Annotated in this window: 112 protein-coding genes and 1 pseudogene (2 of these 113 running past the window's edge); 54 read left to right on the forward strand and 59 right to left on the reverse strand. The window is 72.7% G+C overall.

Going from position 1 to position 110066, the window contains the following annotated elements:
• A protein-coding gene (locus tag AB0P06_RS06850; RefSeq protein WP_363605606.1) for a hypothetical protein crosses the window boundary here: on the forward strand, positions 1-378 show its end. The gene continues 384 nt to the left of window position 1, outside the view; 378 of the gene's 762 nt are visible here — the last part of the coding sequence; its start codon lies off the left edge, out of view; the stop codon is at positions 376-378.
• A gap of 45 nt (positions 379-423) precedes the next feature.
• Here the strand turns inward: AB0P06_RS06850 and AB0P06_RS06855 are convergent, their stop codons facing one another.
• The 3 genes from AB0P06_RS06855 to AB0P06_RS06865 form a co-directional block, all read right to left on the reverse strand.
• Complete coding sequence (locus AB0P06_RS06855; protein ID WP_363605607.1) at positions 424-909, reverse strand: 2-oxo-4-hydroxy-4-carboxy-5-ureidoimidazoline decarboxylase; 486 nt, start codon at positions 907-909, stop codon at positions 424-426.
• A 307-nt stretch (positions 910-1216) separates the two neighbouring features.
• Complete coding sequence (locus tag AB0P06_RS06860) at positions 1217-2863, reverse strand: alpha/beta hydrolase (RefSeq protein ID WP_363605609.1); 1647 nt, start codon at positions 2861-2863, stop codon at positions 1217-1219.
• A 67-nt stretch (positions 2864-2930) separates the two neighbouring features.
• The gene (locus tag AB0P06_RS06865) at positions 2931-3671 is read right to left on the reverse strand and encodes an SDR family oxidoreductase (RefSeq protein WP_363605610.1); all 741 of its coding nucleotides are present in this window, start codon (positions 3669-3671) and stop codon (positions 2931-2933) included.
• A 197-nt stretch (positions 3672-3868) separates the two neighbouring features.
• On the opposite strand from AB0P06_RS06865, the gene AB0P06_RS06870 reads away from it, so the two are divergent.
• The 8 genes from AB0P06_RS06870 (at position 3869) to AB0P06_RS06905 (ending at position 14300) form a co-directional block, all read left to right on the forward strand.
• The gene (locus AB0P06_RS06870) at positions 3869-5458 is read left to right on the forward strand and encodes a methylmalonyl-CoA mutase family protein (RefSeq protein ID WP_363605612.1); all 1590 of its coding nucleotides are present in this window, start codon (positions 3869-3871) and stop codon (positions 5456-5458) included.
• 214 nt (positions 5459-5672) lie between these two features.
• Positions 5673-6926, forward strand: a complete 1254-nt coding sequence (locus tag AB0P06_RS06875) for an amidohydrolase (protein ID WP_363605613.1) — start codon at positions 5673-5675, stop codon at positions 6924-6926.
• Positions 6927-7158: 232 nt separating this feature from the next.
• Positions 7159-8220: a BMP family ABC transporter substrate-binding protein gene (locus tag AB0P06_RS06880; protein WP_363605615.1), complete on the forward strand. Its 1062-nt coding sequence runs from the start codon at positions 7159-7161 to the stop codon at positions 8218-8220.
• A 257-nt stretch (positions 8221-8477) separates the two neighbouring features.
• Positions 8478-10088: an ABC transporter ATP-binding protein gene (locus AB0P06_RS06885; RefSeq protein WP_363605800.1), complete on the forward strand. Its 1611-nt coding sequence runs from the start codon at positions 8478-8480 to the stop codon at positions 10086-10088.
• Positions 10089-10093: 5 nt separating this feature from the next.
• Positions 10094-11254, forward strand: a complete 1161-nt coding sequence (locus AB0P06_RS06890) for an ABC transporter permease (protein WP_363605617.1) — start codon at positions 10094-10096, stop codon at positions 11252-11254.
• Complete coding sequence (locus AB0P06_RS06895; protein WP_363605618.1) at positions 11251-12516, forward strand: ABC transporter permease; 1266 nt, start codon at positions 11251-11253, stop codon at positions 12514-12516. Before AB0P06_RS06890 ends, AB0P06_RS06895 begins: the two co-directional genes overlap by 4 nt.
• Positions 12513-12905, forward strand: a complete 393-nt coding sequence (locus tag AB0P06_RS06900) for a cytidine deaminase (RefSeq protein ID WP_363605619.1) — start codon at positions 12513-12515, stop codon at positions 12903-12905. The genes AB0P06_RS06895 and AB0P06_RS06900 overlap by 4 nt, the downstream gene beginning before the upstream one ends.
• A gap of 117 nt (positions 12906-13022) precedes the next feature.
• Positions 13023-14300 (forward strand): thymidine phosphorylase, encoded by a 1278-nt coding sequence (locus AB0P06_RS06905; RefSeq protein ID WP_363605620.1) that lies wholly within the window; start codon positions 13023-13025, stop codon positions 14298-14300.
• 71 nt (positions 14301-14371) lie between these two features.
• On the opposite strand, the gene AB0P06_RS06910 is transcribed toward AB0P06_RS06905, so the two are convergent.
• The 3 genes from AB0P06_RS06910 to AB0P06_RS06920 all read right to left on the reverse strand — a co-directional run bounded on the left by AB0P06_RS06910 (position 14372) and on the right by AB0P06_RS06920 (position 16841).
• Positions 14372-15049 (reverse strand): alpha/beta fold hydrolase, encoded by a 678-nt coding sequence (locus AB0P06_RS06910; protein ID WP_363605621.1) that lies wholly within the window; start codon positions 15047-15049, stop codon positions 14372-14374.
• A gap of 103 nt (positions 15050-15152) precedes the next feature.
• Entirely contained in the window at positions 15153-15527 is a 375-nt protein-coding gene (locus AB0P06_RS06915; RefSeq protein ID WP_363605622.1) for an AbrB/MazE/SpoVT family DNA-binding domain-containing protein, read from the reverse strand.
• A 9-nt stretch (positions 15528-15536) separates the two neighbouring features.
• Positions 15537-16841 carry an MFS transporter gene (locus AB0P06_RS06920; protein WP_363605623.1) on the reverse strand — a complete coding sequence of 435 codons (1305 nt, stop codon included), beginning with the start codon at positions 16839-16841 and terminating at the stop codon, positions 15537-15539.
• Positions 16842-17004: 163 nt separating this feature from the next.
• Here AB0P06_RS06920 and AB0P06_RS06925 point away from each other — a divergent pair, with 163 nt between their 5' ends.
• The 3 genes from AB0P06_RS06925 (at position 17005) to AB0P06_RS06935 (ending at position 19751) form a co-directional block, all read left to right on the forward strand.
• On the forward strand, positions 17005-17919 hold the full coding sequence (locus AB0P06_RS06925) for a LysR family transcriptional regulator (RefSeq protein ID WP_363605801.1): 915 nt from the start codon (positions 17005-17007) through the stop codon (positions 17917-17919).
• Positions 17920-18038: 119 nt separating this feature from the next.
• Positions 18039-19187 carry an adenosine deaminase gene (locus AB0P06_RS06930; protein ID WP_363605624.1) on the forward strand — a complete coding sequence of 383 codons (1149 nt, stop codon included), beginning with the start codon at positions 18039-18041 and terminating at the stop codon, positions 19185-19187.
• Between the two features lie 204 nt (positions 19188-19391).
• Positions 19392-19751, forward strand: a complete 360-nt coding sequence (locus AB0P06_RS06935) for an ATP-binding protein (RefSeq protein ID WP_363605625.1) — start codon at positions 19392-19394, stop codon at positions 19749-19751.
• A 101-nt stretch (positions 19752-19852) separates the two neighbouring features.
• Here AB0P06_RS06935 and AB0P06_RS06940 read toward each other — a convergent pair whose 3' ends face one another.
• From AB0P06_RS06940 to AB0P06_RS06950, 3 genes are all read right to left on the reverse strand, one after another.
• Positions 19853-20035 carry a PspC domain-containing protein gene (locus tag AB0P06_RS06940; RefSeq protein WP_363605627.1) on the reverse strand — a complete coding sequence of 61 codons (183 nt, stop codon included), beginning with the start codon at positions 20033-20035 and terminating at the stop codon, positions 19853-19855.
• A 283-nt stretch (positions 20036-20318) separates the two neighbouring features.
• Complete coding sequence (locus tag AB0P06_RS06945; RefSeq protein WP_363605629.1) at positions 20319-20897, reverse strand: PASTA domain-containing protein; 579 nt, start codon at positions 20895-20897, stop codon at positions 20319-20321.
• Positions 20897-21427 carry a SigE family RNA polymerase sigma factor gene (locus tag AB0P06_RS06950; protein ID WP_363605630.1) on the reverse strand — a complete coding sequence of 177 codons (531 nt, stop codon included), beginning with the start codon at positions 21425-21427 and terminating at the stop codon, positions 20897-20899. Before AB0P06_RS06950 ends, AB0P06_RS06945 begins: the two co-directional genes overlap by 1 nt.
• A 363-nt stretch (positions 21428-21790) precedes the next feature.
• Here AB0P06_RS06950 and AB0P06_RS06955 point away from each other — a divergent pair, with 363 nt between their 5' ends.
• From AB0P06_RS06955 to AB0P06_RS06975, 5 genes are all read left to right on the forward strand, one after another.
• Positions 21791-22213 carry a GntR family transcriptional regulator gene (locus AB0P06_RS06955; protein ID WP_363605631.1) on the forward strand — a complete coding sequence of 141 codons (423 nt, stop codon included), beginning with the start codon at positions 21791-21793 and terminating at the stop codon, positions 22211-22213.
• Positions 22210-23178, forward strand: coding sequence for an ABC transporter ATP-binding protein (locus tag AB0P06_RS06960; RefSeq protein WP_363605632.1), 969 nt, complete (start codon positions 22210-22212; stop codon positions 23176-23178). Before AB0P06_RS06955 ends, AB0P06_RS06960 begins: the two co-directional genes overlap by 4 nt.
• On the forward strand, positions 23175-24287 hold the full coding sequence (locus AB0P06_RS06965; protein ID WP_363605633.1) for a hypothetical protein: 1113 nt from the start codon (positions 23175-23177) through the stop codon (positions 24285-24287). Before AB0P06_RS06960 ends, AB0P06_RS06965 begins: the two co-directional genes overlap by 4 nt.
• A gap of 285 nt (positions 24288-24572) precedes the next feature.
• Positions 24573-26024, forward strand: coding sequence for a hypothetical protein (locus AB0P06_RS06970; protein WP_363605634.1), 1452 nt, complete (start codon positions 24573-24575; stop codon positions 26022-26024).
• A gap of 121 nt (positions 26025-26145) precedes the next feature.
• Complete coding sequence (locus tag AB0P06_RS06975; protein WP_363605635.1) at positions 26146-26805, forward strand: PhzF family phenazine biosynthesis protein; 660 nt, start codon at positions 26146-26148, stop codon at positions 26803-26805.
• Positions 26806-26839: 34 nt separating this feature from the next.
• On the opposite strand, the gene AB0P06_RS06980 is transcribed toward AB0P06_RS06975, so the two are convergent.
• From AB0P06_RS06980 to AB0P06_RS06995, 4 genes are all read right to left on the reverse strand, one after another.
• A complete protein-coding gene (locus AB0P06_RS06980) occupies positions 26840-27406 on the reverse strand; it encodes a VanZ family protein (RefSeq protein ID WP_363605637.1) in 567 nt (188 codons plus the stop codon).
• A gap of 139 nt (positions 27407-27545) precedes the next feature.
• Positions 27546-27902: a hypothetical protein gene (locus tag AB0P06_RS06985; RefSeq protein WP_363605638.1), complete on the reverse strand. Its 357-nt coding sequence runs from the start codon at positions 27900-27902 to the stop codon at positions 27546-27548.
• Positions 27899-29410, reverse strand: a complete 1512-nt coding sequence (locus AB0P06_RS06990) for a HAMP domain-containing sensor histidine kinase (protein ID WP_363605640.1) — start codon at positions 29408-29410, stop codon at positions 27899-27901. The genes AB0P06_RS06985 and AB0P06_RS06990 overlap by 4 nt, the downstream gene beginning before the upstream one ends.
• A gap of 84 nt (positions 29411-29494) precedes the next feature.
• Positions 29495-30172 (reverse strand): response regulator transcription factor, encoded by a 678-nt coding sequence (locus AB0P06_RS06995; protein ID WP_363605641.1) that lies wholly within the window; start codon positions 30170-30172, stop codon positions 29495-29497.
• A gap of 279 nt (positions 30173-30451) precedes the next feature.
• Between AB0P06_RS06995 and AB0P06_RS07000 the strand changes: the two genes are divergently transcribed.
• Positions 30452-31417: a SigE family RNA polymerase sigma factor gene (locus tag AB0P06_RS07000; RefSeq protein WP_363605643.1), complete on the forward strand. Its 966-nt coding sequence runs from the start codon at positions 30452-30454 to the stop codon at positions 31415-31417.
• Positions 31418-31644: 227 nt separating this feature from the next.
• On the opposite strand, the gene AB0P06_RS07005 is transcribed toward AB0P06_RS07000, so the two are convergent.
• The 6 genes from AB0P06_RS07005 to AB0P06_RS07030 form a co-directional block, all read right to left on the reverse strand.
• The gene (locus tag AB0P06_RS07005; protein ID WP_363605644.1) at positions 31645-32286 is read right to left on the reverse strand and encodes an ATP-binding protein; all 642 of its coding nucleotides are present in this window, start codon (positions 32284-32286) and stop codon (positions 31645-31647) included.
• Between the two features lie 278 nt (positions 32287-32564).
• On the reverse strand, positions 32565-33467 hold the full coding sequence (locus tag AB0P06_RS07010) for an aldehyde dehydrogenase family protein (RefSeq protein ID WP_363605645.1): 903 nt from the start codon (positions 33465-33467) through the stop codon (positions 32565-32567).
• Positions 33460-34941: an aldehyde dehydrogenase family protein gene (locus AB0P06_RS07015; protein WP_363605646.1), complete on the reverse strand. Its 1482-nt coding sequence runs from the start codon at positions 34939-34941 to the stop codon at positions 33460-33462. Before AB0P06_RS07015 ends, AB0P06_RS07010 begins: the two co-directional genes overlap by 8 nt.
• A gap of 5 nt (positions 34942-34946) precedes the next feature.
• Positions 34947-35963 carry a deoxyribose-phosphate aldolase gene (deoC, locus tag AB0P06_RS07020; protein WP_363605647.1) on the reverse strand — a complete coding sequence of 339 codons (1017 nt, stop codon included), beginning with the start codon at positions 35961-35963 and terminating at the stop codon, positions 34947-34949.
• 105 nt (positions 35964-36068) lie between these two features.
• Entirely contained in the window at positions 36069-36386 is a 318-nt protein-coding gene (locus tag AB0P06_RS07025) for a helix-turn-helix transcriptional regulator (protein ID WP_363605648.1), read from the reverse strand.
• Positions 36386-36817, reverse strand: a complete 432-nt coding sequence (locus AB0P06_RS07030) for a type II toxin-antitoxin system RelE/ParE family toxin (protein ID WP_363605650.1) — start codon at positions 36815-36817, stop codon at positions 36386-36388. The genes AB0P06_RS07025 and AB0P06_RS07030 overlap by 1 nt, the downstream gene beginning before the upstream one ends.
• Positions 36818-37017: 200 nt before the next feature.
• On the opposite strand from AB0P06_RS07030, the gene AB0P06_RS07035 reads away from it, so the two are divergent.
• On the forward strand, positions 37018-37701 hold the full coding sequence (locus AB0P06_RS07035) for a PH domain-containing protein (RefSeq protein WP_363605652.1): 684 nt from the start codon (positions 37018-37020) through the stop codon (positions 37699-37701).
• 86 nt (positions 37702-37787) lie between these two features.
• On the opposite strand, the gene AB0P06_RS07040 is transcribed toward AB0P06_RS07035, so the two are convergent.
• From AB0P06_RS07040 to AB0P06_RS07065, 6 genes are all read right to left on the reverse strand, one after another.
• Complete coding sequence (locus AB0P06_RS07040; protein ID WP_363605654.1) at positions 37788-39500, reverse strand: phospho-sugar mutase; 1713 nt, start codon at positions 39498-39500, stop codon at positions 37788-37790.
• A gap of 163 nt (positions 39501-39663) precedes the next feature.
• On the reverse strand, positions 39664-40485 hold the full coding sequence (locus tag AB0P06_RS07045; protein WP_363605656.1) for a purine-nucleoside phosphorylase: 822 nt from the start codon (positions 40483-40485) through the stop codon (positions 39664-39666).
• Between the two features lie 180 nt (positions 40486-40665).
• A complete protein-coding gene (locus tag AB0P06_RS07050; protein ID WP_363605658.1) occupies positions 40666-41742 on the reverse strand; it encodes an NlpC/P60 family protein in 1077 nt (358 codons plus the stop codon).
• Positions 41743-41802: 60 nt separating this feature from the next.
• Positions 41803-42285: a poly-gamma-glutamate biosynthesis protein PgsC/CapC gene (locus AB0P06_RS07055; RefSeq protein ID WP_363605660.1), complete on the reverse strand. Its 483-nt coding sequence runs from the start codon at positions 42283-42285 to the stop codon at positions 41803-41805.
• Positions 42282-43739: a poly-gamma-glutamate synthase PgsB gene (gene pgsB / locus AB0P06_RS07060; RefSeq protein WP_363605662.1), complete on the reverse strand. Its 1458-nt coding sequence runs from the start codon at positions 43737-43739 to the stop codon at positions 42282-42284. Before pgsB ends, AB0P06_RS07055 begins: the two co-directional genes overlap by 4 nt.
• Before the next feature lie 48 nt (positions 43740-43787).
• Positions 43788-46007: a cache domain-containing protein gene (locus AB0P06_RS07065; RefSeq protein ID WP_363605664.1), complete on the reverse strand. Its 2220-nt coding sequence runs from the start codon at positions 46005-46007 to the stop codon at positions 43788-43790.
• Positions 46008-46214: 207 nt separating this feature from the next.
• On the opposite strand from AB0P06_RS07065, the gene AB0P06_RS07070 reads away from it, so the two are divergent.
• The gene (locus AB0P06_RS07070; RefSeq protein WP_363605666.1) at positions 46215-47210 is read left to right on the forward strand and encodes a hypothetical protein; all 996 of its coding nucleotides are present in this window, start codon (positions 46215-46217) and stop codon (positions 47208-47210) included.
• A gap of 7 nt (positions 47211-47217) precedes the next feature.
• On the opposite strand, the gene AB0P06_RS07075 is transcribed toward AB0P06_RS07070, so the two are convergent.
• The gene (locus AB0P06_RS07075) at positions 47218-47655 is read right to left on the reverse strand and encodes a gamma-glutamylcyclotransferase (RefSeq protein WP_363605668.1); all 438 of its coding nucleotides are present in this window, start codon (positions 47653-47655) and stop codon (positions 47218-47220) included.
• A 117-nt stretch (positions 47656-47772) separates the two neighbouring features.
• On the opposite strand from AB0P06_RS07075, the gene AB0P06_RS07080 reads away from it, so the two are divergent.
• Together AB0P06_RS07080 and AB0P06_RS07085 are read left to right on the forward strand one after the other, a co-directional pair.
• The gene (locus tag AB0P06_RS07080) at positions 47773-49227 is read left to right on the forward strand and encodes an NAD(P)H-quinone dehydrogenase (RefSeq protein WP_363605670.1); all 1455 of its coding nucleotides are present in this window, start codon (positions 47773-47775) and stop codon (positions 49225-49227) included.
• 200 nt (positions 49228-49427) lie between these two features.
• Positions 49428-50423: a DeoR/GlpR family DNA-binding transcription regulator gene (locus tag AB0P06_RS07085; protein WP_363605672.1), complete on the forward strand. Its 996-nt coding sequence runs from the start codon at positions 49428-49430 to the stop codon at positions 50421-50423.
• Positions 50424-50520: 97 nt separating this feature from the next.
• Here the strand turns inward: AB0P06_RS07085 and AB0P06_RS07090 are convergent, their stop codons facing one another.
• The 6 genes from AB0P06_RS07090 to AB0P06_RS07115 form a co-directional block, all read right to left on the reverse strand.
• Complete coding sequence (locus tag AB0P06_RS07090; protein ID WP_363605674.1) at positions 50521-52296, reverse strand: biotin carboxylase N-terminal domain-containing protein; 1776 nt, start codon at positions 52294-52296, stop codon at positions 50521-50523.
• Between the two features lie 221 nt (positions 52297-52517).
• Positions 52518-53318, reverse strand: a complete 801-nt coding sequence (locus AB0P06_RS07095) for a hypothetical protein (protein WP_363605676.1) — start codon at positions 53316-53318, stop codon at positions 52518-52520.
• Positions 53319-53412: 94 nt separating this feature from the next.
• Positions 53413-54015, reverse strand: a complete 603-nt coding sequence (locus tag AB0P06_RS07100) for a nucleoside triphosphate pyrophosphatase (RefSeq protein WP_363605678.1) — start codon at positions 54013-54015, stop codon at positions 53413-53415.
• A gap of 61 nt (positions 54016-54076) precedes the next feature.
• Complete coding sequence (locus tag AB0P06_RS07105; protein WP_363605680.1) at positions 54077-54202, reverse strand: hypothetical protein; 126 nt, start codon at positions 54200-54202, stop codon at positions 54077-54079.
• A 154-nt stretch (positions 54203-54356) separates the two neighbouring features.
• A complete protein-coding gene (locus tag AB0P06_RS07110) occupies positions 54357-54578 on the reverse strand; it encodes an acyl-CoA carboxylase epsilon subunit (protein WP_363605682.1) in 222 nt (73 codons plus the stop codon).
• A gap of 24 nt (positions 54579-54602) precedes the next feature.
• Complete coding sequence (locus tag AB0P06_RS07115; protein ID WP_363605684.1) at positions 54603-56192, reverse strand: acyl-CoA carboxylase subunit beta; 1590 nt, start codon at positions 56190-56192, stop codon at positions 54603-54605.
• A 218-nt stretch (positions 56193-56410) separates the two neighbouring features.
• Here AB0P06_RS07115 and AB0P06_RS07120 point away from each other — a divergent pair, with 218 nt between their 5' ends.
• The 3 genes and pseudogenes from AB0P06_RS07120 to AB0P06_RS07130 all read left to right on the forward strand — a co-directional run.
• Positions 56411-57325 (forward strand): biotin--[acetyl-CoA-carboxylase] ligase, encoded by a 915-nt coding sequence (locus tag AB0P06_RS07120; RefSeq protein WP_363605686.1) that lies wholly within the window; start codon positions 56411-56413, stop codon positions 57323-57325.
• A 171-nt stretch (positions 57326-57496) separates the two neighbouring features.
• Complete coding sequence (locus AB0P06_RS07125) at positions 57497-58624, forward strand: adenylate/guanylate cyclase domain-containing protein (RefSeq protein WP_363605688.1); 1128 nt, start codon at positions 57497-57499, stop codon at positions 58622-58624.
• A gap of 441 nt (positions 58625-59065) precedes the next feature.
• Positions 59066-60091, forward strand: a pseudogene (locus AB0P06_RS07130) (sensor domain-containing diguanylate cyclase); the annotation flags it as partial.
• Positions 60092-60854: 763 nt separating this feature from the next.
• Here the strand turns inward: AB0P06_RS07130 and fdhD are convergent.
• Positions 60855-61676 carry a formate dehydrogenase accessory sulfurtransferase FdhD gene (gene fdhD, locus AB0P06_RS07135; protein ID WP_363605690.1) on the reverse strand — a complete coding sequence of 274 codons (822 nt, stop codon included), beginning with the start codon at positions 61674-61676 and terminating at the stop codon, positions 60855-60857.
• A 159-nt stretch (positions 61677-61835) separates the two neighbouring features.
• Between fdhD and hutH the strand changes: the two genes are divergently transcribed.
• Positions 61836-63419 carry a histidine ammonia-lyase gene (gene hutH, locus AB0P06_RS07140; RefSeq protein WP_363605802.1) on the forward strand — a complete coding sequence of 528 codons (1584 nt, stop codon included), beginning with the start codon at positions 61836-61838 and terminating at the stop codon, positions 63417-63419.
• 53 nt (positions 63420-63472) lie between these two features.
• Here the strand turns inward: hutH and AB0P06_RS07145 are convergent, their stop codons facing one another.
• Complete coding sequence (locus AB0P06_RS07145; protein WP_363605692.1) at positions 63473-63889, reverse strand: hypothetical protein; 417 nt, start codon at positions 63887-63889, stop codon at positions 63473-63475.
• Between the two features lie 210 nt (positions 63890-64099).
• On the opposite strand from AB0P06_RS07145, the gene AB0P06_RS07150 reads away from it, so the two are divergent.
• Together AB0P06_RS07150 and AB0P06_RS07155 are read left to right on the forward strand one after the other, a co-directional pair.
• On the forward strand, positions 64100-64969 hold the full coding sequence (locus AB0P06_RS07150) for a MurR/RpiR family transcriptional regulator (protein WP_363605694.1): 870 nt from the start codon (positions 64100-64102) through the stop codon (positions 64967-64969).
• A 69-nt stretch (positions 64970-65038) separates the two neighbouring features.
• The gene (locus AB0P06_RS07155; protein WP_363605696.1) at positions 65039-65371 is read left to right on the forward strand and encodes a hypothetical protein; all 333 of its coding nucleotides are present in this window, start codon (positions 65039-65041) and stop codon (positions 65369-65371) included.
• A gap of 40 nt (positions 65372-65411) precedes the next feature.
• Here the strand turns inward: AB0P06_RS07155 and AB0P06_RS07160 are convergent, their stop codons facing one another.
• Both AB0P06_RS07160 and AB0P06_RS07165 read right to left on the reverse strand, forming a co-directional pair.
• Positions 65412-66011, reverse strand: coding sequence for a hypothetical protein (locus tag AB0P06_RS07160; RefSeq protein WP_363605697.1), 600 nt, complete (start codon positions 66009-66011; stop codon positions 65412-65414).
• A 275-nt stretch (positions 66012-66286) separates the two neighbouring features.
• A complete protein-coding gene (locus AB0P06_RS07165) occupies positions 66287-66688 on the reverse strand; it encodes a hypothetical protein (RefSeq protein ID WP_363605698.1) in 402 nt (133 codons plus the stop codon).
• A gap of 181 nt (positions 66689-66869) precedes the next feature.
• Here AB0P06_RS07165 and hutU point away from each other — a divergent pair, with 181 nt between their 5' ends.
• The 4 genes from hutU to hutI all read left to right on the forward strand — a co-directional run bounded on the left by hutU (position 66870) and on the right by hutI (position 72421).
• Positions 66870-68558, forward strand: a complete 1689-nt coding sequence (hutU, locus tag AB0P06_RS07170) for a urocanate hydratase (RefSeq protein ID WP_363605700.1) — start codon at positions 66870-66872, stop codon at positions 68556-68558.
• Positions 68559-68584: 26 nt separating this feature from the next.
• Entirely contained in the window at positions 68585-69781 is a 1197-nt protein-coding gene (locus AB0P06_RS07175) for an allantoate amidohydrolase (protein ID WP_363605803.1), read from the forward strand.
• Positions 69772-71121, forward strand: coding sequence for a formimidoylglutamate deiminase (locus AB0P06_RS07180; protein ID WP_363605702.1), 1350 nt, complete (start codon positions 69772-69774; stop codon positions 71119-71121). Before AB0P06_RS07175 ends, AB0P06_RS07180 begins: the two co-directional genes overlap by 10 nt.
• Positions 71122-71251: 130 nt before the next feature.
• Complete coding sequence (hutI, locus tag AB0P06_RS07185; protein ID WP_363605804.1) at positions 71252-72421, forward strand: imidazolonepropionase; 1170 nt, start codon at positions 71252-71254, stop codon at positions 72419-72421.
• A 32-nt stretch (positions 72422-72453) separates the two neighbouring features.
• On the opposite strand, the gene AB0P06_RS07190 is transcribed toward hutI, so the two are convergent.
• Both AB0P06_RS07190 and AB0P06_RS07195 read right to left on the reverse strand, forming a co-directional pair.
• Positions 72454-74538, reverse strand: a complete 2085-nt coding sequence (locus AB0P06_RS07190) for a prolyl oligopeptidase family serine peptidase (RefSeq protein WP_363605703.1) — start codon at positions 74536-74538, stop codon at positions 72454-72456.
• Positions 74539-74679: 141 nt separating this feature from the next.
• A complete protein-coding gene (locus tag AB0P06_RS07195) occupies positions 74680-76188 on the reverse strand; it encodes an oligopeptide:H+ symporter (RefSeq protein ID WP_363605705.1) in 1509 nt (502 codons plus the stop codon).
• A 335-nt stretch (positions 76189-76523) separates the two neighbouring features.
• Between AB0P06_RS07195 and AB0P06_RS07200 the strand changes: the two genes are divergently transcribed.
• Positions 76524-77198 (forward strand): response regulator transcription factor, encoded by a 675-nt coding sequence (locus AB0P06_RS07200; protein WP_030290974.1) that lies wholly within the window; start codon positions 76524-76526, stop codon positions 77196-77198.
• Positions 77199-77261: 63 nt separating this feature from the next.
• On the forward strand, positions 77262-78509 hold the full coding sequence (locus tag AB0P06_RS07205) for an ATP-binding protein (protein ID WP_363605707.1): 1248 nt from the start codon (positions 77262-77264) through the stop codon (positions 78507-78509).
• Positions 78510-78553: 44 nt separating this feature from the next.
• On the opposite strand, the gene AB0P06_RS07210 is transcribed toward AB0P06_RS07205, so the two are convergent.
• A complete protein-coding gene (locus AB0P06_RS07210) occupies positions 78554-79159 on the reverse strand; it encodes a GtrA family protein (protein ID WP_363605709.1) in 606 nt (201 codons plus the stop codon).
• A 240-nt stretch (positions 79160-79399) separates the two neighbouring features.
• Here AB0P06_RS07210 and AB0P06_RS07215 point away from each other — a divergent pair, with 240 nt between their 5' ends.
• From AB0P06_RS07215 to AB0P06_RS07230, 4 genes are read left to right on the forward strand one after another with little or no spacing between them, the layout of a single operon-like run.
• Positions 79400-80557 (forward strand): 5-(carboxyamino)imidazole ribonucleotide synthase, encoded by a 1158-nt coding sequence (locus AB0P06_RS07215; RefSeq protein ID WP_363605711.1) that lies wholly within the window; start codon positions 79400-79402, stop codon positions 80555-80557.
• Positions 80554-81078, forward strand: a complete 525-nt coding sequence (purE, locus tag AB0P06_RS07220) for a 5-(carboxyamino)imidazole ribonucleotide mutase (RefSeq protein WP_363605713.1) — start codon at positions 80554-80556, stop codon at positions 81076-81078. Before AB0P06_RS07215 ends, purE begins: the two co-directional genes overlap by 4 nt.
• A 23-nt stretch (positions 81079-81101) precedes the next feature.
• Positions 81102-82310, forward strand: coding sequence for a dipeptidase (locus AB0P06_RS07225; protein WP_363605715.1), 1209 nt, complete (start codon positions 81102-81104; stop codon positions 82308-82310).
• A gap of 47 nt (positions 82311-82357) precedes the next feature.
• Entirely contained in the window at positions 82358-83203 is an 846-nt protein-coding gene (locus AB0P06_RS07230; protein WP_363605717.1) for a MerR family transcriptional regulator, read from the forward strand.
• Between the two features lie 22 nt (positions 83204-83225).
• Here the strand turns inward: AB0P06_RS07230 and AB0P06_RS07235 are convergent, their stop codons facing one another.
• Both AB0P06_RS07235 and AB0P06_RS07240 read right to left on the reverse strand, forming a co-directional pair.
• The gene (locus AB0P06_RS07235; RefSeq protein ID WP_363605719.1) at positions 83226-83639 is read right to left on the reverse strand and encodes a CoA-binding protein; all 414 of its coding nucleotides are present in this window, start codon (positions 83637-83639) and stop codon (positions 83226-83228) included.
• 52 nt (positions 83640-83691) lie between these two features.
• Positions 83692-85029 carry a UDP-glucose/GDP-mannose dehydrogenase family protein gene (locus AB0P06_RS07240; RefSeq protein WP_363605721.1) on the reverse strand — a complete coding sequence of 446 codons (1338 nt, stop codon included), beginning with the start codon at positions 85027-85029 and terminating at the stop codon, positions 83692-83694.
• Between the two features lie 618 nt (positions 85030-85647).
• Between AB0P06_RS07240 and AB0P06_RS07245 the strand changes: the two genes are divergently transcribed.
• On the forward strand, positions 85648-86871 hold the full coding sequence (locus AB0P06_RS07245) for a beta-ketoacyl-ACP synthase II (protein ID WP_363605723.1): 1224 nt from the start codon (positions 85648-85650) through the stop codon (positions 86869-86871).
• A 20-nt stretch (positions 86872-86891) separates the two neighbouring features.
• On the opposite strand, the gene AB0P06_RS07250 is transcribed toward AB0P06_RS07245, so the two are convergent.
• Entirely contained in the window at positions 86892-87500 is a 609-nt protein-coding gene (locus AB0P06_RS07250; RefSeq protein WP_363605725.1) for an NAD(P)H-dependent oxidoreductase, read from the reverse strand.
• 80 nt (positions 87501-87580) lie between these two features.
• On the opposite strand from AB0P06_RS07250, the gene AB0P06_RS07255 reads away from it, so the two are divergent.
• The 4 genes from AB0P06_RS07255 to AB0P06_RS07270 all read left to right on the forward strand — a co-directional run bounded on the left by AB0P06_RS07255 (position 87581) and on the right by AB0P06_RS07270 (position 90050).
• A complete protein-coding gene (locus AB0P06_RS07255; RefSeq protein WP_363605727.1) occupies positions 87581-88228 on the forward strand; it encodes a class I SAM-dependent methyltransferase in 648 nt (215 codons plus the stop codon).
• A gap of 52 nt (positions 88229-88280) precedes the next feature.
• Positions 88281-88733 (forward strand): hypothetical protein, encoded by a 453-nt coding sequence (locus AB0P06_RS07260; RefSeq protein ID WP_363605729.1) that lies wholly within the window; start codon positions 88281-88283, stop codon positions 88731-88733.
• Between the two features lie 7 nt (positions 88734-88740).
• On the forward strand, positions 88741-89235 hold the full coding sequence (locus AB0P06_RS07265; RefSeq protein ID WP_363605731.1) for a peptidylprolyl isomerase: 495 nt from the start codon (positions 88741-88743) through the stop codon (positions 89233-89235).
• A gap of 161 nt (positions 89236-89396) precedes the next feature.
• Entirely contained in the window at positions 89397-90050 is a 654-nt protein-coding gene (locus tag AB0P06_RS07270) for a class I SAM-dependent methyltransferase (protein ID WP_363605733.1), read from the forward strand.
• Positions 90051-90074: 24 nt separating this feature from the next.
• On the opposite strand, the gene AB0P06_RS07275 is transcribed toward AB0P06_RS07270, so the two are convergent.
• Positions 90075-91115 (reverse strand): SGNH/GDSL hydrolase family protein, encoded by a 1041-nt coding sequence (locus tag AB0P06_RS07275; protein ID WP_363605735.1) that lies wholly within the window; start codon positions 91113-91115, stop codon positions 90075-90077.
• A gap of 307 nt (positions 91116-91422) precedes the next feature.
• Between AB0P06_RS07275 and AB0P06_RS07280 the strand changes: the two genes are divergently transcribed.
• On the forward strand, positions 91423-92139 hold the full coding sequence (locus AB0P06_RS07280) for a TNT domain-containing protein (protein ID WP_363605737.1): 717 nt from the start codon (positions 91423-91425) through the stop codon (positions 92137-92139).
• A 36-nt stretch (positions 92140-92175) separates the two neighbouring features.
• Here AB0P06_RS07280 and AB0P06_RS07285 read toward each other — a convergent pair whose 3' ends face one another.
• The 3 genes from AB0P06_RS07285 to AB0P06_RS07295 form a co-directional block, all read right to left on the reverse strand.
• Complete coding sequence (locus AB0P06_RS07285; protein ID WP_363605739.1) at positions 92176-92553, reverse strand: hypothetical protein; 378 nt, start codon at positions 92551-92553, stop codon at positions 92176-92178.
• Positions 92554-92565: 12 nt separating this feature from the next.
• Positions 92566-92910, reverse strand: a complete 345-nt coding sequence (locus AB0P06_RS07290) for a hypothetical protein (protein ID WP_363605741.1) — start codon at positions 92908-92910, stop codon at positions 92566-92568.
• A gap of 345 nt (positions 92911-93255) precedes the next feature.
• Entirely contained in the window at positions 93256-94287 is a 1032-nt protein-coding gene (locus tag AB0P06_RS07295) for a LacI family DNA-binding transcriptional regulator (protein WP_363605743.1), read from the reverse strand.
• Positions 94288-94431: 144 nt separating this feature from the next.
• On the opposite strand from AB0P06_RS07295, the gene AB0P06_RS07300 reads away from it, so the two are divergent.
• Complete coding sequence (locus AB0P06_RS07300; RefSeq protein ID WP_363605745.1) at positions 94432-95934, forward strand: sulfatase-like hydrolase/transferase; 1503 nt, start codon at positions 94432-94434, stop codon at positions 95932-95934.
• A gap of 3 nt (positions 95935-95937) precedes the next feature.
• Here the strand turns inward: AB0P06_RS07300 and AB0P06_RS07305 are convergent, their stop codons facing one another.
• The 3 genes from AB0P06_RS07305 to AB0P06_RS07315 form a co-directional block, all read right to left on the reverse strand.
• Positions 95938-96660, reverse strand: coding sequence for a DUF4232 domain-containing protein (locus tag AB0P06_RS07305; RefSeq protein ID WP_363605747.1), 723 nt, complete (start codon positions 96658-96660; stop codon positions 95938-95940).
• A 148-nt stretch (positions 96661-96808) separates the two neighbouring features.
• A complete protein-coding gene (locus AB0P06_RS07310; RefSeq protein ID WP_363605749.1) occupies positions 96809-97330 on the reverse strand; it encodes an AidA/PixA family protein in 522 nt (173 codons plus the stop codon).
• A gap of 126 nt (positions 97331-97456) precedes the next feature.
• Entirely contained in the window at positions 97457-97966 is a 510-nt protein-coding gene (locus AB0P06_RS07315) for an inclusion body family protein (RefSeq protein WP_363605751.1), read from the reverse strand.
• A 55-nt stretch (positions 97967-98021) separates the two neighbouring features.
• Between AB0P06_RS07315 and AB0P06_RS07320 the strand changes: the two genes are divergently transcribed.
• Positions 98022-98549: a transposase gene (locus AB0P06_RS07320; RefSeq protein WP_363605753.1), complete on the forward strand. Its 528-nt coding sequence runs from the start codon at positions 98022-98024 to the stop codon at positions 98547-98549.
• Positions 98550-98808: 259 nt separating this feature from the next.
• Here AB0P06_RS07320 and AB0P06_RS07325 read toward each other — a convergent pair whose 3' ends face one another.
• The 3 genes from AB0P06_RS07325 to AB0P06_RS07335 form a co-directional block, all read right to left on the reverse strand.
• Positions 98809-100191 carry a Dyp-type peroxidase gene (locus tag AB0P06_RS07325; protein ID WP_363605755.1) on the reverse strand — a complete coding sequence of 461 codons (1383 nt, stop codon included), beginning with the start codon at positions 100189-100191 and terminating at the stop codon, positions 98809-98811.
• A gap of 83 nt (positions 100192-100274) precedes the next feature.
• Complete coding sequence (locus AB0P06_RS07330; RefSeq protein WP_363605757.1) at positions 100275-100847, reverse strand: hypothetical protein; 573 nt, start codon at positions 100845-100847, stop codon at positions 100275-100277.
• 147 nt (positions 100848-100994) lie between these two features.
• Complete coding sequence (locus AB0P06_RS07335; protein ID WP_363605759.1) at positions 100995-101675, reverse strand: GAP family protein; 681 nt, start codon at positions 101673-101675, stop codon at positions 100995-100997.
• 350 nt (positions 101676-102025) lie between these two features.
• Between AB0P06_RS07335 and AB0P06_RS07340 the strand changes: the two genes are divergently transcribed.
• Positions 102026-103147, forward strand: coding sequence for a catalase family protein (locus tag AB0P06_RS07340; RefSeq protein ID WP_363605761.1), 1122 nt, complete (start codon positions 102026-102028; stop codon positions 103145-103147).
• Between the two features lie 56 nt (positions 103148-103203).
• Here AB0P06_RS07340 and AB0P06_RS07345 read toward each other — a convergent pair whose 3' ends face one another.
• The 4 genes from AB0P06_RS07345 to AB0P06_RS07360 form a co-directional block, all read right to left on the reverse strand.
• Complete coding sequence (locus AB0P06_RS07345; protein WP_363605763.1) at positions 103204-103515, reverse strand: hypothetical protein; 312 nt, start codon at positions 103513-103515, stop codon at positions 103204-103206.
• An 85-nt stretch (positions 103516-103600) separates the two neighbouring features.
• Entirely contained in the window at positions 103601-103804 is a 204-nt protein-coding gene (locus tag AB0P06_RS07350) for a DUF397 domain-containing protein (protein WP_363605765.1), read from the reverse strand.
• A gap of 176 nt (positions 103805-103980) precedes the next feature.
• Positions 103981-104184 (reverse strand): DUF397 domain-containing protein, encoded by a 204-nt coding sequence (locus AB0P06_RS07355; RefSeq protein WP_363605767.1) that lies wholly within the window; start codon positions 104182-104184, stop codon positions 103981-103983.
• Between the two features lies 1 nt (position 104185).
• Positions 104186-105046, reverse strand: a complete 861-nt coding sequence (locus AB0P06_RS07360) for a helix-turn-helix transcriptional regulator (RefSeq protein WP_363605768.1) — start codon at positions 105044-105046, stop codon at positions 104186-104188.
• Between the two features lie 311 nt (positions 105047-105357).
• On the opposite strand from AB0P06_RS07360, the gene AB0P06_RS07365 reads away from it, so the two are divergent.
• Genes AB0P06_RS07365 through AB0P06_RS07380 form a run of 4 tightly spaced genes read left to right on the forward strand, consistent with a single transcriptional unit; the run spans position 105358 to position 106401 of the window.
• On the forward strand, positions 105358-105735 hold the full coding sequence (locus tag AB0P06_RS07365) for an ATP-binding protein (protein WP_363605769.1): 378 nt from the start codon (positions 105358-105360) through the stop codon (positions 105733-105735).
• Positions 105732-105995, forward strand: coding sequence for a hypothetical protein (locus tag AB0P06_RS07370; protein ID WP_363605770.1), 264 nt, complete (start codon positions 105732-105734; stop codon positions 105993-105995). The genes AB0P06_RS07365 and AB0P06_RS07370 overlap by 4 nt, the downstream gene beginning before the upstream one ends.
• A complete protein-coding gene (locus AB0P06_RS07375) occupies positions 105983-106225 on the forward strand; it encodes a hypothetical protein (RefSeq protein ID WP_363605771.1) in 243 nt (80 codons plus the stop codon). The genes AB0P06_RS07370 and AB0P06_RS07375 overlap by 13 nt, the downstream gene beginning before the upstream one ends.
• Entirely contained in the window at positions 106222-106401 is a 180-nt protein-coding gene (locus tag AB0P06_RS07380) for a hypothetical protein (RefSeq protein WP_363605773.1), read from the forward strand. Before AB0P06_RS07375 ends, AB0P06_RS07380 begins: the two co-directional genes overlap by 4 nt.
• Before the next feature lie 120 nt (positions 106402-106521).
• Here AB0P06_RS07380 and AB0P06_RS07385 read toward each other — a convergent pair whose 3' ends face one another.
• Positions 106522-106653 carry a hypothetical protein gene (locus AB0P06_RS07385; protein WP_363605774.1) on the reverse strand — a complete coding sequence of 44 codons (132 nt, stop codon included), beginning with the start codon at positions 106651-106653 and terminating at the stop codon, positions 106522-106524.
• Positions 106654-106742: 89 nt separating this feature from the next.
• On the opposite strand from AB0P06_RS07385, the gene AB0P06_RS07390 reads away from it, so the two are divergent.
• Positions 106743-107468: a dienelactone hydrolase family protein gene (locus AB0P06_RS07390; protein WP_363605775.1), complete on the forward strand. Its 726-nt coding sequence runs from the start codon at positions 106743-106745 to the stop codon at positions 107466-107468.
• Positions 107469-107856: 388 nt separating this feature from the next.
• Here the strand turns inward: AB0P06_RS07390 and AB0P06_RS07395 are convergent, their stop codons facing one another.
• Positions 107857-108303, reverse strand: coding sequence for a DUF1772 domain-containing protein (locus tag AB0P06_RS07395; protein WP_363605777.1), 447 nt, complete (start codon positions 108301-108303; stop codon positions 107857-107859).
• Between the two features lie 91 nt (positions 108304-108394).
• Between AB0P06_RS07395 and AB0P06_RS07400 the strand changes: the two genes are divergently transcribed.
• Positions 108395-108973: a TetR/AcrR family transcriptional regulator gene (locus AB0P06_RS07400; protein ID WP_363605779.1), complete on the forward strand. Its 579-nt coding sequence runs from the start codon at positions 108395-108397 to the stop codon at positions 108971-108973.
• Between the two features lie 109 nt (positions 108974-109082).
• On the opposite strand, the gene AB0P06_RS07405 is transcribed toward AB0P06_RS07400, so the two are convergent.
• The gene (locus AB0P06_RS07405) at positions 109083-109721 is read right to left on the reverse strand and encodes a TetR/AcrR family transcriptional regulator (RefSeq protein ID WP_363605781.1); all 639 of its coding nucleotides are present in this window, start codon (positions 109719-109721) and stop codon (positions 109083-109085) included.
• Between the two features lie 73 nt (positions 109722-109794).
• On the opposite strand from AB0P06_RS07405, the gene AB0P06_RS07410 reads away from it, so the two are divergent.
• On the forward strand, positions 109795-110066 hold the beginning of the coding sequence (locus AB0P06_RS07410; RefSeq protein ID WP_363605782.1) for an alpha/beta fold hydrolase. 631 nt of this gene lie beyond the right edge of the window; 272 of the gene's 903 nt are visible here — the first part of the coding sequence; its start codon is at positions 109795-109797; the stop codon falls past the right edge of the window.

A 110066-nucleotide genomic window follows, 5' to 3' on the forward strand; every position in this document is an offset into this window, starting at 1 on the left:
GGGCTGCTCGGCTACCGGGCGGGGCGGGCGGCGCAGCTCCTGGCGGAGCTGGAGAAGCTGTTCGGCCCGTGCGCGTCGTTCGCCTCCACCGCCCCGCCGCCGCCCGCGGAGAAGGGGAAGCGGGGGGTGCGGACCAGGCACCGGCTGGGCCGGGACGACACGCCCACGCACGGGGGAGCGGACACCGTGACCGGATTCACTCTGACGAATGAATCGGGCACGGTGACGCTCTCCCAGCGTGCGGTGCTGGCCCGGGTCGGTCCGGTGCTGGCGGTCTTCACCACCGTCGGCGTCGGCGCGGGGCCGGCCGCCGCGCCGGACGAGCGGATCGTCCGGCAGCAGGTGGCCAAGCTGCGCGCCGCGCAGACGAAGCGGTGAGGAGAGGTAGGGAGGGATGAGGGGACGGGGCGTGGTGACCGGGGCTCAGCGCGCCCCGGTCGTTGTCTGGGTGGCGACCAGGTGCTCCAGGCGGGTGAGGGCGATCCGGCGCAGTTCGTCGGCCGCGGTCAGCCGCTCCTCGTCCGGGTCGTTGGCCAGTCGGGTGCGGATCGAGGAGAGCACGGTGTCGAGCATCTCCTCGGGGGCCACGCCCTCCAGGCAGACCACGAAGACGTGGCCGAACCTGGCCTCGTACGCGGCGTGGGCCGCCCGCAGCGCGGTGTGCGCCGCCTGGCTGCCGGGTGCGCGCATGCCCAGGAGGGGCTGCGGCATCCAGCTCTCGTCCGCCAGCGCCTCGGCCAGGTCGGCCGGGCGCAGGTCGTAGGAGGCCTCGCTGGCGGCGGCCAGCAGGGACTCGATGTCGGGGTAGGGACGGTGCGCCGTGAGCCGGAGGGCCCAGCGGTGACTGCCGCAGCAGGCCAACAGGGCCTCCTCGGCGGCGCCGACGTCGGCTTCGTTGAAGCGGTGCAACCCGAGGAGGGTCGGCTCGGAACTGGGATCGAGCCGCTGTGACGGGATGTCGCTGGCCAGCGGGTCCTCCTCGTGAGGGCGGGAAGGTGCCGGTGAAATGGGGTGGTGGAGCAGCTGAAGTATGGAGCTGCGGGGCGGCGTCCAGCGCCCGCCGGGCAGCGGCTCAACGGTAGTTGAGCGGTCATCAGTTGGGGAGGGTGCACGCGGAATTCATCCGATCGAGCTATCAAGTTGTGACGTTGACAGCTCTGCGTCAGCACCCTCCCCGTGTTCATCTGCTAATAACCGCCCCGCACGGGAGCGGCCGTCAGGAACAGCGCGTCCCGGCGGCCGGCAGGGTGCCCTCGGTGAGATACGCCTCCATGGCCCGGTCGACGCAGACGTTGCCCTTGCCGAACGCGCCGTGGCCCTCGCCGGTCAGGGTCAGCAGGGTGGCGTTGGCGAAGCCCTTGGCCAGCGCCTCGGCCGCCGCGTAGGGGGTGGCCGGGTCACCGGTGGTGCCGACCACCAGGATCGGCGCGCTGCCCTCGGCGCGGACGGTGTGCGGCTTCTCGGGCGTCTCGAACGGCCAGTTCGCGCACTGGGGCTCGCTGAGGTCGTCGGCGGTGGTGCCCTTGGTGAGCAGCGGGGCCTGCTCCTGGAGCTGCTTCACCGCCGCCTGGGCCCGCTCGGGGGAGGGGGCCGGGGCTGCGACGTCCGCGCAGCGGATCGCCCTCAGCGCGTCCTGGCTGGGGTCGTAGTGGCCCTTCTCGTCCCGGCCGTTGTACTCGTCGGCGAAGGCCAGCAGGCCGTCGCCCTTGCCGTGCAGCATGGCGAGGTTGAGCGAGAGCCGCAGGTACTTCCAGGTGGTCTTCTCGTCGCCGTAGAGGAGGCTCATGGTGCCGGTCCAGCCCTGGCCGCTGCCGACCCTGCGGCCGTTGACGGTGAGCGGGTGGTCGCGCAGGCCGTCCAGGAAGTCGGCGGCCTTCTCGGCGGCCCTGGCCGGGTCCTTGCCGAGCGAGCACTCGTCGGCGTGGTTCTCGACGCAGTCGGCGGCGAAGCGCTCGAAGGACTTCTCGAAGCCGATCTGCTGCTTGATACTGCTGTCCAGCCTCTCCTGGGTCGGGTCGACGGCGCCGTCCAGGATGAGCCGGCCGGTGTTCTTCGGGAACTCCTCGGCGTAGAGCGAGCCGAGGTAGGTGCCGTAGGAGACGCCGAGGTAGTTGAGCTTCTGGTCCCCGACGGCGGCGCGCAGCACGTCCAGGTCGCGGGCGGTGTTGCGGGTGCCGATGAAGGGCAGCAGCCTGCCGGAGCCGGCCTGGCAGGCGGCCGCGAACTCGGCGTTCCGCTGCTGGTGCCGGGCCTTGCGGGCCTGGGGGTCCGGCAGGTCGTCCTGCTCGCCGAGCGCGTCGTGCTGCTTGTCGTCGAGGCAGACGACCGGGGAGCTGTCGCCGGTGCCGCGCGGGTCGAAGCCGATCACGTCGAAGCGCTTGTGCAGGGTGCCGTCGAACCGTTCGGCGCCGTACTTGACCATCTCGACGCCGGAGGCGCCGGGGCCGCCGGGGTTGACCATCAGCGAGCCGATCCGCTGGTCCGGCCTGGCGGCCGGCAGCTTGATCAGCGCGAGGTCGAGGGCGTCGGTGGCGGGGTCGGCGTAGTCGAGCGGGACGTGCAGCCGGCCGCACTGCATCCCGGATATGTCGATCTTGGCCTCGGCGGCCTTGGGATCGGCGGGGCAGGCGGCCCAGGTGATCTGCTGGCCGTAGAAGGGCTTCAGTGCCGGGTCGTCGGCCCCGGTGGGCCGGGGGGCCGGCGTCGGGGTGGCCATCGGTGCGGCCGGTGCGGGCGAGGTGGTGCCGGCGGCCCGGTCCTGGCCGGACGTGGCGCCGTCGTCGCAGGCGGAGGCGAGGAGCAGGGTGCCGGCCGCGAGCACGGTCAGCAGCACCCGTGGGCGGGCGGCCCGAAGAGATGTCATCGCACGTGTGTACCACTGCCGGGTGACACGTTTGATCATGCCCCTGGGCCGTCCGCCCCGCGCGGTGTCAGGCCCGGTGGACCTTGTGGTTGGCGGCCTGCGCCCGCGGGCGCACCACCAGCAGGTCGATGTTGACGTGCGACGGCCGGGTGACCGCCCAGGCGACGGTGTCGGCGATGTCCTCCGAGGTCAGCGGCTCGGCCACGCCCGCGTACACGGCCGCCGCCCGCTCCTCGTCGCCCCGGAAACGGGTCACCGCGAAGCCCTCGGACTTCACCATGCCCGGCGCGATCTCGATCACCCGGATCGGCTCCCCGCACAGCTCCAGCCGGAGCGTCGCCGCGATGGTGTGCGCGGCGTGCTTGGCCGCCACATAGCCGCCGCCGCCCTCGTACGCGGCCAGCGCCGCGGTGGAGGAGAGCACCAGCACCGTGCCGTCGCCGCCGGCCCGCAGCGCCGGCAGCAGCGCCTGCGTCATGTGCAGCACGCCGAGCACGTTCACCTGGTACATCGCCAGCCAGTCGGCCGGGTCGCCGGTCGCCACGGACTCGGCGCCGATCGCGCCGCCGGCGTTGTTGACCAGCACGTCCACCCGGCCGACCCGGGCCGCGAAGGCGTCCACGGCGGCCCGGTCGGTGACGTCCAGGGTGTGCGCGCGGCCGCCGATCTCCTTGGCCAGCGCCTCGATCCGGTCGGTCCGCCGGGCGGTCAGCACCACGTCGAAGCCCTCGGCCGCGAGCCGGCGGGCGGTCGCCGCGCCGATTCCGCTGCTGGCGCCGGTGACCACGGCCACCTTCTGCTCGGTCATTGCCACTCCCTCGGGGGAACACGTCGGTTTGGGAAGTACTTCAGTCGCTCACCCGATCATCTCAACGGAGACGGCCGTCCCCCGTGCGGGGAACCCCGCTGTCGTGGCGGCCGCCCGGCCGGGAGCGGGCCCGTTACATTGCGGGATCAGCCGACTACCGGCCGACGATCCCCCTCCTCACCCCCGTGGAGAGTCCCATGGCAGCCGAGCCGCGCCGCACCGAGTCGGGCTTCCCGATCGAGCCCCTGTACGGTCCCGAGGACCTGGCCGGCTGGGACCCCCGGCAGCGCCTGGGCCGGCCGGGGGAGTACCCCTACACCCGGGGCGTCTACCCGTCGATGTACACCGGCCGGCCGTGGACGATGCGCCAGTACGCCGGCTTCGGCACCGCCGCCGAGTCCAACGCCCGCTACCGGCAGCTGATCGCCAACGGCACCACGGGCCTGTCCGTCGCCTTCGACCTGCCCACCCAGATGGGCTACGACTCGGACGCCCGGATCGCGGCCGGCGAGGTCGGCAAGGTGGGCGTCGCGATCGACAGCGTCGAGGACATGGGCGTCCTGTTCGACGGCATCCCGATGGACGGGGTCTCCACCTCGATGACCATCAACGCGCCCGCGGGACTGCTGCTGCTCCTCTACCAACTGGTCGGCGAGGCACAGGGGGTGGCGCCGGGCCGGCTGACCGGCACGATCCAGAACGACGTGCTGAAGGAGTACATCGCCCGCGGCACGTACATCTTCCCGCCCAAACCCTCGCTGCGGCTGGTCGCCGACGTGTTCCGCTACTGCCGGGCCGAGATCCCGAAGTGGAACACCATCTCGATCTCCGGCTACCACATGGCCGAGGCCGGGGCGGACCCCGCGCAGGAGATCGCCTTCACCCTCGCCAACGGCGTCGAGTACGTGCGCACCGCCGTCGCGGCCGGTATGGACGTCGACGACTTCGCGCCCCGGCTCTCCTTCTTCTTCGTCTCCCGCACCACCCTGCTGGAGGAGGTCGCCAAGTTCCGTGCCGCCCGCCGGATCTGGGCCCGGGTGATGCGCGAGGAGTTCGGCGCGAGGAACCCGAAGTCGTGGATGCTGCGGTTCCACACCCAGACCGCCGGGGTGCAGCTCACCGCGCAGCAGCCCGAGGTCAACCTGGTCCGGGTCGCCGTGCAGGCGCTCGCGGCGGTGCTCGGCGGCACCCAGTCGCTGCACACCAACAGCTTCGACGAGGCCATCGCGCTGCCCACCGAGAAGGCCGCCCGGCTCGCGCTGCGCACCCAGCAGGTGCTCGCGTACGAGACCGACATCACGGCCACCGTCGACCCGTTCGCCGGCTCGTACGCGGTGGAGGCGCTGACCGACGAGGTGGAGGCCGCCGCCGTCGCGCTGCTGGCCAGGGTGGAGGAGCTCGGCGGCGCGGTGGCCGCGATCGAGACGGGCTACCAGAAGGCCGAGATCGAGCGCACCGCCTACCGCGTCCAGCAGGAGACCGACTCCGGCGAGCGGACCGTGGTCGGCGTCAACCGCTTCCAGCTGGACGCCGAGGAGCCGTACGAGCCGCTGCGGGTGGACCCGGCGATCGAGGCGCGGCAGGCGGGCCGGCTCGCCCGGCTGCGGGCCGAGCGCGACTCCTCGGCCGTGGGCCGCGCCCTCACGGGGCTGCGCCGGGCCGCCGGGGGCCGGGAGAACGTGCTGTACCCGATGAAGGAGGCGCTGGCCGCCCGTGCCACGGTCGGCGAGGTGTGCGATGCGCTGCGTGAGGTGTGGGGCACCTACACGCCCGTCGAACGGTTCTGAGCGGACGTCAAGGTGCCCGGGAGGCAAGGGTGGTGGGGTTTGCCGGCCTGCCCGTGACCCCCGGCCCGGGTGGTCGTTGCACAGGTCAGGTGACCCCGGGGAAGGCGGCTGAAACGAGATGTCATACCCACCTGTGCGGCCGGTATGCACCCATCCGGGGACTTCTTTCCCGGAAGTCGGGCCAAATCCCCCCAACAGGCCTACCCTTGATGAGATGAACCGCCCTGAGTCCGCCCAGTCGGCCACCACTCTCACCGCTGCCCGCCCCGCCGCAGACCTGCGCGCCCGGGTCGGCGGACTGGAGTCCGAGCTGATCGCCTTCCGTCGTGATCTGCACCGGCACCCGGAGCTGGGCCGCCAGGAGTTCCGCACCACCGGCCTGCTGCGCGACCGGCTGCTGGCGGCCGGCCTCACCCCCCGGGTGCTGCCGGGCGGCACCGGTCTGATCGCGGACATCGTCCCGGACGGCACCCCGCGCGGCGCCGAATTCCTGGCCTTCCGCGCCGACATCGACGCGCTGCCGATCGACGACGCCAAGACCGAGGTGCCCTACCGCTCGACCGTGCCCGGCCGGGCCCACGCCTGCGGCCACGACGTGCACACCTCCGTGCTGCTCGGCACCGCGCTGGTGCTGGCCGAGGCCGCCCGCGCCGGCGAGCTGCGCCGCCCGGTCCGGCTGGTCTTCCAGCCGGCCGAGGAGGTCATGCCGGGCGGGGCCCTGGACGTGATCGGCGCGGGCGGGATGGAGGGCGTCGGCCGGATCTTCGCGGTGCACTGCGACCCGAAGGTGGAGGCGGGCCGGATCGCCCTGCGCACCGGCGCGATCACCTCGGCCTGCGACCGTCTGGTGCTCCACCTGGACGGGCCCGGCGGCCACACCGCCCGGCCGCACCTGACCACCGACCTGGTGACCGCGATCGCCCGGATGGCGGCCGATCTGCCGGGGGCGCTGGCCCGCCGGATGGACCCGCGCTGGGGGGTCAGCCTGGTCTGGGGCCGGATCTCCTCCGGCTCCGCGCCCAACGTCATCCCGCAGCACGCGGAGCTGGAGGGCACCGTCCGCTGCCTGGAGCTGGCCGGCTGGCGCGAGGCGCCGGAGCTGTTGCACGAGCTGATCGCCAAGCTCGCCGAGACCTACCGGGCGAAGTGGACGCTCGACTACCACCGCGGCGTGCCCCCGGTGGTCAACGAGGCGGTCTCGGTGGCGCTGCTGGAGGCCGCCATGACGGCGCGGTTCGGGCAGGGCGGCCGGCAGGTGGTCGAGGAGACCGAGCAGAGCCTGGGCGGCGAGGACTTCTCCTGGTACCTGGAGCACGCCCCCGGCGCGCTGGCCCGCCTCGGCGTCCGGCCCCCCGGCGACCCGACCGTGCGGGACCTGCACCAGGGCCGCTTCGACGTCGACGAGCGGGCGATCGGGATCGGCGTCGAGCTGTTCACCGCGCTGGCGCTGGAGCCGGACGAGCTCTGAGCCACCCGCCCGTTTTGGCGGGATTCTGGCCCTTTCCCCCGGTTACGTAGACTGGGCGTCGCCGGTTCCGGACCACCGTTCGCGGACGGGAGCGGGGCGTCGGGACGACCGTGAGACCACGGTTTGGTAACAACCCGGGTGCTCCGCCACCCCGTAATACAACCGTGTTCTACGCGCGTTACGGTGGCGTCCGACCACGCTCATCGGGTGCGTGTGAGAAGGAGATACTCCCTTGCGCCGTTCAACTAAGCTCGCCGCGGTTGTGCTCTCGGGTTCCCTGGGCATTGCCTCGCTCGCCGCTTGCGGCGCAAAGAGCACCGACAACACCTCCTCGGGGGGCTCCTCCGACAACTCGCTCAAGGTCGGCATGGCCTACGACATCGGTGGCCGCGGCGACCAGTCGTTCAACGACTCCGCCGCGCGTGGTCTGGACCGTGCCAAGGCCGAGCTGGGTGCCACCGTCACCGAGGCCGACGCCAAGACCGGCGAGGCCGAGGCCGACAAGGAGACCCGTCTCAAGAACCTGATCGACGGCGGCTACAAGACGATCATCGCGGTCGGCTTCGTGTACCAGCCGGCGGTCAACAAGATCGCCAAGGAGAACCCGGACGTCAAGTTCGCGATCATCGACTCGCACGCCGACGACCAGCCCTCCAACGTCACCTCGCTGCTCTTCGCCGAGCAGGAGGGCTCGTACCTGGCCGGCGTCGCCGCCGCCAACAAGTCGAAGGCCAAGCACGTCGGCTTCATCGGCGGTGTGCAGACCGAGCTGATCAAGAAGTTCGAGGCCGGCTTCAAGGCGGGCGTGAAGTCCGTCGACCCGCAGATGCCGGTCGAGGTCACCTACCTGACCACGCCCCCGGACTTCTCCGGCTTCAACTCGCCCGACAAGGGCAAGGAGGCCGCGCAGGGCCAGCTCGACAAGGGCGCGGACGTCATCTACACCGCCGCCGGCTCCTCCGGCAACGGCGCCATCGAGGCCGTCTCCAACAAGCCCGGCGCGCTGGCCATCGGTGTCGACTCCGACCAGGCCAACCAGCCGGCCCTGGCGAAGTACAAGAACAGCATCCTCACCTCGATGGTGAAGAACGTCGACAACGCCGTCTTCGCCTACGTCGAGTCGATCAAGAAGGGCACTCCCTTCACCGGCATCAAGAACTTCGACCTGAAGTCCGAGGGTGTCTCGCTCGCCACCACCGGCAACAAGATCGACGACATCAAGGCCAAGCTCGACGAGGCCGCCACGGCCATCAAGAGCGGCGCCACCACCGTCCCGACCGCGCCCGCCCAGTAAGGGCCGCCGCGTAGCGGACGTCGCTGCCGCTGCCACCTGCCTGGCAGCGCAATGATTGACACAGCATCAGGGAGGGGCCCGGCAGGGTGCGCTCAACGCGTACCCCCGGGCCCCGTCCCGTACCCCACCGTCTTTTCTTGGCCCTCCAGCGCAACGACGCGCCTCCAGACCACCAGGAGATCGCCATCACCGCATCCGACCCCGCCCTCAGCAAGGGCGGTACCCCCAGCGCGGGGACGGCGACACCGGCCGTCGAACTGCGCGGTATCACCAAGCGCTTCCCCGGCGTCGTGGCCAACCACGACATCAACCTCACCGTCCGCACCGGCACCGTGCACGCCCTCATGGGCGAGAACGGCGCCGGCAAGTCGACGCTGATGAAGATCCTCTACGGCATGCAGAAGCCGGACGAGGGCACCATCGCGATCAACGGCGAGCAGTGCGAGTTCAACACCCCGGGCGACGCCATCGCGCGCGGCATCGGCATGGTGCACCAGCACTTCATGCTCGCCGACAACCTCACCGTCTGGGAGAACGTCGTTCTCGGCGGCGAGAAGCTCCACGGCATCGGCGCCAGGGCGAAGGCGAAGATCAAGGAGATCTCCGACCAGTACGGCCTGGGCGTGCGCCCGGAGGCGCTGGTCGAGGACCTCGGCGTGGCCGACCGCCAGCGGGTCGAGATCCTCAAGGTGCTCTACCGCGGCGCCAAGATCCTGATCCTCGACGAGCCCACCGCCGTCCTCGTCCCGCAGGAGGTCGACGCGCTCTTCGACAACCTGCGCGAGCTCAAGGCCGAGGGCGTCACCGTCATCTTCATCTCGCACAAGCTGCACGAGGTGCTGTCGGTGGCCGACGCGATCAGCGTGATCCGGCGCGGCACCACCGTCGGCGACGCCGACCCGCGGAACGTCAGCGCCCGTCAGCTCGCCGAGATGATGGTCGGCGCCGAGCTGCCCTCCCCGGAGAGCCGCGAGTCCACCGTCACCACGACCGAGATGCTGGACGTCCGCGGCCTGCGGATCGCCAAGACCGACGCCGAGGGCATCGAGCGCGTCGTGCTCGACGACATCTCGCTGCGCATCCACAAGGGCGAGATCCTCGGCATCGCCGGGGTCGAGGGCAACGGCCAGGCCGAACTGGTCGAGGCCATCATGGGCATGCTCCCGCTGGACGCCGGGGCCGTCACCCTGGACGGCCAGGACCTCTCCGGCTCGCTCACCCGGGCCCGCCGCGAGGCCGGCATCGGCTACATCCCCGAGGACCGCCACCGGCACGGCCTGCTGCTGGAGGCCCCGCTCTGGGAGAACCGGATCCTCGGCCACGTCACGGAGCCCCCCAACTCCAAGGGCCTGCTGCTGGACCCGGCCGCGGCCCGCAAGGACACCCAGCGGATCGTCGAGCAGTACGACGTCCGCACCCCCGGCATCGAGGTCACCGCGGCCTCGCTCTCCGGCGGCAACCAGCAGAAGCTGATCATCGGCCGCGAGATGAGCCACCAGCCCAAGCTGCTGATCGCCTCGCACCCCACCCGGGGTGTGGACGTCGGCGCGCAGGCGCAGATCTGGGAGCACATCCGGACGGCCCAGCGGGCCGGCCTCGCGGTGCTGCTGATCTCCGCCGACCTGGACGAGCTGATCGGTCTCTCCGACACCATCCGGGTCATCTACCGCGGCCGTCTGGTCGCCGACGCCGACCCGGCCACCGTCACCGCGGAGGACCTCGGCACCGCGATGACCGGTGCGGCCCGCGGCCACCTCGAGTCCGACGCGGAGGCCGTCGCCGAGGAGCGGGCCATCGCCGCCGAGGGCACCGAGGCCGAGGACGCCGCCCCCACCGACACCGCCGACGACCCGCAGGCGGGGGAGTAACCACCATGACCAGTCCCAACCCCGCGGCCAAGAGCACCCTGGCCCAGCGGTTCAACGGCGAGCGGATCGTGCTCGCCCTCGCGGCGCCGGTGCTCGCCGTCGTCCTCTCCGTGGCGATCTGCTCGGTGCTGCTGGCGACCTCGGGCAAGAACCCGTTCGACGCCTGGAACGTGATGATCACGTACGGCACCAAGTCGGACGGCCAGGTGGCGATCCTCAACCGGTCCACCACCTACTACCTGGCCGCCGCGGCCGCCGCCTTCGGCTTCCGGATGAACCTCTTCAACATCGGCGTCGAGGGCCAGTACAAGGTCGCGGCGCTGTTCGCGGCCTTCGTCGGCAGCCGGCTCGACCTGCCGTCCTTCATCCAGATCCCGCTGCTGCTGATCACCGCGATGCTGGTCGGCGGTCTCTACGCCAGCATCGCCGGCCTGCTGAAGGTCTACCGCGGCGTCAGCGAGGTCATCTCGACCATCATGCTGAACGCCATCGCGATCGCGATCGTCGGTCTGCTGCTCGTCCCCGGAATCTTCGCGCCGGAGAAGGGCACCACCAGCAACTCGATCCAGACCGACCCGCTCTCGCAGTCCAGCCACTTCTTCGCGTTCGACACGGCCGGCGGCCCGCTCTGGGGCTTCATCTTCATCGCCGCCCTGGTCGGCGTGGTCTTCCAGTTCACCCTGACCCGCACCCGCTTCGGCTTCGACCTGCGCGCCACCGGCCGCTCCGAGTCCGCCGCCACCGCGTCCGGGGTGAACGTCAAGCGCATGGTCGTCATCTCGATGGCGGTCTCCGGTGCGATCGCCGGTCTGATCGGGATGCCCGAGCTGCTGCAGAACTCGTACTACTTCGGCCAGAGCTTCCAGCCCGGCCTGGGCTTCCTCGGCATCTCGGTCGCCCTGCTCGGCCGGAACAGCCCGATCGGCATGGCCTTCGCGGCGCTGCTGTTCGCCTTCCTCGACTCCACCGGCTCGCAGCTGCCGCTGCCGAAGAACGGCAGCTTCCCGTTCGAGATCGTCGATGTCATGAAGGGCACCATCGTCATCTGCGTCGTCGTCGCGTACGAGCTGGTGCGCCGCTACGGACTCAAGCGCCAGCAGCAGAAGGTCGGCGCCGAGCTCGCCGCCCTGGCCGCGGCCAACGTGAAGAAGGAGGTGTCGGCATGAGTACGGCCACCGCCGCCCGTGCGAAGGCGCCGGGCGCTCCCGCAAAGAAGCGCAAGCTGTCCTGGCCGGTGGTGCTGCTGCTGATCGCAGGCGCCCTGGTGCTCTTCTCCGCCGTGGGCCTGGCCACCGGCAACCACTCGCTGACCTCCTCCGGGCAGGTCACCGCCGCGCTGAGCGCGGCCGTGCCGATCGGCATGGCCGGTCTGGGCGGTCTCTGGTCCGAGCGGGCCGGCGTCGTCAACATCGGCCTGGAAGGCATGATGGTCGCCGGCACCTTCTGCGGTGCCTGGGGCGGCTACCTGGTCAACCCGTGGTTCGGCCTGGTGGCCGGCGCGCTCGGCGGCGCGCTCGGCGGTCTGCTGCACGCGGTCGTCACGGTGACCTTCGGCGTCGACCACATCGTCTCCGGTGTCGGTATCAACCTGCTGATCCCCGGCATCTGCGCGTACGTCAACCGGATCTACTACAAGGACTACATCTCCGTCGGCGCCGGTGCGAACCAGTCCCCGCCGGCCGATCCGCTGCCGTACATCACCATCCCCGGCCTCTCCTCCTGGCTGAAGGACATCGAGAGCAACCACTGGTTCCTGGTCTCGGACGCCGCGGGCGTGCTCGGCGGTCTGGTCACCAACATCTCGGTGGTCGTGCTGCTGGCCGGCGCGCTGATCGTGGTCAGCTACTTCGCGCTCTGGCGCACCGTGTTCGGCCTGCGCCTGCGCTCCTGCGGCGAGAACCCGACCGCGGCCGAGTCGCTGGGTGTCAACGTCTACAAGTACAAGTACCTCGCGGTCATCGCCTCCGGCGCCTTCGCCGGCCTCGGCGGTGCGTACCTCTCGCTGGTCGCGGCGCACTTCTACAAGGACGGCCAGACCCTCGGCCGGGGCTTCATCGGCCTCGCGGCGATGATCTTCGGCAACTGGATGCCGGGCGGCCTCGCCATCGGCGCCGGCCTGTTCGGCTTCACCGACAGCCTCCAGCTGCGTGACCCGGAGTCGGTGCACGTGCTGATCCTGACGGTCTCCATCGCGATGGCCCTGCTTGCCCTCTGGCACCTGTACCGCCGCAAGTTCCCGGCCGCGCTGATCACCTTCGTGGTCGCCGGCGGCCTGGCCGCCTGGTACGCCACCACCGACGAGGTGCAGCGCCCGCTGATCGTGGCCACGCCGTACGTGATCACCCTGGTGGTGCTCTCGCTGGCCTCGCAGCGGCTGCGGCCGCCGAAGGCCGACGGCCAGATCTACCGCAAGGGCCAGGGCAAGTGACGGCGCCCGCGGTCGACTGGGAGCTGCTGCGCGAGGCCGCGCGTGAGGCGATGACGCACGCGTACGCCCCGTACAGCCGCTTCCCGGTCGGCGCGGCCGCCCTGGTGGACGACGGGCGGCTGGTCACCGGCTGCAACGTCGAGAACGCCTCGTACGGGCTCGCGCTCTGCGCCGAGTGCGGACTGGTCTCCACCCTGCACGCCACCGGCGGCGGCCGGCTGACCGCGTTCACCTGTGTGGACGGCGCCGGGCGGCTGCTGATGCCGTGCGGGCGCTGCCGCCAGCTGCTGTACGAGCACGGCGGACCGGAGCTGCTGATCGACCTGCCGTCCGGCGTGAAGCCGATGAGTGAGGTCCTGCCCGACGCGTTCGGGCCGGAGCGGCTCTAGCCCCGCTGTTTGTTACGCGCGTAGAGTGTCGCGAGTGGGCCGTGACCGGGCCGGCTCGCGACACTCTTCGCTTTTCCGACACCCCTCTTGGCTTTCGAAACCCCTCTTGGAGCAGCCATGGACGCCATCTCCGTCATCAGGACCAAGCGCGATCGCGGAGAGCTGAGCGACGCTCAGATCGACTGGGTCATCGACGCCTACACCCGCGGCGAGGTCGCCGACGAGCAGATGTCCGCCCTGGCCATGGCGATCCTGCTGAACGGCATGAACCCGCACGAGATCAGCCGCTGGACCGACGCGATGATCCGCTCCGGGGTGCGGATGGACTTCTCCTCGCTGCCGCTGCCCACCAGCGACAAGCACTCCACCGGTGGCGTCGGCGACAAGATCACCCTGCCGCTCGCCCCGCTGGTCGCCGCCTGCGGCGCCGCCGTCCCGCAGCTCTCCGGCCGCGGCCTGGGCCACACCGGCGGCACCCTCGACAAGCTGGAGTCCATCCCCGGCTGGCGCGCCCTGCTCTCCAACGAGGAGATGCTCGACGTGCTGGGCTCGACCGGCGCGGTGATCTGCGCGGCCGGCGACGGCCTGGCCCCCGCCGACAAGAAGCTGTACGCGCTGCGCGACGTGACCGGCACGGTCGAGGCGATCCCGCTGATCGCCTCCTCGATCATGTCGAAGAAGATCGCCGAGGGCACCGGCGCCCTGGTGCTGGACGTCAAGGTCGGCTCCGGCGCCTTCATGAAGAACCTGGCGGACGCCCGGGAGCTGGCCCGCACCATGGTCGGCCTGGGCACCGCGGCCGGGGTCAACACCGTCGCCCTGCTCACCGACATGTCCACCCCGCTCGGCCTCACCGCGGGCAACGCGCTGGAGGTCCGCGAGTCGCTGGAGGTGCTGGCCGGCGGCGGCCCGGCGGACGTCGTCGAGCTGACCCTCGCCCTGGCCCGCGAGATGCTGGCCGCGGCCGGCGTGCACGGCAAGGACCCGGCCGACGCGCTGCGCGACGGCTCCGCGATGGACCACTGGCGCCGCATGATCACCGCCCAGGGCGGCGACGTAGACGCCCCGCTGCCGGTCGCCCGCGAGCAGCACGTCATCCCGGCCCCCGCCTCCGGTGTGCTCACCGCGCTGGACGCCTACGCGGTGGGCGTCTGCGCCTGGCGCCTCGGCGCCGGCCGGGCCCGCAAGGAGGACCCGGTCCAGGCGGGCGCCGGTGTGGAGCTGCACGCCAAGCCCGGCGACACCGTGGTGGCCGGCCGGCCGCTGCTGACCCTGCACACCGACACCCCCGAGCGCTACGACTACGCGATCGAGGCGCTGGCCGGCGGCATCGAGGTCGCCCCGGCGGGGACGGCCTTCACCCCGAACCCGATCGTGCTGGACCGCATCGCCTGACCCGGCCCGCTGCCGCGCCGCGCCCGTACCCCCGTGGTACGGGCGCGGCGCGCGTTCCGGGCGGCCCGGACTCAGCCGGCCGCGGCGAGGACGATCCCCAGGAACTCCTCGGGGGCCTCGCGGACGAGGTCGTGGCCGACCGGCAGGGTGTGCACCGCCCAGGCGGGGTCCTTGCGCAGACGTTCGTACGTCGGCAGGAACGGGGTGTCCTCGAAGCGCTCGGCGTGGATGTACGTCCGGCGGGCCACGCCCTCCCCGGCACCGGTCAGCCGCACCGGCTGGAGCAGTGTCGCCAGCGGGTGCGCGGTGGCCCGCGGGTCCAGTCCGGGGTGCAGTCCGACCATGGTGTACCCGTCGCCGCCGGCCGCGGTGCCGCGCAGGTACCGTTCCTTCCAGACGTCGTCGACGATGCCGTACGCCGACTCGCCGTCGAGCGGTACGAAGGCGTCCGCGTACACCAGCGCGGCGATCCGCTCCGGCGCCCGGTCGGCGACCGCCGAGGCGACCATGCCGCCGTAGCTGTGCGCGACCAGGACCGCGTCGGTGATCCGCTCCGCCTCCAGCAGCCCGAGCACCTCCCCGCTGTGGGTGTCCAGATTGACGCCCCCGCCGTTCAGCGGGCCGCGCTCGGCGACCCCGCTCAGCGTGACCGGGTACACCTCGTGCCCGGCCGCCCGCAGCCCCTCGGTCAGCGGCCGGTACCACCAACCGCCGTGCAGCGCGCCGGGGATGAGAACGAAGGTGGCCATGGCGGGTTCCTCTGGTCGTTCGGGCGGGACGAGAGGAAACTACGGCGGATACCTGACACCTTGCGTCAGGTATCCGCCGGGGTGTGCCCGCCGCGAGTGACTGTCACGGCCGGTTGAAGATGTCGTGGGTGCCGACCCGGCGCTCGATCTCCTCCAGGTCCAGCCCGGCCTCGTCCGCCAGGGACCGGAGGAACTCCTCGCCGTCCTGGAAGACCTCGCCGCGTTCGCCCCGGGCGACGGCCCCGTCGGCCTCCTGCTCCCCGGCCTGCCGGCCGGGGCTCCAGAACCACGCCTGGTCGTCCGGGACGACCGAGGCCGGGGTCAGAACGATCCGGCCGCCCTCCACCGTGACGACCAACTGGTCACTCTTTTGGAGATCGAGTTGCTCCCTTGTCTCCTGCGGGATGGTGACGACCCCCCTCTTCCGGACGGGAGTGGACACCAGGTGGGGGCGACGGCGGCGCTTGAGACCGGCCATACCGAATGTCTACCGGGCGGAAAGTCTTCCCGGCAGCCCGTCGGGCGCGCGGCGGGCGGTGTGCGCCTGGCGGGTGGCGTAGAGGGTGACGGCGGCGGCGAGGGCCATCGCGGTGAGACCGACGGTGGCGGCGCCGGGCCAGCCGGTGGAGTGGTAGGCGTCGGCGCCGATCGTGCCGCCGACGCTGTTGCCCAGGTAGTAGGCGATCAGGTAGAGCGCGGAGGCCTGGGCGCGGCCCTCGGTGGCGGTGCGGCCGACGGCGGAGGAGGCGGTCGCATGGCCCGCGAAGAAGCCGGCGGTGATCAGGACCAGGCCGAGCAGGGCGCAGAGCAGCGAGCCGGCCAGCGAGAGCAGCAGCCCGGCGGCGGTCACGCCGATCGACACGTACAGCGCACCGCGCCGGCCGAGCCGGCCGGAGAGCCGGCCGGCGGCGGCCGAGGTGCCGGTGCCGACCAGGTAGACCACGAAGATCGACGCGGCCACCGACTCCGGCAGCTGGAACGGCGCGGAGATCAGCCGGTAGCCGACGGTGTTGTAGACCGCGCCGAAGACGGCCATGAACAGCAGCCCGAGCGCGTACAGCCGCACCAGCAGCGGGTTGCGCAGGTGCCGTCCGACGGTGCGGGCCAGCGCGCGGGCGTCCACCGGGGCCGGGGTGAAGTGCCGGGCGGCGGGGATCAGCAGCCGGAAGGCCAGCGCGGCCAGCAGCGCGAGGGCGGCGGAGGCGGCCAGGCCCCAGCGCCAGCCGAAGCCGGCGGCCGTCCAGCCGGAGAGCAGCCGGCCGCCCATGCCGCCGATGCTGTTGCCGGCCACGTACAGACCCATCGCGGAGGCCAGCGCGCTGGGGTGGACCTCCTCCGCGAGGTACGCCATCGCGGTGGCCGGCAGCCCGGCGAGCGCGGCGCCCTGGAGGACCCGCAGCGCGACCAGGGTGGTGAGGTCCGGCGCGAACGGCAGGGCCAGCGCCAGTGCGGAGGCGGCGAGGGTGGAGGCCGTCATCACGGCGGTGCGCCCGTACCGGTCGGACAGCGCGCTGGCCGGCAGCAGGGCGAGGGCGAGGCCGAGGGTGGCGGCGGAGGCCGTCCAGCTCGCCTGGCCGGGCGTGATGTCGAGGTCGGCCGAGAGGACCGGCAGCAGGCCCTGGGTGGAGTAGAGCAGGACGAAGGTCGCGACCCCGGCGGCGAACAGGGCGAGGTTGGCGCGGCGGAAGGCGCGCTGGCCGGGGCGGTGGCGGTCGTCGGCCGCGGTGGCGGGGGACGGCGTGGTGAGGGCATCCGGCGTGGCCACGGATGCCCCGGTATCGGAGGGCTGCATACCGTCGAACCTAGGCCTGTGCCGTTGATGCGTCCAATGCATGAACCGCCGATAATCAATGTGTTCAGGTATGAGCCGAGGTGGCGGCGGTCGGAGTGGAGGAAGAGTGACGGACAGCACGGACCGTACGGAGGGCGGCGAGCCGCCGCACCGGCTCGCCGAGCTGGGGCCGGAGCTGCCGGCCGTCCAACTGGCGCCCCGGCTGGCCCAGTTCGCGGCGGTGGCCCGGTTGGAGCACGTCACGCAGGCGGCCGCGCTGCTGGGGATGCCGCAGCCGACGCTGTCGCGGGCGGTGGCCCGGCTGGAGGAGGAGCTGGGCGTCGACCTGCTGGCCCGTCAGGGCCGCACCGTCCGGCTGACCAGGGCCGGGCGGTTGCTGCTGGCCTCGGTGGAGCGGGCGCTGGCGGAGGTCGAGCGCGGCGCCGAGGCAGCCCGCGCCGAGGCGGACCCGGCGGCCGGGCGGGTGGCGTTCGGCTTTCTGCACACCATGGGGACGGACGCGGTGCCGGCGCTGCTGCGCGGGTTCCGGGCGGCCCACCCGCAGGTGCGGTTCCAGCTGGTGCAGGACTACGTCGGCGCGATGCTGGAGCGGCTGCGGGCCGGGGAGCTGGACCTCTGTCTGGTCGCGCCGCTGCCGGACGACCCGGCGCTGGTCACCCGCCCGCTGGACGAGCAGCGGCTGCACTTGGTCGTCCCGGCCGACCACCGGCTGGCCGGGCGGCGCCGGATCCGGCTGGCCGAGGTGGCCGAGGAGCCGTTCGTCGGGCTGGAGCGCGGGTACGGACTGCGCGCGATCACGGACGGGTTCTGCGCGGAGGCCGGGTTCGTGCCGCGGATCGCGTTCGAGGGGGAGGAGGCGGAGACGCTCCGCGGGCTGGTCGCGGCCGGGCTCGGGGTGGCGCTGCTGCCGCCCGCGCTGGTGCCCCGGCCCGGGGTGGTGGAGCTGGAGGTGACGGCGCCGCGCACCCGGCGGGCGATCGGTCTGGCCTGGGCGGCGGGCCGGCCGCTCACCCCGCCGGTGGCGGCGTTCCGGGACTTCGTGCTGTCGCGGCGGGGGAGGCTGTTGCAGCACGACTGAACCGGGGGTGTCCACGACGTGCCGGGGCTCGCCCCTTCGGTGGAATTCCCGGTGCGCATTGGCCGATTCGGACGTGTGGGCGGTAGTCGGTCTACGCGCGTAGGGGCTACACTCCCGCAATGGAGAAGCAGATCCCTGTCACCACCGCGGGCACTGGCCCCCGGATCCCCACCCCCGACCAGATCGCCCGCGCCCCGAAGGTGCTCCTGCACGACCACCTCGACGGCGGGCTGCGCCCGGAGACCATCGTCGAGCTGGCCGCCGCCTGCGGCTACGACGGGCTCCCGACCACCGACCCGGCCGAACTCGGCGTCTGGTTCCGCGAGGCCGCCGACTCCGGTTCGCTGGTCCGCTACCTGGAGACCTTCGCGCACACCTGCGCCGTGATGCAGACCCGCGAGGCGCTGATCAAGGTGGCCGCCGACTGCGCCGAGGACCTCGCCGCGGACGGCGTCGTCTACGCCGAGGTCCGCTACGCCCCCGAGCAGCACCTGGAGGCCGGCCTGACCCTGGACGAGGTCGTCCAGGCCGTCAACGAGGGCTTCCGGCTCGGCGAGGCCAGCGCCCGCGCGGCCGGCCACCGCATCCGGGTCGGCACCCTGCTGACCGCGATGCGCCACGCCGCCCGCTCCACCGAGATCGCCGAGCTGGCCAACCGCTACCGCGACCAGGGCGTGGTCGGCTTCGACATCGCCGGTGCCGAGGCCGGCCACCCGCCGACCCGCCACCAGGCCGCCTTCGACTACCTCAAGGGCGAGAACAACCACTTCACCATCCACGCGGGCGAGGCCTTCGGCCTGCCGTCGATCTGGGAGGCCCTGCAGTGCTGCGGCGCCGACCGGCTCGGCCACGGCGTGCGGATCGTCGACGACATCACCGTGCACGAGGACGGCCGCGTCGAGCTCGGCCGGCTGGCCGCGTACGTGCGCGACAAGCGGATCCCGCTGGAGATGTGCCCGACCTCCAACCTCCAGACGGCGGCGGCGGCTTCGTACGCCGAGCACCCGATCGGGCTGCTCAGCCGGCTGAAGTTCCGGGTCACCGTCAACACCGACAACCGGCTGATGAGCGGCACCAGCATGAGCCGTGAGTTCGGGCACCTGGTGGAGGCGTTCGGCTACACGCTGGGCGACCTGGAGTGGTTCACGGTGAACGCGATGAAGTCGGCGTTCCTGCCGTTCGACGAGCGGCTGGCGATGATCAGCGACGTGATCAAGCCGGGCTACGCCGAGCTCAAGGCGGAGTGGCTGTTCAGCGTCGGCGCCTGAGCGCCGCCGACGGGTGGCCGGATGAACGCCGCACTGCGGCAAGGGTGTTGGCGTTCATCTGACTATCCACTCCGGCGGGTTAACTCCCTTTGGTCCTGGTCCGGTCCAGTCACTACGGTGTGCCAGTCACTGCTGACAGGTTGTGGCGGCGGTGAGCCGCTGTGCCCGGACGTCGGCCACCGACGAGGACCCAAGGACGAACTCATGAAGCAGGCTCTCAAGGCCGCCGGCACCGCCGTGCTCGGTATCGCCATCGCTGCGGTCGGCGCCGGCAGCGCGTCCGCCGACTCCGTCGCCGCCGGTGGCCTCGGGCTCCCCACCGGGGCGGTGACCAACCCCGCGGTGACCGGCGCCGTCGTCGACACCGCCGCCAAGCTGCCGGGCGCCGACAAGGTCGCCGGCACCCTCGGGACCCTCGCCCCGACCGCCGGCCAGGCCCTGCCGGCCGCCGCCCCGCTCTCCGGCGTCACCGACCGCGCCGCCGTGCCCAGCATCCCGGGCCTCGACAAGACCCCGCTCGGCGGGCTGGCCCAGACCCTCCCGCTGCCGGGCCTGACCGGCTGACCCAGCGCCGGCACCACGACGGGCCGTCCGCCCCGGAGACCCCGGGTGCGGGCGGCCCGTCGGCTGCTCGCGGCGTGCCCCTGCGGTGCGGGGCTCGTGACTCACGGCTCCTGGGGGAGGAGCACCCAGAGCGCCAGGTAGATCAGGAACTGCGGCCCGGGCAGCAGGCAGGAGGCCAGGAAGATCAGTCGGACGGTCCACGGCGTCAGGCCGAAGCGCTCGGCGATCCCGGCGCAGACGCCGGCGATGACGCGGTTGTGGCGGGGGCGGGCGAGGCGGCTCATGGCGTGCTCCGTGGTGTCGCGCCCGGTGCCGGCCTCTCCGGTGGGCGTATCTCCATGCTCCGTCGCGCCGGTCGCCGAAGCCTCACCCCGCAAGCCGATCCGGGCGCGGGGCGTCTCGTCGAGGAGGCGTAGCGGCGTCTCGGGGTTCCCCTCGGGGTCGCCCCGGAGGGCGGGCGTGACCGGACCGCGGCCGGCCCGCCCCGGGCGGTTCGGGAGCGGGCCGGCCGCGGTCGGGAACGGTCGGGAGCGGGAAGTCCGCCGGGACGACGTCCCGCTCCCGGGATCAGGGCCTGCCCTTGGAGACGAAGACGGTGACGGTGGCGTCCGGGGGGAGGAGGGCGCCGGCGGCGGGCTGGGTGTTGATGACGCTGCCGGCGGGGACCTTCCAGTCGGTGAAGAGGTGGGTCTCGACCCGGAGTCCGGCCGCGGCGAGGGCCTGCTCGGCGGAGGCCTGGGAGAGACCCACGACGTCGGGGACGGTGATCCGGGCCGCGTCGGGCGAAGGGGTGGGCCCGGGCGAGGGCTCTCCGTAGCCGGGGGAGGAGACGGGCGAGGGGGTGCCGGAGCCGAGGGAGGGGGACGGGGTGCCCGAACCGACCGGTGGCGAGACGGGGGCGGCCGGGGTGAGCGGCGTCCGGGGCCCGGACGGCGGGCTCTGGAGAAGGAACGCGCCGGTGGCGACGACGGCGACGGCCGCCGCCGAGGCCGCGGTGGCGAGGAGGCCGCGTCGGCGGCGGGTGCGGCGGAGGATGGCGGGGGCGTCGAAGGCGGGGGCGGGCGCGGAGTCGGCGTAGCTGTTCATGGCCTGGCGGAGGGCCCTTCCGAGATGGGGGTCGAGGGTGGGGTCGTGGTCGGTCGTCATCACGCACCTTCGTGGGCGGGGAGGGCGGCGGTGCGGAGTCTGGCCAGCCCGCGGGCGAGTTGGGAGCGGACGGTGCCGGGCGAGATGTTCAGGACGTCGGCGATCTGACGGTCGTCCAGGTCGTGCAGATAGGAGAGGACGACGACGCTGCGCATGCCGATCGGGAGGGCGTGCAGGGCCCGGACGAGTTCGTCGCGCAGTTCGACCGTGCGGTAGGCGTCGCCCGGGGCGGGGAGGTCCTCGGGGACCGCCTCGGCGCGGACGCCCGCCCGGCTCAGCCTGCGCCAGCGGTCGTTGGCGAGGTTGACGACGATCCGACGGACGTACGCCTCCGGGGAGTCGGCGACCGCGACGCGCTTCCAGTGCCGGCAGGCCTTCTCCAGGGCCTCCTGGAGCAGGTCCTCGGCGAGCTCGCGGTTGCCGGTCAGGAGGTAGGCCGTCCGGAACAGGGCGCCGGAGCGCTGCTGCACGAACGCGGCGAAGTCGATCGGTGGGGTGCCGCGAGCGCCGGAGCGCCGGCCGAGCCTCACCTTCGGCCGCCCGCCGGGTTGCTGCTGCTCATGTGCTGGTCCGTCTCCTCGGTGTGGGTGTCTGCCTTCCTGACGGCGGCCGGGGCCGGTTCGCTGCACGGGCCATGCGGAAGTGGCGGGGGTCACACCGAGGGAGTCGCGTGCTGCGCGGTCAGGTCCGGCGCGACGGGCGGCAGGGCGGTGCCGGCCTGCCTCGCCAGGCGACGGCCGGGCCCAGGCGCCCGCCCGGCCGGTTGCCGATCATCAGACCACCATTCCACTAGATAACTAGTGGAATGGTGGTTATCATCAATCCTGCCTGCCAGGAGGCGGCTTGATGGGCAGTCACAGCCGGGGGTGGGATTCGGCTGGACAACTAGTGAAATGGTGGATGCCATCGTTGAATACCTCATCGACCGGCGCAGCGGGCTCTCGCCGTACCTGCAGATCATCGAGCAGACCAAGCGGGCGCTGAGGCTCGGCGTGCTGCGCCCGGGCGACCAACTGCCCACCGCCCGAGAGGTGGTGGCGGCCACGGCGATCAACCCCAACACGGTGCTCAAGGCCTACCGGGAGCTCGAACGCGAGGGTCTGGTCGACAGCCGTCGGGGCGTGGGGACGTTCGTCCGGCGGACGCTTGCGAAACCGCAGGCCGCCGAGGACTCCGCCCTCCACGCCGAGCTGGCCGGATGGATTGCACGTGCCCGTGCGGCCGGTCTGGAACGCGAAGACGTCACCGCGCTGGTCGACACCGCCCTGGACCGGGCCTACCCCACCACTGTCGAGGCCTCCGAGGAGCCCGGGTGAACCACCCCGAACCTGCCCCGCACCACCGACCGGCCGGGCAGTCGCCCGCGCTGGAGACCGTCGGGCTCGGGCTCAAGTACCGCAGATCCTGGGCCCTGCGCGGCTGCGAGTTCCGGCTCCCGGCCGGCCGGATCTCCGCCCTGGTCGGCCCGAACGGCGCGGGCAAGAGCACGCTGATGGCGGTCGCCGCAGGTCTGCTGGCGCCGACGGAGGGCTCCGTCGCGGTCTTCGGCGGCGGCCCGCGCGAGCCCGGGACCATCCGGCGCACCGCGTACCTCCGGCAGGACAAGCCCCTCTACCCGAGGCTGACCGTCGCCGAGGCGCTGCGGGCGGGCCGGGAGCTCAACCCGGGCTGGAGCCAGGAGACCGCGGAGCGGATCGTGCGCCACGGGGGCCTCCCACCGGACGCCAGGGTGGGCACCCTCACCGCCGGCCAGCGGACCAGGGTCGCCCTCGCGCTCGTCCTGGGCAAGCGGCCGGACCTGCTGATGCTCGACGAACCGCTCGCCGACGTCGATCCCGTGGCCCGCCAGGAGCTCACCGGCATCCTGATGGCCGAGGCGGCCGAGCACGGCACCACCATCCTGATCTCCTCCCACGTCCTCGCCGAACTGAACGGGGTGTGCGATCACGTTACCGTGCTGCAGGACGGGCGGATCAGGGTCACCGGCGACGTCGAGGACCTGCTGGACAGCCACCGTCTCGCCGTCGGCGTCGACGAGGGCGACGGTCTGCCGGCCGACCTGGCCCGGCACGACATCGTGGAACTGCGCCGGACCGGGCGGCAGGCGACCGCGCTGCTGAAGCCCGCCGGCCCCGTGGACCCCCGGTGGGACGTCAGCCGGCCGGGCCTGGAGGACATCCTGATCGGCTATCTGCGTACCCCGGCGCCCGGCGCCCCGGCCGCATCCGTGCCCGGGCCCGTCGCCGGCCCGGCCGCAGTACGCGAGGTGAGTGCGCGATGAGTACGACCGACCTGGCATCCCCGCCGCCGTCCCTGTCCCCGCCGCCGCCGCCGGCCGCCGGGCGGAGGATCCTGCGCGGCACCGTCTGGCTGAGCGTCCGCCAGGAGCGCACCCCGCTCCTCGTGTGCGGCGTCGTGCTGCTGGCGGTCTGCGCCTGGCTGCTCTTCCTCGGTACGCGGATCGGCGACTACGTCGACACCCAGCACATCCAGAACTGCAACGTCGTCCACTTCCCGGCCGAGTGCGAGCAGGTCACCTCCCGGGCCATCGAACTCGACACCCGGTGGCTGACCTGGGTGCTGATCACCGGCTGGTTCCTGGTGGCCCTGCCGCCCGCGCTCGGTCTCTTCGTCGCGGCGCCCCTGCTGGCACGGGAGTTCGAGAGCGGGACGTACGGCCTCGCCTGGACCCAGTCCGTGTCACGGCAGCGGTGGCTGGCGGCTCGCCTGGGTGTCCCGCTGGTCGCGACCCTGGTGGGATCGTGCCTGCTCGCCGTGGTCTCCACCTGGTGGGTCGGCCAGATCCAGGGGCGCTTCGCCGTGCCCGGCTACTACCACTGGTTCACCTGGCTGAGCCGGGCGACCTCGGGCCCCTCCGTGGTCGGGTTCAGCCTGCTCGGAGTCGCGCTGGGAGCCGCGGTCGGCCTGGTCGTGCGGCGGGTGGTCGCCTCGATCGTCGTCACGGCCGCCCTCACCGCCGTCGTGCGGGTGGCGGTGGACGCGTCCCGCTACCTCCTGACGCCGACGCGCGAGGCGGTGGCCGACATCCGGATGGCCGCGCTGCCGGCCGATCATCAGCTCGTCTTCTCCAGCAGTCATCTGCCGACCAGTACGCCGATCGAATCGGACATCGTGGAGAACGGCCTGCTCACCTCGGACGGTCAGCGGATCCCGCTGCCCGGCGACTGGCTCTCGCGGATGCCGGACGGCACCGGGGTGTGCCCGACCGACGAGTGCTCGGCGCATCAGGACACCATCGTCCAGGCCTACGCCACCTACCACCCGCCGGCCGCCGAATGGGCGATGCACTGGACCCAGACCGGCGTCTGTCTCGCCGTCACCGCCCTGCTGGTCCTCTTCTGCGCGTTCTGGATCCGCCGCGTGCGCTGAACGGTGCCGGGGCCCACGCGCCCCGGTGGCCCGTCCGTTCCGCCGGCCGGCGGAACGGACGGGCCGGGCGGCCGCGTCAGCCGGCCTGGTGCGGCTGCGACTTTTGCGGCCGGCGTGGATCGGCTGCGGGACTAATGCTCTGCAGGTCGTGCAGGTGTTCGGATATGATGCCGCGATCGCTGGGGTTGGGGGGCGAAAGAACGGTACGGGCAAGGCCCGCAGCGGCCCTCATGCCCGTGTACCGCCTTCTGCCGGGCCAGGCCCGCATCCTTCCGTGAGGTTCCAATGCGCACTCAGCACCGCAGAGTCCTCGTCCTCGCCGCCGCGGCCGCCCTGGTCTCCGGTACGGTCCTGGCTTCGGCCCCGGGGGCGTCCGCACTCCCGCTCTCCGTCCAGTCCGGCCAGTCCACTCAGGACACCCAGGACACCCAGGGCCGGAACGGGCCGGTGACGATCGGGCTGGCCGGCGTCCCCGGCAGTGTCACCGCCGGGGCGGCGCCGGTCGAGTTCACCGCCACCCTCACGAACTCCGCCGACCACGAGGTCACCGCCGACACCGGGTTCACCATCGCGGACGGCAACTCGGGGATCAAGGAGACCCAGCTCAGGCTGGAGTACCAGGTGCCCGGCAGCACGCAGTGGAAGAGCGCCCCGTCCCGCGCCGGTGCCGGTGCCGGAGCCTCGTGGGAGCTCGACACGTCCGCCGGCCGGCTGCACCTGCCGGCGGGCGCCTCGCTCACCTACCGGCTGCGCCTCGCCGTCACCGCCGACGCCAACGGCGGCCGGGCGTCGGCCCTCTTCCAGGCCGTGGTCCTGGATCCCACCCTGCCCCCGGAGCAGCGGGTGTTCTACGCCGCCAGCCCCTTCGGCAACGACTTCACCATCGTTCCGGCCGGCGGTCCGACCACCCCGCCCGCACCCGCGCTGCCGGACCTCGGCGTCGACGGGCTGCCCGCCGCCTTCACCGCCGGTGGCGACGCGAAGCCGTTCAGGCTGACGATCGCCAACCACAGCGGCAGGGACATCCGGTTCTACCCCGAGGTCACCTTCCAGGGGCGGAACACGCTCACCAGCGAGCTGGTCCACCTCGACTTCCAGACGCCCGAGGGCGTCTGGCTGCCCGCCACCGGCTACGCGCAGCAGGAGCCGGGCCAATTGCAGCTGATGCTCCGGGCGGACAGCAAGGAGAGCACCATCATCAACCTGCACGACGGTGAGGCCCGCACGGTCAACGTCCGGCTGTCCTTCACCGCGGCCGCCCCGGTCGGTACCGGATCGGTGCTGTTCACGGGTTCCAGCCTCCCGCTCACCCCGGGCGGGAAGGAGATCCGGGCGGCCGGCCCGGCGGCCGGCTTCGCCGTCGTCGCTCCGGGCGGGGCCGGTACGCCGTCGGGCCCGCCGTCGCCGGAGGCTCCGTCCACCCGGGCCACCGGCCCGGCCGCGAGCGGTCCGGCGGACTCGGCGTCGCCGTCCACCGCCCGGGTCGTCCCGGTCTCGCAGGCCACCGGCCAGGCGCCCGGTCAGACGTCCGGCCAGGCGTCCGGCCAGGAACCGGTCCGGCCGGCGGCCCCGGGGCCGGCTCCGGTGCCGGCCCCGACCAGCACGCTGGCGTCCACCGGCGGCGGTTCCGACACCGGGCCGATGGCGATCGGTGGCGCCGCCGCGATCGTCCTGGGCCTGGGCACCATTGCCGTCACCCTGCACCGGCGCCGGGGCGCGCGGCCGTCCGGACGCTGACGGTCCCGGCATCGTCGGCCGGAGGTACTGTCGGCGGTGCCGGGGCGGCCCGGCCGGGGTCGCGGCGGTCGCCCGTGCACCGAGGCGACGACGGGCGGCGGGCCCGGACGGGGTGGAGCGGATGACCGGGTACGAGGTCCTGCGGGTGTTCTGCGGACCGGGCGGCGAGCACGGGAACGAACTCGGGGTGGTCCGGGACGGCGGTGCGGTGCCGGACGTGGCCGCCCGGCAGGCGTTCGCCCGTGAACTGGGCTTCAGCGAGACGGTGTTCGTCGACGACCCGGAGCGTGGCGTCATCGACATCTACACGCCCACGCTCCGCCTCCCGTTCGCCGGCCACCCCTGCGTGGGCGCCGCCTGGCTGCTCGGCGTGGACCGGCTGGTCACCCCCGCCGGGGTGGTGGCCGTCCGGCGGGACGGCGGGTTCACCCGGATCGGGGCCCGCGCCGCGTGGGCGCCGCCGCGCACGCTGCGGCAGTACGCCTCGGCGGCCGAGGTGGACGCCCTGGAGGTGCCGCCGCCCGGCAAGTGGATCTACGCCTGGGCCTGGCAGGACGAACCGGCGGGCCGGGTGCGGGCGCGGGCCTTCCCGGGCCGGGGCGACGGCATCGACGAGGACGAGGCGACGGGCGCCGCCGCCCTCCTCCTCACCGCGGGTCTCGACCGGGACCTGGTGATCACCCAGGGCCGGGGCTCGCAGCTGGTCACGGCGGTCCGGCCCGGCGGCCTGGTCGAGGTCGGCGGCCGGGTCCGGCGGCGGGAATTGTCAGACAAGCCTTAAGGGCCCTCGGCGAAGACGCCTCGGCCGCGCCGCCTCAGTCGAGGCGGCGCGCCGACTCCGCGTACACCGGTGCCACGGCCGGCGCCACGACTGCCGTGGGAACCGGGGTGGGAACCGGGACCGGCAGGGTGACCGCCCGGGCCGCGCGGGGCCGGTGCCGGGCCCGCAGCAGAAGCGAGCGCGCGGCGGGCACCAGGGCCAGGTGGGTGGCGGCGACGCCGACGATCGCGAACAGGATGTGGTCGACGTCGAGGACGTGCCCCGGGGTCCAGGAGGAGAGGAACTCCAGCGCGGTGGCCAGCAGCGCGGAGGCGCCGGTGGTGCGGAGGAAGGACGGGACCCAGCGGGCCCGGACGCGGCCGCCGGCCAGCGGGAGGAGGACGCCCAGCGGGGCCAGCAGGAGCAGTTCGCCGAGCACCTGCCCGGCGGAGGAGAAGCGGAGCGAGGCCAGCGGCGTCAGGTTGGCGTCGTAGACCCAGGCCACCGGCAGGGGTCTCAGCAACAGCCAGCCGACCAGGGTCAGGTGGAGGGTGAGGCCGAGGAGGCCCGCCAGCTGGAGGGGACGGTGGACGGCCGCCGCCGGCCCGGTCTCGGTCCGCACGCCGGAACGCTCGTCGCGTGTCCTGGTGCCATCTCGCTGCACGCGGGGAAGGACGTGACCCGGTGGCACGGCGGTTCCCGGGTCCACCGTGATCCTCTCGGCGCTCCCCCGGGCCGGGGCCGGGGACGCGCCGGGCGGATCACCGGCAGGGTGCGGACGTGGGCGCCGACGGCGTGGGCAGCGCGCTGAACACGTTGTCGGACGGCGGCAGCACCGGCGAGGCCGTCGCGGACGTCGGCGACGGGCTCACGCCCGGCTTCGCCGCGGTGCGCGGCGGTACCACCGTCGGGCCGGCCGGCGAGGGCGTGGCCAGGGCGGTCGGTATGTGCGGCGTGGTCGGGCAGGCGGTACGGCTGGCGGGGGCGCCCGCGTCCACCGGGACGGCGGTCGGGCGGATGCCGCAGCCGGCGGCGAGGGCGGCCAGGAAGAGCACGCCCACGGCGCGGCGGAGGGCCGGCCGGGAGACCGGGGTGGTCAGGAAGGTCAGGGCGGTCACGTGGCACTCTCCTCGGCGGCGGCCGGTGGCGTGGGCGGCTGGGTCAGCGGCAGCGTCAGGGTGAAGACCGCCCCGGCCTCCCCGTTGGCCGCCGTGATCGTCCCCCCGTGGATCTGCGCGTTGGCCATCGCGATCGACAGGCCCAGCCCGCTGCCCTCCGAACGCGCCCGCCCCTTGTCCGCCTTGTAGAAGCGGTCGAAGACGTGCGGCAGCACGTCCTCCGGGATCCCCGGGCCGCTGTCGGACACCTCGACGACCACCGTGCCGTCCGCCTCCCGCACCTTGACCCGCACCGGCGAGCCGCCGTGCTTGAGCGCGTTGCCGATCAGGTTGGCGAAGACGACGTCCAGCCGGCGCGGGTCCACCACGGCCAGGACGCCGCGCGGGGCGTCCAGTTCGACCGCGTCGTACCAGGCCCGGCCGTCGATGCAGGACATGATCAGGTCGGCGATGTCGACCTCGTCGGCGACCAGCTTCGCCGTACCGGCGTCGAAGCGGGTCACCTCCATCAGGTTCTCCACCAGGTCGGAGAGCCGGCGGGTCTCGCTGACCACCAGCCGGACGGCCGGTTCGATCATCGGGTCCAGCGACTCGGCCTCGTCCTCCAGGATGTCCGTCACGGCCGTCATCGCCGTCAGCGGGGTGCGCAGCTCGTGCGACATGTCGGCGACGAACCGCCGGCTCTGCGCCTCGCGCGCGCTCAGCTCCTCGACCTGCTCGTGCAGGGACGCGGCGGTGCGGTTGAAGGTCCGGGCCAGATCGGCCAGTTCGTCCGAGCCCTCGACCTCCAGCCGGGTGTCCAGGTGGCCCTCACCGAGCCGCCGGGCCGCCTCGCCGAGCCGCTTGACCGGCCGCAGCACGGTCGCGGACGCCGCCTGGGCGAGCAGGGCCGAGCCGATCAGGGCGAGCAGGGTGGCGATGGCGAGCGACCAGCCGAGGGTGTTGAGATCGGCCCGTTCGTTCTCCAGCGACTTGAACATGTACGCGGTCGGGCCGGTCGGCACCACCTTGGTGCCGCCGATCAGGAACGGCCGGCCGTCCAGGTTCTGGCGCTGCCAGTAGAGGTGGTAGGCGTACGGGTTGCTGTCGGTGACCTGGCGCAGGCGGCCTACGGTGTCCTGCAGGTTGCCCGGGACCTCGGCGAGCGTGTAGCGCCCGGGGGAGGAGGAGGCGACGCAGCCGGGGTGGGCCGGGTCGGCGACGACCACGTCGTAGCTGAGGCCGGAGCTGGCGACGGTGTTGGCGAGCTGGGTCAGGTCCGCGCAGGTGGCGTTCAGCGGCAGGTCGGAGACGTTGCGGCTGAGCGAGACCCGGAAGTCGTTGAGCGCGGTGTCCTGGGCGCGCTTGAGCACCGCGTCACGGTTCAGCCAGTACGCGATGCCGGAGGCCGAGACGGCGGTGAGCAGCGCGACCGCGGCGAACACCGCGATCAGCCGCACCCGCAGGGAGCGCAGCCGTCGCCACGGGCCCGAGGAGAACCGTCGGGTCGTCGTCTGATGGTCAGTCACGTGAGCCTGTCGTCGTACGGGTGTCAGGAGCGGCGGGGGTCAGGAGCGCGGGGGTCAGGAGCGCGGGGGTCAGGAGCGCGGGGGTCAGGCCGGCGGGTCCAGGCGGTAGCCGACCCCGCGCACCGTGCGGATCAGCGTCGGTGCCGAGGGGACGTCCTCGACCTTGGCCCGCAGCCGCTGCACGCACGCGTCCACCAGGCGGGAGTCGCCGAGGTAGTCGTGCTCCCAGACCAGCCGCAGCAACTGCTGGCGGGAGAGCGCCTGCCCGGGGCGGCGGCTGAGCTCCAGCAGCAGCCGCAGCTCGGTCGGGGTGAGCTGGAGGTCCTCGCCGTCCTTGGTGACGGTCATCGCCGCGCGGTCGATCACCACGGTGCCGTACGCGGAGGAGTCCGAGCTCTCGCGCTCGCCGCGCCGCAGCACGGCCCGGATCCGGGCGTCCAGGACGCGTGGCTGCACCGGCTTGACGACGTAGTCGTCCGCGCCGGACTCCAGGCCGACCACCACGTCGATGTCGTCGGAGCGGGCGGTGAGCAGGATGATCGGCAGCTGGTCGGTCCGCCGGATGCGGCGGCAGACCTCGAAACCGTCGATTCCGGGCAGCATCACGTCCAGCACGATCAGGTCCGGCCGCTGCTCCTTGAAGAGCCGCAGACCGTCCTCGCCGGAGGCGGCGGTGGCCACGCGGTGGCCCTGGCGGGTGAGGGCGAGTTCGAGGCCGGTGCGGATGGCGTCGTCGTCCTCGATCAGAAGGAGGAAAGGCACGGCCTCATTCTGGCTCACCCGGGGCGTCGAATCACCCCCCGGCGTCGGGCACCGGTCCGGCGGAACCGGCGGGCGCCCCGTCGGCGTCCGGTACGGCGGGAGGGCGTGCGCGGGCGAACGCCCCACCCCTGTGACACCCCTGTGACAGTCGGCGGACAGCGCCATCACAACCGGCGGGCAGGATTTTCCATGTCGCCGCAGGACAGCGGGCCAACCGGCCGGTTGAACGGCGGCAACAGGAACCGCTCGTACCGACCCAGGGGGCGCACGATGAACGCCATGCTTCAGACCCGGACCAACCCGGCTGTCCGCACCGCGCGTTCGTCAGCGACCACCCCGCGGACCCGGTACGAGGCCAGGACCGACGAGACCTCGGGTGCCGTGACCGTACGGGGATGCGCGCACAGCACCGGTGGGAACGCTGTCGTCCGCCGGGTGAGCGGCGGCGGCAGGCCGGGGGAGCTGTACGGGATCGGCCGGACGGGGAGTGCGGCCGACTCCGCCGGAACCCTCACGCTGCGGGGGATCCTCCCCGTCCGCGTCGAGGGCAAGGACGCCCCCAGGGGCGACGGGGGAAGCGGTCTGCGGAAGGTCGGCCCGGGGGAGTCGGCCGGCCGCGAGGCCGCCGGTGCGACGCTGCTGCGGTTGTCCCCCGCGGCCGGTCGCACCGCCGAGGCCGGGCAGGGAGGCGCGCAGGGGGAGCACCCGGCCGTCGCGGAGGACCACATCACGGAGTTCACCGCGTACGTGCGCGAGCGCCGCGCCTCCCTGTACGCCACGGCGTACCACCTCACCGGTGACCGCTACGAGGCCGAGGACCTGCTGCAGAGCGCGCTCTTCAGCACCTACCGGGCCTGGGGCCGGATCACCGACAAGGCCGCGGTCGGGGGCTACCTCCGCCGCACCATGACCAACCTGCACATCTCCGCCTGGCGGCGCCGCAAGGTCAACGAGTACCCGACCGAGGAGCTGCCGGAGACGGTCGGCGACACCGACGCGATGGGCGGCACCGAACTGCGGGCCGTGCTCTGGCAGGCGCTGGCGAAGCTGCCGGAGAACCAGCGGACCATGCTGGTGCTGCGGTACTACGAGGGCAAGACCGACCCGGAGATCGCCGATGTGCTCAACATCAGCGTCGGCACGGTCAAGAGCAGCATCTGGCGCGCGCTGCGCCGGCTGCGCGACGACGAGCACCTGAACAAGTCGGGCGACACCGTCCGGGCGTTCGGCGAGCTGGTCGCGTAGCGGCCGCGGCCGCGCGGGCGAGGGCCTCCGCGCCCGCGGAGGAGAGAACTCCCGTCGGGGGACGGGTAAGGACGGCCACGGGCCGGTGGCGCCGGCTCGGGGGAGCGGCGCCACGGGGGGAGCCCGGCGGTTGTCCGAGGGAAGGCGGCGGGCCCGGTGCGGGGGAGACGCACCGGGCCCGCCGTTCCGTTGTGTCCGGGGCCGTTGTCGCGCGGGCGGGCCGGGCCCTACCGGGAGGGGCTGAGCTCCCGGGGCCCGGCCGCGGTGCGGATCCGGCGGGCGGCCTCCGGGCCGGCGCAGGGGTGGGCGCCCAGCCCGACCTGGCGGCCGACGATGGAGCGCTCGGCGCGCAGCAGGCGCCAGCCGCGGCGCAGCAGCACGGGCAGCGACTTGCGGCCCTCGCGGACGTCCCGGCGCAGTCGGCGCCAGGCGGTGGTGAACGCGCCGTTGCGCAGGCAGAGGGCGTCGCCGAGCAGGTCCTCGGCGGCGCAGTCGGAGGTGATCTCGGCGGCGAAGATGCCCTCGGCGATGAACGCGGGGGCGCCGGCCAGGTCCAGGACCCGGGTGGAGACCCGGCCGTTGTCCGGGATCGAGTACACCGGGACGTCGGCCCGGCCGGTCCGGTGCAGGCTGCGGATGGCGGCGACGGCCTGCTCACGGTGCCAGGCGAGCGGGGAGTCCCAGTCGACCGCGCCGTCGGGCAGCAGCGGGAGGGTGGGGTCGTCCCCGTCCTTGTAGAAGTCGTCGAGCTGAAGCACCGGCAGGCCGCTGCGCCCGGCGAGCGAGGACTTCCCCGATCCGGAGGGCCCGGAGAGCAGGACCACCCGGGCGGCGGCTATCGGCACAGGGTTCAGCGGGGAGTCACTCACGGGACACCAGTCTGACGCATCCCGGCCCGATGCCGAAACCGGGCGGACGGCGCCTGCTTCCGGCGCTTTCGGCTTCCGGCGCCGTCGGCGCGGTGCGGGTGCGACCAGGGCGGGCGGTGCGACCAGGGCGGGCGGTGAGAGCCGACGGGGGTGAAAGTCGACGGACCCGCGCCAGGGGGGGAGAGGCGCGGGTCCGTCCAATGACCGTCCGGGCCCTGGGGGGGGAGAGGGCACTGGGGACGGCCAGTCTGTGGAGTTGTTACTCGGTGACGGGGCGGTCAGATCCCCATCGGGTGCCAGACCGTCTTCGTCTCCAGGAACGAGAGTAGCCGGTCCGTACCGGGCGTACTGGTCCAGTCCTGGGCGAACGGGTCCAGCTCCGGACGGACTACCCGCTTCAGGGTATCCGCGGCGGCCGCCTCCAGCGCCGCCGCCGCGCCGGGACCGTCGGCGGCAATGGCCCCGGTGAGGTCCAGTGCGTTGACGTCCTGGTGCGAGGCCAGGGTGGGGGCGATGTCGGTGGTGCGGCCGGAGATGATGTTGACCACACCGCCGGGGACGTCCGAGGTGGCCAGCACCTCGCCCAGTGAGAGGGCCGGCAGCGGGGCGTCGGCGGCGGCCGCGACGACCACGGTGTTGCCGGTGGCGATGGCGGGCGCGATCACCGAGACCAGGCCGAGCAGCGAGTGCCCGTACCCGGCCTGCGGGGCGACGATCCCGACCACGCCGGTCGGCTCCGGGGTGGAGAGGTTGAAGAACGGGCCAGCGACGGGGTTGGCGCCGCCCGCGATCTGGGCGACCTTGTCCGTCCAGCCCGCGTACCAGACCCAGCGGTCGATCGTGGCGTCCACCAGTGCGGCGGCCTTCTTCGGGCCGATGCCCTCGGAGAGCGCCACCTCGGCGGCGAACTGCTCGCGCCGGCCCTGGAGCATCTCGGCGACCCGGTACAGCACCTGACCGCGGTTGTACGCGGTGGTGCCGGCCCAGCCCTTGACCGCCGCGCGGGCGGCCACGACGGCGTCGCGGGCGTCCTTGCGGGTGCCGAGCGGGACGTTGGCCAGCCACTCGCCCTTCGAGTCCGTCACCTCGTACACCCGCCCGCTCTCGGAGCGCGGGAACTTCCCGCCGACGTACAGCTTGTAGGTCTTGAGGACGTCAAGACGCGTGATGGTGTCAGACATCGAGGTAGGCCTCCAGACCGTGGCGGCCACCCTCGCGGCCGTAGCCCGACTCCTTGTAGCCGCCGAACGGCGAGGTCGGGTCGAACTTGTTGAAGGTGTTGGCCCAGACCACACCGGCCCTGAGCCGGCTCGCCGTCCAGAGGATCCGCGAGCCCTTCTCCGTCCAGATGCCGGCGGAGAGGCCGTACGGGGTGTTGTTGGCCTTCTCGACCGCCTCGGCGGGGGTGCGGAAGGTCAGCACGGACAGCACCGGGCCGAAGATCTCCTCCTGGGCGATCCGGTGGGCCTGGCTGACGCCGGTGAAGACGGTCGGCTTGAACCAGAAGCCGGTGCCGGGCAGTTCGCACTCGGGCGACCAGCGCTCGGCGCCCTCGGCCTCGCCGGCGTCGGTCAGCTCGGTGATCCGGGCCAGCTGGGCGGCCGAGTTGATGGCGCCGATGTCGGTGTTCTTGTCCAGCGGGTCGCCGACCCGAAGGGTGGACATCCGGCGCTTCAGGGCGTCCAGCAGCTCGTCCTGGATCGACTCCTGGACCAGCAGGCGCGAGCCCGCGCAGCAGACGTGGCCCTGGTTGAAGAAGATGCCGTTGACGATGCCCTCGACCGCCTGGTCGATCGGCGCGTCGTCGAAGACGATGTTGGCGGCCTTGCCGCCGAGCTCCAGCGACAGCTTCTTGCGGCTGCCGGCCAGCTGCTTGGCGATCGCCCGGCCGACCGGGGTGGAACCGGTGAAGGCGACCTTGTTGACGTCCGGGTGCGCGGTGAGCGCGGCGCCGGTGCGGCCGTCGCCGGTGACGATGTTGACGACGCCCTTCGGCAGGCCCGCCTGGCGGCAGATCTCGGCGAAGCGCAGCGCGGTCAGCGGGGTGGTCTCGGCCGGCTTGAGGACGACCGTGTTGCCGGTGGCCAGCGCCGGGGCGATCTTCCACGCCAGCATCATCAGCGGGAAGTTCCACGGGATGACCTGGCCGGCCACGCCCAGCGGGCGCGGGTTCGGGCCGAAGCCCGCGTAGTCCAGCTTGTCGGCCCAGCCCGCGTAGTAGAAGAACCAGGCGGCGACGGTCGGGATGTCGAAGTCGCGGGTCTCGCGGATCGGCTTGCCGTTGTCGATCGACTCCAGCACGGCCAGCTCGCGGCTGCGTTCCTGGATGATCCGGGCGATCCGGAACAGGTACTTGGCGCGCTCGCTGCCCGGCAGCGCCGACCAGTCGGCGAAGGCCCGGCGGGCGGCGGCGACCGCGCGGTCCACGTCCTCGTCGGTGCCCCGGGCGAACTCGGCGAGCACCTGCTCGGTGGCCGGGTTGACCGTCTTCAGGGCCTCGCCGCCCGAGGAGTCGACGAACTCGCCGCCGATGAAGTGGCCGTAGGAGGTGGCGATGTCGCCCGCGGCGGCGGGGGACTCGGGCGCCGGGGCGTAGGCGAAGAGGCCGCCGCGCTGCTGGGCCGCCGGCTCTTCGATGGTCTTCTTCTTGGCCATGGTGATCAGTCCACCGTCACGTAGTCAGGACCGGAGTACCGTCCGGTGGTCAGCTTCTGGCGCTGCATCAGCAGGTCGTTGAGCAGGCTGGAGGCGCCGAAGCGGAACCAGTGCGGGGTCAGCCAGTCGTCGCCGAGGGTCTCGTTGACCATCACCAGGTACTTCATGGCGTCCTTGGTGGTGCGGATGCCGCCGGCGGGCTTCACGCCGACCTGGACACCGGTCTGCGCCTTGAAGTCGCGGACGGCCTCCAGCATCAGCAGGGTGACCGGCGGGGTCGCGTTGACGGCGACCTTGCCGGTGGAGGTCTTGATGAAGTCGGCGCCGGCCAGCATGGCCAGCCAGGAGGCGCGGCGCACGTTGTCGTACGTCTGCAGCTCGCCGGTCTCGAAGATCACCTTGAGGTGGGCGGAGGTGCCGTCGGGGCGCTCGCACGCCTTCCTGACGGCGGTGATCTCCTGGAAGACGTCCAGGTAGCGGCCGGAGAGGAAGGCGCCCCGGTCGATCACCATGTCGATCTCGTCGGCGCCCGCGGCGACCGCGTCGGCGGTGTCGGCGAGCTTCACCGGGAGCGCGGCGCGCCCGGCGGGGAAGGCGGTGGCGACGGAGGCGACCTGGATGTCGGTGCCCCGCAGCGCGGCCTTCGCGGTGGCGACCATGTCCGGATAGACACAGATGGCGGCGACGCGGGGCGTGGTCGGGTCGGACGGGTCGGGGGTCCGGCCCTTGGCGCACAGGGCGCGCACCTTGCCGACCGTGTCCGCGCCCTCCAGCGTGGTCAGGTCGATCATCGAGATGGCCAGGTCGATGGCGTAGGCCTTCGCCGTGGTCTTGATCGAGCGGGTGCCGAGCGCGGCGGCACGCGCCTCCAGGCCGACCTGGTCGACGCCGGGCAGGCCGTGCAGGAAGCGGCGGAGCGAGGCCTCGGACGCCGCGACGTCCTGAAGGCCGCTGCCCGCAACGCCTGGGAGTACCTCCCGGCCGCCAGGCTGCGGGAGGGCATTGGCTGCAACAGTGGACATAGTCACCAGACCAGCATATCTACGCGCGTAGTCGACCGCTAGGCCTCCCACCTTTCGATGCGCGACCGAGACCTCGGCGAGCGGAGGAGAGGCGTTCGCGAGAGTTCAGGCGGCCGCGCGGGGGACGAACCGCAGACCGGGGTCGGGCTCGGCCAGCGTGAGGGCCGCGTCGGCGCCGAAGGCACGGCCGAGCGCCTGGAGGACGTCCATGGTCGGGTCGACGCCGCTGCACTCGATCCGCTCCACCAGTTCCTCGCTCAGCCCGGACGCCTCGGCCAGCTCGGCCTCCGTCCACCCCCGGGCGGTGCGCTGCTCGTGGACCGCTCCCGCCAGCGCCATCCGCCAGCCCGCCGCCGCGTACTCGGGGGAGTCCTCCCAGCCGTCGGACAGATCCCATCGGCCGTGGACGTCACTGCCGCGCATCACTCGCCGCCCTTCCTGCTCCTGGTGAATACATCATGCTCCCCGGGAGCCCGGTGATGCGCCGCACAGACCGCGTACGCCTGGTACGCCCGGTCCTTCTCCCGGCGCTCGTTGTCGCGGCGCTTGCGGAAGACCGTCAGCAGCACCGCTGCCCTTCGGTCCCCAGGGAGCCGGAACGTGATGCGGTACGGGCCGGGACGGAGTTCGCAGACTCCGTGCTCAAGCCGCTTGGCGTAGGGCTCGGTCAGCTCGTGGCCCTTCACGGCGAGCAACTCGGCGAAGCGCAGGGCCGTCGCGTACTCGGCGGAGGTCAGGGTCTCCAGCCAGAGCCGCACCTCCGGCTCCACCTCGATCTCGTACGGGCGGCCACCGGCTTGCAGTTCATCGCGGATGCCCAGCAACCAGCGGTGCCGGCGCGAGGGGGTGGCCATGTCGGTCCTTCGGGGGGGGGGGGCGGGTGGTCGGGTGCGGTCGTCGCGGACGGATCGTCCCGTGCGCGGTGCCCCGCGCGGGGCGGGTCGCGGACGGACTCACCCGAACGGGGGCGGACGGAGGCCGTGGCCCGGCCGTGGTCCGGAACGGTGTTCGCCACCCCTGTAGATCGCGGGGGGCATGGGGCAGAATCGTGGTCATGACCGATTCCGACGGCAAGCCTCACCAGGGCTCGGCCGGCTCCGATGGGGAGCCCGTGTACGCGGACCGCGTGTACCGCTCCATTCCCGGCGTGATCTCCGGTGTGCTGTTGCTGGCCGTGGCCGGGTGGCTGATCGGGGACGCGGCGCTGAGCGGGACGGGGAAGACTCCGTACGTGTCGCTGGCGGCGGTGCCGGTGTTCGCGTTCCCGGTGATCGCCTACACCCTGCGGCCGGCGGTGCTGGCCAACGACCGGCGGCTGGTGGTGCGCAATCCGCTGCGGACGATCACGGCGCCCTGGGCGTCGGTGGAGGCGCTGCGGGCGGGGTACTCGGTCGAACTGTTCGCGGGCGGTGCCAAGTACCAGGTGTGGGCGGTGCCGGTGTCGCTGCGTCAGCGCAAGCGGGCCAACCGGATCCAGCAGCGCGGCGGTGTCGACCGGCACCCGTCCCGGCTGGGAGTGGCCTTCGGCCGGCCGGGTGCCGGCTCCTCGGTGGTCGCCGGCGCGCCGGACCCGAGCCGGGCCTGGTCGGACCAGGTGGTCGGGGTACTGCAGGAGCAGGCCGAGCGGAACGCGGCGCGGCCGGACGCGGCCGGGCCGGTGGTCGTGCGGTGGTGCTGGTGGATCATCGCGCCGACGCTGGCCGGCCTGGCCGCGCTGGTCGTCGCGATCGTGGTCTGAGCACCGCGGTCCGAACACGGGAGAGAGCACGGGAGAACGGAAAGGGGCCCGCCGAACGGCGGGCCCCTTCGTCGTGTGCGGGGAGGTCAGGCGTCGATGCCCGCGGCCTCCGCCAGGTCGCGCTTGATCGCGGCGAGCAGCCCGGCGGCGCGCTCGCGGGCGGCGGCCAGGTCGGCGGCGGAGGCGACCGGGAGGACGACCTCCAGATAGCACTTCAGCTTGGGCTCGGTGCCGGACGGCCGGACCACGATCCGGGCCGAGCGGACGCCCTCGCCGGCCAGGCGGTAGCGCAGGCCGTCGGTGGGCGGCAGGTCGGCGGAGCCGGCGGTCAGGTCGTCGGCCCCGGTGACCCGCAGGCCGGCCAGCACGGTCGGCGGCTGGTCGCGCAGGCGCTGCATGGCGTCGGCGATCAGCGCGAGGTCGTGCACCCGGACGGAGAGCTGGTCGGTGGCGTGCAGGCCGTGCTCCAGCGCCAGGTCGTCCAGCAGGTCGGCCAGGGTGCGGCCGGACTTCTTGAGGGTGGCGGCCAGTTCGGCGACCAGCAGGGCGGCGGTGATGCCGTCCTTGTCGCGTACGCCCTGCGGGTCGACGCAGTAGCCGAGCGCCTCCTCGTAGCCGTAGCGCAGGCCGTCGGCGCGGGCGATCCACTTGAAGCCGGTCAGCGTCTCGGCGTAGCCGAGGCCGGCCGCCTCGGCGATCCGGCCGAGCAGGGTGGAGGAGACGATGGTGGTGGCGAAGGTGCCGGTGGCCTTCTTGGCGACCAGTGCCGCGCCGAGCAGCGCGCCCACGTCGTCGCCGCGCAGCATCCGCCAGCCGGGGCCGTTGCCGCCGTTGCCGTTGTCCGGGACGGCCACCGCGCAGCGGTCGGCGTCCGGGTCGTTGGCGATGACGATGTCCGGGCCGACCGAGGCGGCGGTGCGGAAGGCGAGGTCCATCGCCCCCGGCTCCTCCGGGTTGGGGAAGGCCACGGTGGGGAAGTCCGGGTCGGGCTCGGCCTGTTCGGCGACCACGGTGGGCGCGGGGAAGCCGGCCCGGCGGAACGCGGCGACCAGGGTGTCGCGGCCGACACCGTGCATCGGGGTGTAGACGACATCCAGGTCGCGCGGGCTCTGCCCGTCCACGATGGAGACGGCCCGGTCCAGGTACGCCTCGACGACGTCCTCGCCGAGCACCTCCCAGCCGTCCTCGGCGCGCGGGACCTCGGTGAGCGCGCTGATCGCGTCGATCTCGGCCGCGATCCCGGCGTCGGCCGGCGGGACGATCTGCGAGCCGTCGCCCAGGTAGACCTTGTAACCGTTGTCCTGCGGCGGGTTGTGGCTCGCGGTGACGGTGACACCGGCGGCCGCGCCCAGGTGCCGGACGGCGAAGGCGAGCACCGGGGTCGGCAGCGCGCGGGGCAGCAGCGCGGCGCGCAGACCGGCGCCGACCACCACGGCGGCGGTGTCGCGGGCGAAGTCGTACGACTTGTGGCGGGCGTCGTAGCCGATGACGACGAGGTCGCCCAGGCCCTGCTTCCGCACGTACGCGACCAGGCCGGCGGCGGCCCGGATCACCACGGCGCGGTTCATCCGCATCGGGCCCGCGCCCAGCTCGCCGCGCAGGCCGGCGGTGCCGAACTGGAGCCGGCCGGAGAACCGCTCGGCCAGCTGGGACCAGGCGAGCTTGCTGTCCGACTCGGCGTCCGGGCCCTCGGCCAGGGCCAGCAGGGCGGACAGCTCCTCGCGGGTCTGCCGGTCGGGGTCCTCGGCCAGCCAGGCCCGGGCCCGGGCGAGGAGGTCGGTGGTGGTTGCCTGCGTCATGGCTGCAGCTCCATCGGGAAGTGCGTCGGTTGTCGGCCGGAGGGTTCCGCAAGTAGGCAAGGGGGAGGGGGCGCGCACGCGGACGGGGCCCGCGGGTGGGTGTGATCAGCGGATCACAGCCGCCCGCGGACCCCGTCGCTCATGATTGTGCGCCAGACCCGGGTCAGATCCGCTCAAGGACCTTCGCCAGCAGCGCGCCCATGCGCTCGGCGGAGGCCTTGCCGGCCTCCAGCACCTCGGCGTGGTTGAGCGGCTCGCCGGTGATGCCGGCGGCCAGGTTGGTGACCAGCGAGATGCCGAGCACCTCGGAGCCGGCCTCGCGGGCGGCGATGGCCTCCAGGGTGGTGGACATGCCGACCAGCTCGCCGCCGATCACCCGGGCCATGTGGACCTCGGCCGGGGTCTCGTAGTGCGGGCCGCGGAACTGCACGTAGACGGCCTCGTCCAGGGTGGAGTCCACCTCGCGGCAGAGGTCGCGCAGCCGCTTGGAGTAGAGGTCCGTCAGGTCGACGAAGTTGGCGCCGACGATCGGGGAGTCCGCCGTCAGGTTGATGTGGTCGCTGATCAGGACCGGCTGGCCGGGGACCCAGCCCTCGCGCAGACCGCCGCAGCCGTTGGTCAGCACGATGATCCCGCAGCCGGCGGCGGCGGCGGTGCGGACGCCGTGCACGACCGTCGCCACGCCGTGGCCCTCGTAGTAGTGGTTGCGGCCGAGGAAGATCAGGGCGCGCTTGTCGCCGATCTTCACCGAGCGGATCGTGCCGGCGTGGCCGGCCACGGCGGGGGCGGGGAAGCCGGGGAGCTCGGTGACGGGGAACTCGGCCACGGTCTCGCCGAGGGCGTCGGCGGCCGGCACCCAGCCGGAGCCCATCACCAGGGCGACGTCGTGGCGCTCGGCACCGGTCAGCTCGCGCAGGCGCGCGGCGGCGGCCTGGGCGGCGGCGTAGGGGTCGGAGGAGACGACCGACTGAGGAGATGCGTTCACAGGTCCGAGAATAGACGGGAATCGACTACGCGCGTAGAAAATCCTGCCCCGGCATGCCGGATCGTTACCCGGTTGACCCGAAAACACAGCTCGGTGGCGGTTTTCGGGCCCGGCGCCGGTCATTCCGTCCGGACCGCCGCGGGCCGGGACGGGCGCGCGGGCGAAGGCGGGGCCGGCGCTTCACAGCCGCTTGGCGCTGCGCAGCCCCTTCGCGTAGAAGCCGTTGTCGTCCAGCCGGGCGGTGCCGCCCTTGTCGCCGAAGGTCGGGCCGTCCGCCTCCTCCCGGCTGGAGATGTAGCGCGGGTGGCCGTCGGTGTCCAGGCCGAGGTAGATGCCGGTGTGGTCGAGCCGGGCGCCGGTGCGCGCGTCGATCTCGAAGAAGACCAGGTCACCGGGTTGCAGCGGGTCGATCGAGGCGGGCCGCAGGGTGACGTCCGAGCCGGGCGCGGTGGTCAGCGGCAGGACCGGGACGCCGGGGGAGAACCGGGCCAGGCCGTTGGCGGTGCGGGCCAGGCCGGGGCCGGCCACGTCCTTGCTGAGCAGCGGGTAGCCGGAGCGGTACCCGTACACCATGCGGACGAAGCCGGAGCAGTCGAAGGCGCCGTAACGGGTCTTGTCGGGCTGCTTGGTGACCCTGTCGGCGAAGGTGTACGGGGTGCCGAGGTAGTCGAGGAAGTCGGTCTGCTCCAGCCGCAGGTCGTTGCCGGCCGAGCCGTTGGGGTTGAGCGGGCCGAACGAGGCGTCCCCCTTGTAGCGCACGCCCTTGGCGTCCTTCTCGCCGGGCGCGCCCGCGAGGTACTGCACGGCGATCGCCAGCACGTCGTCCGCGCTGCTGCCCAGCGACTGCTGGAACCAGCCGCGGAACCAGCCCTCGCTCTCGGCGCCGGCCTTCCACGGCTGCGGCATCAGCCGGACCCAGGTGTCGCCGACCAGGGTGGCGGTGGTGGTGCCCGGCTCGGCGAAGGTGCGGCTCGGGCCGGTCAGGGCGGCGGTGCGGGCGCCGTCGGTCAGGGTGGCGACCACGCCGCCGCGGGCGTCGCGGACCACCGTGCGGTCCGGGCCGGTCAGCCGCTCGTACCGGTACCCGGCGCCGGCCTGGGCGGTGCCCGGCGCGGCGGTGGCGGCGATCAGCGGGGCGGTGCCGCCCTCGGCGGGCCGTCGGTCGCGGTCCCGCAGCTGGACGGTGAGGTAGCCACTGGTGGCCAGCAGGGTGACGGCCAGGCCGCCGCTGAGCAGGGACTTCCGGGTGACGGGCATGGGGGCCTCCGGCGGGGGCGGGGAGAGAAGGCGGAGTCGGGCCGGGATCGGGCGCCGCGATCAGGTGCCGGGGAGGGCACCGAGCAGGACACCGGCGGTGAGCACCACGTAGTTGGCGAGCGTCACCGTGCTGGTGGCCATCAGGGTGGCCGCCCGGGGCTGGCGGACCAGCTGGTAGGCGATCAGGCCGGGGACGATGAAGCCGAGCGTCTGGTTGGCGTACATGGTTGGCAGCTCGCGCTGGAGCACCAGCATCACGGTGGCCTGGAGCAGCACGCCGATCAGCACCACGGCGGCGAACAGCCGCTTGCCGTAGAGGATCACCAGCTTCTGGACGACCCGGGTGGCGAGGTAGGTCAGCACGGTGACACCGATCACGATGGCCACCCGCTGGAGGTCCTCGACGAGGGTGAGGGCCAGCCAGCCGGGGGTGATCATGCCGCCGGGGGAGAGGTTGGTGGTCAGGTAGCAGACCAGGGAGAAGACCAGGCCGAGCGCGATGCCGATGGCGGCGATCTCGGGGGTGAGCTCGGTGGGGATCACTGCTGGTCTCCGTGGGGGAAGGGGATGTGCTGGCGGGAGGGGGCCGGGTCGAACCAGGAGTCGGGGAGCGGCTCGGGGACGTAGACGGGTTCGGGGCGGCCGGGCTCGGCGTAGTCGTGCCGCGGGTGGGCGTGCTCCTGGTACGGCGGCTCGGCGTAGCCGTACTGGTCGTGCCCGTACTGGCCGTAGCCGTGTTGCTCGTAGCCGTGCTGGTCGTGCCCGTGCTGGTCGTACCCGTGCTGCTCGTACCCGGTCCCGTGGTCCTCCGGCTCCTCGTCCGGGGCCAGCCGGGCCAGCTCCTCAAGGAACAGCTCGCCCTGGCCGTGGATGTTGCCGATCGCCACCAGCGAGGAGTCCGGGCCGAGCGCGGTCAGCAGCTCGTCGGTCAGCGCGGCCGGGTCCCGCTTGTCGCCGCCGAGGTCGACCACCCGCCCCGACCAGCCGGCCGGGATGCCGTCCCGGGCGCTCTTGGTCGGGTGGCCGATCAGGAAGACCGTGTCCGGATCGAGGTCCGGCACGATCTGGCCCATCTGGCCGTTGCGCTCCACCCGGTCCGGACGGCAGTTGATCACGACGTGGAGCGGGCGGTGGATCGCGCCGAGGCCCTCCAGCTGGCGGACGTTCATCAGGGTGGACTCGGGGTCGTTGGCCGCGAAGACGTTGGCGAAGCGCAGCCGCTTGCCGTCGTCCGTGCGGTAGCGCTCGACGGAGAGCACGCCCGGGTCCGGCGGGGCCTGCCACATCCCCTGCAGTGCCGTCTGCCGTTCCACGCCGAGGAGTTCGGCGACGGCGAGCGCGATGGCCACGTTCTCCTTGAAGGTGAACCAGCTGAAGCCGCGCAGTTCCTCGTCGGTCACGGACTCCGGGTCCACCACGATCAGTTCGCAGTTCCGCCGGGCCGCCTCCTCGCGCAGGATGTGCACGCGGTCCTGCTCGGCGGTGACGCAGACACCGCCGACCGGCATCGAGCGGGAGAGCGAGCGCGCGACGTCGTCCAGGGTCGGGCCCATCTCGGCGAGGTGGTCCTCGCGGACGTTGCAGAGCACGCCGATCGTCGAGCGGATCAGCTTGGTCTGGTTGACCTCCTGGAGGGCCGGCATCACCGCCATGCACTCGATCACCAGGGCGTGCGGCCGGTAGGTGGCGGCCCGGCGGACGATGCCGATCTGCTCCACCACGTTGGCGATGCCGAACTTGCGGTAGACCGGCTCCTCGGTCGCGTCGGGGTGGATGAACCGGGCCGCGGTGCCGGTGGTCTTGGCGACGGTCACCAGGCCGCCGCCGCGCAGCGCGCCCGCGCAGAGCCGGGTGATCGAGCTCTTGCCGCGGATGCCGTTGACCAGCACCCGGGTCGGGATCTGCTCCAGCGCGGCGAAGTGCCGGCGCTGCTCGACGATGCCCGCGACCAGCAGGACGGCGCAGCACACCAGCAGCACGACATAGAGGAAGAGCACGGGCGGTGGTCCTTCGACTCAGGGGCCAGGGGCCAGGGGGCTGGGCGCTCAGCGGTCGGGCGTGGGCACGGGGGTGCGGCGGGCGGCGCGCTCCAGGTCCTGGCGGATCAGTTCCAGGCTGCGGGCGACGGCTCCGACCTCGTCGTGGTGGACGGGGTAGAGCACCGTACGGCGGTCCCCGGCGGCCAGTGCCTCGGCGTTCGCGGCGAGGCGGCGCAGGGGCAGGCCGACGGCGATCTGGAGCCAGCCGAGGCAGAGCGCGGCGGCGGCGAGGCCGAGCATGCCGGCCAGCACGGCGCGCCGGTCGGCCCGGTTCTGGTCGAGGTGCAGCCAGGCCACCGGGTGGGCGGTCACCACGGACCAGCCGAGTTTGCCGACGGTGCCGTTGCCGCCGAGCGGCGCGGCGGCCAGCAGGGCCGGGTCGCCGCCGGTGCGGACGACGTCGGCGGTGGCCGCCTTCCTGGCGTCGGCCAGGACGGTCCGGGCGCGGCCGTCGGGGAGTTCACCGAAGGAGCTGTAGCCCTCGTTGGCGGCGAGCACCCGCTGCCGGTCGTCGACCAGCCAGACCCGGCCGAGGCCGGGCCGGGTGAGCAGCCCGCCGAGGAAGTCCGTCCTGAACTCGCCGACCAGCACCGGCCCCTTGGCCTCGGGCGCGTCGCCCTCGGCCGGTTCGGCGGGGCTGCCGCCGAGCGCGGCCCGGGCGGCGATCCGGGGTTCCTTGCCGGAGCTGTTGAGCAGCAGGACACCGCTCGGGCCGAGCGCGTCCGGGCCGGTGCGGTGCGGGGCCCCGCCGGCCTGGGCGAGCACCTCGCCGTTCGCGCCGAGGACGTAGAGCGAGCGGTAGCGGTCGTGCTCGGCGAGGGTGTCGTGGAGCAGGGTGTCGGCCTTGCCGACCGAGGCCTCGGCGAGCGCGGGCGCGAGCGAGCGCAGGTCGGCGTAGCCCTCGTTGAGCGCCTGGCGTATCCGGTCGGCGGCGTTGTCGGTCCGGTCGCGCTGGCCGGCGACCACCTGGGCCGGGACGCGGACGGCGGTGTCGGCGCCGCCGAGCAGCAGCAGCGGGCCGGACCAGCCGAGGACCACGACGGCGCAGAGCGCCAGCGGCAGCGCGGTGCCCGGGCGGCGGCGGCGCCGGCCGGTGGCGGGCGCGGCGGGCGGGCGGGCCGGGTCGAGCAGCTGGAGCCGCAGCTCCTCCAGGGCGCGGGTGATCCGCCCGGCGTCGCCCCGCTTCGGCCCGGTGACCGGCTGGTCCAGCTGCTCGCCGCGGGTGAGCCGGCGGGACTCCAGGAACAGTCGCAGCAGCGGGCGCTGGAGCGTCCGGATCAGGTACCAGGCGAGCAGCAGGGCGACCAGCAGCAGTGCTCCGGCGGCGGCCAGACCGAGCGCGGGGTGGCGCAGGGAGCCGGGCCTGCCGTCGACGGTGCTGGTGGAGACCACGGTCAGGCCGAGCGGGGTGGCGAGGTCGTGGCCGCCGGGGGAGGCGACGACCGCGTAGCCGGCCACCCGGCGCGCGCCCTTCTCGTCCGGGCCGCCGGCCAGGGTGCCGGAGACGGTTCCGCCGGGGGCCGGGCGCTCGCGGGCGGCCCGTTCCCGGGCGAGGCCGACCAGCCGCCGGTCGGAGTCGGCGGTCAGCTTGGCGCCGGTGCTGTCCAGGACGGCGCCGTCGGCGTCGAGCACCTGGATGGTCTGTTCCTTGCGGGTGGCGGTGCCGGGCAGCCGCAGGTTGTCGGAGGCGACCAGCAGGGCCCGGCCGTCGGCCTTGGTGCTGACCAGGGCGAAGGTGAGCAGCCGGGTGCCGGTGGCGGAGGGCACCAGCAGCGGTGCGGGCGCGGTGTCGGTGACCTGGCCGAGGTCGAGCCCGGCCAGCGGCACGGTCTCGCCGCGGGCGGCGAGCAGCCGGCCGGTGTCGGGCCGGACGATCACCGTGCCGCGCCACTTCCGGTACGCCTGGCCGAGCGCGGTCAGCACGGCGGCGGGCTCGGCGGGGGCGCTGTCGTAGTGGGCGGCGGCCCGGCGCAGGTCGGTGGCGCTCTCGTGCAGTCCGGCGCGCAGCGAGGCCGCGGTGTCCTCGGCGGCGTACTGGTGCGACTCGCGGACGGCCTGCGGGGTCTCGTCCACCCGGAGCCCGCCGACGGCCAGCGCGGTGATCGCGGCGACGGCCAGCAGCAGGATCAGCAGCAGGGCGATCGGCGGGCGGATGCCCCCGAGCAGCGGCATGTCGGCCCGGCGGCGATAGCGGTGCTGTCGCGGCGGGGTGGGTGCCGTGCTCACGGGGGCCTCGTTCTGCGGTCGGGCCGACCGGTGCACCCACCCCCCCGGGAGGTCCACCGACGCCGGTTGGTCAAACCTTGGTCAAACCGGACCAGCGTACGAATCGGTTCACGGAATCCAGTCACGTTTCGGCTTCGAACAGGGGACGCTTCGGGATCGATCCTTCGGATCATGAACCGGACGGGCCGCAGGGTAGGTTCTCGGCCCATGGAGACACGGGGTTCGCGGCGCACGCTGGTGCTGCCGGTGGCGGCGCTTCTGGTGCTGGTGGTGCTGGCCGTCGCGCTGACGGTGGCGGCGCGCGGCTCGGCGGGGGAGCCCGGGGCGGCGTCGGGCACCACGGCCGGTGTCACGGCCGGCCCGACCGGGCCGGCGCCGGTGGACCTGGCCGCGCGGGTGGACGCGTACACCGCAGGCTTCGGCCCGGCGGCCCCGTACGCGGTGCCCGACGCCGCGCAGCGCCAGGCGGTCGCGGACGGCGTGCTGCGGACGCTGGAGGGCCGGCCGGAGCAGGCCGGGCAGGCGCTGGCGCGGGTCGGCTACCGGCTGACCGAGTTCACCGAGGCGGGCAGCGGCCGCCGGGTGGCCGAGATCGCCGACGGCTCGGGGCAGTCGGTGGACGGGCGCGGCTGGGGCCGGGTCTACCTGGACCTCGCGGCGAAGGCCTCCTGGACGGTGCAGGTGCCGCACCCGGTCTCCGACAGCCGGACCGAACTGCTCGGCGTGGACCTCTTCCGGTCCGTGCCGGGCGGGGTGCTGGTGCTGGCGGGGGCGCACCGCAAGGCGGGTGCGGACGGCTCGTCGGACGTGGCGCACCGCGCCGACACCGTCTTCGCCGCGGTGGTCGAGGCGCTCACCGCGCGGGGCCTGCCCGGCATCCAGGTGCACGGCTTCGACGAGGACAGCCTGCCGGGCGCGGACGCGGTGGTCTCCAGCGGCGCCGGCCAGGCGGGGGCGGCGGCCGAGCTCACCGCGGGCGGGCTGGGCCGGGCCGGGTTCGCGGTCTGCCGGGCCTGGCGGGAGAAGTGCGGGCAGCTGCAGGGCGCCACCAACGTCGAGGGCCGGTTCGCGGCCGGCCTCGGAGTGCCGTGGCTCCACGTCGAACTGGCCAACGGGCTGCGCACCGAGCCGGCCCGGCGGGCGTCGGTGGCGGCGGCACTGGCCGCCACCGCGAACTCCTGGAGCGCGGGCCCGACGCCGTAGGAACGGTTCAGCAGGGGCGGCGGCGCAGGTCCAGCACGTAGTCGTGGGGGGCGCCGGCGCTCTCCGCGGCGTCGGCGATCAGGCCGAGGTAGCGGGCGGCGGGCAGGCCGCCCTCGTAGTCGTTGAGCACGTACGTCCAGACCTGGATGTCGCCGTCCAGGGTGTGCGCGCGCAGCTTGATCTTGCGGTAGATGCCGAGCTGGACGCCCTCCCAGCGGTCCAGGCCCTCCTCGTCCATCGGCGCGACGTCGTAGAGCGAGACGAAGACCTGCTCCTTCTCGTCCTCGACCACGGTGGCCAGTGAGCCCTCCCAGCCGAGCTGCTCGCCGCCGAAGGTGAGCCGCCAGCCGTCCAGCCAGCCGGTGCCGCGCAGGGGGGAGTGCGGCGCGCGGCGGGTCATCTGCCGGGCATCGAGGTTGGTGGCATACGCGGCGTAAAGGGGCATGGGGTGCAGCCTAGACGGTCCGGCGGGCGGCGGGCGGGGCCCGGGCGGTCCGGGGCGGACCGGCGGCCGGACGGAACCCCCGACCCCGGCGTGGCAGTCGTCCCGGCGTGCGGGACAATGGGGGACGTGACTCGGATCGTGATCATCGGTGGCGGACCCGGCGGCTATGAGGCGGCGCTCGTCGCCGCCCAGCTCGGCGCGGAGGTGACCGTCGTCGACCGCGACGGCCTGGGCGGATCGGCGGTGCTCACGGACTGCGTGCCGTCGAAGACGCTGATCGCGACCGCGGAGGTGATGACGACCTTCGACAGCTCGTACGAGGAGCTGGGCATCATCGTCGCGGACGACACACCTCCGCAGGAGCAGTCGGCCCGGGTGGTCGGCGTGGACCTCGGCAAGGTCAACCGGCGAGTGAAGCGCCTCGCCATCGCGCAGTCCCACGACATCACCCAGTCGGTGACCCGGGCCGGCGTCACCGTGCTGCGCGGCCGGGGCCGGCTCGGCACCGGCGGCCAGGGCGCGGACGGCTCCCGCGAGGTGCTGGTGGACGCGCCCGACGGCACCGTCCAGTCGCTGCGCGCCGACGCCGTGCTGATCGCCACCGGCGCCCACCCGCGCGAGCTGCCGGACGCCCAGCCGGACGGCGAGCGGATCCTGACCTGGACCCAGGTCTACGACCTGGAGGAGCTGCCGCGCGAGCTGATCGTGGTCGGCTCCGGCGTCACCGGCGCGGAGTTCGCCGGCGCGTACCAGGCGCTCGGTTCGAAGGTCACCCTGGTGTCCAGCCGCGACCGGGTGCTGCCGGGCGAGGACCCGGACGCCGCCGAGGTGCTGGAGGAGGTCTTCCGCCGCCGCGGCATGAACGTGATGAGCCGCAGCCGGGCCGAGGGGGTCAAGCGCTTCGGCGACCACGTCGAGGTGACGCTCTCCGACGGCAAGGTGATCACCGGCACGCACTGCCTGATGGCGGTCGGCTCGATCCCGAACACCGCCGGGATGGGCCTGGAGGAGGCCGGGGTCAAGCTCAACGACTGGGGCCAGATCCGGGTGGACCGGGTCTCCCGCACCAGCGCCCCGGGCGTCTACGCGGCCGGTGACTGCACCGGTGTCTTCATGCTCGCCTCGGTGGCCGCGATGCAGGGCCGGATCGCGATGTACCACGCGCTCGGCGACGCGGTGCAGCCGCTGAACCTGAAGACCGTCGCCTCCAACGTCTTCACCGACCCGGAGATCGCCACCGTCGGCTACACCGCCGCCGATGTGAAGTGCGGCAAGATGGACGCCGTCGAGGTCAAGCTGCCGCTGCGGGGCAACCCGCGGGCCAAGATGCAGGGCATCAGGGACGGCTTCGTGAAGCTGTTCTGCCGCCCGGGCACCGGCATCGTGGTCGGCGGCGTGGTGGTCGCGCCGCGCGCCAGCGAGCTGATCCACCCCATCGCGCTCGCGGTGGACGCCAATCTGACGGTCGAACAGGTGGCCAGCGCGTTCACCGTCTACCCGTCCGTCTCCGGTTCGACCGCAGAGGCCGCCCGCCAGCTGCACATACGGAAGCGGGCCGAGGGCGAATCCTGAGCATCCGAAGCGCAGTTGAGGGCGGCCGCCGTTCGGTGGCCGCCCTTCGCGTGCGCCGGAGCGTCACCCGGACGGCGGGCGCAGTCCCGGATCGTCGGCGGCGCGCATTGTACGGTCACGCGCCGTTCCGGCGTGAGCAATTCCCGCTACTAGCTGCAAACGCCTGAAAGCAGACGGTCACGCACGTTACCGTCGGTTCTGTGTTTGCAGCAGAACGTCGCCAGTTGATCCTCGAAATGGTGCGCGCCAACGGAGCCGTGTCGCTCCGCGAACTGGCCCGCGTCGTCCAGACCTCCGAAGTGACCGTGCGTCGTGACGTACGGGCGCTGGAGGCAGAAGGGCTCCTCGACCGCCGTCATGGCGGCGCGGTGCTCCCCGGCGGCTTCAGCCGCGAACCCGGCTACCCGCAGAAGACCCACCTGTCCGCCGCCGAGAAGAGCGCCATCGCCGATCTCGCCGCCGGTCTGGTGGAGGAAGGTGACGCCGTGGTGGTCGGCGCCGGTACCACCACCCAGGAACTGGCCCGCCGACTGGCCCGGGTGCCCGGGCTGACGGTGGTCACCAACTCCCTGCTGGTCGCCCAGGCGCTGGCACACGCCAACCGGGTGGAGGTGGTGATGACCGGCGGGACCCTGCGGGGCTCCAACTACGCCCTGGTCGGCAGCGGCGCCGAGCAGTCGTTGCACGGGCTGCGGGTCTCCAAGGCCTTCATCTCCGGCAGCGGGCTGACGGCCGATCGCGGTCTGTCGACCACGAACATGCTCTCCGCGAGCGTGGACCGGGCTCTGGTGCAGTCGGCCGCCGAGGTCATCGTCCTCGCCGACCACACCAAGCTCGGCGCGGACACCATGTTCCCGACCGTCCCGACCGACACCATCACCCGGCTGGTCACCGACGAGCGCGCCGGTGCCGACGACGCCACGGCGCGTGAGCTGGACTCGCTCGCCGACTGCGGGGTGCAGATCGACCTGGCGCCGCTCGGCGCCGCCCCGGCCGGGGACGGCCCGGTGCACGGCACCGGCAGTGGGCCCGTACACCAGACCCAGCCCGGCCCGCTGCCCCGCCGGGCCGGTCCTCCGCCCGGCGGCGCCCCGCTGCCCGGCCAGCGCCGCCCCCCGGTGCACGGCGGCCCCGGCGGGCCGGGCGGACCGCTGCCGGGCCGGCTCGCCGAGCTGGGCGTCCCGCGCGGCCGCTGAGCCCCGCGGGACGGCCGGTACGAACGCGACCGGTCCGCACACCCTGGGGGGTGTACGGACCGGCTGTACCGACGGGGTCCGCCGGTTCGTGCTCCTGTCAGTCCTTGATCTCGCAGAGCGCGGCGCCGCTGCTGACGCTCGCGCCGACCTCGGCCTTGAGGCCGACGACGGTGCCCGCCTTGTGCGCGTTCAGCGGCTGCTCCATCTTCATCGCCTCCAGGACGATGATCAGCTCGCCCTCCGCGACGACCTGGCCCTCCTGGACGGCGACCTTGACGATGGTGCCCTGCATCGGCGAGGCCAGGGTGTCACCGCCGACCGCCGAGCCGGCCTTCTTGGCGCCGACCCGGCGCTTGGCCTTGGCCGCACCGGCCCCGCCCGCCACGGGGGCGGCCGAGACGCCCAGCGAGGACGGCAGCGAGACCTCGATCCGCTTGCCGCCGACCTCGACCACGACGGTCTCCCGGCCCTCGGCCTCCTCGCCCTCGCCGGCCGCGCCCGCGAACGCCGGGATGGTGTTGTCGAACTCGGTCTCGATCCACCGGGTGTAGACCGTGAACGGGCCCTCGCCGCCGTGCACCTCCGGCGCGAACGCCGGGTCGGTGACGACCGCCTGGTGGAACGGGATGGCCGTGGCCATGCCCTCCACCTTGAACTCGGCCAGCGCCCGGCGGGCCCGCTCCAGGGCCTGCTTGCGGGTGGTGCCCGAGACGATCAGCTTGGCCAGCAGGGAGTCCCAGGCCGGGCCGATCACCGAGCCGGTCTCGACGCCCGAGTCCAGCCGGACGCCCGGGCCGGACGGCGGCGCGAACAGCGTGACGGTGCCGGGGGCCGGCAGGAAGCCGCGGCCCGGGTCCTCGCCGTTGATGCGGAACTCGAAGGAGTGGCCGCGCACCTCCGGGTCGCCGTAGCCCAGTTCCTCGCCGTCGGCGATCCGGAACATCTCGCGGACCAGGTCGATCCCGGTGACCTGCTCGGTGACCGGGTGCTCCACCTGGAGACGGGTGTTGACCTCCAGGAAGGAGATCGTGCCGTCCATCGCCACCAGGAACTCGCAGGTGCCGGCGCCGACGTAGCCGGCCTCCTTGAGGATGGCCTTGGACGCCCGGTACAGCTCGGCGTTCTGCTCGGGGGTCAGGAACGGCGCGGGCGCCTCCTCGACCAGCTTCTGGTGCCGGCGCTGCAGCGAGCAGTCACGGGTGGAGACGACCACCACGTTGCCGTGCTGGTCCGCCAGGCACTGGGTCTCGACGTGCCGCGGGTTGTCCAGGTAACGCTCGACGAAGCACTCGCCGCGGCCGAAGGCGGCGACCGCCTCGCGCACCGCGGACTCGTACAGCTCCGGGATCTCCTCCAGCGTGCGGGCGACCTTCAGGCCGCGGCCGCCACCGCCGAAGGCCGCCTTGATGGCGACCGGAAGGCCGTGCTCCCGGGCGAACACGACGACCTCGTCGGCACCGGTGACCGGGTCCGGCGTACCGGCCACCAGCGGGGCACCGGCGCGCTGCGCCACGTGCCGGGCGGTGACCTTGTCGCCGAGGTCGCGGATGGCCTGCGGGGGCGGGCCGATCCAGGTCAGACCCGCGTCGAGGACGGCCTGGGCGAAGTCGGCGTTCTCCGACAGGAAGCCGTAGCCGGGGTGGACGGCGTCCGCTCCCGAGTCGGCGGCGGCCTTGAGCACCTTGGCGATGTCCAGGTAACTGGTACCGGGGGTGTCGCCGCCCAGCGCGTAAGCCTCGTCGGCCGCGCGGACGTGCAGCGCATCCCGGTCCGGCTCGGCGTAGACGGCGACGCTGGCGATACCGGCGTCCGAGCAGGCACGGGCGACGCGGACAGCGATCTCCCCGCGGTTGGCGATGAGCACCTTGCGCACTGTGGCTCCCTTCTTGAACCTGGTCGAGTTTATGGAGTTCTTGACGGTACCGGCGAGTAGCCCCAGGTTGTGAACTATCCCACACACAGGGTGATGCGCCCAGGGAGCCGGTCGGCCGGCCGTCGGGGGGTCTTCCCAGGTCGTGGCCGGTGGTGCCGACGGGGGCCGATCCTCGCAGACGGCGACAGGGCGGCGTGGCGGTGTGGTGACCCTGGCCGCACTCAGGCCGTGGCCGCTCCCGAGGCCGTGTCCGTGTCCGGCGCCGTGTCCGTGACCGCGTCCGTGTCCGGCGCCGGGACCGGGTCGGCCGGGCGCTCCAGCGCCTGCGCGGTGACGTCCGCCGCGAGCTCCACCACGTCCGGTCCGTACGCCTTCGGGTCGACCACCCGCAGGACGAGGGCGAAGGTGCCGTCTTCACCGTAACGCCGGGCGAGCCCGCGGTGGTTGGCCATCAGGTAGCGGACGCCGGCGTGGTTGGCGATCCCGGTCTGCCCGGAGACCAGGAACACCGGGCGCCCGCCCCCGGGGGTGGCGAGGCGGGCCAGCAGGGTGTGGACGTGCCGGTCCCAGTCCACCACGAACTCGCGGTCGCCCACGACGATGACGTTGTTCGGTCCCTCCGGCCCGCTGGTGACCCGCACCCCGGGCAGCCCCCAGGCCAGATGGGCGGCCATCCGTTCGTTGCTGCTCGGACCGCCGAAGCAGAGCTCGGTCTTGGCGCCCAGGCCGCGGTGGACGCTGTCGTGCGCGACCAGTTCGGCCTGCGCCCCGCACTCCTTGACCAGGGCCGCCAGCTCCATCAGCGCGTAGGCGTCGCGGCGGGTCACCGTTCTGGCGTGCGCGCCGGTGCCGACACTGCGGTTGACCACGATCAGGCACTCGCTGCCGGCCGGCAGCCCGAAGAACGAGCGCACCCGCTCCTGGCGCCGCCTCCGCCGCAGGTTCTGTCCCAGCCAGCCGAGCACGGCGCTGATCGCGCTGGCCACCAGGCCCAGCAGTACGTTGAGCAGACCGTCGGCCATCCGCCCGCCCCCTCCCCCGTCCGAACAGCGGCGGTCAGCCTAGCGGCGGTCGCCCGCCGCGACCATCGATGCCGCCGGAGCGCCCCGGCGGGTGCTACTTCGCCCAGAGGTCGGTGATGCGGACGCCCAGCTCCGCGAGCAGGGTGCGCAGCAGCGGCAGGGAGAGGCCGATGACGTTGCCCGGGTCGCCGTCGATGCCCTCGACGAACGGCGCCGAGCGGCCGTCCAGGGTGAACGCGCCGGCCACGTGCAGCGGTTCGCCGGAGGCGATGTAGGCGGCGATCTCCTCGTCGTCCGGGGTGCCGAACCGGACGGTGGTGGAGGCGGTGGCCGAGGACTGCTCGCCGGTGACGGTGTCGATCACGCAGTGCCCGGTGCGCAGCACGCCGGCCCGGCCGCGCATCGACCGCCAGCGGGCCAGCGCCTCGGCCGCGTCGGCGGGCTTGCCGAGCGCCTGCCCGTCCAGCTCCAGCACGGAGTCGCAGCCGATCACCAGCTCGCCGCCGGTCAGCTCGGCGGCGACCGCCTTGGCCTTGGCCTCGGCCAGGACGAGGGCGAGCTCGGCGGGGGTGGCGGCGCTGATCGCGTCCTCGTCCACGCCGCTGACCACCACGAGCGGGTCGAGGCCCGCCTGGCGCAGCAGCCCGAGGCGGGCGGGGGAGGCGGAGGCGAGGACGAGGGTGCGCTGGTCGGTCATGGCCACCAGGGTAGGGGGTGACGGTGTGGGCCGTTGGGGTACGGCGGCCCGGCCCGGGGGGTCAGAGCAGCAGCAGGACGGCGATCACCAGGGCGCAGGCGGCGAGCACCCGGCCGGCGCGGTGCAGCCGCTGCTGCATCCGCCGGGCCTCGGGGGAGGGCTCGTCGCGGGGGTCTGACCAGAGCACCAGTCCAGGGTGCGCCGCGCCCGGGCCGGACGCCTGAGTATCCGTACTCAGCTTTCGGGCAATCCGGGCCAACCGGCGCCGGAACGGACATGGCGGAAGCCGAAGCGGCGGAGCGGTAGGCCGGCCGGCCTCCCGCTCCGCCGGGCGGGGCGCCCTAAGCGGCCCAGCCGGAGGTGCGCCAGGCGTTGGCGCCGGGGCGCAGGACGGGGCGCATCCAGCGGGCGTGGTCGTTCCAGGGGGCTTCCGGGCCGACACCGGCGCGGCGGGCCGCCTCTGCGGCGGCCTGCGCGGCGGCGGCCCGGGCCTGGACCACCGCCAGGACGGTGGCGAGCTCCTCGGGGGTCGGCTGCCCGTGCAGCACGTGGATCGGGGCCATGGCTCAATCCTCTCGCGACTCGGGCTACAGCGGAATGTTTCCGTGCTTCTTGGGCGGCAGCACCTCGCGCTTGCCGCGCAGCGCCCGCAGGCCGCGCACGATGTGCCGACGGGTGTCGCTCGGCGCGATGACGGCGTCCACATAGCCGCGTTCGGCGGCCAGGTACGGGTTGAGCAGGGTGTCCTCGTACGAGGCGAGCAGCTCGGCCCGCCTGGTCTCGACGGTCCCGGCGGCCTCGGCCTCGGCGATCTCGCGCCGGTGCACGATGTTGACCGCGCCCTGCGCGCCCATGACGGCGATCTGCGCGGTCGGCCAGGCCAGGTTGAGGTCGGCGCCCAGGTGCTTGGACCCCATGACGTCGTACGCGCCGCCGAAGGCCTTCCGGGTGATCACGGTGATCAGCGGGACGGTGGCCTCGGCGTAGGCGTAGATCAGCTTGGCGCCGCGGCGGATGATGCCGTTCCACTCCTGGCCGGTGCCGGGCAGGAAGCCGGGCACGTCGACGAAGGTCAGCACCGGGATGTTGAAGCTGTCGCAGGTCCGCACGAAGCGGGCGGCCTTCTCGCTGGCGGCGATGTCCAGGCAGCCGGCCAGGTTCATCGGCTGGTTGCCGACGATGCCGACCGGGTGGCCCTCGACCCGGCCGAAGCCGGTGATGATGTTGCCCGCGTACAGCGGCTGGGTCTCCAGGAACTCGCCGTCGTCGAGGATGTGCTCGATCACCGTGTGCATGTCGTACGGCTGGTTCGCCGAGTCCGGCACCAGGGTGTCGAGTTCGAGGTCCTCGTCGGTGACGGTGAGGTCCGCCTCCTCGGGGAACGACGGCGGGTCGGAGAGGTTGTTGGGGGGCAGGTACGAGAGCAGGCTCTTGACGTACTCGACCGCCTCCTTCTCGTCCGAGGCGAGGTAGTGCGCGTTGCCGGACTTGGTGTTGTGGGTGCGTGCGCCGCCCAGCTCCTCCATGCCGACGTCCTCGCCGGTGACGGTCTTGATCACGTCGGGCCCGGTGATGAACATGTGCGAGGTCTGGTCGGCCATCACCACGAAGTCGGTGATCGCGGGGGAGTAGACCGCGCCGCCCGCGCAGGGGCCCATGATCAGCGAGATCTGCGGGATCACCCCGGAGGCGTGGACGTTGCGGCGGAAGATCTCGCCGTACAGGCCGAGCGAGACCACGCCCTCCTGGATCCGGGCGCCGCCGGAGTCGTTGATGCCGACGACCGGGCAGCCGGTCTTCAGCGCGAAGTCCATCACCTTGACGATCTTCTCGCCGAAGACCTCGCCGAGCGAGCCGCCGAAGACGGTGAAGTCCTGGGCGAAGACGGCGACCTGGCGGCCGTCCACGGTGCCGTAGCCGGTGACCACGCCGTCGCCGTACGGCCGGTTCTTCTCCTGGCCGAAGTTGACCGAGCGGTGCCGGGCGAACTCGTCGAACTCCACGAAGGAGCCCTCGTCCAGCAGCTCGGCGACCCGCTCACGGGCCGTCAGCTTGCCCTTGGCGTGCTGCTTCTCCACGGCCTTCGCGGAGCCGGAGTGCACCGCCTCGTCGATCCTGCGCCGCAGGTCGGCGAGTTTGCCGGCGGTGGAGTGGGGGTCGTACGGCGCCTCGGTCATCGGGTGGCTCTCCCTGATCCATGGGCCGCGTCCTGTTCAGTGGCGGGCAGGTCCGCACGGGACTCGCGCTTGAGGGCAGGGCGGCACAACGAACTACCGTTGGGTAGCGTAGCCAGCGCGTGGCGTTTCCCGTTATGGCCATCGACACAGTGTGTTAACGCGCGTTCTGCGGGACGATAAGGCGGCCTACGGCCTTTAGGGGACCTAGGGTTTCCCGCATGACCGACGCCAACGATGCACCGCGTGAGCCCGTCGTCCGCCGCCGCAGTGGTCTGCGCGGCCTCGGGCACGGCGGTCCTTCGCCCTGGACCGATCTGGACCGGCCGCCGCTGGACGCCGGGGCGCTCCGCCGTGACCTGGTCAGGGAGGGCGGGTTCTGGACCTCGCTGGACGTCGTCGCCGAGACCGGCTCCACCAACAACGACCTGGCCGCCCTGGCCCGGGCGGGCGCGCCGCAGGGCGCGGTGCTGGTCGCCGAGGTACAGAACGCCGGGCGCGGGCGGCTGGAGCGGCAGTGGACGGCGCCGACCCGGTCGGGGCTGTTCCTCTCCGTCCTGCTTCGCCCGGACGGGGTACCGGTCGAACGGTACGGCTGGTTGCCGATCCTGGTCGGGGTGGCGGCGGCCAGCACGCTGAGCCGGGTCGCCGAGGTCGAGGTCGGCCTCAAGTGGCCCAACGACCTCCAGGTGGTCGTGGACGGCACGGAGCGCAAGCTCGGCGGCATCCTGACCGAGCTGAGCGGCGGCGCGGTGGTGGCCGGCCTGGGCCTGAACGTCTCGCTGCGCGAGGCCGAGCTGCCCGTCCCCACCGCCGCCTCGCTGGCGCTGGCCGGGGCCGCGGTGACCGACCGGGCCACGCTGCTGCGCGCGCTGCTGCGCGAGTTCGCCGACCTGTACGCGGAGTGGACGGCCGCCGCCGGGGACCCGCACGCCAGCGGCCTGCTGCCCGCGTACACGGACCGCTGCACCACGCTCGGCCGGCCGGTGAAGGTCCTGCTGCCGGGCGACCGGGAGCTGCTCGGCGAGGCGGTGGCGATCGACGGCGACGGCCGGCTGGTGGTCCGGACGCCCGACGGCGCGCGCCGCGCAGTGGGCGCGGGGGACGTCGTCCATGTGCGCCCCGAGCCGCGCTGAGCGGCAGTCTTCACCTCTCCTTGACCCGGGCTGATGCCCCGGATCGAGCGATTCCGTGCGAACATTCCACCTGGCAGCAGTGTGAGGCGCGCCACTGCCCGCCGGGTGGCGGGCGCGCCCCCGGACAGGCAGGACACGAGGCAAGTGCGGCAACCGCACGGGGACGGACCGGTGGCAGAGGACGGCGGCAACGGCGGTACGGCGGGCACCCACGACCAGACGGTCGCGCTCGACCTGGAACGCCTGATCCTGGACGCGCCACGCCGCTACACCCCGTACCAGGCCGCGCGGGCCGCCGACGTCCCGATGGAGCTGGCCACCCGGTTCTGGCGCGCGATGGGCTTCCCGGACATCGGGCAGTCCCGGGCGCTGACCGACGGTGATGTGATCGCGCTGCGCCGGCTCGCCGGTCTGGTGGAGTCGGGCCTGCTCAGCGAGACGATGGCGATCCAGGTGGCACGCTCCACCGGACAGACCACCGCCCGGCTGGCCGGCTGGCAGATGGACACCTTTCTGGACAACCTCACCCAGTCCGTCGAGCCCGGCCTGACCCGGGCCGAGGTGGCGTACCCGCTGGTCGAGCTGCTGCTGCCGGAGCTGGAGCAGTTCCTGGTGTACGTCTGGCGCCGGCAGCTGGCCGCCGTCACCGGCCGGGTGGTGCAGGCCGCCGAGGACACCGAGATCACCAGCGGCCGGCTGGCGGTGGGCTTCGCGGACCTGGTCGGCTTCACCCGGCTGTCGCGCCGGCTGGAGGAGGAGGAGCTCGGCGAGCTGGTCGAGACCTTCGAGAACACCTGCTCCGACCTGATCGCCGGCCAGGGCGGCCGGGTGATCAAGACGCTCGGCGACGAGATCCTCTACGTCTCCGAGGATCCGGTGACCGCCGCCGAGATCGCGCTCAGCCTGATCGAGGCGCTGGCGGAGAACGACACCATCCCCGCGCTGCGGGTCGGCATGGCCTTCGGCACCGTCACCTCGCGGATGGGCGACGTCTTCGGCACCACCGTCAACCTGGCCAGCCGGCTGACCTCGATCGCGCCCAAGGACGCGGTGCTGATCGACGGCGAGTTCGCCACCGCGCTGGAGCAGCACGGCAGCGTCGCCCCGGCCGACGCGGACGGGCCCGGGCTCGCCGAGGCCCTGTCGGCCGCCGCCGGGATGCCCGCCCCTGGTCTGCCGGTGCCCGGGCCGGACGCCGGGCACCGCTTCAACCTCCAGCCGATGTGGCGCCGGCCGGTGCGCGGGCTCGGGCTGGTCGAGCCCTGGCTGCTGTCGCGGCGCCCGCGCACCCAGCCGTAGCGGCCCGCCCCGGGGACGGCCGGTGGCCGACGGGTGACGGTTGCCGCGCGGACGCAGGTGGGCTCGCGGCCGGACCGGGGTAGGAAGGGGGCGGATGTTGCTCGGACGGCGCCCGGGTGACGGTCGGACGCCGGCCCGGTGATGGCCGGACGGCGGTCGGCCGGTGGGTATCCGTACGGCTGAAACCCGTACGGCCTGGCGGACCGATCCGGGCAAACGGGGCATAACCGAGCGAAACCGCCATAGTCTTGGTGCAAGCGGCCGGATGGGTGCGGGGCTCGGCAGGGGGCGCCCCGGGGGCCGAGCAGGACCGAGCACAGGGAGCGAGGCGAGCCGGTGAGCAGTGAGGCGATCGTGACGGACCGCGACGTCGACCGGGCGCCGCAGCCGCCCGTCGTTCCCGATCTGCGGCTGACGTCCGTGGTCGAACTCGCCCAGGACATGGCGGGGGCGCTCACCCCGCTGGAGGCCGTCAGAGCGGCGGCCGTCCGCGCCACCGAGGCCCTCGGCGCCACCATGGCGGCGGTCTCGGTCTGGGACCGCGAGTCCGGCCGGCTGCGGGTGCTGGTCAACCACGGCGAGCTGGCGCCGGGGGAGGAGGAGCTGCCGGAGGACGAGTCCTACCCGGTGGCCGACTTTCCCGAGATCGTCACCTATCTGGAGGAGCGCTGGACCACCGGCCGGCTGCCCCGCGCCTGGGTGCAGACCGCCGAGAACTCGATCCCGCACCCCGGGCACTCGCACCCGACCGCGGGCGCGTACTGCCAGGAGCGCGCGGCCGCGCTGCGCCGGCGCGGGCGGGCCTGCTGCGTGGTCGCCCCGATCGTGCTGCACGGGCAGGCCTGGGGCGAGCTGTACCTGGCGCGGACGCTCGGGCAGCCGGAGTTCACCGAGGCGGACGCCGACTACGCCACCCTGCTGGCCGCCCAGGTCTCGGCCGGTCTCGCGCAGACCGAGCGCCTGGCCGACCTGCGCAAGCTGGCCTTCTCCGACCCGCTGACCGGCCTGGCCAACCGCCGGGCCGTGGACGCCCGGCTGGAGAGCGCGCTGGAGGCGCACAACCGGGACAACACGGTGGTCTCGCTGGTGGTCTGCGACGTCAACGGCCTGAAGCGGGTCAACGACCAGCTCGGCCACGAGATGGGCGACCGGCTGCTGGAACGGTTCGCCCACCAGCTGTCGCTGGCCGCCGCCAAGCTCCCCGGCAGCCTGGCCGCCCGGCTCGGCGGCGACGAGTTCTGCCTGCTCGTCGAGGGCCAGAAGGCCGACGAGGTGGTCGCCGTCGCCGAGGAGCTGTGCGCGCGGGCGCTGGCGCTGGCCGAGGGCGAGGGCGTCGCCTGCGGGGTCGCCTCCACCGGGGACTCGATCGGCCCGGTCACCACCCCCGACCGGCTGTTCCGGCTCGCCGACGCCGCCCAGTACCGAGCCAAGGCCGCCCGCGCCGCCCACCCGGTGGTGGCCGGGCGCAGCCACGGCCCCGGCTTCTCGCCCGACCCGACCGTGCTGCTCGCCGACGCCGCCGACCCGCACCACCGGGCCGACGGGCGGGGCCGGCACGCCGGCCGGGCGGGGGCGGGCGACCGGCGGCGGTTCCGGGGCGCCGCGCACAGTGCGGACCCGGGCCAGCTGCTCACCGCCGTGCTGTCCGCGCTGGACCAGCACGGCTCGGTCCGCGCGATCCACCCCGCGGACACCATCGGCAAGCTGGTCGTCGTCGCCGAGACCTCGGCCCGGCTGCTGGACACGGTCGGCTGGTGGGTCTCGTACGTGCCGCCGGGCTCGCAGCTGATGCGGACCGTGCGGCACGCCGTCTACCGGATGACCAGCGGGCCGAGCAGCAGCCGGGCGGAGACCCAGCGGGCCCAGATCGAGGCCCCGGACGCCGTCTTCGACCTGCGGCACTACCCGATGACCCGGCGGGCGGTGCGCGGTGGCGCGTTCGCGCTGCGCTCCGGGGCGGCGGGGAACGACCCGGCCGAGGAGGCCGTGCTGGTGGTCTCCGGCTACCGGGGGATGGTCGCGGCGGGCGGGCAGAACGCGGCCGGCGGCTGGCTGGTCGAGCTGTTCGCGGACGACGCCACGCTGCCGCTGGGGCAGGTCACCGCCGCGATGCGGGCGCTCGTCGCGGTGGCCCTCTCCGGCCCGGCCTCGCCGCCCCCGGGGTAGGGCGGCGCGGCCCGCGCGGCCGACCTGGTCGAGGCGCGGCTGCCGGGCGGCGGCGCGGGAGGGGTCAGCTGATCCGGTCGGGGCGGGTGTAGACGTTGGCGCCCTCGCCGCGCAGGAAGCCGACCAGGGTCAGACCCAGCTCCTCGGCCAGGTCCACCGCGAGGGAGGACGGCGCCGAGACGGCCGCCAGCAGCGGGACGCCCGCCAGCGCGGCCTTCTGGGTCAGCTCGAACGAGGCCCGGCCGCTGACCAGCAGGACGTGCCCGGCCAGCGGCAGCCGGCCCGCGCGCAGCGCCCAGCCGACCACCTTGTCCACCGCGTTGTGCCGGCCGACGTCCTCGCGCGCGCAGAGCAGCTCGCCGGTCGCCGGGTCGAACAGCCCGGCGGCGTGCAGGCCGCCGGTCGACTCGAAGGTCCGCTGCGCCTCCCGCAGCCGGTCCGGCAGCCCGTACAGCAGTGCCGGGGGGACGGTGAGCGGGTCGTCCGCGACCTTGTGGCGGACGTGGGTGCGGACGGCGTCCACGGTGTCGCGGCCGCAGAGGCCGCAGGCGCTGGTGGTGAGCAGGTTGCGGTGCGCGGAGAGCGGGAGCGCCCCGGGGGTGCGCAGGGTCGCGTCCACCACGTTGTAGGTGTTGGCGCCCGCCTCGTCCGTCCCGGCGCAGTAGCGCAGCGCCGCCAGCTCGTCGGCGGTGTGGACCAGGCCCTCGCCCACCAGGAACCCGGCCACCAGGTCGAAGTCCTGCCCCGGGGTCCGCATGGTCACCGTCAGCGGCTCGCCGCCGAGCCGGATCTCCAGCGGCTCCTCCGCCGCCAGGGCGTCCGGCCGCGTACTGCGCCCGTCCCCGCGCAGCCGCACCACCCGCCGCCGCGCCGTCGCTCGCGTCATGGCACCTCCACCTCCGTACGGTCCCGTGGCCACCAGCGTGCGTCAATGGCCCCGGTGTCCGAGAATCCTGCCTGGGGTTCCTGACCGGCCGCCGGCCGGGGGTTCCATGATGAGCCAGGACGGTTGTCATATCTTCATTCACCTGATGTGATGGTGTATATGGATATGCACAGTGCTGTGGCCCCCGACGCGCCGCTCGTCCAGGTCGGCAAGGCCGACGTCAGCGCCGAGGACGTGCTGGCGGTCGCCCGGGGGAACGCCCGGGTCGAGATCGGTCCCGACGCGATCGCCGAGATGGCGGCCGCCCGCGCCCGGATCGACGCCCTCGCGGCCGAGCCGCGCCCCGTCTACGGCGTCTCCACCGGGTTCGGTGCGCTCGCCGTGCGGCACATCAGCCCCGAGCTGCGGGCCCAGTTGCAGCGGTCGCTGGTGCGCTCGCACGCCGCCGGGATGGGGCCCGCGGTGGAGCGCGAGGTGGTCCGGGCACTGGTCTTCCTGCGGATGAAGACGCTGGCCTCGGGCCGGACCGGGGTCCGCCCGCTGGTCGCGCGGACCATGGCCGCGATCCTCAACGCCGGCATCACGCCGGTGGTCCGCGAGTTCGGTTCGCTCGGCTGCTCCGGCGACCTCGCGCCGCTGTCGCACTGCGCGCTCGTCCTGATGGGCGAGGGCGTGGCCACCGGCCCGGACGGCGTGGAGCGCCCCGCCGCCGAACTGCTCGCCGCGGCCGGCATCGAACCGGTCGAGCTGCTGGAGAAGGAGGGCCTGGCCCTCATCAACGGCACCGACGGCATGCTCGGCATGCTGGTGATGGCCATCGCCGACCTGTCGCGCCTGTTCACCACCGCCGACATCACCGCCGCGATGACCCTGGAGGCGCTGCTCGGCACCGAGAAGGTGCTCGCCCCCGAGCTGCACGCCCCGATCCGCCCGCACCCCGGCCAGGCGCTGAGCGCCGCCAACATGCTGGCCGTCCTCAAGGACTCCGGCCTCACCGGCCACCACCAGGACGACGCGCCGCGCGTCCAGGACGCCTACTCGATCCGCTGCGCCCCGCAGGTGGCCGGCGCGGGCCGCGACACACTCACCCACGCCCGGCTGGTCGCCTCCCGCGAGCTGGCCGCCTCGGTGGACAACCCGGTGGTGCTGCCGGACGGCCGGGTGGAGTCCAACGGCAATTTCCACGGCGCCCCGGTGGCGTACGTGCTGGACTTCCTCGCCATCGCCGCCGCCGACCTGGGCTCGATCTCCGAGCGCCGCACCGACCGGCTGCTGGACAAGGCCCGCTCGCACGGGCTGCCGGCCTTCCTGGCCGACGACCCGGGCGTGGACTCCGGCCTGATGATCGCCCAGTACACCCAGGCGGCGCTGGTCAGCGAGAACAAGCGGCTCGCGGTGCCGGCCTCGGTCGACTCGATCCCGTCCTCCGCGATGCAGGAGGACCACGTCTCGATGGGCTGGTCCGCCGCCCGCAAGCTGCGCCAGTCGGTGGAGAACCTCGGCCGGATCCTCGCCGTCGAACTCACCGCCGCCGCCCGCGCGCTGGAGATCCGTCAGCAGGCCGACGCCAGTGGCACGGTGGCCCCGGCCACCGCCGCCGCGCTGGCCGCCGCCCGGGCGGCCGGGGTCGGCGGCGCGGGCCGCGACCGCTTCCTCTCGCCGGACCTGGAGGCCGCCGCCGCGCTGGTCGCCTCCGGCGGGCTGGTGCGGGCGGTCGAGCAGGTCACCGGGCCGCTGGCCTGAGCCGTGGCGGTCGCGGGGCGGACGGGAGCGGAGGCGGGGCCGGTGGCCCCGCCTCAGTCCCAGTCGTCCCGCGACCGCTTGGCCCTGGCCTCCTCGCGGCGGTCGCCCATGGCGGCGGCCACGTTGACGCCGACGATGCCCGCCCAGCAGACGATCAGGCCCATGACGCCGTTCCCCGGGCCGCCGGTCGCGATGGCGGTGAGCGGGATGCCCAGCACCAGGGAGGCCAGCGGCAGCTTCGAGTTCGAGCGGCCGGACGGGCGGCGGCGCGGGCGCTCCGCGATCCCGGACTCGTCGAGCCGCTCGGCCAGCCGGCGCTCCAGCCGGGTGTCGAGGCGGGCGTCCAGCCGGGACTCCAGCCGGGACAGGAACGAGTCGACCAGCTCCGCTTCGTACTCCTTGCCGAGTTCCTTGCGCGCCTGCAGGGTGGCGTCGAGGTCGCGCCTCAGTTCGTCCTGGCGAGTGTCCATGGCCACCAGCGTGCGCCCGCGCGGCCGGGCCGGTCCACCGGTTCGCCAGGTAATCCGGGCGGGTTCAGGGAGAAATCAGGGTTACCCCGAGGGTTCGTCCGCCCGCCGGGGCGTCTCACCGGCCGTCCCGGCGTACGAGACGTCTTTGCCAGTGGCGGCGCACTGCTGCACAGTCGTCGTCCGAACAGCTCGCATCCGGAGGTACCGCTGATGACCGCCACCGACGACACCGGCACGGTCGGCCCCTCCGCGCGGCTGCTCCAGCTGTTCGAGGGTCACCGGCTGACCCCCACCCAGCGGCGGATCGCCCACTCGCTGGTCCGGCACGCCACCGAGGCGCCGTTCCTCTCCAGCGTCGAGGTCGCCGAACTGGCCGGCGTCAGCCAGCCGTCCGTCACCCGCTTCGCGGTGGCGCTCGGCTACGACGGCTACCCGGCGCTGCGCAAGCAGCTGCGTGAACTCGGTGCCGGCGAGCCGGCCGCGCCGGAGAGCCCGGACGACGCGGTGCGCAACGAGCACCAGCAGGCCGTCCTGGCCGAGATCGAGCACCTGCGCCACCTCGCCGAACTCCTCGCCGACCCCGAGCCGGTCACCCGGGCCGCCCGGCTGCTCGCCGCCTCCCGGCCGCTGCCGGTGCTCGGCCTGCGGGCCGCCTCCGCCCAGGCGCGCGGCTTCGCCTACTTCGCGGCCAAGGTGCACCCGGACGTCCGGCTGCTCGACGAGGGCGGCAGCATGCTCGCCGACCGCATCGAACAGGCCGCCGCCGGCGGGGCGAGCGCGCTGCTCTGCTTCGCCCTGCCGCGCTACCCGCGCGAGCTGATGGACGCTCTGGCGGTGGCCCGGGAGTGCGGGCTGACCGTCCTGACCGTCGCCGACAGCGCCTTCGCGCCGGTCGCCAAGCTCTCCGACCTGATGCTGCCGGCCGCCGTCGGCACCGGCCTGGTCTTCGACACCGCCTGCGCGCCGATGATGCTCGGCCGGGTGCTGCTCCAGCGCATGTGCGACGAACTCCCCGGTGCCGAGGCCCGGTTGGAGGCCATCGAGCAGTCGGCGACGGCTCGTGGGCTCTTTCTGGAGTAGCCCCCGGGGCGCGGCGGGAATCCTGTCAACAGGCCCGTACCCAGGGCCGATCGGCAGGGGGAACCTGTGATGCGCGTGATCCACGAGATGAAGTTCGTCGGCCGGCTCGCCTCGGGCGCCGACGAGTGGTCCTGCCCGACCTGCGGACGGCGCGTCACCCTGCGCCGGCTGCCCGACCCCGAACTGACCGTCCTCGACCTGGGGGACGAGAGCGCCGTCCACGTCGGCGTCATCGAACCCGACGCCCGCGCCGCCGAGGCCGCCGAGAGGTACGGCCTCGGTCCCGTCCAGGAGATCCCCCGGCCGCCCCGCCCGCCGGCCACCGCCACCACCCCCGACGCCGCCGACCGCCGCTGGCTCGCCGAGATCGGCATCGACTGGGACGGCGACGAGGCGGCCTGAGACCTGCCCGGAGGCGGGCGTGCGGGCGATCGCGTTTCGGTCAGAACCGCGGTGGACGCAGGCCCGGGCACGTGTCCTGGCGCTGCTTCAAGACGGCCGGGACCCTGTCCAGCCGCAAGGCCTGGGCAGCCGGCTCGGCATCGAGGCACGCGAGCAGATGGTGGAGCGTCGCGTGGCCGGCTTCGAGGTGGCGGTGGTGGATCGGTTCGTGGTGGCTGGTCCGGTTGCGCAACCGCATCATGGTGACGAACCTCCGGTGCAGGTCGTCACGGCGCCCGATGTCGCTCGGGAAGGCCCGGTGGAGCGCGGGAACCCAGAACGTCCGGGCATGCCGTCCGGAGAGCAGCTTCACCCAGAACCCGAACGAGAGCTCCGCGACAACGTCGTCGGCCGTCACCTGCCTGTGGCGGATCCGGCGCTCGCACTTGCGCCGTGCCTCCGAGACCAGCCGGTCGCCGTCGGTGTCCAGCGGAGCGGCGGACCACCAGTCGGGCCGTCCGTGCTCCCGCCGCAGGGCGGCGTGCAGGGCGTTGCGGAGCGTGACCTCCAGGCAGTGCAGCGCCGTAGAAGGCTGCGGAGACCTCGATGTTCCACCGGTGCAGCCGGGCGGCGTCCTCCCCTGCACCGGTGGCCGGCGCATGGGGCTCCAGCCGTTGCTCCGAAAGGCTTCGAAGCATCCAGGTCGGCCGTTCGCCGGTGTTCACAAGGCCCCCCGATGGACGGCGGGACCCTTCAGGTCCCGGAGGACGGTGCTGCCGTCGAGCGGGTAAGCCCCGGGTCGCCTCTGCGTGCATGCCGCCCGGGGCACTGCTGTTTTCCGCCCCGGGCCGCGCCGGGCGATCCTGCGGATCAAGCATCATCGCGACGGGTGCTCGTGCGGGACACCTCCGGCGCGTGGCCTGCGGCTGTGCTGCGTCAGCGCCGGATGCTCTGCAGTGGACGCTTGCTGCCGTCGCTGAGGGCGAAGAAGGACCAGCCGTTCCTCGAACCCGAGACGTCCGGGTTGTAGTGCTGGACGATTGCCCGGGCGGCCGAGCTGGGCGTCTTGTGCGAGGTGCCGTCCAGTGGGCCTGAAGTGATGTCCACGCGGCTGGTTTCGGGGTCGAACAGGGCCTTGGTGAGGAATCCCTCGTACGTCGCGTGGACGGCCACGCGCTTGTCGCCGGGCGGTACCGGCGCGTTCTGCCGCGCCGCCGGGGCGGCCAGGCTGGCGTCGGCCACCAGTCGGGCGACCACCTGGCCGGGCGTGACGCCGGCCATCCGGGCGGCGAACTCCAGGGCTCGGGCGGTCTGGATGTCGATCTCGACCTGCGGCATGGCGTGTCTCCCCTCTCTGTGCGGCGATGCTGCGTACCCTATCACGGTGGTGCGCGGAGTGATCTGGAGTGCTCTGAATTCTCCCGATGCCCTCGGTCTCAACCCTGGCCAGAGGCTGAGTGATTGGATATATTCAGCCAGGTAGAAACTGAATGAATTCATCCGCAGGGAGGCCGGGAGCATGGTGCAGCAGCAGACGGGCGGGCCGCGTGAGGTGCGCGCGGCGCGGGGTACGACGCTGACGGCGCAGGGGTGGCAGCAGGAGGCCGCCCTGCGGATGCTGATGAACAACCTCGACCCGGAGGTGGCCGAGCACCCGTCGAAGCTGGTGGTGTACGGCGGCACCGGCAAGGCGGCGCGGGACTGGCGGTCGTTCGACGCCATGGTGCGCACGCTGGAGGGGCTGAAGCGGGACGAGACCATGCTGGTCCAGTCCGGCCGCCCGGTCGGTGTGATGCAGACCCACGAGTGGGCGCCCCGGGTGCTGATCGCCAACTCCAACCTGGTCGGGGACTGGGCGAACTGGGAGGAGTTCCGGCGGCTGGAGTCCCTCGGGCTCACCATGTACGGGCAGATGACCGCCGGGTCGTGGATCTACATCGGCACCCAGGGCATCCTCCAGGGCACCTACGAGACCTTCGCCGCCGTCGCCAACAAGCGCTACGGGGGCACCCTGGCGGGCACCATCACCCTCACCGCCGGGCTCGGCGGCATGGGCGGCGCCCAGCCGCTGGCCGTCACCATGAACGGCGGCGTGGCGATCTGCGTCGACTGCGACCCGTCCCGGATCGCCCGCCGGATCGAGCACCGCTACCTGGACGTCGAGGCCAAGGACCTCTCGCACGCGCTGGAACTGGCCACCGCCGCCCGCGACAAGCGGCAGCCGCTCTCCATCGGCGTGCTGGGCAACGCCGCCGAGCTGTTCCCGCAGCTGCTCGCGATGGACGCGCCGATCGACATCGTCACCGACCAGACCAGCGCCCACGACCCGCTGAGCTACCTGCCGCTGGGCGTGGCCTTCGACGACATGGCGACCTACGCGGCCGAGAAGCCCGCCGAGTTCACCCAGCGCTCGCGCGAGTCGATGGCCCGGCACGTGGAGGCGATGGTCGGCTTCCTGGACCGCGGCGCCGAGGTGTTCGACTACGGCAACTCGATCCGCGGCGAGGCCCGGCTGGCCGGCTACGACCGGGCGTTCGCCTTCCCCGGCTTCGTCCCGGCGTACATCCGGCCGCTGTTCTGCGAGGGCAGGGGCCCGTTCCGCTGGGCGGCGCTCTCCGGCGACCCGCAGGACATCCACAAGACCGACAAGGCCGTCCTCGACCTCTTCCCGGAGAACGAGTCGCTGCACCGCTGGATCAGGATGGCCCAGGAGAAGGTGCACTTCCAGGGCCTGCCCGCGCGGATCTGCTGGCTCGGCTACGGCGAGCGCGACAAGGCCGGCGAGCGGTTCAACGACATGGTGGCGTCCGGCGAACTGTCCGCGCCGATCGTGATCGGCCGCGACCACCTGGACTGCGGCTCGGTCGCCTCCCCGTACCGGGAGACCGAGGCGATGCTGGACGGCTCCGACGCGATCGCCGACTGGCCGCTGCTCAACGCCATGGTCAACGTCGCCTCCGGCGCGTCCTGGGTCTCCATCCACCACGGCGGCGGCGTCGGCATCGGCCGCTCGATCCACGCCGGCCAGGTCACCGTCGCCGACGGCACGCCGCTGGCCGGCGAGAAGATCCGCCGGGTGCTCACCAACGACCCGGGCATGGGCGTGATCCGGCACGTGGACGCCGGGTACGACCGGGCCGCCGAGGTCGCCGACGAGCGCGGGGTGCGCGTCCCCATGCGCGAGCACGGCCCGACGGGTGCGCTGTGACCGTCAAGCCCCCGAGCTTCGAGGAGATGTGGGCGGAGCTGCTCCCGGTGGGCCGCTCCGCCGTCTCCGGCGGCTACCGCCGCTTCGCCTGGAGCTCCGCCGACGCCGAGTGCCGGGACTGGTTCGAGGGGCAGGCCCGCGCCCGCGGCCTCACCTACGAGCTGGACCGCAACGGCAACCAGTGGGCCTGGCTGGGTGATCCGCAGGGCCCGGGCGCGGTCGTCACCGGCTCGCACCTGGACTCCGTCCCCGACGGCGGCGCCTACGACGGCCCGCTCGGGGTGGTCTCCTCCTTCGCCGCACTCGACGAACTCCGTGCCCGGGGCACCGAGTTGGCCCGGCCGCTGGCGATCGTCAACTTCGGCGACGAGGAGGGCGCCCGGTTCGGCGTGGCCTGCATCGGCTCCCGGCTCACCGCCGGTGTGCTGTCGCCCGAGGCCGCGTTCGAGCTGCGCGACGCCGACGGCGTCCGGCTGCCCGACGCGATGGAACGGGCCGGCCACGACCCGGCCGCGATCGGCGCGGACGGCGACCGGCTGGCCAGGATCGGCGCCTTCGTCGAGCTGCACGTCGAGCAGGGTCGCCACCTCGCCGAGGACCGGCCGGTCGGGGTGGCCAGCGCGATCTGGCCGCACGGCCGCTGGCGCTTCGACTTCCACGGCGAGGCCAACCACGCCGGCACCACCCGGATCGAGGACCGCCGCGACCCGATGCTGACCTACGCCAACACCGTGCTCACCGCCCGGAAGAAGGCCCGGCTGGCGGGCGCGCTGGCCACCTTCGGCAAGGTCGCCGTCGAGCCCAACGGCACCAACGCGATCGCCTCGCTGGTGCGCGGCTGGCTGGACTCCCGCGCCGCCGACGAGCCGACCCTCACCGCTCTGGTGGCGGAGATCGAGCGGGCCGCCGCCGAGCGGGGCGACCGCGACGGCGTCCGGGTCGAGCTGACCCGCGAGTCGTACACGCCGGTGGTGGACTTCGACGGGCCGCTGCGCGACCGGCTCGCGCGGGTCATCGGCGGGGACGGCGCCGCCGCCCCCGTCCTGCCGACCGGCGCGGGACACGACGCCGGAATCCTGGCATCGGCCGTTCCGACCGCCATGCTGTTCGTACGAAACCCGAGCGGTGTCTCGCACTCCCCGGCCGAACACGCCGAGGAGGCGGACTGCCTGGCCGGGGTCGCCGCCCTGGCCGACGTCCTGGAGGACCTGGCGTGTCAGTAACCTACTGGGCCCCGTACGCCTGGCTGCCGCACGTCAACGGGCCGGTGGTCGAACCCGACGTGCTGATCGCCACCGGGCCCGGCGGCCGGATCACCGGGGTGACGCCGGAGAGCGGGCCCTGCCCGCCCGGCGCCGTCCGGCTCGACGGGCTGCTGCTGCCGGGCCAGGCCAACGCCCACTCGCACGCCTTCCACCGGGCGCTGCGCGGCAACGTCCAGGTCGGCTCCGGCACCTTCTGGACGTGGCGGGACACCATGTACCGGTTCGCCGGGGCGCTCGACCCGGACCACTACCTGGCGCTCGCCACGGCCGCCTACGCGGAGATGGCGCTGGCCGGGATCACCGCGGTGGGGGAGTTCCACTACCTGCACCACGCGCCCGGCGGCGCCCGCTACGACGATCCCAACGCGATGGGCGAGGCACTGATCGAGGCCGCCGCCCGGGCCGGCATCCGGATCACCCTGCTGGACACCTGCTACCTGTCGTCGGGCTTCGGCGCCGAACCGACCAAGCCCCAGCGCCGGTTCAGCGACGGTGACGCCGACGCCTGGGCCGAGCGGGCGGACGCCCTCAAGCCGCGCGAGCACGCCCGGATCGGCGCCGCCATCCACTCCGTCCGGGCGGTGCCCGCCGAGCAGTTGGGCACGGTCGCGCGCTGGGCGTCGATGCGGCGGGCCCCGCTGCACGTCCACCTCTCCGAGCAGACCGCGGAGAACGACGCCTGTCTCACCGCGCACGGCGTCACCCCGACCCGGCTGCTCGCGGACCACGGGGTGCTCGGCCCGCGCACCTCGGCCGTGCACGCCACCCATCTGACCGACGAGGACATCAAGCTCCTCACCGACTCCTCCACCACCATCTGCATGTGCCCCACCACCGAGCGGGACCTCGCGGACGGTGTCGGGCCGGCCCGCCAACTGGCCGCGGCCGGCTGCCCGGTCACCCTCGGCAGCGACAGCCACGCGGTGGTCGACCCGTTCGAGGAGGCCCGCGCGCTGGAGCTGAACGAGCGGCTGCGCACCCGCACCCGGGGCCACTGGACGGCCAACGCGCTGCTGCGGGCCGGTACCGAGGACGGGCACGCCTCGCTCGGCTGGCCGGAGGCCGGGCGGATCGAGGCCGGCGCGCTCGCCGACTTCACCGTGATCGGGCTGGACTCGGTGCGCACCGCAGGGCCGCCGCCCCGGCTCGGCGCCGAGATCGCGGTCTTCGCCGCCTCGGCCGCCGATGTGCGGCACCTGGTGGTCGGCGGCCGACACGTGGTCAGGGACGGTGTGCACCAGCTGGTGCCGGACGTCCCGGGTGCTCTGCGCACCTCGATCGCCGCGCTGAGCTGCTGACCCCCTGAACCTCCCGGGGGCGGGCGGGGGCCCGCCCCCGGGACCGTGACCCCCTCCGAGAGGTTCCGCCTTGAGCACCCCGAGCACCCCTCCCGCTTCGAGCACCCCGGCCGCTTCGATCACCCCGGGCATCCCGAGCACCCTGATCACCGGCATCGGCAGCCTGGTCACCAACGATCCCGGCTACGGGACCGGGCCGCTCGGCCTGCTCACCGACGCGGCCGTGGTGGTGGACGGCGGGACGATCGCCTGGGTCGGGCCCGCCGCCGGGGCGCCCGCCGCCGACGAGCGGTACGACGCGGCCGGGCGGGCCCTGCTGCCCGGCTTCGTCGACTCGCACGCCCACCTGGTGTTCGCGGGCGACCGCACCGCCGAGTTCAACGCCCGGATGTCCGGCCAGGCCTACAGCGCGGGCGGCATCCGCACCACGGTGGCCGCCACCCGCGCCGCGACCGACGCCGAACTGGACGCCAACCTGGCCCGGTTCGTCCGCGAGGCGCTGCGCCAGGGCACCACCACCATCGAGTGCAAGTCCGGCTACGGCCTGACCGTCGTGGACGAGGCCAGGGCACTGCGGATCGCCGCCTCCTACACCGCCGAGACCACCTACCTCGGCGCCCATGTGGTGGCCCCCGAGTACGCCGACGACCCGGCCGGGTACGTCGACCTGGTCACCGGCGACATGCTGGACGCCTGCGCGCCGTACGCCCGCTGGGTGGACGTGTTCTGCGAGAACGGCGCCTTCGACGGCGACCAGGCCAGGGCGGTCCTGACCGCCGGCATCCAGCGCGGCCTCACCCCCCGGGTGCACGCCAACCAGCTCTCCTACGGCCCTGGCGTGCGGCTCGCCGTGGAGCTGGGCGCGGCCTCCGCCGACCACTGCACCCACCTCACCGACGAGGACGTGGCCGCGCTGGCCGGCTCGGCGACGGTGGCCACCCTGCTGCCCGGCGCGGAGTTCTCCACCCGCGCCGCCTACCCGGACGCGCGCCGTCTGCTCGACGCGGGCGCCGTCGTCGCGCTCTCCACCGACTGCAACCCGGGCTCCAGCTTCACCAGCTCGATGGCGTTCTGCGTCGCGGTCGCCGTCCGCGAGATGGGCATGACCCCCGACGAGGCCGTGTACGCGGCCACCGCCGGGGGCGCCCACGCGCTGCGCCGCACCGATGTCGGCACGGTCACCGTGGGCGCCCGGGCGGACCTCCAGCTGCTGGACGCGCCCTCGCACGTCCACCTCGCCTACCGCCCGGGTGTCCCGCTGACCGCCGCCGTCTGGCGCGCCGGGGTCCGGGAGGTCTGAGCCGGGGGAGGTCCGGGCCGGGCGGACCGGGCTCAGCGCCGGAGGCTGCGCCGGAGGAAGTCCAGCTGGTGCAGCAGCAGGTTCTCCGCCACCGTCTCGTCGGTCGGCAGATGGGTCGTCCCGCTCAGCGGGAGCAGCTCGTGCGGGCGGCCGGCCGCGAGCAGGGCGGAGGAGAGCCGCAGCGTGTGGACGGGCAGCACGTTGTCGTCGGCGAGGCCGTGCACCAGCAGCAGCGGGCGCTCCAGGCGCGGCGCGTCGCCGATCAGCGAGGAGGCTTCGTAGCGCTCGGGGTGCTCGTCGGGGTGGCCGAGGAAGCGCTCCTTCCAGTGGGTGTCGTACAGCCGCTGGTCGGTGGGGGCGGCGCCGGCGACGGCGGCGTGGAAGACGTCCGGGCGGCGCAGCACGGCGAGCGCGGCCAGGAAGCCGCCGAAGGACCAGCCCCGGATCGCGACCCGGTCCAGGTCGAGCAGGCCGGGGCGGCTGCGGGCGGCCTCGTGCACCGCCTCCACCTGATCGTCCAGGGCGGGTCCTGCGATGTCGGCGAAGACGGTCTTGTCCCAGCGCGGGCCCCGGCCCGGGGTGCCGCGCCCGTCCGCGACCAGCACCGCGAAGCCCTGCTCGGCGAACCACTGGGAGATCAGGTCGGACCAGCCGCCGGCCCGGACGGCCTTCTGCCCGGCGGGCCCGCCGTACGGGTCGAGCAGGACCGGCAGCGGGCCGTCCTGCGGCCGGTGGCCGGTCGGCAGGAAGAGCGTGGCGCGCAGTTCGCGGGGGCCGAGGCGGAGCAGCTCGGGCCGGGGGGTGAGGACGGGCGGCTGGGCGTGCGAGCGCAGCTCGGCGGTGGGGCGCCCGGCGCGGTGGACGGTGCTGCGCGGGCCCGGGGTGTCGGGCGTGCGGGCGGTGTGCACGAGCGTGCCGGCCCGCCGGGTGCCGGTGTGTGAGCCGGGCACGCTGCTCAGCTGCCGGGCGCCCGTGGCGGGGTCGTACGTCCAGAGGTGGGTTTCGGTGGGTTCGGCGGAGGCGGTGAAGAGCACCTGCTCGCCCTCGGTGCCGAGCACCGTGCGCAGCTGGAGGCCGGGCGGGGTGACGGGCTCGCCGTCGAGGGTCAGATGACGGGTGTCGCCGAGGTCGGCGGAGTCGACCAGGGCACCGGAGCCGGTCCGGACCGGCAGCCCGGGGACGAGCTCGACCCAGTGCTCGTCGTGGCGCTCGGCGAGCGTCCGGGTGGCGCCGTCGGCCGGGTCGACGGCCAGGGTGCGGACGGTGCGCTGGTCGCGGCTCTGCACGGCGGCGTACGGGCCGTGGCCGTCCCAGCCCGCGGCGGTCAGGTACTCGAAGGCCGTCCGGTCCCAGCGGACCTCGGTGCGGGTGCCGTCCAGGCCGAGCAGCCAGAGGCCGACATCGGCGTTGGCGGTGCCGGCCAGCGGGTAGCGCAGGACGCGCGGCGGGCGCGCCGGGTGGGCGGGGTCGGCCAGGTGGAGGCGGCACACCGGGCTGTTGTCGACCCGGGCGACCAGCAGCCGGGTGCCGTCCGGCGACCACCAGTGTGCCCGGGTGCGGTACATCGACTCGGCGGCGACATGGTCGGCGACGCCGTAGGTGACCTCGGGGCCCTCCGGTTCGGCGAGCGCGCGGTCGCCGGTGCCGTCGGCGCCGACCACCCGCAGGGCGCCGCCGCCGACGTAGGCGACCAGCCGCCCGGCCGGGTCGGGGCGCGGGTCGTACACCTCGGTGGCGGTGGGTATCCGCCGCACCGTGCCGTCGGCGGTGTCGGCGAGCCAGAGCGCGCCGCCGAGGGCGAAGGCGGCGAGCCGGGCGGTGGCGTCGGTGGCGTAGTCGGTGATGCCGCTCGACGAGACCCGGGCCCGTTCGCGGCGGATCAGCTCGGCCTCCGGCACGTCCTGCCCGGCGTCGCCGAGTGCGGCCGGGTCGGCGATCAGCCGCTCCTCGCCGCTGTCGGTGTCCAGCGCCCAGAGCCGGGTGAGCGGGTCGTCGCCGGCCCGGCTGCGCAGGAAGAGGACCGTCCGGCCGTCGGCGGAGACCGTGGGGTGGGTGGGTGCGCCGAGGGAGAAGCGCCTGGTGCGGGCGAGTTGGCGGGGGAGGGTGTCGGTCGGCATGCCTGACACCATGGCACGCCCGGGCGCGGCCTGTCCCCGGTATTCGGACGGGGCCGGTGCGCGGGTCCGGGGACCGCGCACCGGCCCCGGGGGCGGGTGTTCGTGGGGCCCGAGCGGGCTGTCAGTGGCCGGCCGGGGCCGTCAGTGGATGTCGCCCATCAGCCGGACGACCTTCTTGCGGTACATCGCCAGCGCCACACCGGCGAGCACCGCCAGCAGGCCCTGGCTGGCGAAGTACCAGGTGGATCCCGTCCCCTTGCCGACCATCAGCTGCATGATCGCGGCCACGCAGTCACCGGCGGTGACGCCCAGGAACCAGATGCCCATCATCTGGCTGCCGTACTTGGGCGGCGCCAGCTTGGTGGTGACGGAGAGGCCGACCGGGGAGAGGGTCAGCTCGCCGACGGTCTGGATCAGGTAGACCGAGGCCAGCCAGAGCGGGGTGACCTTGGCACCGCCGGAGGCGGCCGCCATCGCCAGCATCATCACCAGGAAGGAGGTGCCGATCAGCAGCAGGCCGATGGCGAACTTCATGGTGGTGCTGGGGTTCTTGCCGCGCCGGGCCAGCCAGACCCAGAGCCAGGCGAAGACCGGGGCCAGCGCCATGATGTAGAGCGGGTTGAACGACTGGAACCAGCTCGACGGGAAGCCGGTGCCGAACAGCGTCGAGGAGGTCGACTCCCTGGCGAAGATGTTGAGCGTCGAGCCGGACTGGTCGTAGATCATCCAGAACACGGCGGCGGCCACGAAGAACCAGATGTAGCCGCTCATCTTGGACTGCTCGTCCGGGGTCAGGTCCTTGTCCCGCTTGATCCGGGCGAAGTAGAAGGCCGGGATCCCGATGCCGGCGACGGACAGCGGCCAGATCACCCAGCCGACGCTGAAGTTGCCGGTCAGCGCGACGACGCCGAAGAAGACGCCGGTCAGGGCCAGCCAGAACATGCCCTTGCGGAGCACGGAGGACTTCTCGGCGGCGGAGATCGGCGAGGCCACCGTGCTGCTGCGCGGGCTCAGGTGCCGGCTGCCGAGCAGGTACTGGATCAGTCCGAGGGCCATGCCGGCGCCGGCCAGGGCGAAGCCGAGGTGCCAGTCGACCTTCTGGCCGACGGTGCCGATCACCAGCGGCGCGAAGAAGGCACCGGCGTTGATGCCCATGTAGAAGATCGTGAAGCCGCCGTCGCGACGGGGGTCGGTCGGCCCGTCGTAGAGGTGGCCGACCATGGTGGAGATGTTGGCCTTGAGCAGGCCGGAGCCGACGGCGATCAGGCCGAGGCCGGCGAAGAACGAGGCGGTGGCGGGCACCGCGAGCAGGAAGTGGCCGACCATGATGATCGACCCGCCGACGGCCACCGTCTTGCGGGCGCCCCAGAAGCGGTCGGCGATCCAGCCGCCCGGCAGGGCGAGCAGGTAGACCATGGCGTTGTAGACGCTGTAGATCGCGGCGCCGACGGCCGCCTCGTAGCCGAGCCCGCCGTCGCCGTGCTCGGCGACCAGGTAGAGCACCAGCAGGGCACGCATGCCGTAGAAGCTGAAGCGCTCCCACATCTCGGTCATGAAGAGGGTGGCGAGGCCGCGGGGGTGTCCCAGGAAGGTCTTGCCGCCGGGGGAGGACGGCCGCTGTACGCCGGCCTCCAGAGTCGATGACGCCATGGGTCGTGGTTCCTTGCTCTTGTGCGGCCCGTCCGCCAATGGGTGGGAGGCTGGACGGGGACCTAACCACTGTACGTGGCGATATTTGGCGCCATCAGATGACAAAAGCCATGAATAAGGTATGGCGATGGTAAAGCTTGCGACAGATTCCCTTGAGCTATCCATGGTTTGACCGCACAGATTCCTTTGGATTCAAGCCTGGAGGGTGGATTCTTCGACGAAGAAGCGGTTCTGCGGGCGGGCGTGTCGGATGATCTCCTTCCGTTTGATGATCACTGTCTGTGAACTACTTCACAGCGCCGTCGCGGATACCCCGGCGGACTACCATCACCCTTATGACCTGTGTGCTGCTCGCCGAGGACGATCCGGCGATCTCCGAACCGCTCGCCCGGGCCCTGCGACGTGAGGGCTATGAGGTGCTCGTCCGCGAGGACGGTCCGACCGCACTGGCCGCCGGACTCACCGAGGAGGTCGACCTCGTCGTCCTCGACCTCGGCCTGCCCGAGATGGACGGCCTGGAGGTCTGCCGCCGCCTGCGCGCCGACGGCAAGAGCTGCCCCGTCCTGGTGCTCACCGCCCGCGCCGACGAGGTGGACACCGTGGTCGGCCTGGACGCCGGCGCCGACGACTACGTCACCAAGCCCTTCCGCCTGGCCGAACTGCTCGCCCGCGTCCGGGCCCTGCTCCGGCGCGGCAACGTCGACCAGCTCACCACCGGCGCGCACGGGGTGAAGATCGACATCGAGTCGCACCGCGCCTGGCTCGGCGAGGAGGAGCTCACCCTCTCCGCCAAGGAGTTCGAGCTCCTGCGGGTGCTGGTCCGGGACGCCGGCCGGGTGGTCACCCGCGAGGAGATCATGCGGCAGGTCTGGGACACCACCTGGTGGACCTCCACCAAGACCCTGGACATGCACATCTCCTGGCTGCGCAAGAAGCTCGGCGACGACGCGGCGAACCCCCGCTACATCGCCACCGTGCGCGGCGTGGGCTTCCGGTTCGAGAAGAATTAGCCCCGTACGGGCACAGCGGCCGGGGCGACGGCCGACGGAGCGGAACACCACGGGAGCGGCAGCGTGAAACGCCGGATGATCAACTCGCTGCTGGGCGTGGTCCTGGTGGTGGTCGTGGTGTTCTGCGTTCCGCTCGCCCTGGTCGAGAAGCGCACCATCGTCAACTCGGCCCAGGACCGGGTGGACGCGGCCGCCGTCCGGGTGCTCGCCCTGGTGGAGAACCGGCTCGCCGCGGGCGAGCCGGTCACCGGCGACAAGTTCGCCAACCAGGTCACCGACGGCAGTTACGTCGAGGTGGACATCCCCGGCCAGCCCCCCGTCTCCAGCGGTGTGCGGCCGGCCGGGACCCACCTGCTGAAGGCCGTCGAGAAGGGCAACAGCGGCGAGACCGTCATCGTCGAGCAGTCCCGCGAGGCCGTCGACCACGAGATCGCCAACATGCTGCTGCTGCTCGGCGTGGTCGCCCTGCTCGCCGTCCAGGCCGCCGTGGCCCTCGCCGTCTGGCAGGCCAAGCGGCTCGCCCGCCCGCTCACCGACCTCGCCGAGACCGCCGAACGCCTCGGCTCCGGCGACCCCCGGCCGCGCGACCGCCGCTACGGGGTGCCCGAACTCGACCGGGTCGCCGAGGTGCTGGACGTCAGCGCCGAGCGGATCGCCCGCATGCTCACCGCCGAGCGCCGGCTCGCCGCCGACGCCTCCCACCAGCTGCGCACCCCGCTCACCGCGCTCTCCATGCGGCTGGAGGAGATCACCGCGCTCGCCGAGGATCCGGAGACCGTCAAGGAGGAGGCCACCATCGCCCTCCAGCAGGTCGAGCGGCTCACCGACGTCGTCCAGCGGCTGCTCACCACCCAGCGCGACCCGCGCAGCCCCACCGCCGTCGCCTTCGACCTGGACGAGGTGGTCAAGCAGCAGGTGGAGGAGTGGGGGCCGTCGCTGCGCGGCACCGGCCGGGTGCTCCAGGTGGAGGGGCTGCGCGGGGTCACCGCCGTGGGCACCCCGGGGACGGTCGCCCAGGTGCTGGCCACGCTGATCGAGAACTCGCTGATGCACGGCGCCGGGACGATCACCCTGCGGGTGCGGACCTCCGGGACGTCGGTGGTGGTCGAGGTCCAGGACCAGGGCGCCGGGGTGCCGCCGGAGCTGGGCAACCGGGTCTTCGAGCGGGCGGTCAGCGGCCGCAACTCGACCGGGATCGGGCTGGCCGTCGCCCGGGACCTCGCGGAGGCGGACGGCGGGCGGCTGGAACTGCTCTCGCTGCGGCCGCCGGTGTTCGCGATCTTCCTCGGCCGCAGCCAGCGCGAGGACTGAACGCGGCGGCCGAACGAGACGAGGTGGGTGCCGGGCCTGCTCGGCTACTCGGCCTTGGCGTACCGGATCTGCTCGGCGGCCAGCATCAGTTCGGCCTGCGCGACGACCTCGGTGGCCCGGCCCTTGCCCTTGCCCGTGCCCGCGCTCTGGCTCGTGCCCGCGCCCTGGCCCAGGACCTGGTCCGCCGGGGCCTCGGCGGCCGGCTCGGGGAGCGCCTTGAAGACCCAGGTCCGGTAGGAGACGAAGCGGAACACGGTGGCGACCGCGAGCCCGGCCACCTTGGCGGCCAGCTGCTCGAAGTGCGAGTCCAGGCCGAGCACGTACACCGAGAACCCGAGCACACCGGTCTCGATCAGCATCCCGATGCCGCTGTAGAGCAGGAACAGCGTGATCTCCCGCTTGCGGGAGGCGGCGTCGCGGTCGCGGTACAGCCAGTAGCGGTAGCCGAGGTAGTTGGTGGCGATGGCGATCAGCGTGGCCGCGATGTTGGACCGCAGCGAGGCCAGGTGCAGGCCGTTGATGCAGACCCAGAAGACGGCGAAGTTGACCACCACTCCGCTCAGGCCGACGATGCCGAACTTCACCACTTCGCCCGACAGGCCGCGCAGTCTCTGCGCCAGCGAGGGGTTCGACGCTGCGGTCGTCGCCATACCGGGCTGCCTCCATGTGCCTGCGGACGAAGGGGGTCCGGCGCGGCTGCGCGGCTGCCCCTGAGCCCTGCGTGCACGCACATGATCAGACCACGCGTACCAGGACCTAGCGCTCCAGGCTACCCGCTTCCACCGATCGGCTCAGCCCCCAGGGCCCGGGTATCGTCCGGGCTCCCGGGGCGGCGGTCCGCCCGGGACAGCGGTTCCACAGGCTCCCACCGGCCCGGATATCCTGGCGGGGTGACTTCCCCGGGCAATGCGAATTTTCCAGTGGTGGGCATGATCGGCGGTGGGCAGCTGGCCCGCATGGCACACCAGGCGGGCATCCCGCTCGGGGTCAGGTTCAAACTCCTCGCCGACACGCCCCAGGACTCCGCCGCGCAGGTGGTCTCCGAGGTCGTCCTCGGCGACTACCGCGACCTCGACACCCTGCGCCGCTTCGCGGCCGGCTGTGACGTGGTCACCTTCGACCACGAGCACGTGCCGACCGAGCACCTGCGCGCCCTGCAGGCCGACGGCGTGGCCGTCCGGCCCGGCCCGCACGCGCTGGTCAACGCCCAGGACAAGGGCGTGATGCGGGCCACGCTCGACTCCATCGGCGTGCCCTGCCCGCGCCACCGCCTGGTCGCCGACCCGGCCGATGTGACCGCGTTCGCGAACGAGGGCACGGGCTACCCCGTCGTCCTGAAGACCGTGCGCGGCGGCTACGACGGCAAGGGCGTCTGGGTCGTCGACGACGAGCGGCAGGCGCAGGCGCCGTTCCTGGCGGGCGTCCCGGTGCTGGCCGAGGAGAAGGTGGACTTCGTCCGCGAGCTGGCCGCCAACGTGGTCCGCTCGCCCAGCGGCCAGGCCGTCGCCTACCCGGTGGTGGAGAGCGTCCAGGAGAACGGCGTCTGCGCCGAGGTCACCGCCCCGGCGCCGGACCTCGACCCGGCGCTCTCCGACGAGGCGCAGCAGCTGGCCCTGCGGATCGCGGGCGAGCTGGACATCACCGGCCACCTCGCGGTCGAGCTGTTCCAGACCGGGGACGGCCGCATCCTGGTCAACGAGCTGGCCATGCGGCCGCACAACTCCGGCCACTGGACCCAGGACGGCGCGGTCACCTCGCAGTTCGAGAACCACCTGCGGGCCGTGCTCGACCTGCCGCTCGGCGACCCGCGCCCGCGCGCCCGGTGGACCGTCATGGTCAACGTCCTCGGCGGCGACTACCCGGACATGTACCACGCCTTCCTGCACTGCATGGCCCGCGACCCCGGTCTGCGGATCCACATGTACGGGAAGGACGTGAAGCCCGGCCGCAAGGTCGGCCACGTCAACGTCTTCGGGGACGACCTCGACGACGTCCGCGAGCGCGCCCGCCACGCGGCCGCCTACCTGCGAGGAACGATCACCGAATGACCAACCCTGTTGTCGGCATCGTCATGGGCTCGGACTCCGACTGGCCCGTCATGGAGGCCGCGGCCAAGGCCCTGGACGAGTTCGAGATCCCGTACGAGGTGGACGTCGTCTCCGCGCACCGGATGCCGCACGAGATGATCGCGTACGGGGAGAACGCCCACAAGCGCGGGCTGAAGGCGATCATCGCGGGCGCCGGCGGCGCGGCCCATCTGCCGGGCATGCTCGCCTCCGTGACCCCGCTGCCGGTGATCGGCGTCCCGGTGCCGCTGCGCTACCTGGACGGGATGGACAGCCTGCTGTCGATCGTCCAGATGCCGGCCGGTGTGCCGGTGGCCACCGTCTCGGTGGCGGGTGCGCGCAACGCGGGGCTGCTGGCGGTGCGGATGCTGGCCGCGTTCGACCCGGAGCTGGCCGAGCGGATGACCGACTTCCAGGCCGAACTGAACAGCCAGGCCACCGAGAAGGGCAAGAAGCTTCGGGCCAAGGTGGCCGGGTCCTCGTCCTTCGGCTTTGGAAAGTAGTCAAATCGGATAGAACAGCTCGTATGACATCTGAGCTGTTGGACTCCGCCGTCCTGCTGGACCGGGCCCGGTCCGTCCTCCGCACCACCCCCGTGGTGGACGGCCACAACGACCTCCCCTGGGCGATGCGCGAGCAGGCCGGCTACGACCTCGACGCGCTCGACCTGGCCGCCGACCAGAGCGCCCGGCTGCACACCGACCTCGCCCGCCTCGCCGCGGGCGGGGTCGGCGCGCAGTTCTGGTCCGTGTACGTGAGCGCCGGCCTGGCCGGCGACCACGCGGTGAGTGCCACCCTGGAGCAGATGGACTTCGTCCGGGCCCTGGTCGGGCGCTACCCCGACCGGCTCCGGCTCGCCCTCACCGCCGACGACATGGAGGCCGCCCGCGCCGAGGGCCGGATCGCCTCCCTGATGGGCGCCGAGGGCGGCCACTCCATCGACTGCTCGCTCGCCACCCTGCGGGCCCTGCACGCGCTCGGCGTCCGGTACATGACGCTCACCCACAACGACAACCTGCCGTGGGCCGACTCCGCCACCGACAAGCCGGTGGCCGGCGGCCTGACCCGGTTCGGCGAGGAGGTCGTCCGGGAGATGAACCGGCTCGGCATGCTGGTCGACCTCTCGCACGTCTCCGCCGACACCATGCGGGACGCGCTGCGGGTCACCGAGGCGCCGGTGATCTTCTCGCACTCCTCCGCGCGCGCCGTCTGCGACCACCCGCGCAACATCCCCGACGACGTGCTCGCCCAGCTGCCCGCCAACGGCGGCGTGGCGATGGCCACGTTCGTCCCCAAGTTCATCCTGCCCGCCGCCATAGCGTGGACCGTCGCCGCCGACGAGAACATGCGCGCCCACGGCTTCGACCACCTGGACACCACCCCGGCCGGGATGGCCTGCCAGCGCGCCTTCGAGGAGACCAGCCCGCGCCCGGTCGCCACCCCGGCGACCGTCGCCGACCACCTCGACCACATGCGCGAGGTCGCGGGCATCGACCACATCGGCATCGGCGGGGACTTCGACGGCACCGCCTTCCTCCCCGAGGGCCTGGACGACGTGGCCGGCTACCCCAACCTGATCGCCGAACTCCTGCGCCGCAAGTGGTCGGAGGGCGATCTCGCCAAGCTCACCTGGCACAACGCCGTGCGCGTGCTCCGCGACGCCGAGGCCGTCGCGGCCGGGCTGCGGGAGACCCGGCGGCCGTCCATCGCCACCATCGCCCAGCTGGACGGCTAGGCCCTTTTCCCCAGCGGCTTGACCCTGCCCCTGGGGCAGACGGGAGCGTGACCGGCGTGGAGGACACCCCGGAACCCCTGCTCGGCATCGGCGAGTTCGCCCGCCGGTCACGGCTCTCGCTCAAGGCCCTGCGGCTCTACGACCGCCTCGGACTGCTGCCGCCCGCCCGGGTCGACGCCGGGACCGGCTACCGGTTCTACCGGAACGACCAGGTCGCCCGGGCCCGGCTGATCGTGCTGCTGCGACGGCTCGACATGCCGCTGGCCGAGGTCGCCGGAGTGCTGGCGGCCGGGGACGGCCCGGCCGGTGCCGACCGGCTGGCCGACTACTGGGCGTCCGTCGAGCGCCGGATCGCCGTGCAGCGGGAGCTGGCGGTGTACCTCCGCATCCGTCTGTCAGGAGGAGAGGGGAGCCGGGGCATGCACCGGATCGAACAGCGCGAGGTACCCGAGCAGACCGTACTGAGCGAGCAACGGCACATCAGGGTGGGTGAGTTGCCCGAGTGGATCCCGGCCGCGTCGGGCCGGCTGCAGACCGTCGCCGACGCGCACGGGGGCGTCCACGCCGCGCCCTTCGTGGTCCTCCACGGCGAGGTGAGCGAGGACAGTGACGGCCCGGTGGAGGTCTGCGTCCCGATCGACCCCTCGCTCGCCGCGCTCGCCGGGCGGTCCGCCGCCGTCCGGGTCGAGCCGGCCCACCGCGAGCTGTACGCCCGGCTCACCCGGGCCCAGATCGAGTACCCGCAGATCCTCGGCGCCTACGACGCGGTCTACCAGGCCGTGGCGGAGCGGGGCCTGGAGGCCGCGGGCCCGGCCCGCGAGGTCTACTTCGGCCATGTCGCCACCGCACCGCCGGCCGAGCCGGTCTGCGACGTGGCGGTGCCGGTGCGGTAGGCGCGTTCCGTGGGAGGGGGGCTCAGCCCAGCCGCGGGATCTCGATGGCCGGGCACTTGTCCATGACCATCGCCAGGCCCGCCGCCGTCGTCCGCTCGTAGGCGGCCTCGTCGACCACGCCGAGCTGGAACCAGACGGCCCCGGCCCCGACGGCGGCCGCCTGGTCGGCGACCTCGCCGGCCAGGGCGGAGTTCACGAACACGTCCACCACGTCCACCGGGAACGGGATTTCGGCGAGCGAGGGGTAGCCGGGCTCGCCGAGGACCGTCTCGGCCTTGGGGTGGACGGGCACGATGCGCTTGCCGTAGCGCTGGAGCACCTGGGCGACGCCGTACGCCGCGCGGGCGGTGTTGCTGGAGAGGCCCACCACCGCCCAGGTGTCGCCCTTGGCGGTGAGGATGTCGCGGACCGTCGCTTCGTCGCCGTAGCTCGTCATGCCGCTGCCAACGACGGGTCCGGGCGGGGGATTCCCGCCCGGACCCGTCGCCCTAGCTCGGACGGCCCAGCGCCCGGTACGTCCAGCCGGCCGCGCGCCAGGCGGCGGCGTCCAGGACGTTGCGTCCGTCGAGCAGCCGGCGCTCCTCGACCACGGCGCCCAGCTCGGCCGGGTCGAGGTCGCGGAACTCCTTCCACTCGGTGAGGTGCAGCACCACGTGCGCGCCCTCGGCGGCCTCCAGCGGAGACCCGGCGTAGGCCAGACCGGGGAACATCTTGCGGGCGTTGTCCATCGCCTTCGGGTCGTACACGGTGACCTGCGCGCCCTGGAGCTGTATCTGGGCGGCGACGTTGAGCGCGGGGGAGTCCCGGATGTCGTCCGAGTCGGGCTTGAAGGCCGCGCCGAGAACGGCGACCCGGCGGCCGAGGAAGCCGCCCCCGCACTGCTCGCGGGCCAGCTCGACCATCCGGGAGCGGCGCCGCATGTTGATCGAGTCGACCTCGCGCAGGAAGGTCAGCGCCTGGTCGGCGCCCAGCTCGCCGGCCCGGGCCATGAACGCGCGGATGTCCTTGGGCAGGCAGCCGCCGCCGAAGCCGAGGCCGGAGTTGAGGAACTTGCCGCCGATCCGCTCGTCGTAGGCGAGGGCGGTGCTCAGCTGGGTGACATCGGCGCCGGCCGCCTCGCAGACCTCGGCCATCGCGTTGATGAACGAGATCTTGGTGGCGAGGAAGGAGTTGGCGGCGGCCTTGACCAGCTCCGCGGTGGCGTAGTCGGTGACCATGAACGGCACCCCGGCCGCGATCGGGTCCGCGTACACCTCGCGCAGCAACTGCTCGGCGCGCTCGCTGCGGGCGCCGACGACGATGCGGTCCGGGCGCAGGGTGTCCTGGACGGCGAAGCCCTCGCGCAGGAACTCCGGGTTCCAGGCGAGTTCGGCGCCCTCGCCGACCGGCGCGAGCGCGGCCAGCCGCTCGGCCAGCCGGCCCGCCGAGCCGACCGGCACGGTGGACTTGCCGACCACCAGCACCGGGCGGGTCAGATGCGGGGCGAGCGCATCGATCGCGGCGTCGACGTAGCTCATGTCGGCGGCGAACTCGCCCTTGCGCTGCGGGGTGTTGACGCAGACGAAGTGCACGTCGCCGAACTCGGCGGCCTCCTGGGCGGAGGTGGTGAAGCGCAGCCGGCCGGTCGAACCCTCGTGTCCGGCCACGTGCTTGAGCAGCAGCTCGGACAGGCCCGGCTCGTACATCGGGACCTGGCCCGCGGTCAGCGTGGCGATCTTCTCCGGGTCGATGTCCAGGCCCAGGACCTCGAAGCCGAACTCCGCCATGGCGGCGGCGTGGGTGGCGCCGAGATAGCCGGTACCGATCACGGAGATGCGGAGGGTCACTGGTTCCCCTTTGCGGAATCTCGACCTGGACTGACATGACCTGCGAGCACCGATGCTATCCGCCCCTACGGGCCGTCCTGCCAGCACCGATGTTTCGGCCGCCGACGGCGCGGTTTTCGGGCGGGGAGGGGCGGGGCGGGGCGGGCGGCGGCGCGATCCCGGCACTACCCCCGCGCGTGGGCTGTGACGGACGGCACAGTGCGCGCATGGATCCGAAGCCCGAGCGCACGGACGAATCCGCCGAGCCCGCCGGGGCCGCCGGGCCCCGGCGGGAGGGGCTCGGCATCTTCGGGCCGCCGGGGGAGGACGGCGCTCGACGAGCGCGCGGCCGCCCAGCTCTGGGAGGCGATGCGCAACGACCGGATGGCGCGGTACTTCCAGGAGCACCGCACCGGCGACACCCTGGGAAGGACGTCAACTGACCCGGCCGGCCGGGGCACTCACTTCGGGAATTAGAAGAAACCTACAAGGCTGCCCCGGTCGAATCGGTTGGCTTACACCCCCGAGTGGTCACCAACTCCCTGGCAGAGTGGCCGGTGAGCCGATCGCTCCCCGTACCGATCCGGGCGGGGGGTTGTATCTCCACCACAATCTCCACAACCACAGGAGGTTCGTTCGATGACTGCTGACACCAATCGCGTGGTGGTCACCGGGCTCGGGGCGACGACGCCGCTCGGCGGGGACGTCGCCTCGACCTGGGCCGCGATGCTGGCCGGGGAGTCGGGCATCCGCGCGATCGAGGAGGAGTGGGCGGCCGGGCTGCCGGTGCGGATCGCCGGGCGGCTGAAGGTGGAGCCGTCCGAGGTGCTGGACCGGGTGCGGGCCCGGCGGATGGACCGCTGCGAACAGGTGGCGCTGGTCGCCGCCCGGCAGGCGTGGGCCGACGCGGGCGCGCCCGAGGTGGACCCGGAACGGCTGGCCGTGGTGATCGGCACCGGGACGGGCGGGGCGACCACCATGCTCGCGCAGGACGACGTACTGGAGGCGTCCGGGGTGCGGAAGGTGTCGCCGCACACCGTGCCGATGCTGATGGCGAACGGTCCGGCGGCCTGGGTCAGCATCGAACTGGGCGCCCGGGCCGGCGCGCACACCCCGGTGAGCGCCTGCGCGTCCGGCGCGGAGGCGATCGCGATGGGCCTGGACCTGATCCGCCTCGGACGGGCGGACGTGGTGGTCGCGGGGGGCGCCGAGGCATGTGTCTGTCCGCTGCCGCTCGCCGGGTTCGCCCAGGCCAAGGCGCACTCCACGCGCAACGACGAGCCCGCGCGGGCGTCCCGGCCGTTCGACGTGGACCGGGACGGCTTCGTGATCGGCGAGGGCGCGGCGGTCGTCGTGCTGGAGCGGGCCGGGTTCGCCGCCGCCCGCCGGGCCCGGGCCCATGCCGCCCTCGCGGGTGCGGCGGTCACCTCGGACGCGTACCACATCACGGCGGCCGCGGCCGAGGGCCAGGTCCGCGCGATGCGGCGGGCGGTGGCCGAGGCCGGTCTCGCCCCACAGGACATCGCCCTCGTCCACGCCCATGCCACCTCCACCCAGCTGGGCGACCTGGTCGAGGCGGAGTCGGTGACCGAGGCGATCGGCCTCCACCCGGCCGTCACCGCCACCAAGTCGATGACCGGCCACCTCTTCGGCGCGGCCGGTGCGATCGGCGCGCTGGCCGCCGTACTGGCCCTGCGCGACGGCGTCGTCCCGGCCACGCTCAACCTCGAAACCCTCGACCCGGCCGTCAAGTTGGACGTGGTCGCGGGCGCACCGCGGAAGGGTGCCCTGACCGCGGCCCTGACCAACTCCTTCGGTTTCGGCGGGCACAACGCCTCGCTGGTCTTCACACCGGCGCCCTGAGACCGGGGGCCGGGACCGCCTCAGCCGATCAGGGCGGCCGCCTCCTGCCGGGCCTGGCGGAGCCAGGCCGCGCGGGCGGTCCCGGTCGAGTCCGTCACCGTGCGGAAGACGACGCGGCGGATGTCGTCGACGCCGACGTAGGGGAGCACGCAGGCGGCCCAGATGCGGTGCAGCGGGTCGCCGAACTCGCCCAGCTCGCGCGCCTCCGGGGTGTCGGAGGTGTTCAGCACCAGCGCCCGCCCGGCCTTGAGCAGACCGGCCGGTTCGCCGTCCGCCGTGCCCAGCTTGTACGCGACGCCGGGGGCGAGCACCCGCTGGACCCAGCCGGTGAGGACGGCGGGCGGCATGCCCCACCAGTTGGGGTGGACGAGCACCAGCGCGTCGAGCGTGGCCACCTCGGCCCGGTGCAGGGCGAGTTGGGGGTCACGGGGGTCGGCGGCGTCGGCGACCGTCCCGGTCTCCTCGGCGGTCAGCACGGGCTCGAACCCCTCCGCGCACAGGTCGTGCGCCAGTACCTCGCACCCGCGCCCGCGCAGCTCGTCCACCACGGCCTCGTACAGTGCGTGGTTGAAGCTGCCCGGCCGCGGGTGGGCCAGGTAGACCCCGACCCGGCCGATCGTTGCGCTCATGTCCCGTTCCCCCTGGGCGAGATGGATGATCGATGCGAGGTGATGTTAAGGCTTGTCCGGCGGGGGTAGGGTGCCGGATCGTGACCGAGCCGGAGTTCCTGACCACCGCCCGGGCGTTCTACGACGCCATCGCCGCCGACTACGCGGACCGCTACCGCGACGAGCTGGCCGTCAAGCCGCTGGACCGCGCGATGCTGGCGTCCTTCGCCGAGCTGGTGCAGGCGTCCGGCGGCGGCCCGGTGGCCGAACTGGGCTGCGGACCTGGCCGGGTGACGGCGCACCTGGACGGGCTCGGCCTGGAGATCTCCGGCATCGACCTCTCGCCGGGGATGGTCGCGCTGGCCCGCCGCACCCACCCGGGGCTGCGGTTCGAGGTGGGGTCGCTGCTCGGCCTGGACCTCGCGGACGGCGCCCTGGCCGGGGCCGTCGCCTGGTTCTCGATCATCCACACCCCGCAGGACCGCCTGCCGGAGGTGTTCGCCGAGTTCCACCGGGTGCTCGCCCCCGGCGGCCATCTGCTGCTCGCCTTCCAGGTCGGCGACGAGCCCCTCCGGGTCGAGCGGCCCTTCGGCCACCCGGTCGCGCTGGACTTCCGCCGCCAGCAGCCCGACCACATCACCGCGTTGGCCCGGACGGCCGGCCTGGAGATCACCGCCCGCCTGGTCCGCGAGCCGGTCGCGGGGGTGGAGAAGACCCCGCAGGCGTACCTGCTGGCCCGGAAGCCCTGACCCGGAAGCCCCGGCCCGGAACCCGCCCGCAGGGGTGTGCGTCCACCAGGGCATGGGGAAGCGTGCGGAGCGGTCGGCCGGGGCCGGCTGCCTGGTGGCGGCGGCCGGGGCGGCGACCGGGTTCGGGGTGTGGTTGTACGGCGCCCGGCCGGGGTTGCGGGGCGGCTTCGAGGGCGAGCGGGACCTGAGCCTGCTGTCCGTGGAGCTCCCGGCGATGGTGCTCGGCGTACCGGCCGTCGCGCTCGCGGTGTGGGCTCTGGCGTCGGCCGCGCTCCGGGGGCGGGCCGTCGCCCCGGTGCTGCTGGCGGCGGTGGCGCTGGCCGCGCTGGCGTACGGTTGCCTGGCGTGGCTGGCGGCCGACTCCCGGCCGCCCGGTCCTGCCGCGGTCGCGCCGGCCGTGCGCGCGGCCCGTCTGCCCCCGGTGTTCGCCGGTGGCGTACACGCCACGACGCCGTGGGGGTGTTCCCCGGGGCTGTCGCGCGTCGGGGAACCGGCCGTGCCATGATCCCTGCATGGCTTCCAACGTTTTCTTCGACATCACCATCAACGACGAGCCCGCGGGCCGCATCGTCTTCAAGCTGTACGACGACGTCGTGCCCACCACCGCCAAGAACTTCCGCGAGCTGGCCACCGGCGAGCACGGCTTCGGCTACGCGGGTTCCTCGTTCCACCGCGTCATCCCGGGCTTCATGCTCCAGGGCGGCGACTTCACCCGCGGTGACGGCACCGGCGGCAAGAGCATCTACGGCGAGAAGTTCGCGGACGAGAACTTCAAGCTGAAGCACACCAAGCCGGGCCTGTTGTCCATGGCCAACGCCGGCCGCAACACCAACGGCTCGCAGTTCTTCATCACCACCATCGTGACCGACTGGCTGGACGGCAAGCACGTCGTCTTCGGCGAGGTCGTCGAGGGCCTGGACCTGGTCACGAAGATCGAGTCGCTGGGCTCGCAGAGCGGCAGGACCAAGGCGAAGATCACCATCGCCGAGTCCGGCATCGTCGCCTGAGTACCGCCTCGCGCGCTGCTTTCCGCACCGCCCCGGAGTAGGAAGTCGGCTGGGCCGACCTTCCCCTCCGGGGCGGCGGTGTTTCCACGGCGGTCGGCCCGCTTCCGGGGCCGCCGGACCGGCCGGGCCCGACCCGCGTGCGGACACTATGCTCCTCCAGCGTGACGGACTTACAGCAACTGGCTGCCACCCGCTCGTCCTACGACGGCATCGCCGATGACTATGCCGCGCGCGTGACGACGCTGTTCGCGGAGGACCGGGTGGGCCGCCCGATGCTGGCGGGGTTCGCCGAGCTGGTGGAGGCCTACGGCGGGCAGCCGGTGGCCGACCTCGGGTGCGGTCCCGGCCATGTCACCGCGCACCTGGCCGCGCTCGGTGCGGCCGTGTTCGGGGTGGACCTCTCGCCGAGGATGGTGGAGATAGCCCGCCGGACGTATCCGGACCTGCGGTTCGAGGTGGGCTCGATGACGGCCCTGGACCTCCCCGACGGCGGACTCGGCGGGATCGTGGCCTGGTGGTCGATCGTCCACACGCCGCCGGAGGTCCTGCCGGTGGTGTTCGCGGAGTTCCGCCGGGTCCTGGCGGTGGGCGGCCACCTGCTGGTGGGGTTCCACGTCGGTGACGAGCACCTGCGCCCGGAGCGCTCGTTCGGCCGGGCGGTGTCCTACGACGTCTACCTGTCGCAGCCCGATCGCCTTGCCGAACTGCTGGGCGAGGCCGGGATCGCCGTCACCGCGCGGCTGGTGTGCGAGGGGCGGAAGTGGCCGCAGGCGGTGCTGCTGGGGCAGAAGTCCGCTGCGGCGCGCCACGGTTGAGCGGCGACTGAGCGGCGTCGAAGGTCAGCCGTCGAGGAGCGCCTGGCGGACGGCGGGCTCGACGAGTTCGGCGATCGCGCACTGGCCCTGCTCGTTGGGGTGGAAGAACGTCTGCCGCCGGCCCGGGGCGAGGCCGGCGCAGGACGCGGCCGGCCAGTCGCTCCCGGGGGCCGCGGTGCCGCAGAACCCCTCCAGCCACTTCACCTCGGCGGCCCGGCAGGCGTCGTGGCCCCGGCTCGCGGTGTCGGTGTCGACGAAGCGGTCGCCGAAGTAGCCGGAGACGGCCCGGATGGTGCTGTTGAGGCGCTGCTCCAGCTCCCGCAGCCAGGGGATGTCCGCCCGCGCGAGGGTGGACGTCCCGGTGGGGTCCCCGTAGCCGCACTCACCGGGGTCGGCGGGCAGCAGGGACGGGTAGCCGATCGTGATCACCTTGGCGTTCGGGGCCTTGCGGTGGACGTCGCCGAGCATGGTGACGTAGTCGTCCTCGATCCGGTCGAGGCGGTCCGCGACGCTCTTCACGCCCGCGGGCGGGTTCTCGTAGTAGTCCCGGCAGGGCTGCCCCCGGCCGTCGGCGGCGCCGAGCGCGAGACATCGGGTGATCAGCTCGCCGAACGGCAGGCTGTTCCCGCCGACCCCGACGGTGACGACGTCGGTCCGGTCGTCGATCCCGGCCCGCTCGATCTGCGGTGGCACCTGCGGCCAGCCGCCGGCCGGCTCCGCCGGGTCGTCCACACCGGCGCCCCGGCCGATCGGGGTCTGCGGTTCCCTGGTGAGGTGCGGGATCGCCGCGTTGCCGCAGCTGACGTCGCGGAGCTCCACGAACAGCCCTTCAGGGGGGTACGCGTGGAGCCGCCGGTTGACCACGTCCGGGTAGGAGCCCGGGGTCCGCTCGCATCCGTCGGGGTGGTCGTCGCGCCGCCCGGTGAAGAGGCCGGCGGTGTAGGAGTCGCCCAGCGCCACCCAGGTGTAGTGGTCCCCGCCACGCACCGCCGCGGTGGCGGGTACGGCCGTGGGCGCGGCCAGCGCCAGCGCCGCGGCGGCCGGCCAGAACCTCTTGCCTCGCATGCTGTCCCTTCCTGCCGAGGCGGCGCACGGGAGTGCGGTCACGCCGTCGTGCCCGGCGGTCGCGTGGCGACGCGGAACCGTCACCACGGGTGCACGGTACGTGACGGCAGGTGCCTCCGCCGCGCGCCGGAAGGGGGCCCCGGCGAGGCCTCGCCGTTCTGCTCAGGACCAAAGGGGTGAAGGGGTTCACCCTTTCGGCGTTTCGTCTGCGAATCACCGCGTCGGCGGCGTGTAGCTTCCGTGCCGACGCGGCTGCCGCACAACCGTCCTGTCGCGTCGTCAACTCCCCGTCGAGAGGACGCAGTAGATGCGACGCAACGCCCTGGCCGCCTGTTCCCTGGCGGCCGCCCTGCTGGTCACCGGGGCGGCCGCCACCGAGAGCGCGGCCGCGACGGCCATGGTCGACCCGGCACCCCAGGACTGCCCGAGGGAGGCCGACCGGCCGACGCCGGACGATCTCAAGAAGTACTACTGCGGTTTCAAGGAGTTGGGCCCCGCGACCCTGCCCGCCGGGCAGCCGGTCGCGGCGCTGCTCAAGGACTACCGGCGTTTCGGGGGGTTGACGCCCGACGACTTCCTGAAGTGGTACCGGGAGGGCCTGAACTGGAAGTACCCGGCCAACAACGGCTTCAGGGACGACGGAGACAAGTTCGACGAGACCGTGGTCTCGCTCCCCACGGGCAAGCTGCTCGATCGCTTCGGTGAGAACTCCGGCGGGTTCCTGGCCGACGCGGGGACCTCCTTCGCGCAGCGGTCGCTGACACCGCAGAGCCTCGACTACGAGGTCGACCAGAAGCCGACGAGCGGGTACCACTGCTTCTCGGTGCTGAATCCGTTCAGCGTCCAGGAGGGGCACATCGCGGCGGCGTACGCCCAGCCGGGCAACGGCGTCCAGCAGTGGCTGGACCCGGCCTTGACGCCGAAGGAGCTGAAGGACGCGGGCGAGAAGTTCAGCCCCGAGAACCTCATCAAGCATCACTACCTGCAGGAGGAGAAGCCCGAGACGTGCGCGGCCACCGGCTGAGGCCGGATCGCGGGCGGCCGGCCGGGGCGGGCGGGCTCAGCAGCTCTCCTCGACGTAGAGGAGCGTCCGGCCGTCCCCGGAGGCGAACTCGTACGGGCGGTAGCTCGGCGTACAGGTGGCACCGAGCAGGTTCTTGATCGCGTGCCAGGTCGTGGCCCGGCCGGTGGAAGGCACATGGCGGAAGTGCCCTCCACCGCCCTCTCCGATGATCATCTCGTCGGCCTGAAGTGCCAGACGCTTGGCGAGATTCCGCTGGAGCGGGCCGCGGACCTTCCGCCACCGCTGACCGGTGTCGTCGACGAACTCCTCACGACCGGCGGGGGACGGGATGCCCCTGCCGTACGAGTCCCGGGCCGGCGGCAGGGCGGCCATCATCTCTGCCAGTGTCGTGGTCTGTGAACGCTTCTCGGACATGGCCCAAGCCTCTCAGGAGACGGAAGCCGGGTCCGGGCCGGACGGCCGGGCAGGGTGGACGCGGGTGGCGTGCCAGGTGCTGTTGCGGCCGGCGGCCTCGCGGTAGGCGATGCGCTGGACGGCGGTGAGGAGGCGGTAGAGGGAGAGGACGGCATCGGACTCGTCGGCCTCGTAGCCGAGTTCGTGGATGAAGGCTTCGAGCTGGGGCCAGTCGAAGTCGTCGGGGGCCGGGGGGAGCAGGGCGGGGAGGAGATGGCGGTCGGTGTGCGCGGTGAAGGCGGTGGCCACGGCGTAGCGGGTGGCGGCTAGCGCGTTGGTGAGCAGCAGGTCGAGGGGCGGGGCTGGGGTGTCTGACACGACGGGCTGCGCCTTTCCGAGGAGGGGCGGGGTCTCCCGTGGGGCCCTCACCGGTTCGGTGCGGCCCCCGCGGGTGGTGTGCAGGGTAGGCGGTGGAACCGGGCTGGTGGGCGAATCCGCTGGTCGTGGGTGTGCCGGTGTGTTGATGCGTTCACCCCGAGGGGTCGGATCGGCAGGTTCGGGTCCGAACCGTTCTGGTGGCCGATCCATACCCGTTGGCGTGCGGCGGACACGGCGATTCCGGGTTTCTTGTGCGGCGCACCGGTGGGCGGTGACGCCCGTGCGCCCCCGTGATCGGCAACGCGGCGGGAGCCGCCCCGTGCGCCCGGCCGCGCGGTCGGGCGGTCAGCCGGACGCGCGGACCAGGAGGCGGGGGCGGGGGCCGGTGACCGACGGGCCGCCCGAGCCCTGCAGCAGGTGCTCGATCGCGGTGGCGACGGCGGCGGCGGTGTCGGTGGGGTCGTAGTACGTCGTGGTCAGTGCGGGCCGGAGCGCCGCGCCGAGCGGCAGGTTGCCCGAGCCGACCACGGCGATGTCGCCGGGGACGTCGAGCCCGGCGTCCCTGAGTTCCTGGATCAGCACCAGGGCGAACTCGTCGTTGTACGCGTAGACGGCGTCCGGGCGCAGGGCCGGATCGCGCCAGGCGGCCGCCGCGGCGGCGAGGGCTCCGTCGTCCAGCTCGCAGTCGACCCGCTGGACCGGCACGCCCGCGGCTCCGGCGGCCGCGGTGACGGCCTCGAAGCGGGCGCGGCCGACGGCGGCGATGTCGCCCCCGGGCACGAGGCAGGCGAGGCGGCGGCGGCCGCTGTCGATCAGGTGACGGGTGGCCAGCTCGGCGACGGCGGCGCCGGCCACCACCAGCGTCGGCGCGTACGGCAGTGCGCGCGGGCCGGTCAGCAGGACGGCGTCCACTCCGGCGCGGCGCAGGAACGCGGCGGCCTCGGGCGGGCAGCGGTCCGCGTCCGCGACGACGGCGGCCGGGCGCAGCTGGGCCCAGGCCCTGGCGCCGTCCACGCCTTCGGCCCTCCGGTCGCCGTGGAGCAGGAGGTTCAGGCCGCGCCGGGAGAGTTCCTGGCTGAGCGCCTCGAAGTACCGGTGCCGGGTCGGCCCCATGGGCAGCCGGGGCATCGGGGCCAGCACCAGATCGCTGCGGCCGGAGCGGAGCGTGCGCGCGGTGCTGTGGGGGGTGTAGCCGAGTTCCCGTACGGCCGCCAGGACGCGCAGGCGGGCCTGCTCCCCGATCGGGCGCTCGGAGCGGCCGTTGAGGACGTACGAGACCGTGGCCCGGGAGACGCCGGCGAGCCGGGCCACGTCCGCGCTGGTGGGCCGCCGTCCGCCCCGGGGGTTTTCGTGGTCGGCGGTGTCGTACGCGGTCATGCGCGCACCCTAACCGATGCTGCGGCACGTGTCACCCGAACAGTTGGTGAACGGGCGTGGATGCCGGAAAACACCAGGTGAAAGCTGGCTGAGGGGCTTTGCCGGTGTCGTTGACACGTGTCACCTTGGCGGTGCACTCCGGCGGTGACACGTGTCAACGCCGACCACCCCAGCACCAAGGAACGGCCCATGGACCAGCGCCCGAACTTCGTGATCTTCATGCCGGACCAGCTGCGCGCCGACGCCCTCGGCACCTTCGGCAACCCCCTCGTCCGCACCCCGCACCTGGACGCGCTCGCCGCCCGCGGCACCCGCTTCGACAACGCCTACGTCCAGCACCCGGTCTGCTCCCCGAGCCGGGCCTCCCTGCTCACCGGCTGGTACCCGCACACGGCCGGCCACCGCACCCTCACCCACCTGCTCAAGCCGCACGAGCCCAACCTGCTGCGCATCCTCAAGGACGCCGGCTACCACCTCGCCTTCGCCGGTGCGCGCGGCGACACCTTCGCACCCGGGGTGGCCGAGGAGAGCGTCCACGAGTACGGCTTCGCCGCCCCGCCGACCTCCGACTACCGCCGCCCCTACCCCGACGGCATCTGGTCCCGGCTGTTCTACAAGGGCCGGCTGCCCGACGACGACGGCACCGACTTCGACGAGGCGGCGGTGTGCACCGCCGAGGAGTGGCTGCGGGAGCCGCCCGCCCGGCCCTGGGTGCTCTTCCTCCCGCTGGTCGCGCCGCACTGCCCGTTCCAGGCGCAGGATCCCTGGTTCTCCCAGTACGGCCGCGACGCCGTCCCCGACCCGGTGCCGCCGGGCGACCCGGCCGGCGAGCCCCGTTACATGCGGGCGATCCGTGAGAGCTACGGGCTCGACCGGGTGGAACCGGAGCAGTGGCGGGAGGTGACCGCCACGTACTACGGCATGGTCTCGCGCCTCGACCACCACCTCGGCCGGGTGATGTCCGCCGTCGAGCGGGCCGGCGCCGCCGACCGCACCGTCACGCTCTTCTTCGCCGACCATGGCGAGTACTTGGGCGACTACGGCCTGATCGAGAAGTTCCCGTCCGCGATGCACGACTGCATCACCCGGGACCCGCTGGTCATCAGCGGCCCCGGCCTCGGCCTCGGCGAGGGCCAGGTCTGCGACGGGATGGTGGAGCTGGTGGACATCCTGCCCACCGTCCTCGAACTGGCCGGAGTGCAGGCCCCGCACCGTCACTTCGGGCGCAGCCTGGTACCGCTGCTGCACGATTCGGCGGCGCCGCACCGCCAGTACGCCTTCACCGAGGGCGGTTTCACCGTCGAGGAGGAACCGCAGCTGGAGCAGGCGCCGTTCCCCTACGACCGGAAGGCCGCACTGCAGCACGAGGACCCGGCGCTGGTCGGCAAGGCGATCGCGGTACGGGACCAGGAGTGGACCTACGTCTGGCGCCTGTACGAGCAGCCCGAGCTCTACCACCGCGCCACCGATCCGCACGAGCGCACCAACCTCGCCGGCCGCCCGCAGCACGCCGGTACCGAGGCCCGCCTGCGCGAGGCCGTCCTGCGCTGGTCGGTCGAAACGGCCGACGTGATCCCCTACGAGCCCGACCCGCGCCGGGCCGACGTCGCGCTCCCCGCCCCGGGGGCGACCCGGGCGCAGCCGTAGAGGTCAGCTGGTCGCGACGGCCGTGGCGGCGTCGTTCTGCCAGTACCCGAGGCGGACGTTCTCGAAGTCGACGGTGAGCTTCCCGCCGGGGGCGGCGACCTTGGCGGGGGCGCCGGAGGTGCCGGCGTCGGGGTCGGCGCCCTGGAGGTGGACGCCGAAGGAGGTGACGGACTCCCCCTTGTTGGCGGAGGCGGCGCTGGAGGTCTGGATGCTCGCGTAGCCGGTGGCGCCGGGCTGGAGGCGGACGAGGGACTGCGGCTTGCTCTCCTCGTTCACCGGGGAGACGGCCTGCTGGTCCTCGCTGAAGCGGATCACGGGGTAGCCGTACAGGTCGCAGCTGGTGCTTGAGGTGTTGGTGACTTCGAGCATGAAGTGGTTGATCGGCCGGGCCATGGTCTTCGCGGTGAGCTTGACCATGGCGGTGGTGCACGCCGGTGCGGTCCCGTTGCCGGCCTTGTCGGAGGCCGCCGTGGTGGGGGCGGCGGACGGCTTCTTCGTCCCGCTCGGTGTGGCGGGCTTGCCGGTGCCGGCACTCGGGGCGGGGGTGCCGGTGTCCGGCGCCGCCCCGGCGGGGGCGCTGCCGGCGCCGGCCGCCGCGGCCGTTGTCACGCCGGTGTCCGAGGGGGAGTTGTCGGGCCCGCAGGCGGCCAGGGTCAGGACGCAGGCGGCGGTGAGCGTGAGGGCTGCGGAGCGGGCGCCGCGGAGGCGGAAGGACATGCTGGTCATCCCCTGAAGTCTGGCCGGACGGTGGCGATTGAAAGGCTGTCAGCCATTTGTCACGGCTCTGTTCCGGAGCTCCGTCCGATGTGCCACAAGGGGGTGTGCCCGTCCGCAGGGCGTCCCTGCCCGGCGTGCGACCGTGGTCACCTCCCGATCAGGCCGGGGCAGGGGTCCCCATGAACGTGATGTTCACCGGCCAGGAGAAGTAGCCGACCACTTCTTCCCGGCCTTTGACGACCTGGAAGTGGAACTCGAAGTCACCGCTGCCGATCCCGGCGACCCGCATTCCCCAGGCATGGCCTTTCACGATATCTGTGTCGAATTCTCCGTTCTCCCCGTCGCCGCTTTGCGGGTGCGGCTGGCGAACCAGGTACACCAGAGGGTCGAACCCGTCGACAAGTTCGCTGTCGCCGATGCATCGGTACATCAGGGCGCTGTATTCTTCGTCGAACGGAAGTGCGGTCTCACGCCACCTGGCAAAACTGCCGGGCGGTACGCCGATGTAGAGCTCTCCTTCGGAGAGGCGGGTGAATTCGACCCCAGGGCTCACCGTGTGGACGTACCCGGGGGCCACTCTCGTCGGATATTCGGCATCGCGGGAATGTTCCTCATTCGTATCGAGGATCGCACGAGTGTCGAACATGGCGAGAATGTCGATAATTTTTTTTGGCTCCACGGATCCTCCTGCTTTCGCTGGCATTCCACGCTCACGTTCTTGGGCGCCGGTTTTCTGCGGGCGGACCGACGGCTCCGGTAGGCCGCCCGGCCCGGCCGGACGAGCCGGCCGGGCCGGGCGGAGGGCTCACTTCTCGATGTGGAGGTAGGGGTCCCAGGTGAAGTAACCCACCGGCTTCCCCTTCTTGTCGATGAGCTGGAAGTAGAAGTGGTAGTTGCCCTCGCCGCTGGCTTTCACGTTGGCGTACCAGTAGTGACCCGTCACCGTCTGGGGGTCGAAGTGGGCCGAGTCCTGCGGGGTCGGGGTCGGGAAGGGAAGGTTGGCCTCGGTCGACGTGGGTTCGGGCTTGCTGAGGAGCTTGCTGTCACCTTCGTACTGGTAGAGCAGGACGCTGTACTCGGAGTCGAACGAGTAGGTCGTCTCGCGCCACCGGATCAGGTCGCCCACCTCTGCGCTGATGTCCAGCTTGGCGCCGGTCTGGCCGGAATAGACGTTCTTCGTCTTGACCATCATGTAGACGTACTTGTCGGCCTCGTCGATCGGCGTCGGGTCGGACGACTTCTGAGACGGGTTCGGGTAGTCCTTGATGATGTCATCGGCATTGAACGCGATCAGCACATTGATGATTTCGGACATTGCTGCCATCCTCTTGTGTCCGTGGGGGTCAGAACTTTGCGGCAGACCGAAGGGCATGACTCAGTCCGCTCGAAGATCACACTATTCATGGCCTCGGAAGCTGCTCGGCGAGTGCCGTTTCTTATGGCTCTTCGAGTCGTTTGAGCAGGGCGTGGTGAGTCTCGTTGCACGCCTGGTCCCCGATGAGCTGTGGGAATCGTTCGTGAAGGTAGTACCTCCGGTGGAGGTGGCCCGGCCGCAGGGCGGCGGCCGACGCAGGGCCGGGGACCGTGAAGTGCTGGCCGGGATCGTCTTCGTGGTCACGGCGAACTGCACGTGGCGGGAGCTGCCCCCGGTCTTCGGCCCGCACTGGCAGACGGTCTACCGGCGCTTCAACCAGTGGAGCCGGGCGGGAGTCTGGGGGCGGTTGCACCTCGTCACGCAGCAGGGGCCGGGGGAGTCCGAGGAACTGGACTGGGTTCGCTTCGTTGTCGGCGCGCTGCACCGTTGTCGGATCCCCGGAGCGTCCGACGAAACCGAACCCGGTCAAGCGGGGCGGGGCCGAGACGGCGGTTCAGGGACAACGGCACCGCGGCGGCCCTGACCGCCGGGCTGTCCCGCCCACTTCGGCCCTCGGGCGGTCCACACACCAAAAGAAACAGAGACGGACCCCGAGTTCCTAGACCCTTGGAGTTACCGTCTTCCGTTCCGCGACCGGCCTGCTCGACCTGTTGACACGATGGCCACGACAAGATCGCCACGGCAGGTCGGTGATCACGGCCCCGTACGGGGCCGACGTGACGGGCTTCGCTGCCCGAGTGGGCCGGCTGTCCGGGGGCGGAAGAGCTGATCGGTCAGGGCGCTCAGTTCTCGAGCTCGGCGAGCCAGCGCAGGGCGCGCAGACCCGGCAGGAAGCAGTACTCGCCGCCCCGGGTGACGACGAAGCTCGGCAGGTTCCGCAGGCGGCGCCGGATGGGCCGCTCCGGGATGGTGACGCTGCCCGTCCCGTCGTGATGGCCGGCCACCGGGTCCTTTTCGCCCGGGTACCCGATGAAGTTGCCGTCGTTGACCCACTCGGACTTGATGAACTCGAACTGCCGGTCCAGGTGGGCGCAGATGAAGACCCCGATGAGGCCCCGGTCGGCGCCGTCGTCTTCGAGCACGCCCTCCGGCAGCGGCGGGCCGTAGCTGGTGCCGCGGCGGATGATGCGGTGCAGCCGGGCCTCCCCGACAATGGTGGAGTCGCGCGGGTTCACGCGCCGGATATGCGCACTGGCAGGGCACTTGAAGCCGCGGTCGTCGTCTTTCCGGTAGAGGAAATCATTGTTGCGGCGCGGATCCGCGCCCAGGGCCGCGTCATCGTGCTCCGGGGAGAGGGTCAGCGGCGCCCCGCTCGGCCAGCGCCCGATCATCTTCGCCCCCAGGAGCGTCTCCTCCTCGGGGCTGGAGGTGTTCGCGCGCAAGTACTGGCGCCAGGCGGCCACTTTGGTGTGGAGCTTGCGGAGGGCGAGGTAGGTTCCGTTGCGCCCCAGGACCTCCGGCCGCGGCATGGGCGGCAGATTGCCGGTCTCATCGGGATAGCCGAGGATGAACTCGCCGGCCTTGACGGGGGTTTCCCGGGGATTGGAGCCGGGGATACCGCTTCCCTCGATGCTGGGATAGCTGATTCCGTCGCGAAAGCCGAAGTTGGTGCGCCCGGTGGGGAGCTGGTGGACCTCGTGCTGCCAGATCACCTCGACACCGGGCAGCTCCTTCTGGGCGGCGAGGGCTCGCTTCAGCGCGTTCTCCAGACGTGCCCCATCGGGTGAGAGCGCACTCAGCACGATATGAACATCGGGGCTTCCGAACGGTGGCTCCCAATGGGCCGGATCACTTTCGCCGGTGTCGCCGATCACGTCCGCGCGCGCCGCCATGCCCTGCTGGAACGCGAGGGGAAAGCTGTCGAGGGAGTCCTGGGGCACCCCGAGGGCTCGTAGTCCCTGGTAGGTGAAGGCCACGGCGACCCAGGCGTCTTGATTCGGGTCGGCACCGGGGAGTCCACCACCGATCGCCGGGAGCAGCCACCGCAGCAGGGCACGCCCGGCATGGCGGTCGTCGACGCGCAGGAAGAAGAACCTGCCCACGTACGGCGCCGGCCGGGGATGGAGCGCTCCACTCTGGATGTCGTCGATATCGAGACTCACACCGGGCACGCTGTTGCTTGTCGCCGAGTCCATGATTGCGGTGTCTCCCTGGTAGGTCTTCATGGGTAATAGCCTGGCTGGGAGACACCAGCACGGCATTTGTTTCGGGGCGCCGGGCCGCGGAGGGCGTGAGCTGTTCGCAGGCCTCAGCCCGCGGCTTCGTCGAGCAGCTTCTGGAAGGCCGGTGTGGCCAGCAGTGCCGCGTTGGCCGGATTGTCGAGCGCCGCCCGGAACTCGGGGGTGTCGAGCACTTCCTGGAACGCCTCGCTCACGCGTTGATTCTTCCAGATCTGCTTGACGGTGAGTTCGGGGTAGGAACTGATGAAGGCGAGCGCAGGCGCCTGGTGGGCGACAAACCACTCCTTCGCCTTGGGGTCGGCAACGCCGGGGAATCCTTCCGAGTGCGAAAAGACCTTGTCGAAGTTATTCCCGACGACCGTCGTGGCGAAGTCGTCGATGTAGGTGTCCCAGGACCCGTCGAAGACGCTGGCGAACATGAACCGTGTGTCGTTGTCGAATATCACGTGCCGCGCGTCGTGCAATGTGCCGATCTGTTGCAGCGCCGCTCGATTCGCCTCGGACGCGTTCCTGATACCGGCGAGCGTCTCGCGCAGCGCATCCGCGTGGCCCGGCTTGATCTTGGTATAGACGGTGAATTCGCTGCACACCCCATCCTTCAGGCCCGGCCGCTCCGGCTGGCTTGTCTCTGTCGCAGCCATCGGTGTCCCTCCTTATTCGCGCCTGTTCCCGGAGTCCGAATCCTCGTGCCTCGCCAACGTATGACCGTCCCAACGACCGTGCAACCGCAACCAGTGAGGGGTCTATTCGCCGGAAGTGGGAATTCCCGTCACCGGCCGTCCGCGCGGTCAGGAGACGAGGATGCTGATGCCGTCGCCGAGCAGTTTCGCCCCGAGGACGAAGAACAGGGCCGCCATCACGGCGGCGTTGTGCCGGGCGGTCCAGTCCTTCCAGCTGCTGAGCACGCTCGTCGCCCGCTCGCCCGCGAACAGCAGGACCGCGAGTGGGGCCAGAAGTCCGAGGGATCCGATGACCACGAAGACCGCCAGCGATGCGACCTGCTGCCCGACGGGCAGCCCGGCCGCGCTGATCGAGGATGCTGCGGCGATGGTCAGCGAGGCGTTTTTGACATTGGCCGCCGACAGGGCCAGCCCGAGACCGGTGATCTTGATCGGTGTGAAGCGGTCGATCGCCGCCATCCACTTCGGAAGCTGCGCCTCCATGGCGGCGGTGGGGCGCCGACGCCACTGCCGCACACCGAACAGCACAAGCAGCAGTCCCAGCCCGGTCTTGAGGCCGCCCACCCAGGCCGCCGGCTGCTGGTGCCCGGTGGAGGCACCGCCCGACCCGCCGATCGCCAGCATCACCGCGCCCACCGCGGAGAGCCCCACGATCCAGCCGATGGTGAACAGCGGTCCGTTGAGCCGTCCTCGTGGCGTGACCAGCACCAGGATGACGGCGATGATCGGGAGCGGGCTGATCGCGACACCGGCCGCCAGGCCCAGCACATCACCGAGAACTTTGCCCATGGCGTCCTCCGGGCGGCGATCAGGGATGAACCGACCGGCCGGGCTCGGCCGAGCCGCCCCCGCCAAACTCCTCCGTGAGCTACCCGGACGCGCGCCGGGCGGGTGGAGAACCCCTCCACAGACATCATCGACCGCCTCGGCAGGCCGCGCGACATCAACAACAGGCGAGCCGGGCGGCCGTGTTCACCGCGCGGCAGCCTGCCGGCCGTGCCTACGCTGGTGGTGACCAGAGGTTGCGGGCAATCGCCGAGCCCGCGGGCCGACGGCGGCCGTGTGCGTCGTACGGCTCCGGCTCCGAACGTCAGGCGCCGCTCTCACGGGCGGAGCCGCCGATGAGAAGTGGTCGACTCATGTCATCACGGTTCATCCCCTACACCGCGGACGTCGAGGTCGCCGAACCCGACTTCGACGACAAGCTCCGGACAGTGATCGGGAAGACGGAGCGGTACATCACCGAGTCGGTCACAGCCGAGGGCACCGGCCTTGCGGTGCGTGACGCCCACGCCAAGGGGTACGGACTCGTCAGGGGAGAAGTCGAGATCCTCGACGGGGTCCCCGCCGAGTACGCACAGGGCATCTACGCGACACCAGGGCGGCACGACGCGCTCCTGCGCTTCTCCAACGGCTCACCGCATACCGGAGCCGACGCGCGACTCGGCCGCGCGACCGGACTGGCACTCAAGATCTTCGACGTCGACGGCCCGACCCTCCTGGACGACGAGCCCGACACCCGCACCTTCGACTACGCGCTCATCAACGCGCCGGTCTTCTTCTGCAACACCGTGGAGCACTACCTGTTCATCCAGGAGCTCTTCCTCGAAGCGCCCACCTATTTCGCCGAGGGGCCGCCCGGCCGGCATCGCTTCTACCACGACTTCGTGACCGGCATGGGCACGCTGGACCAGGACGATTGGGCGTGGGACGAGTTCCTGGCCTTCCTCACCGTGGCACAGCGGCCCCTGGTGAACATTCTGCTGTCGACCTACTGGACGATGGGTGCGGTCCGGCACGGTGACCACATCGCCAAGGTGCGGATCGCCCCCGACCCCCGCTCCGCCGCCGCCGTGGTCCAGCGCACCCTCGACCTGACCTCGGCGGCAGAGGTCTTCCGGCCGGCTCTCGTCTCCGAACTGCGGGACCGGCCGTACGCGTTCGACATCCAGGTGCAGCTCTGCACCGGCCTGGACCGGATGCCGGTCGAGGACGTCACCGTCGAGTGGCCCGAGCAGCTGTCCCCGTTCGTCACCGTGGCCAGGCTGCGCCTCCCGCAGCAGGACATCTCGGACGAGGACAACCTCAGGAGGATGGACGCGCTCTCCTTCACCCCGTGGCGGGTGACGGCCGCACACGCGCCCCTCGGCAGCATCATGCGGGCGCGCAAGGAGGTCTACCGCCGCTCCTCCATCGTGCGTCACCGGCTCAATCGTCAGGAGCGCACGGAACCGCGCAGCGCCGACGAGGTGCTGCCGTAGAGCGGCCCTTACCGGAGCTGAACGAAGTGGGAAGTCGGAGGGGCCGACTTCCTGTGTCAGTGGGGGCGGGGGTGGAGGCGGGTGGGGTGCCAGGTGCTGTTGCGGCCGGCGGCTTCGCGGTAGGCGATGCGCTGGACGGCGGTGAGGAGGCGATAGAGGGAGAGGACGGCGTCGGACTCGTCCGCCTCGAAGCCGAGATGGTGGATGAAGTGTTCGAGCTGGGGCCAGTCGAAGTCGTCGGGGGCCGGGGGGAGTTGGGTGGAGAGGTGGTGGCGTTCGGCGTGGGCGGTGAAGGCGGTGGAGACGGCGTAGTGGGTGGCGCTCAGGGCGTTGGCGAGCAGCATGTCGAGGGGTGGGGCGTCGGACATGACGGGGCTGCGCCTTTCCGAGGAGGGGTGGGGTCGATCGTGGGCTCCTCACCGGCTGGTGAGGAGCCCACGGGCGTTGTGGGGGTCAGGCGTTGGGGTCGGCGTGGTGGTCGAACTCGTCGGCCTTGATGCCCTGGAGGAACTTGGCGAACTTCGTCGGGGAGGTGCGGACGATGACTTCGGCCGTGTCGGACTCGCGGATCTCGACTATGCCGTCGACGGTGCGCACCTCCATGCAGGTGTCGGTAGCGCTGCTGAAGGAAGCCTTTTGCCAGCCGGTATTGATCATCTTTTAACCCTTCGCGTCTCGTGGGGCAGGGCAAGACTCGCCCGTAGCGCGCGGAGAGTCAGACGACTTGAGCGCGCTGCAACGCTAGAGCCACCGTGCGTAGCGAATCAAGAGTGAGACGCAAATTGGAGCGGCCCCTCACTCGGACGAGTGAGGGGCCGCAGGGCGGGCGCGGGTTAGCTGTTGAAGTCGGCGTGGTGGTCGAACTCGCCGGCCTTGGCGCCCTGGAGGAACTTGGCGAACTTCGTCGGGGAGGTACGGACGATGACCTCGCCCGTGTCGGACTCACGAATCTCGACTGCCCCGTCCGTGGTCCGCACCTCCACGCATTCGCCAGCCGAGCTGCTAAACGAAGATTTCTGCCAGTCAGTGTTGAACATTTCAGTCCTTCAGGTTCTGAGCCGTCTCGTTGATCAGCTCGCGTGATTCCTCTTCAGTGAGCGCCGCCTTCTCGATGCGTTGGAAGATGGCGCGATAGCTGTCAATATCGTTCCGCGCATCGAAGAAGATGGGACCTTGCGAGGAATCCAGCTCGACCGTATCAAGTTCGGAAACCTCGCCGGTGGTATAGGTAAGGTTCTCGATGGCGCCTGGGTAGGTGTGAGCCCTGAACGGAACCACGCGAATGCTGATGTTCTCCCGATGGGAGTCCTCGATCAAGCACGCCAGCTGCTGTCGGAGCACTTGAGTGCCGCCGAAGCGTGTAAGGAGGCATGACTCGTGAAGGTAGGCCTCCAGTTTCTTCTGGGGGTTCCGCGTGAGGATGTTCCTGCGCTGAGTTCGAAACGCGGTGTGCAGGCCGATCTCGTGAACTGTGAGGTTCAGGATGCTTCGGCTGAAAATCGCCTTCGAATAATCGCTGGTTTGCAGAAGTCCTGGCATGAACGCCGCGACCCACACCCTGATCGACCCGGCGGCGAAGTCTTCGTGCTCTGCGGATTCTAGGAAGGAGCTCGGGAGTAGGCCGCGATAATCCTCCCACCAACCCTTCGTTCGATCCTGTGTCATGTTGCCCAGCGTGCTAATGAGTGGATCGTTGAGGCACTTGCAAGCTCCGGCGATTGCCCGGATTCGTTGGCGGCTGACGCCAGCCTTGCCGTTCTCCATCTGGCTGATCTGGCTCACATCGATGTCAAGGATTCTGGCGAGCTGGGGACCGCTGAGTGCCGCAGCCTCGCGGATCTTGCGCAGCTCGGCGCCGAGTCGGCGTTGCCTCAGCGTTGGGTGTCGGCGTGGCGGCATTGGTTCGTCCTTACGTGATGTGGGGCAAGTGTGCCGCGCGGTATGTGTCTTGGTCCACTGAGAGTCTCCTGATCCCCACTTGAGAGTGATGTTTGGCCGTCTAGGTCTCACATGCGGGACTCTTGCTATAGCGTCAGTCTCCGTCGGCACCCGATGGGCCGTCAGTAATGCCTGCTTCAAGGGCAGTAGGTACCTGCTGCCCAGGCACCGCAGAGCAGCCACACGTGGCCTCAACCAGTCACGCCCTGGCCTGGCTCACGGCGACGAGCCCGCCGACGCGCACTCATCCCAAACCCCCACGGAGGTCTCCCATGCGTGCCTTCAACCTGCCCGAGCCGCCCGACTGGTCCGCTGCCCGCGCGGAGCTGAGTGACGCGATGTCCCTCGCCGGATGGCCGGACGACGCCATCTACGACGCCGAACTCGCCCTCCACGAGCTGTACTTCAACGCGTGGAAGCACGGCGGGAGCCCCGCGCCGACCGTCGTCATCCTCCTCCTCGAAGGCCGCAGCCTGCGCGTCTGCGTCAGCGACGACAACCCCGTGCTGCCCGAGCCGCGCGAGCCGACCGACCCGTACGCGCAGTCCGGCCGGGGCCTGCACCTGGTCCGCGAGCTCACCCACCGCTTCGGCACCACGCCCCGCAAGAACGGCAAAATCGTCTGGTTCGAGCTGGACGCCGCCGCGTGAACGACAACCGCGGCCGCCACCCGATCAAGCCCACCGACCCGCGCACCCGCGTCTACACCGAGGCCCAGATCACCAGCCTGATCGCCGAAGTCCACGAGCGCGGACGCAAGTTCGGCATCATCTTCCCGTCCGCCAGCACGGACCGGACCATGGACGGCCGGGTCCTCGTCAACTTCGGCACCGCGCCCTCCACCACTCTCCTCAACCTCCTGAACCTCCTCCTCGACGCCGGGCGGGGCGGTGACCCGTGGGAGTCGTGATCCCCCTCGCCTCCACCCAGGCGGTGCACGTCGAGCGCACCACCGTCCCCTACCTCACCGTCGAACACGTCCCCGACGCCACCGTCCAGCTCCGCCTGGCCGTTGACCTCGACGTCCACGCGGGCCCCGGCGAACAGCTCGCCTTCCCGCTCACCCGCGACCAGGCCGAAGAGCTCCTTCACGGCCTCGCCGCCCACCTCGGCACCCGCGTCCTCGGAATCCGCCGATGAGGCCCGGCACCGCCGACTTCCTCGTCGCCACCGCCTTCGCGGTCCTCCTCGCCCTCGCCATCCTCACCGTCGTCCTCGGCGTCATCACCGCCCTCAAGGTCCACGACGTCGAGGAGGCGGCCACCGACGACCCCAAGCCCGCGACCCGAGCCACCACCCGCGGCATACCCGTCTGATCCACCCGGTCGAGCGGGCCCCTCGCCCCACGAGGGGCCCGCCGGTCGTCCGCCCGGCCTCGACGGCCGTGGTGGAGCCGGGTGGATCGGCTCATGACGTGGTGCTCGTGGTGGTGCGGGTCAGGCGTCGGGGTCGGCGTGGTGGTCGAACTCGCCGGCCTCGACGCCCTGGAGGAACTTGGCGCGCTTCGCCGGGGAGGTGCGGACGATGACCTCGCCCGTGTGCTCTCCGCCGGAACCAGGGCCTTCCACCGCGCCCACCCACGGGCCCACACCCGTGTTGTTCCGCCGACGGCGAAGACCGGCCCGACCGGGCCCGACCATCACTACAGTCCGGTCTCATGACGACGGTCACCACACACACGGTCGAATACCCGGCCGACGGCCTGACGATGATCGGGCACCTCGCGCTCCCCGCCGGTGCCGATCGCCGGCCCGCAGTCCTGATCGGGCCCGAGGGGCCGGGCCTGAACGACTTCCAGCGCCGCCGGGCCGACGCCCTCGCCGAACTGGGCTACGTGGCACTGGCCTTCGACATCAACGGCGGGCGCTGGTTCACCGACCCGCAGGAGATGCTGGCGCACGTGACCCCGCTGCTCGCCGACCCCGACCGGATGCGGGGCATCGGCCACGCGGCACTCGACGTGCTGCGTGCCGAACCGCGGACCGACCCCGACCGGATCGCCGCCATCGGCTACGGCACCGGGGGCGCCATCGCGCTGGAACTCGGGCGCGACGGCGTCGACCTGCGGGCGATCGGGACGGTCAACGCACTGACCACGGGCCGACCGGGCGAGGCGGCGCGCATCCGTTGCCCCGTGTGGGCCGGGGTCGGATCGGAGGACCCGATCATGCCCGCCGGGCAACGGGACGCCTTCGCCGCCGAGATGCAGGCCGCGGGCGTCGACTGGCGCCTCGTGGTCTACGGCGGAGCCTTGCACGCCTTCCACCACCCGCCGGTCGACCAGACCGTGCTCCCCGGCGTCGGCCACCACCCGCGGCACGCGCAACGGGCCTGGCGCGACGTCGTCGACCTGCTCGCCGAGTGCCTGCCCGTGACGGAGTGAGCCAGGGCGTCAGGACTGCCATCGTCATGACGCGACAGCGGAGAAAGCGACATGGAGCCCGAGGCCCTGCATCACGGTAGTCGGCACCCACGTGACGGGCCGTGAAGGCGAAAGGCGACAGCGCTCGGTCACGCTTGCGTCTGTGGTTCCAGTTCCTCGCCGGGCGGGATGAAGGTGTCGGCGCTGTCGGCGTCCTCGACAACTCCGTAGGCGTCGCCCGGGGTTCTCGAACGACCTGGCTTTTCGCGGAAGTCGCGATCTCGATAGGGGCAGAACCTCCGGCAGAGGGGGTCCTGGGTTCCGCGGGCGGTGTGGATCCGTGCGAATCGTCGGCCACCGCCCGCGGAGTAGAGGAGTGCCACCACCTGCGCGGTCTTGGCCCGCGGGCTCAGACGAGGGCGGCGGCCAGCAGGGCGAAGGCGGCGATGATGACGGCAACGCGGACGTAGTGGAAGCGGTTCCAGCGGTTCGTCTGCTCCTTCCAGTCCTCGGGCCGGTTCTCGGGGGTCCACGTCTTGCCCCGGTTGTTGATCGGGACGAGCAGCAGGAGCGACATGATCACGCTGAGGATCAGCAGCGCGGCGGCGGTGACGACGAGGCCGGTGCCGTGGTGGTGCCATCCGGCGATGGCCCAGACCGCGACGAGGACGAGCGAGCCGATGTACCAGACCGGCATCACGGCGCCGAGCATCCGGGCCCCGTGGGCGCGGCCGAGTTGGCCACTGTCACCGGGGAGTGCGTTGAGGATCGGGTTGATGACGAAGGCGACAGAGAACTCCACCCCCACCATCAGGCCGACGACCACGATGGTGAACACCCCGAGTGCGTTGAGCATGATGACCCCTCCTGACATCTAGTGTTGCTAGCTGATGAGGCAACGCTAGTACTGCTGCCGCTTGCTTGTCTAGCGATGCTAGGATCGAGCCATGTCGGTACAGGAACGCAAGCAGCGCGAACGGGCGGAGCGCGAACGCCTCATCGTGGCGACGGCCCGCGAACTCGCCGAGCAGCAGGGCTGGGACGCGGTCACCACCCGCCGGCTCGCCGAGCGCATCGAATACAGCCAGCCCGTCCTCTACAGCCATTTCCGCGGCAAGCGCGAGATCATCGGCGCCGTCGCCCTCGAGGGCGCCGCCGAGATGGCCGCGGCGCTGCGGGCCACGACCTCCGCCGCGGACGGCCCTCGCACCCGGGTCACCGCCCTCGCCCGCACGTACCTCGACTTCGCCGAGCGCAACCCGGCGGTCTACGACGCCATGTTCCAGCTCGACGGCGGCCTGGCGTTCGCACACGAGGACACCCCGGAGCCGCTGAAGGACGCCTTCGCCGCCCTGCTGGAAAGCCTCGGCGAGGTCGCCGGGGACGGCGTCCACCCGGCACTGTTCACCGAGGTGTTCTGGGCGGCCCTGCACGGGCTGGCCACCCTGACCCGGGCGGGACGGCTGCCGCCGGCGGATGCCGAGCGGAGGGTGGAGCTGCTGGTGGGCCGGCTCGCCATGGTCTGACCCACCGTCCGAACGGGCGGGCAGCCGGGGTCTTCCGGCCCGGCTGCCGGCCTACGGCATCGCTTCTGGTCACTCGCGCCCACGCGGCGCAGCCGCAGATCGCTTCGATTCACATGGCTGTTGTGCCACGGTCGTCGGAGGCCTGTGAACCGGGGAAGAGCCGACCGAGGTGGTAGTGCAGGACGGCGGTCGCGTCGTCCGCCGTCCGCTGCCCGAGCAGGACGCTGAGGCCGAGGCCGGCCGAGGCCGCCATGAGGACGACGGCCTCCTGGCGGGCGTCCAGGCGCGGATCGGTGTCGCCGGCCTGTCGGGCGGCGGTCAGTCGGCCGGCCAGGAAGTCCTCCATCTCGTTGGGCGCCGCGAGGAACGACCGGCCGGCGAGTGCGGGGTCGGTGACGGAGAGCACCGCGTACTCGGTGTGGACGAGGTGGAAGGTCCGGCTCTCCTCGTCGGTCGGTACGGCTTCGAGCAGGACCGCCTCGACGATGTCGCGCGGAGCCGGCGAGGGCCCGGCCGTCCTCACCCGGTCGCGGACCCGCTCGCCCATGCGCACGGCCAGGCGGGTCATCGCGGCGAGCAGGAGTTGTTCCTTGGTGTCGAAGTAGTACTGCACGAGCCGCACCGAGACGCCCGCCTCGATCGCGACGGACCGCATGGTGACGGCATGCAGCCCGGTGTCCGCCGCCGTGCGGAGCAGGGCGTCGATGATGTGGGCTCGCCGCTCCTCGTGATCCACCAGCTTCGGCACCGGACCTCCTTCGAATATTTTTATGGTACAAACATACCATCAAGCCCTGTTGTTTCGTGCACCGGGAGGGATCATGACCAGGACAGGCGTCGGACACTTCGTCAGCGCGGAAGCCCGGACGAAGTTCCTTGAGGCATACGACCGGGCGATGGAACTGTGGCCGCGCCCCCGCCGGGAACTCGATGTCGAAACCGCCTACGGCACCGTCCACGTCCACCACTACGGGCCCGGGGCCGGCGAACCGATCGTGCTGCTGCACGGCCACGCCGGACACGCGTCCAACTGGTACCCGCAGATCGCCGCCCTGGGCGAGCACCACCCGGTCTACGCGATCGACACGCTGGA

Origin of the sequence: Kitasatospora sp. NPDC088351 (genome assembly GCF_040685575.1) — a bacterium.
In the GTDB taxonomy this organism is placed as follows: Bacteria; Actinomycetota; Actinomycetes; order Streptomycetales; family Streptomycetaceae; genus Kitasatospora.

Bases quoted from the DNA above. Each gene is read 5' to 3' on its own strand.
- AB0P06_RS06860 (WP_363605609.1), bottom strand. From the start codon at position 2,863: ATGACATCTCTTCGGGCCGCCCGCCCACGGGTGCTGCTGACCGTGCTC.
- AB0P06_RS06865 (WP_363605610.1), bottom strand. From the start codon at position 3,671: ATGACCGAGCAGAAGGTGGCCGTGGTCACCGGCGCCAGCAGCGGAATC.
- AB0P06_RS06870 (WP_363605612.1), top strand. From the start codon at position 3,869: ATGGCAGCCGAGCCGCGCCGCACCGAGTCGGGCTTCCCGATCGAGCCC.
- AB0P06_RS06875 (WP_363605613.1), top strand. From the start codon at position 5,673: ATGAACCGCCCTGAGTCCGCCCAGTCGGCCACCACTCTCACCGCTGCC.
- AB0P06_RS06890 (WP_363605617.1), top strand. From the start codon at position 10,094: ATGACCAGTCCCAACCCCGCGGCCAAGAGCACCCTGGCCCAGCGGTTC.
- AB0P06_RS06895 (WP_363605618.1), top strand. From the start codon at position 11,251: ATGAGTACGGCCACCGCCGCCCGTGCGAAGGCGCCGGGCGCTCCCGCA.
- AB0P06_RS06905 (WP_363605620.1), top strand. From the start codon at position 13,023: ATGGACGCCATCTCCGTCATCAGGACCAAGCGCGATCGCGGAGAGCTG.
- AB0P06_RS06910 (WP_363605621.1), bottom strand. From the start codon at position 15,049: ATGGCCACCTTCGTTCTCATCCCCGGCGCGCTGCACGGCGGTTGGTGG.
- AB0P06_RS06915 (WP_363605622.1), bottom strand. From the start codon at position 15,527: ATGGCCGGTCTCAAGCGCCGCCGTCGCCCCCACCTGGTGTCCACTCCC.
- AB0P06_RS06920 (WP_363605623.1), bottom strand. From the start codon at position 16,841: ATGCAGCCCTCCGATACCGGGGCATCCGTGGCCACGCCGGATGCCCTC.
- AB0P06_RS06930 (WP_363605624.1), top strand. From the start codon at position 18,039: ATGGAGAAGCAGATCCCTGTCACCACCGCGGGCACTGGCCCCCGGATC.
- AB0P06_RS06935 (WP_363605625.1), top strand. From the start codon at position 19,392: ATGAAGCAGGCTCTCAAGGCCGCCGGCACCGCCGTGCTCGGTATCGCC.
- AB0P06_RS06940 (WP_363605627.1), bottom strand. From the start codon at position 20,035: ATGAGCCGCCTCGCCCGCCCCCGCCACAACCGCGTCATCGCCGGCGTC.
- AB0P06_RS06945 (WP_363605629.1), bottom strand. From the start codon at position 20,897: ATGACGACCGACCACGACCCCACCCTCGACCCCCATCTCGGAAGGGCC.
- AB0P06_RS06955 (WP_363605631.1), top strand. From the start codon at position 21,791: ATGGTGGATGCCATCGTTGAATACCTCATCGACCGGCGCAGCGGGCTC.
- AB0P06_RS06965 (WP_363605633.1), top strand. From the start codon at position 23,175: ATGAGTACGACCGACCTGGCATCCCCGCCGCCGTCCCTGTCCCCGCCG.
- AB0P06_RS06970 (WP_363605634.1), top strand. From the start codon at position 24,573: ATGCGCACTCAGCACCGCAGAGTCCTCGTCCTCGCCGCCGCGGCCGCC.
- AB0P06_RS06975 (WP_363605635.1), top strand. From the start codon at position 26,146: ATGACCGGGTACGAGGTCCTGCGGGTGTTCTGCGGACCGGGCGGCGAG.
- AB0P06_RS07000 (WP_363605643.1), top strand. From the start codon at position 30,452: ATGCTTCAGACCCGGACCAACCCGGCTGTCCGCACCGCGCGTTCGTCA.
- AB0P06_RS07010 (WP_363605645.1), bottom strand. From the start codon at position 33,467: ATGTCTGACACCATCACGCGTCTTGACGTCCTCAAGACCTACAAGCTG.
- AB0P06_RS07015 (WP_363605646.1), bottom strand. From the start codon at position 34,941: ATGGCCAAGAAGAAGACCATCGAAGAGCCGGCGGCCCAGCAGCGCGGC.
- deoC (WP_363605647.1), bottom strand. From the start codon at position 35,963: ATGTCCACTGTTGCAGCCAATGCCCTCCCGCAGCCTGGCGGCCGGGAG.
- AB0P06_RS07025 (WP_363605648.1), bottom strand. From the start codon at position 36,386: ATGCGCGGCAGTGACGTCCACGGCCGATGGGATCTGTCCGACGGCTGG.
- AB0P06_RS07030 (WP_363605650.1), bottom strand. From the start codon at position 36,817: ATGGCCACCCCCTCGCGCCGGCACCGCTGGTTGCTGGGCATCCGCGAT.
- AB0P06_RS07035 (WP_363605652.1), top strand. From the start codon at position 37,018: ATGACCGATTCCGACGGCAAGCCTCACCAGGGCTCGGCCGGCTCCGAT.
- AB0P06_RS07040 (WP_363605654.1), bottom strand. From the start codon at position 39,500: ATGACGCAGGCAACCACCACCGACCTCCTCGCCCGGGCCCGGGCCTGG.
- AB0P06_RS07050 (WP_363605658.1), bottom strand. From the start codon at position 41,742: ATGCCCGTCACCCGGAAGTCCCTGCTCAGCGGCGGCCTGGCCGTCACC.
- AB0P06_RS07070 (WP_363605666.1), top strand. From the start codon at position 46,215: ATGGAGACACGGGGTTCGCGGCGCACGCTGGTGCTGCCGGTGGCGGCG.
- AB0P06_RS07075 (WP_363605668.1), bottom strand. From the start codon at position 47,655: ATGCCCCTTTACGCCGCGTATGCCACCAACCTCGATGCCCGGCAGATG.
- AB0P06_RS07080 (WP_363605670.1), top strand. From the start codon at position 47,773: ATGGGGGACGTGACTCGGATCGTGATCATCGGTGGCGGACCCGGCGGC.
- AB0P06_RS07095 (WP_363605676.1), bottom strand. From the start codon at position 53,318: ATGGCCGACGGTCTGCTCAACGTACTGCTGGGCCTGGTGGCCAGCGCG.
- AB0P06_RS07100 (WP_363605678.1), bottom strand. From the start codon at position 54,015: ATGACCGACCAGCGCACCCTCGTCCTCGCCTCCGCCTCCCCCGCCCGC.
- AB0P06_RS07110 (WP_363605682.1), bottom strand. From the start codon at position 54,578: ATGGCCCCGATCCACGTGCTGCACGGGCAGCCGACCCCCGAGGAGCTC.
- AB0P06_RS07115 (WP_363605684.1), bottom strand. From the start codon at position 56,192: ATGACCGAGGCGCCGTACGACCCCCACTCCACCGCCGGCAAACTCGCC.
- AB0P06_RS07120 (WP_363605686.1), top strand. From the start codon at position 56,411: ATGACCGACGCCAACGATGCACCGCGTGAGCCCGTCGTCCGCCGCCGC.
- fdhD (WP_363605690.1), bottom strand. From the start codon at position 61,676: ATGACGCGAGCGACGGCGCGGCGGCGGGTGGTGCGGCTGCGCGGGGAC.
- hutH (WP_363605802.1), top strand. From the start codon at position 61,836: ATGGATATGCACAGTGCTGTGGCCCCCGACGCGCCGCTCGTCCAGGTC.
- AB0P06_RS07145 (WP_363605692.1), bottom strand. From the start codon at position 63,889: ATGGACACTCGCCAGGACGAACTGAGGCGCGACCTCGACGCCACCCTG.
- AB0P06_RS07150 (WP_363605694.1), top strand. From the start codon at position 64,100: ATGACCGCCACCGACGACACCGGCACGGTCGGCCCCTCCGCGCGGCTG.
- AB0P06_RS07155 (WP_363605696.1), top strand. From the start codon at position 65,039: ATGCGCGTGATCCACGAGATGAAGTTCGTCGGCCGGCTCGCCTCGGGC.
- AB0P06_RS07160 (WP_363605697.1), bottom strand. From the start codon at position 66,011: ATGCGCCGGCCACCGGTGCAGGGGAGGACGCCGCCCGGCTGCACCGGT.
- AB0P06_RS07165 (WP_363605698.1), bottom strand. From the start codon at position 66,688: ATGCCGCAGGTCGAGATCGACATCCAGACCGCCCGAGCCCTGGAGTTC.
- hutU (WP_363605700.1), top strand. From the start codon at position 66,870: ATGGTGCAGCAGCAGACGGGCGGGCCGCGTGAGGTGCGCGCGGCGCGG.
- AB0P06_RS07175 (WP_363605803.1), top strand. From the start codon at position 68,585: ATGTGGGCGGAGCTGCTCCCGGTGGGCCGCTCCGCCGTCTCCGGCGGC.
- AB0P06_RS07190 (WP_363605703.1), bottom strand. From the start codon at position 74,538: ATGCCGACCGACACCCTCCCCCGCCAACTCGCCCGCACCAGGCGCTTC.
- AB0P06_RS07195 (WP_363605705.1), bottom strand. From the start codon at position 76,188: ATGGCGTCATCGACTCTGGAGGCCGGCGTACAGCGGCCGTCCTCCCCC.
- AB0P06_RS07200 (WP_030290974.1), top strand. From the start codon at position 76,524: ATGACCTGTGTGCTGCTCGCCGAGGACGATCCGGCGATCTCCGAACCG.
- AB0P06_RS07210 (WP_363605709.1), bottom strand. From the start codon at position 79,159: ATGGCGACGACCGCAGCGTCGAACCCCTCGCTGGCGCAGAGACTGCGC.
- purE (WP_363605713.1), top strand. From the start codon at position 80,554: ATGACCAACCCTGTTGTCGGCATCGTCATGGGCTCGGACTCCGACTGG.
- AB0P06_RS07225 (WP_363605715.1), top strand. From the start codon at position 81,102: ATGACATCTGAGCTGTTGGACTCCGCCGTCCTGCTGGACCGGGCCCGG.
- AB0P06_RS07235 (WP_363605719.1), bottom strand. From the start codon at position 83,639: ATGACGAGCTACGGCGACGAAGCGACGGTCCGCGACATCCTCACCGCC.
- AB0P06_RS07245 (WP_363605723.1), top strand. From the start codon at position 85,648: ATGACTGCTGACACCAATCGCGTGGTGGTCACCGGGCTCGGGGCGACG.
- AB0P06_RS07250 (WP_363605725.1), bottom strand. From the start codon at position 87,500: ATGAGCGCAACGATCGGCCGGGTCGGGGTCTACCTGGCCCACCCGCGG.
- AB0P06_RS07260 (WP_363605729.1), top strand. From the start codon at position 88,281: ATGGGGAAGCGTGCGGAGCGGTCGGCCGGGGCCGGCTGCCTGGTGGCG.
- AB0P06_RS07265 (WP_363605731.1), top strand. From the start codon at position 88,741: ATGGCTTCCAACGTTTTCTTCGACATCACCATCAACGACGAGCCCGCG.
- AB0P06_RS07275 (WP_363605735.1), bottom strand. From the start codon at position 91,115: ATGCGAGGCAAGAGGTTCTGGCCGGCCGCCGCGGCGCTGGCGCTGGCC.
- AB0P06_RS07280 (WP_363605737.1), top strand. From the start codon at position 91,423: ATGCGACGCAACGCCCTGGCCGCCTGTTCCCTGGCGGCCGCCCTGCTG.
- AB0P06_RS07285 (WP_363605739.1), bottom strand. From the start codon at position 92,553: ATGTCCGAGAAGCGTTCACAGACCACGACACTGGCAGAGATGATGGCC.
- AB0P06_RS07295 (WP_363605743.1), bottom strand. From the start codon at position 94,287: ATGACCGCGTACGACACCGCCGACCACGAAAACCCCCGGGGCGGACGG.
- AB0P06_RS07305 (WP_363605747.1), bottom strand. From the start codon at position 96,660: ATGACCAGCATGTCCTTCCGCCTCCGCGGCGCCCGCTCCGCAGCCCTC.
- AB0P06_RS07315 (WP_363605751.1), bottom strand. From the start codon at position 97,966: ATGTCCGAAATCATCAATGTGCTGATCGCGTTCAATGCCGATGACATC.
- AB0P06_RS07320 (WP_363605753.1), top strand. From the start codon at position 98,022: ATGACTCAGTCCGCTCGAAGATCACACTATTCATGGCCTCGGAAGCTG.
- AB0P06_RS07325 (WP_363605755.1), bottom strand. From the start codon at position 100,191: ATGAAGACCTACCAGGGAGACACCGCAATCATGGACTCGGCGACAAGC.
- AB0P06_RS07330 (WP_363605757.1), bottom strand. From the start codon at position 100,847: ATGGCTGCGACAGAGACAAGCCAGCCGGAGCGGCCGGGCCTGAAGGAT.
- AB0P06_RS07335 (WP_363605759.1), bottom strand. From the start codon at position 101,675: ATGGGCAAAGTTCTCGGTGATGTGCTGGGCCTGGCGGCCGGTGTCGCG.
- AB0P06_RS07340 (WP_363605761.1), top strand. From the start codon at position 102,026: ATGTCATCACGGTTCATCCCCTACACCGCGGACGTCGAGGTCGCCGAA.
- AB0P06_RS07345 (WP_363605763.1), bottom strand. From the start codon at position 103,515: ATGTCCGACGCCCCACCCCTCGACATGCTGCTCGCCAACGCCCTGAGC.
- AB0P06_RS07350 (WP_363605765.1), bottom strand. From the start codon at position 103,804: ATGATCAATACCGGCTGGCAAAAGGCTTCCTTCAGCAGCGCTACCGAC.
- AB0P06_RS07355 (WP_363605767.1), bottom strand. From the start codon at position 104,184: ATGTTCAACACTGACTGGCAGAAATCTTCGTTTAGCAGCTCGGCTGGC.
- AB0P06_RS07360 (WP_363605768.1), bottom strand. From the start codon at position 105,046: ATGCCGCCACGCCGACACCCAACGCTGAGGCAACGCCGACTCGGCGCC.
- AB0P06_RS07365 (WP_363605769.1), top strand. From the start codon at position 105,358: ATGCGTGCCTTCAACCTGCCCGAGCCGCCCGACTGGTCCGCTGCCCGC.
- AB0P06_RS07380 (WP_363605773.1), top strand. From the start codon at position 106,222: ATGAGGCCCGGCACCGCCGACTTCCTCGTCGCCACCGCCTTCGCGGTC.
- AB0P06_RS07390 (WP_363605775.1), top strand. From the start codon at position 106,743: ATGACGACGGTCACCACACACACGGTCGAATACCCGGCCGACGGCCTG.
- AB0P06_RS07395 (WP_363605777.1), bottom strand. From the start codon at position 108,303: ATGCTCAACGCACTCGGGGTGTTCACCATCGTGGTCGTCGGCCTGATG.
- AB0P06_RS07400 (WP_363605779.1), top strand. From the start codon at position 108,395: ATGTCGGTACAGGAACGCAAGCAGCGCGAACGGGCGGAGCGCGAACGC.